Source organism: Chryseobacterium vietnamense (assembly GCF_031454475.1).
In the GTDB taxonomy this organism is placed as follows: domain Bacteria; phylum Bacteroidota; class Bacteroidia; order Flavobacteriales; family Weeksellaceae; genus Chryseobacterium; species Chryseobacterium vietnamense.
Map to the genome: position 1 here is coordinate 922,743 of NZ_JAVDQX010000002.1, position 115,343 is coordinate 1,038,085.

Consider the following 115,343-nt stretch of genomic DNA (forward strand, 5'->3'; position numbering starts at 1 on the left):
TTCCTCTCAGTTTATCAACATCCTTAATAATGTCTTCCAGAGGTGTTTCGTCAATAATGTTCTGAACAATATTTTCTTCCTTCAATAAAGGAAATTTGACAGATAAATTCTGAAGATTGATACTTTGGGCAAGAGATTTTCTTTTTTCATAATAAGATTTCATCATATAAACCTTACGTTTCAGAAACTCTCCCAATTCCTCAATTGTTTCCATATCATCCATTGCCTTTACGGTAATAGGACGTCCGATTCTGATTCTGATAGGTTTTTCCCTGTCATTCATCATTTCAGCAGGAAGCATCAGTGTTTGTAAATTCGGGTGAAGTTTAGCCACCTGATAAAAAAGTCTGCTGTTCTTAGCATGGAAATACATAGGAACTACAGGAACTTTAGCCATTCTGATAAGCTTAAGTGCCGTTTTTTCCCATTCTTTATCTAAAATTTCTCCGTAAGGATTGTTTTTGTTGGAAACTTCTCCTGCCGGGAAAATACCTACACAGCCTCCGTTTTGCAAATGCTTGAGGGTTTCACGCATTCCCGAAGAACTGCTGTAAGCTTCTTTTCTATTTTCAAAAGGATTTACAGCGATTACAAACGGTTCCATAGGTTTGATCTTTTCCAGAAGGAAATTTCCCATTACCTTGAAATCCGGACGAACCTCAGATAAGATCTTGCACATAAGAATCCCGTCAATAGCACCCAGTGGGTGGTTCGAAACCAGAATAAATGGCCCCGTTTTCGGAATCTTTGCCAGATCCTCTTCAAAAGCTACATAGCTTAGGTTTCTTTCTCTCACAAATGAGTCGAAAAAATCTTTGCCTTCCTTGTCTTTTAATTTATCGTATAATTTATTTACTTCGTTTATTTTAGCAATGCTCATCACAGCAGATGCTACCGGGTTCTTGAGGAACCCAAGTTTACTTAAGCCGGAAGCTTTGATCAGATCGTTTTTCGAAATTAAACTCATGTGTGTTTAGTCGCAATTAATATTATTGTGTTACCATTTGAAGAGTATTCTTGGAGATTTGTTCCAATAATACATTTTTTTCATGGTAAAATTTATCAATGTGATCCTTCTTCGCATTTCTTACTGTGAATAAAGATACATTTTTAATTGCTTCGGTTTTAAAAATTTTTTGAAGCTCATCATTGAGCTCATCAATATGATTAAATTTATCCTCAAGACACAATGCCAGAGAGATTGCAGAATTCTGCATCAGGGAAACTTTAATTTTGTATTTGGATAAATATCCAAAAATCAGGCTCATATGATCTTCTGCAATAAAAGAGAAGTCTCTGGTAGAGATTTTCAAAAGATCCTGGTTTTCTTTTAGAATATAAGATTCTTCCTGTTGATTTTTGTCAGAAGCACCTACTTTTGTTCCTTCTTTGGTAGGATCTACGAAAGATTTTACATAAAAAGGAATGTTTTTTTGCTGTAGGGGCTGTAATGTTTTCGGGTGAATAACACTTGCTCCGTAATAAGCCATTTCAATAGCTTCCTCATAAGAGATGTTGGAAAGAAGAGTTACATCATTGAACTTTCTGGGATCTCCTGTCATTACTCCAGGTACATCCTTCCAGATCGTCATTGCTTCAGCATTTAAGCAGTAAGCAAAAATAGCAGCAGAGTAGTCAGAACCTTCTCTTCCTAATGTTACCGTAAAATTATTGTCGTCAGAACCAATGAATCCTTGCGTTACATAGCAGATTTCCGGATTAAGATTGGAAATAAATTCTTCCGTTCTTGTCCAGTCTACCGTCCCTTCTCTGTAAGAATTATCTGTCTTTACGTAATCTCTGGCATCCAGCCATTGATTCGTAAATTGAATTTCATTCAGATACTCACTCACAATTTTAGTAGAAATCATTTCTCCACAGCTTACCACCTGATCGTATACGAAGTTGTAGTTAGGAGATTTGTTTCTTCTCAGGAAAGAATCAATGTCATCAAAGAAGAGATCGATTTCAGCAAAAACGGCATGATTTTCCGGAAAAAGTCCTTCCGCAATCTCCATGTGTTTTCGTTTTATCTTTTCAATTTCAGTTTGATAGTTATCCTTTTTGAAATAAAGTTCTACAACTTTTTCCAACTCATTGGTCGTTTTGCCCATTGCTGAAATGACTAGCAAGCATTTGGCAAATCCCTGGCTTTTTAGAACCATGGACACGTTTTTTACACTGTCTGCATCTTTTACCGATGCTCCACCAAACTTGAAAATTTTCATTAAATTGTTAAAAATAAAATTGTTAGATAAAAAATTGCATGAGCTTTTTACGGACGTCAAAATTATAAATTTACAACGAGATATGAAATAGCCTAGCGCGGAGATAGAATTAAGATTTCCTTAAAATCAACAAATAATGAAATAATTTAATTTTTTTGTGGCTCTGAGCCAACAAATTCGGGAGTACAATTTTCAATAAAGACCTGGAATTATATTGTTTTTCACTTGTATTGTGTTGACATACAGTGCTTAATCTCTTTTTTAATTAAATTTTCTTAATGCGATAAATTTTCCGAAATTTGGGCAAAACGTAAAAAGAAAAATATGTCAAATCAACCATTACAGACTTTAGGAGAATTTCTTATAGATAAACAGGACGATTTTCAGTATTCTACAGGTGAATTTTCTCGTCTTCTAAGTGCAATAAGATTGGCTTCGAAAGTGGTAAACAGAGAAGTAAATAAAGCCGGAATTGTAGATATTACAGGTGCTGCAGGAAACCAGAACATTCAGGGAGAAGAACAGCAGAAACTGGATGTGATTGCTAATGAAATTTTTATTACGGCTTTATCTCAGAGAGAGGTTGTTTGTGGTATTGCTTCTGAGGAAAATGATGACTTTATTGATATTAAATGTGGTGAAAACGGACATTTAAGCAAATATGTTGTATTGATTGATCCTTTGGACGGATCTTCTAATATTGATGTTAATGTTTCCGTAGGAACTATTTTCTCTATCTACAGAAGAGTTACAGAGCCGGGAACACCTGTACAGCTTGAAGACTTTTTACAGAAAGGGATCAATCAGATTGCTGCAGGATATGTTATTTACGGTTCGTCTACCATGATTGTTTACACAACAGGGAATGGAGTAAACGGATTCACATTAGACCCGTCTTTAGGAACATATTATCTTTCTCATCCTAACATGACTTTCCCAAAAACAGGTAAAATCTATTCCATTAATGAAGGAAACTATATCAAATTTCCTCAGGGAGTAAAAAATTATCTTAAATATTGTCAGATGGAAGAAGGTGACCGTCCTTACACTTCAAGATATATCGGTTCGTTAGTAGCAGATTTCCATAGAAACATGCTGAAAGGAGGAATCTATATCTATCCTTCTTATTCACAGGCTCCAAATGGAAAACTAAGATTATTATACGAATGTAATCCAATGGCATTCCTTGCTGAACAAGCCGGAGCAAAAGCAACAGACGGATTCAGAAGAATTCTGGAAATAGAACCTACAGAACTTCACCAGAGAATACCTTTCTTCTGCGGAAGTATTGAGATGGTAGAAAAAGCTGAAGAATTTATGCGTATTGACAGCGTGAAATAAATGGAAGCAACGTATTTACAATATTTATTACAATTTAAACGCCCGAGTGGAACATCTCGCGGCGTTTTGCTTGATAAAGAGACTTTTATTCTGACAATTTCCGAAGAAGGAAGAAAAGGAGTGGGGGAATGTGCAATCTTCAGAGGACTGAGTTTTGATGACAGACCTGATTATGAAGAAAAACTGCAATGGCTTTGTAAAAATATCAATCAGGACAGCGTTTTTTTAAAGGAGGAACTTAAAGAATTTCCTTCTATCTGGTTTGGATATGAACAGGCTATTCAGAATTTGAAATATGGAGACAGCCTTTATTTTCCCAGTGAATTTACCGAGGAAAAATCCGCTATTACCATCAACGGTCTGATATGGATGGGGGATGCTGCGTATATGGAAGAACAGATCCAGGAAAAACTGGATAAAGGATTTCACTGCATTAAATTAAAAATTGGTGTTGATTGGAAATCTGAGCATGTTATTCTTCAGAAATTAAGAGAAAAGTTTTCTAAAGATCAGCTCGAACTTCGTGTGGATGCTAACGGAGGATTCAGTAAAGAAGAAGCGTTACTTGTTTTACAACAGCTTGCAGATCTTCATATTCATTCTATTGAACAGCCTATCAAGGCCGGAAATTGGGATGATATGGCTGAGTTATGTTCGAAAACACCTACTCCGATTGCATTGGATGAAGAACTGATCGGAATTATTGATCCAGTGAAAAAGAAACAGCTTTTAGAAAAAATACAGCCTCAGTATATTATTTTGAAGCCTGCATTGGTAGGAGGTTTTTCAGGTTCAGATGAATGGATTTCTCTTGCTGAAAACCAGAATATCGGCTGGTGGATTACATCTGCTTTAGAAAGTAATATTGGTTTGAATGCCATTGCTCAATATACTTTTACCAAAAAAAATCCAATGCCTCAAGGTTTAGGCACTGGAGCTTTATTTGTAAATAATTTTGAATCCGATCTGGAGCTCAGAAATGAGCTGCTTTGGTTCAAAAAGTAAATGTTAGCAATTAATTAGCATAATGGTGGAGGTGAATCCGGGCAGGTAGTCTGACCACAATAGTCTGGTGCCCATGATCGGCAGCACATCGCAACCGGATTCCAGCTGTTGCATCCCAGAGGCGGTCTTCCTCCTTTGATGGTTTTCAATTCTCCTCTTTTGATTTTCTTTAAATTTTTCATGGTATAGATTTTGTTTGATTGGTAAGTAAATGTCGATAACTTTTTTGAATTATACAACATGTTGGGAATTATTTAATAATATTTAACAATTCCTCTGAAATATTTAGATAGTATTGAATATGAATTTGGTTGGTCTCAGTTTTTTAACCTGGCAATCCCTTCCTGTTCAGCGTATTTGAATTTTTTTAATCCGGTCTGTAGGAAGACCTGGCAGTTACGAATCGAATATTTTGTTGATTTAGAGGTTGTTACACAATTAAATCACATCTTTTACGAAAATAGCTTTCTTTATATAGTTCAATATATTAGAAAACCTTTTTTTAATCTGTCCCATAATTAAAAATTGTAATTCCCTAACAAATGAATTAGCAATCATTGTGCCATACTGATGTTTTTTAGCTAATTTTTAACGTATAATTCATTTTTCAGGGAGTATTTTAATTATTTGTTAAGAATTAATTGTGAAAATGTTTTCACTATCTTTAGACCTGTTAGTGATAAGATTTCTGTCAACCCCGTACAAATTTTGAAAGATATCTTTCTGTACCTGAGAGCTTGAGAGGTATCCCCAATGATTTCCTACTTCATATTTAAAGCTGTCAAGCAAATCATCTTTTACGAAAGTACAGTCAATAACAGACACAATATCTTTATAATGATCAATATCACTTGGTCCGTTTTTACCAAGCCTTGGGGTAAGAATATTTTTCGTAAACTGAGAAGCTCCCAGAATAATATCCTGTCTGTTTAAGTAAATGGAAATCCGGTTGGCTAATAAGGGTAGTTTATTAAATGAATTCTCCGAATCTTCAAATACTTTATAGCTCACATCAGCGTTCAGCAGGAGAACCTGGTCTATTACACGAAGAATATTTTCCCTTTTAAGGCTGTATAACATGCTTTGAAGCACTCTGTTTCCCATAGAGTGAGCCATAAGATGTATTCTTTGATTGCAGGGTGCAAGATCCCTGTTGGAAAAGATATCTTTTAAAAACTGAGTGTAGAAATAAAACAATCTCACCAGAGATGTTCCGGAATTGATGCTTGAAGCCTTATCATCAAAATAGCTCAGTGGGATCATACTGCCGGAGGCAGGCCAGCTTACAAATAAAATATGCTCTATAGGAGACGCGGGATTATCAATGAATATTTTCTTCAGATCGAGGATAGCCTTTAATTCGTCATCAAAATCATACAGATAACCATGGATGAATATCAGAACGTCACTTCTGTCTTTGGTAGAAGACATATTCTTGTACAGTTCATAAAACATTCGTTGGGTTCCGCCAAGATTATTGGCTGTAAGAGAGGATTTTTTAATTCCTTTTTCACTCAACAGAACATCTAAAACTTCTTCATAGCCCTGTTTTTCAGGTTCAGAAAAAAGCCTGTAATTTAAAATATTTCTGTTGGTATAGTCTTTTTTCTTTTTGACCTGTGCAGCAGGTTCTGTATCATCGTCAAAATCACATTTGGCGATCCTGAAATTAGGAATTGAGTATTCTTCATTGGAAAAAGAATCTACTCTTTCACCTTTATGTCTGATAATTTTCCGGTTGCTTAAGATATAAACTGCCATGACGGATAATGGGTTAAAATGGTACTAGCTTCCCGAAATTAGTGAAAATTATTGAAATACAACAGGTCAGGCTTTTAAATTACCACTTTTACAAAAGCTTATTTTTCCGTAACTTTGTGAAACTTTTTTTGCTAAAAAATAAAAGCTACTTTAATGGAAGAAGAAAAAAAATCACTCAATTTTATTGAGCAAATTATAGAAGATGATTTGGCAAACGGTCTGAAAAGAGATCAGATCCGTTTCCGTTTTCCACCTGAACCCAATGGTTATCTGCATGTAGGACACACTAAAGCGATCTGCATCAACTTTGGGCTGGGTGAAAAATACAATGCTCCCGTAAACCTTCGTTTCGACGATACGAATCCTGAAAAAGAAGAACAGGAATTTGTAGATTCTATCATGAAAGACGTTGAATGGCTGGGTTTCAAATGGGATAAAGTTTTGTACGCATCCGATTACTTCCAGCAGCTTTACGATTGGGCAGTTCAGTTAATTAAAGAAGGAAAAGCTTATGTAGATGAGCAGCCGTCTGAAGTGATTACGGAGCAAAGAAAAAATCCTGCAGAACCGGGAATTGAATCTCCATATAGAAATCGTCCTGTTGAAGAATCATTAGATTTATTCGAAAGAATGAAAAACGGAGAATTTGAAAGCGGTTCGATGTCTCTTCGTGCAAAAATCGACATGGTTTCGCCTAACATGAATATGCGTGACCCTGTGATGTACAGAATTTTGAATAAGCCTCACCACAGAACAGGTACAGCCTGGAAAATTTATCCGATGTACGACTGGGCTCATGGTGAATCCGATTATATAGAACAGGTTTCACATTCACTTTGTTCTCTGGAGTTTGAAAACCACAGACCATTGTACAACTGGTATCTGGATCAGGTGTATGAAGAAGGAAAGGTGAAAAACAAGCAGAGAGAATTTGCAAGGATGAATGTTTCCTATATGATTACTTCCAAAAGAAAGCTTCAGAGACTGGTAGCTGAAGGAGTTGTAACCGGATGGGATGATCCTAGAATGCCTACGATCTCAGGGATGAGAAGAAAAGGATTTACTCCTGTTTCTATCAGAAACTTTATTGAAAAAGTGGGAGTAGCGAAAAGAGAAAATCTTATTGAAATTCAGTTGCTTGATTTCTGTGTGCGCGAAGATCTGAATAAGGTTGCCAAGCGTGTGATGGCAGTTGTAGATCCCGTGAAATTAGTGATCGAAAACTATCCGGAAGACAAGGAAGAATGGTTAGAAACTGAAAATAACCCTGAACAGGAAAATGCAGGGACAAGAGAAGTACCATTTTCGAGAGAAATCTATATAGAACGTGAAGATTTCAAAGAAGAAGCTAACAATAAATTCTTCAGACTTAAATTAGGTGGAGAAGTTCGTTTAAAATCTGCGTACATCATCAAAGCTGAAAGAGTAGAGAAGGACGAAAATGGTGAGATTACAACGATCTACGCTACTTATGATGAGAAGAGTAAATCAGGCAGCGGAACAGAAGAAAGTTTAAGAAAAGTAAAAGGAACTTTACACTGGGTATCTGCGAAACATGCTATTCCTGTAGAAGTAAGAATCTACAACCAACTGTTTACAGTGGAACAACCTGATGCAGAAAAAGATGTAGATTTCTTAAACTTCATCAATCCTGAGTCTGTAACAACGGTAAAAGGATTTGCTGAACCAAGCCTGAAAGAAGTTGCTGTGGGAGAACCCTTACAGTTCCAAAGAATCGGATACTTTACAAAAGATCAGGATTCTACAGAAGATACGCTGGTATTTAACCGTACAGTAACACTGAAAGATTCTTATAAACCTGAATAATTTCAGAAATAAATAATAAACATAAAGCAGAACTTCATTGGGAGTTCTGCTTTTTTGTTTTTAATGGAAAACTAAGGTGCTAAGAATTTTATATATGGTGGATATTTAAGGCGCAGAGAAATCAAAGAGTTCCGGCAAGTGTAATATTTAATCAATCATCATTTTGATCACCAGGAATAAGATGCATGAAATTTTATCGGAGATAAAATCTTTGCGTCTTAAAACGGTTTAAAAAAATAAACTTGCGTCTTTGCGTTTTCCAACATACAATTTTATAAACGAAATCAGGACTCCAAATGAAGTCCTGATTTTATTTTATAGCTTAAAATTTGAAGTTCAGGATTCTATGTCAAAAAGTCTTTGTCCTGATAAGCAGGATTAGGATATTTGTAAAATCCTTCCCCTGTCAATACTCCCAGTTTTCCTTTATCAATAAATTCTTCTTTTAATTTTTCTACAGCTTTGATCTTTAATGGATCCTGAGTTTCTTCAGCTTCTATTTTATTGATATTATAAGCGGTTGTAATTCCTACAACATCCAGAATTCCAAACGGGCCGGTTGGTGCTCCGGTAGCAACCATCCAGGTCTTGTCGATTGTTTCTACATCTGCTACTTCATTCACCCAGAGACTGACTGCAGCGTCAAGCAGCGGCACCAATAATGAATTGACAATATATCCAGGTTGTTCCTTCTGGATAGGTAAGGCAACCATTCCAATATCTTTTGCAAATTTGATGACTGAATCAAATACTTCCTGAGAAGTGCCCGGATGGCGCATTACCTCTCCGGTATTATGCTTCCAGATTTCATTGGCAAAATGAAGGGCTACAAATTTGTCCGGTCTTCCTGTATCCTCAGCGAACTGACTTGGAAGCAGGGTGGAAGAATTCGTTGCAAATACTGTTTTTTCAGGGGCTACCTGAGCCAGTTTATGGTAGAATTCAGTTTTAATGGCTGGATCTTCAGGAACTGCTTCTATCAGAAGATCGGCATCTTTTACCGCTTCGGCAAGATCAGATGAATAGCTGATATTTTTAAAGGTGACATCAAGTTGTTCCTGTGTTGCCCCCAGGTCTTTTGTGTAAGCTTCACTTAAAGCGGTGAATTTACCTTTGGCTTTTTCCAATACTTCATCATTGATATCATATACGGTTACTTTGAAGCCATGATAGGCAGTCTGGAAGGCAATCTGATATCCTAATACACCACTTCCTGCTATCGTAATATTTTTAAAATCCATGAGATTTATATTTAGTCTTTTAATCTTTTACTCCTTTTACCCATTCCTGAAATCTGGTTAGGAAAGATTCATGTTCTTCTTTTTCTTCAGGACGGTTGACAAGGATATGTTCAAAATAAGTTCCTTTTAATATTTTTCTTAAAATTCCTTCACCTAAGAAAGGCTTATAGTCATTCAAAGCCTGAGTTGCTTTCAGTAGATGTCTGATGTCATACTGCAACGGATTGATGTCCGGAACCTGTTTATTAAGATTAAGAAGATTATAAACGGCTATTCTCGCACTTCTTACAGAACTTTCCATAGTGAAGACCACATCATTGTTGGTTTCTACAAACTGTCCTACAAGACCTAAGTTGGTACATCCTTCTGGAACGACTCTCGGACGGTCTCCCATCGCTCTCGGCATAAACATAGAAGTGATATAAGGCATGAATGCCGTACGTACAATGGTATTTTCTATCACATTATCCAGCTGGTCTTTTATTCCCAGATGATAACACAGCTCGGTCAGAATCTCGTTTCCGGTACACTGAGGCATTGTTTTTTTAATGTAATTACCTTCTTTATCCATCAGTAAAGCATATACCCAAACTACAAGGATGTCATCCGGCTGAGTAGGGAAGTGTGGCTGTCTGTTGCAGGTAAAACTCATTACCCAATTAGAGTCTGTAATGGTAATAATACCTCCTGTAGCTGTTCTTCCTGAATACGGATCATTCACACACAATTCTTTCAGTTTCTCTGTAAAAGCTGAAGGTCGACAGGTTAATGTAGCAGATTCCCATGAAGATTTTTCAATATGGCTACAGAATTTTTCAGGTTTCCCGAACACTTCGGATTTTGCTGCCAAATTTTTCCAAAGTTTCCATCCGGCACTTTGTCCTGCACTGCTGTTGTCTATCGTAACTTCAGGAACAGTTGTGTTGTCTCCGTAGAAAGTACTTTCGGTCATAGAACCGGTAGTTACGATAACATAATCATCTTTACCAATCGGTATTCTTACTTCCTCTCCATTTTGTTCAGTGATGATTCCTTCTACCGTTTTTCCTTCTGTATTGATATGAATATCAAGGTCTTTTACCAACGTGTTGAACTGAATCTGTACTCCTTTTTCTACCAGGAAGTTTTTTAATGGAGTTACATAGGTATCATACTGGTTATATTTTGGGAATACCAGACATGAGAAATCTTTCATTCCATCAATGGCATGAAGGAATCTGTGCATATACAGTTTCAGTTCCAGTAAGCTGTGCCAGTTTTCGAAGGCAAACATAGAACGCCAGAAGAACCAGAAATTACTGTTGAGGAAAGATTCAGAAAAATAATCTTCAATGGTAAGATCGTCCAGTTCTTCTTTTTTCTTTAACAGCAGTTTTACAATCGCTAGCTGATCTTTTTTCTCAAGTCCGAATTTGCTGAAATCCTTGATCTGTCCCTGATTGTGGATCAATCTTGCTTTGGAGTAATTCGGGTCGTTGTCATTAACAAGACGGTATTCATCCAATACACTGTAAGGCGCAGGAAGCTCCAAAGCTGGAATATCCTGGAACATATCCCATAAATTTTCATAGGTCATATCCATTTCTCTTCCTCCACGGATGATGTAACCGTCTTTTGCGTTACCGGCTCCATCCAGAGATCCGCCTTCAACATTCAGCTGATCAAGGAAAATAATATTTTTACCTGGTACACGGCCATCACGGATAAAATAATAAGCGGCAGACATCCCTGCAATTCCGCTTCCTACAATATAAATTTTACTGTTTTCATAAGATTGTAAGGGGATACCTTTATTACGTTGATAGTTTCCGATCTGATCGGAGAAAGGCATCGTTTTTTCAGGAGTGTTAATCTGAACTTCTTTACTTGAATCCGGTTCGTGGTTTACATTTCCAAACTGGTCAGAGGCTTTTAAAACTTTATCGAATTTTGAATTGATCGTACTCATCTTTTATTGTTTTTAATTAACAGTATAAAGGTACCTCTATTCAAAAAGCGATATATATCCCCAAGTTCAGAATTATTATCCCCAAATTCTCATAACTGAATATTTTCTTTCATTCTGTATTCTGATGGAGAAAGCGTAGTATGTTTTTTAAAGAAACGGCCGAAAGCCGAGGCGGAGTTAAATTGTAACCCGAATGCAATTTCAGAAATCGTCATATCCGGATTTCCGAGCATGACATAAGCTTCTTTCAGTAAAGCTTCATCAATAACCTCATGAGGAGTTTTTCCGCTTGCTTTTTTAATAATCTCAATGAGGTATTTATTGGAAACATGAAGTTGATCCGCATAAAACTGAACCATTCGCTCTCTGGTAATATTTTCTCTGATCAGTTGACCAAATTTAAGATAAAGGTCTTTTTTTCCTTCTTCTTTTTTATCGGGATTCGCGGCGTTTTCCTGTTCTATAATCTCAGCGGTCTCCAGCAACAGATTGAAAATAATGGTACGGATAATTTCTTCCGTAAACTTTCCTTCCTTTTGAGATTTTTTGTCAAGATAATCCAGAAGATTTTGCAGCAGTGACGAATTTGTTGCCGTAGTTTTGATGATGTTGTATGAACCTTTAGAGAAAAGGTTCATTTTTTCAATGATAAAAGGATTGGAAATATTTTTAATCAGAAAATTTTTGTCAAAGAACAACAGTTTCATTGTGAAATCATCACTGGTTTTTCCAAATTTTACAATTGTGGAAGGGGCTGCAATAAGAAAACAATGAACATCTACTTTATATTCCTGACGATCTATCTCAATACTGATTTCTCCGGCAGTACAGACACACAGAGCATAATAATCCATTCTGAAAGGAGCCTTTGGAAATTCAAAAATGGGTTTTCCTGAAGAAATGTAGTAGGATTGCCGGCAGTCAATACTGTAAAAAGATAGCGTATCATGTAAATTTTCGTAGGTTACCATTCTTCAGTATCGGTTAGATTTTTATTGTGTTTTTAAATGGTTTTAGTTTAAAAACCCTTATTGTTAATGCAATTTACGATTTTCACGAAAGTTTTTTCGTTTTTTGTGTGTTAAAAAATTATTTTTTTCAGGCTATCGATGTTATTCTGTTTTAATCGATGTTATTTATAAAAAAGAGGTTTAAATACAGGCTTTTGGGTTATTTTTATCTAATTTTGCACTTTCAAATTTCCCCAAAATATTATTGTGAGATTAATTAACGTATATACGAGTTCTTTCAAAGGACTCTCGCAGGAGAGTTGGATGCTGGCGTTGGTAATGCTCATCAACAGGGCCGGTTCTATGGTACTTCCGTTTCTGGGAGTTTATATGACGAATCATTTACATTTCAGTATTGAAAACTCCGGAATTGTACTGAGCTTTTTTGGAATAGGTTCGGTGATCGGATCATGGCTGGGAGGTATGATTACGGATAAAATAGGCGAATACAGAGTACAGAGTCTGAGCTTACTTCTTAGTGTTCCTTTGTTCTGTCTGATTCCGCTCTTTACGACGGAAGCTGGTCTGGCGGGAATTATTTTAGCGCAGAGTATTGTCAGTGAAACTTTCCGTCCGGCAAATTCGGTGGCGATTACCAAATATGCAAAACCTGAAAATATCACAAGAGCTTTCTCTCTGAACAGAATGGCGGTAAATCTTGGATTTTCTATCGGGCCCGCTTTGGGAGGTATTTTATCTGCTATTTCTTATGAGTTTCTGTTTTTCAGTAATGCGCTGGCTGCTTTGCTGGCAGGGCTGATGTATATCTGGTTTTTTAAAGACCGTGCAAGATTAGCTAAGCAACAGGCGAAAAAGGTAAAAGAAGCCATTGTTATTAAAAAAGAAAGCTCTCCATATCGTGATGGTAAGTTTTTGATTTACTGTGTATTCTGTATGTTGTTTTCTATATGTTTCTTCCAGTTGTTCAGTACGCTGACGATATTTTATAAAGATACGGCACATATGAGCCAGCAAAATATCGGGTATATTCTGGGATACAGCGGTTTCCTTATTGTGCTGCTTGAAATGGGACTGGTACAGATTGCTGAAAAGTATTTTACTTTAGCTTTTACCATGCTTATCGGGACTTTCCTGTGTGGAGTTTCTTATGCAATGCTGGCTTTCGATTATAGTATGATTACCCTTGTGCTGTCTATGACCTTACTTTGTGTAGGAGAAATATGGACGCTTCCTTTTATGTCAACCATTACCGCATTACGCTCAGGAGAGAATAATAAAGGTGCCTACATGGGGTTGAACGGAATGTCATTTTCCATTGCATTTATCATTACACCTTATATAGGAACACTGATTGCAGAAAAACTAGGATTCAGCACCCTTTGGATCGGAACTGGAGTATTGGCTGCAGTTATTGCCATCGGCTTTTACTTTATCATTCCGTGGATGCTTAAGGATAAAAATATAATTGAAGAAGATATTATATAATGCTTTTGATTCATGAATTTTAAAATAAAAGGCTTCGGGCAATTTCGTAGAAATTGCCCGAAGTCTTTTTAATATATATTAGTCCGTCTATGATTAAAATTTTGAAATAATCGAACTGATGATCATATTCGCATGAATCCTGGAGTTTTCAATAAACCAGAGATGAGTATCTTTTCCTCCACACACCACTCCCGCAAGATAGAGATTGGGAATATTGGTTTCCATTGTTTCAGGATTGTAAAATGGGTTCAGGCAATCTCCGTTGAGTTCAATACCAGAATTTCTCAGGAAATCAAAATCCGGAAGATAACCCGTCATAGCCAATACGAAATCATTGTCAATTTCGTGTGTTTCTCCTTTCTCATCTTTAAAAACAACAGAATTTTCTTTAATTTCGATCATTTCTGCATTAAAATGAGCCTTAATGCTGCCTTCTGCAATTCTGTTTTCTATATCCGGTTTTACCCAATATTTTACACTTTTGGAAATCTCAGCATGACGGATAATCATTGTAACTTCAGCTCCTTTCCGATACGTTTCCAACGCTGCATCTACAGCAGAATTACTGCATCCTACCACAACAATTTTCTGTCTTGCGTAAGGGTAAGGTTCCGTATAATAATGTTTAACTTTCGGAAGATTTTCACCGGGAATATTCATCAGGTTTGGAATATCATAGAATCCGGTAGCAATAACTACATTTTTAGCCTGATAGATTGCTTTGGCGGTTTTGATCTCAAATATTTCATCCCTTTTAGAAACATTCAGAACTTTTTCATAGAGATTGATTTTCAGATTTTTTTGTCTGGCAATGCCCTGATAGTATTCCAGTGCTTCCTGTCTTCCCGGTTTTGGAGCGGTAGAAATAAACGGAACTTCATCAATCTCCAGCTTTTCCGCAGTGGAGAAAAAACGCATGTATAAAGGATAATTGTACAGTGAATTGACAATAGTTCCTTTTTCTATGATTGCATGACTAAGATTGTTTTTTTGAGCTTCAAGGGCGCAGTTCAAACCGATGGGTCCGGCCCCGATAATGAGAATATCCAATATTTCCATCTAACAAATGTACGATGTAATTTTTAAAATGAGAAGCTATAACTCATGAACTCTCATAGTCTTTATCTCTTTACATCATTTACCACTTGGCATCAGTTTTGGTGTTTTTTACGAATTGCTAAATATAAAATATGAAAAAATTACTTATTCCATTGGCTGTTTTGGTTCTGGCTGTAGCCTGTAAAAAAGAGGCAGGAAAACCTGTTCCCAATGTGATAGATTCCATTGCACAAAATAAAACAGACAGTGCAGGCACCGTTCAGAATAATGACAATAAAGAAGCTGTTTTAAAGCAGACAAATGATGAGGTTTTGAAATCACTTAAGACTAAAGATTATACTACCTTTACTTCTTTGATTCATCCCGAAAAAGGAATTCGTTTTTCAATGTATGCTTTTGTTAATGTAAAGGAAGATAAACATTTTTCCAAAGCAGATTTTGAAAAATATCAGCCTACAAAAACTTTGTTTACCTGGGGAGCACAAGATGGTTCAGGCGATCCGTATAAAGCAACGATCAATGATTATCTTGGAAAATGGGTGTTTTCTAAGGATTTTACAGTTTCCCAATATTCATTAAATAAATTTATCGGAGGAGGAAATTCCCTGAATAATTTAAAGGAGATTTATCCAAAAGCTGATTTCACAGAAAACTATATCAAAGGAACTGAAAAATCCGGTGAAATGGATTGGAAAACAGTTCGTTTTGTGTTTGAAGAATTTCAGGGTAAATATTATCTGATTGCTGTAGTGAATGACCAGTGGACGATATAGAGGTTTAAAGTTAAAAGTTAAAAGTTAGAAGCAGGGAAATGGAATAAACTTCCAGCTTCCGGCCTCTAACTTCCTTTCTTTTTTTTATTTCAAAACTTCAGTCAGTTGTTGGGTAAGATTTTTTCTTGAAAAGCGTTCAATATGCTGAGTGTTTTCTACCAGGCTGCCATTTTTCCACAGCTCAAATTTTTCAAGAATAAATTTCTTGACAGTTTCTGTATCCTGATAACTGAAATGTTTTCCTGCCTGGGTTTCTTCCAGAATTTTTGCAACATCAGCTCTATCCGGACCGAATGACAGGATCTGTTTTCCTGAAGCGAGATATTCAAATATTTTTCCAGGGATAATTCCTTTTGAAGATTCGCTCGGGAAATTGGTAATAAGAAGCAAATCTGAGCTCTGCATTTCTTCTACAGCTTTCCCATGAGCAAGATATCCGAGATTCAGGATATGGTTTTTCAGACTTGAATTTTCGATAGCCTGAAGGATTTTATCATCGATTCTTCCTACAAATTTCAACTTAAAATCAGTTGCAAATTCAGCATTTTCTTTCACCAGTTCGTCGAGTGCTTTCCAAAGATTCTCAGGATTTCTGAGTTGTTCCAAAACACCGATATAACTTAAGGTAAATGCTTGACTTATTTGTCCTTTTACATTATTATCAGAATCACTCTCATCAAATCCGTTCGTAATACAAACCGCATTGGCTCCTGCTTTCCTGAAGTTTTCCGCATCAGTATAACTTGTAGCCAGCGTGATATCCGCATTTTTAAATACAGCACTTTCCAGCTGGCGGTGTTTTTTATCTGAACTTTTGGTTAATTTCAGGTGTTTATAATAGGAAATTTCTGTCCATGGATCTCGGAAATCGGCAATCCATTTCAAATCCGGCATTTTATTTTTAAGCCCTAAACCAATCAAATGGAGAGAGTGGGGTGGGCCGGAAGTAACGATTGTGTCTATCGAATTTTCTTTCAGGTATTTTTCCAGAAACTTAACAGAAGGTTTTACCCAGAAAACTCTGGCATCAGGAATGAAAAAATTACCCCTTACCCAGATCGAAAGTCTGGATTTCCAGCTCTGATTTTTTCCTACATCAAATTGTCCGGCTTTAAATTTTTTATTGCTCTTATTCAGTTTTTCAGCCAGCTGATAAGGTTCCCAGATTGTAGTTCTTACCATCTCAATATTTTCCGGAACATCTTTCATCAACGTTTCGTCCAGCAATGGATAACTGGGATTTTCCGGGGTATAGATGATCGGTTTCCAGCCGAAATCCGGCAGATATTTTGCAAACTTCAGCCATCTTTGAACACCAGGACCTCCCGCAGGAGGCCAGTAATAGGTGATAATCAATATTTTCTTTTGTTCCATTTATTTACTTAATGGTCTTTGTCATTCTGAATGACATCATAGGTAATATTATATTATTTAAGCTTTTTGTTCAGCTACAATCTCTTTTTTCTTGTTCTTATTCATCCAGAAAATTCCAAATGCTGCCAACAGGATAAATAATCCAAATGAAAGAAGCGAAAGCCATTTCCCTTTTTCAATCACTTCCGGTTCAAAAACCATTCTGATATGGTGGTTTCCTGCCGGAACATGTACGGCACGAAGTAAATAATCTGCTTTGATATATGGAACTTCTTTCTCGTCTACCAGTACTTTCCATCCGTGAGGATAATACACTTCAGAGAATACAGCCAATTGTGGAGTTTTAGACTGAGATTTAAATTCAAGTTCGTTTGGCTGGTATTTCGTAAGAGTGATAAATGCTGTAGAATCTGCCTGAACTGGTTTATTGTCAAAATATGATTTGTCAGATGAAGCAATGACAGCTGTTTTTTTGTTGTCGATAGTTCCGATAGATTTAATTTCCTGATTAGGAGTATCTACAAATTTTAAATCACTTACAAACCATGCATTTCCATTGGCTTTTGGATTAGGGACAACCTGTGGCTGCTCTGGCCCTCCGAAAACCATGTACTTGGCATTTAATAAGTTTAAGATATTAGGTGTTTTTACACTGTCTACATTATTGATGTATTCATTCAGTACATCGTCATATCTTCTTAGTTTTACAGCATGGTAACCACCGATAGAAGCTTTAAAATAAGAGGTGTTGGTTTCACTGGTTACACCCAGTGTCTGGTTGTAAATTCGGTAGTGTGTTTTGTCTTTTTCTGCAATCGTTTCCAATGTTTTATTGATATTGACATTGGATAAAATAGATTCCAGATTTGGGTTTCCCTGTACTTTTTCAGCCAGCAGATCTGAGCTTTCGGTCTGGAAAGGATTTTCGGCAAAGATTTTATCTACATAATTTTCGTCATTTAAATAACGCTTGTTGACGGACCAAAGATCAAATAAACTTACAAGTCCAATCACTACCAAAGCAATATTCTGATTAAGCTTTTTCTTTAAAGTTAAGAATAACGCAGCTGCAGTAATTGCTACATAAATGAATGCTTTTATCGCATCTACCCTGAACAATTTATATCTCTCATCTACAAGATAATCGAGTAGGAAAGGAGGGAAATAAGTCTTTTCGTTTTCTGTTGCAAAGCCTAATAAAGATTTTCCAAAGATTAAAAGAATCAATAAAAATCCTAATGTTCCACCTCCCACATAAAGAAGGATTTTTTGTTTGTATTCTTCAGTCAGCTTTTCGTCTGTAAAGAATCTGTATAATCCCAGAATAGCAATTAACGGGAATAATAATTCTACTACCACTAAGATTGAAGAAGGAGCCCTGAATTTATTATAGAACGGTACATAATCAATAAAGAAATCCGATAATGGCATGAAGTTACTTCCCCAGGCCAGCAAAATAGTCAGGATGGAAGCACCTAAAATCCAGTAACGGTATTTTTTTGAAGCAAAAAAGAATCCTAATAAGGCAAGGAAACATACGATAGCTCCCTGATAGGCTGGTCCTGAAGTTCCTGGCTGGTCTCCCCAATAGGTTACCCCGCTGAAACCTTTGGAAATTCTATCCATTTCAGCCTGTGAACCTACATTTTCCTGAACCAGTTCCTGAACTCTGTTCATGATTTCTTTTCCTTCAGGTTCCTGACTTCCACCACCCATTAATCTTGGGATGAAAAGGTTTAAAGTTTCCAGTTGCCCATAGCTCCACATCAGCATACTTTCTTTATCCATTCCTGATTTACCTGAAGTATGGCTGTCGTTATCTAAAATCTGCTTTCCACGAACCGTTTCTTTTACGTATTCAGAATTGGCCATGATTCTTTGTGAATTCATTCCAACCCCAATAACACATGATGCTGCGATAATTCCTGACGAAATAAGAAAATGCTTCATTGGTGTCTTTTTCTGGATCGCTCTGATCAGTTCAGAAAGGAATAAGAATCCTAAAGCAAGAAACAGATAATAGGTCATCTGAGGATGGTTCGCAGCAATTTGAAGGCCCATAAAAAGGGTCGTGACAATGAACCCCCAGATATATTGTTTTCTGATATACACCAGTAAAATTCCGGCCAGCAGTGGTGCAAAGTATTCAATGGTATTTACTTTACCATTATGTCCGGCCGCAATAATGATATAAAAATAGGTGGAAAGCCCGAAGAAAGTGGCTCCCAAAAGAGCGTATTTCCAGTTTCTGACCACTACCATTCCCAAAAGGAAAAAACCTGCAAATAGCAGGAAGAGATAATTAACCGGCCTTGGCAGGAAATTCAGATTGCTGTCGATTTTTTTGATGATATCACCTTTGAACTGGCTTCCCATCTGATAAGTCGGCATTCCCCCAAACATGGAGTCACTCCAATAGGTTTCATTTCCGGTATTGGCTCTATAGTCAAGCAGTTCTTTTGCACCTCCTCGGTACTGCACAATGTCGTGCTGAAAAAGTTGTTTTCCTGAAAATACAGGAGTGGAATATAAAAATGCTAAAACTATAAATACTACTAATGAAATTGCAATATAAATTAAGTTTTTATTTTTTGCCATGCTGGTTATTATCTTTTATTTCTTGGAATTTTTACCTTTTGTCATTACTCTCTTTCACCTCCTCATAGTCAACAGTTTCTGCATCCCAGTTAAGGTTCTGTTGGTTATTCTTATTCGAGTTTTGTAGGTCCTGCTGTCTGTTATTCTGGTTATCATTATTGAAACGATAGCTATAAAATGTCTTAAAGAAAATTCTTTTCAGAATGTTCCAGACAAAGAAAATAATAATGGCAGTGAGTACTAACTCAAGAATGTACTTCATAATTTAAAAAATTTAAGGTTCAGGGTTTAAAAATGATATGATAAACCCTGAATGTTTACTTCAGTTATTTAGCAGATGGATTTACCATTACCGAAGAATTGGAAACGCTCTTCATAGACTGAGATTGTTTTCCATCTGAAATGGTTTCTATCTGAGTTGTTTTTACGTTGATATTCTGGTTGGTAATCCATCCTGTGCTTTCGTCAAACTTAATGGTTCCGTTCTGAACCAGTTCACTGCTCAGGCTGTGTGTGATAGGCCCCTGAGCTTTCTTCTCTGTTTTCTTTGGAATACCTCCGGTTACTGCAATTTCTGCCGCTCCGTTTCCTAAGCTTTTCAGTACATAATTCGATGTTACTTTTACGCTTCCGCTCGCATCAGCATTCTCAGAAGTTGACCACTTTTCTCCCATTTTCACTCCTTTTTTAGGAATGATCATCAGATTTTTGTGAAACTGATCTTTCAGAACTTTTTCATTGAATGATTGCTTAAGGCTGGCTACTACACTGGCTTTTTCGTTGGCGTCTTTGATCAGTGTACCCACAGCGTTACCTACTTTTGTGTAAACAGCATCAAATCCTGTAATAGAAATCACATTCCCTTTCGTATCCATCTTCATCTGAAGTTTGTTTCCGGTAAGTGCTTTGTTTACATTCCAGATCATTTTAAGGTCATCTTCTTTAGGAAGAGGAAGCTTGGTGTCTACTACTACCGTTTTTCCCTGTGCAGACTGAGAATTTCTCTTGGCAACAAGGTTAAGAGTCATTTCATACACATTTCCTTTAATGTCATCCACTACAAAATTCATTTCATCTGTAGATTCGCTGGTTGCAGTGATAGATTTTCCCTGAGGATCTGTCATTGTTTTTACATCTCTCTGATAAGTGGTAAGAGGATATGTCTTTCCTTTTTCTAATTTGAAAGTCTGTGTGATAACTCCCGCAGAATCTTTGATGGCCGGGTTTTCTGAAACTTTTGCTACAGAATCAGCAGGAACTTCCACTGTTACTGTTTTTCCGGTTTTAGGATCTACTTTCGTTATTTTTGCTGTTTCTTTTTTACAAGATACAAGAGCTATTGATGATATAAGCGCAAGCGCTGCAATGTTCTTCATTCGATTTTTAACTTTATTTTTTACTACTATTTCTTAATAAATTATCTGCAATATCATGCAGTTTCCCCTGAGATTCTCCATCTGATTCATTAGAAAGTATGACTACTCCCATATTTTTTGACGGATAAATCTGAAGCACACTTGAAAAGCCAAATGTACCTCCGGTATGATAAACGGCTTGGCCTCCGTCTTTATAGGTATGCAATCTCCAATACAATCCAATAGCATCTCCCTCACTTTTTACAAGAGGAGTATGGGATATTTTTACATATTTATTATTCTCATCCAGATGATACTGCATGTATTTCACAAGGTCTTCCGTAGTGGATATTATTCCTCCGGCAGGCGCAAAGATGGTTGTGAAATTTCTGGGCATTACCTTTCCTTTTTCGTTATAACAAGTCAATAGCTGTGCAGAATTCGTACCAAGAATGGTCTGATTCATTTTCAGAGGTTTTGTAATATACTCTGAAAGCAGTTCTCCATAGCTTTTATGATATACTTTTTCAAGGATATCCCCGGTAAGTTGTGTTCCTACATTGGAATATTTATAGTCTGTTCCCGGAACAAAATCTACTTTTGCCTGATGAAGATCTTCATAAAACTTCTTTTTTGAATAGTTTTTATAAAAATCAGCTAATGCCATGGCAACAGAGTCCATTGGTTTTTTGAATGTTTCAGACTGATCCGGCAAAAACTGAGGTAATCCTGATGAATGATTGGTAAGATTACCAATTGTTACAGGATGCTTTTCAAATTCAAGATTGGGATATTTCCCATCCAGATATTTTCGGATATCATCATCCATTTTAATTTTACCATCCACTAAAGCATGAGCCAGAAGTGTCCCGGTAAAGGTCTTGGTAATGGAAGCAATCTCATACAAACTTTTGGAAGTTGGAAGTTCTGATTTTCCTCTTTCCGTAGTGCCATAATTATAGAAATAGCTTTTACCATCTTTAAAAATACCTATAGAAAGTCCTACGCGTGCAGGATTCTGCATATAAGTGAGAGCTTCTTTCTGAACCATCTTATCAAGGTCGGTCGTAAGGCGGTTATCTGTTGCTACTTTTTTTGCCTGTGCATTAAAAACTAACGGGACAAAAAATAATGGTAAAAGTGACTGTATTTTCATGGTTTAAGGATTTGGTATCACGGTCATTTTCTGTCTTACCGCCTCATACAAAATCGCTCCACATGCTACAGAAACATTCAGAGATTGAGTTTTTCCTTCAATAGGAAGTTTTATTTTTTCATCAGCATGATGCAATACTTCTTTAGAAATTCCGGTTTCTTCATTTCCCATAACAATTGCACATGGTTCTGTAAGGTTGACATCATAAATCAACTTCTGAGCTTTTTCACTGGCTGCATATACAGAAATTCCACTTTGCTGAAGGAAATCTACAGCATGAGCCAGGTTGTTTTCCTTACATATTTTAATATTGTAAATAGCCCCTGCAGAGGTTTTTATAGCATCAGAGTTAATAGGAGCGGCTCCCTTTTCCGGAATGATGATAGCATCCACACCTACGCATTCTGCTGTTCTGCAGATCGCTCCGAAGTTTCTTACATCTGTAAGTCTGTCCAGAATCAAAAGAAAAGGAGTTTTTCCCTGTTCGAATAATTGTGGAACAATATCCTCCACTTTATGAAACGGTACATCCGAAATAAAAGCCACCACACCCTGGTGGTTTTTTCTTGTAAAACGGTTCAGTTTTTCAACCGGAACATAATTGGGACGGATTTTATTTTTCGCTAAAATGGCTTTTAATTCAGCATAAATAGGGCCCTGAAGTGCATTCTGCACAAAGACCTTGTCAATCGTTTTTCCCGCTTCAATTGCTTCAATCACGGGACGCAGCCCGAAAATAAAATCGTCTTTCATTGAAAATTTATTATATAGTTATAGAGTGAATTGTCAATTGAGAATTTTACGCTGTAAGTCAATTCTGATGTGCATATATTCACATTTGACCATTGACTTGTGCAGCAAAATTCACTATCTCCCTTTCTCTCCTAAAATTGCTCTTTTCTGTGCCATCACGTATCCATAGTGAAGGCTCTCATGCATATTGTTGAAGATAATGGCATCCTGGATGCTTTTCAGATCCATTCCGAAACTTGTGGTGTAGGGAGTGTAATCTGAGAAGAAATCACTGTCATAATCCTTCATTAAAATCTTTGAAGTTTCAGTAAGTAAAAATTCTAAATCTTCTACTTCTGATTTCTGAACATTTAAATTCGGCAAAGTTCCTTTCTTGTAGGTTTCAATCCAATACTTGTCAATACGGAAAGGGTTTCCGCTCAAGTAATAGTGCAATAGCTGCTGTGTGGCAACAGTATGTGCAATATTCCAGTAAATATTGTTGTTGAAACCATCCGGAATCAGAATCAAATCTTCATGAGATGTGTTCTGAAGGATATCTAAAAGGTTCTTTCTTACCTGTCTGTGTGCTTGAAAATGATAATTCATTTTGCAAAATTTTTAATCACCAAAAATAGTTTAATAAACTGGAAATGACAATTTTTTTGGGTAAAGGATTGAAGTTAAAGTTTTTTAACGGTTTGGGAAAAGAATGAATTAAAGGAGTTTTTTTACTGCTTTTGATTGATATCAGAGGATTTTTACGTTTGATTTTACATGACGATTAATATAAAACCCTCCTGAGAAAAGTTTCAGAGAGGGTTTTTAATGTTGTATTTCGAAAGATCTGTCTGTAGTTACTTTTTTATGATTTTGTGCTTAAAGGTGGTTCCATCTTTTAAAACAATATTTAAAAAATAAACTCCTGCGCTGTATGAGGAAAGATCTATTCTGTTCTCTTTATAAGTCTCGGAAAGTTTTCTGCCTTCCATATTGAAAATGCTTATTGAATTGACTTCTACTTTTGATTTTACATTGACAAAGTCAGAAGTAGGATTGGGGTAAATATTTACATCCACTGTTCTGATATCTTTTACATTCAATGTTGTGTTGCTTTTCCCTTGCATATAAACCGATAGCCTTACTTCTCCCTGCTGTTGATTGAAAACAGCAGTTGGAATCGTATGTTTCAAGGTGTGAGAGCCTGTAGTTAAGTTGGGTACTGCAAATTCTCTGATGGGAACAGAATTTCCAGGGCACCAGTTATTCCATGAAGTCCAGTTAGCAAAGGTTTTAGGGGAAGAACCATAGATGCCGTTCCCCTGAGTGTTGTATACGCGGTAGGGTTCACATGAAATACCTCCGGGAGTATAGGTGAGAACTTGTACATCATCTACATAGGTATAGTTTTGTCTTCTGACATACTCTTCACCACCACTGTTGGCGCCATGCGGAGTCGATATTACAAAAAAACGGGCATTGGTAACAGGGCTTGGCAGATTAAAAGTAACAATTCTAACTGTTTCTCCGGTAACATCAGTGCTGTTATAATTATTGAGGCTATTATAACTTAGTATCGGAACGAGCGTATTGGTATCGGAAGGCGTTGCTCCTGTATCCGTTGAGAAAAAAGTAAGAGTCCCTGAAAAAACATCAATTCTGTTTGCGCAGCCTGAGACCTGAGTTTGAGCAGCATAAGGAACCCCGAAAACATCTAATTCCATATAGAGATCATACTGGCCACGTAATGCTGTATCATGAAATATGCTGTATAAATTACTTACATCATAGGTATAGGGAACTTCAGAAGGAGTTTTGTTTTTATTCATGAAAGGAGTAATATATCTGCCTACTTCAATTCTTTTGATATTAGGATCATCGACAGTATAAGTAGATTGGTTTTTAGGAACCATTGCTAAAAAGACCTCTCCAAGGCGATCATAATTATCACACAGTGCCGCTATTGTTACCCGCATTGCAATCTTAGCTTTGAAAGCATCTAATTCAGCATCAGTAAGCTTCCTTGTGTATCTGGCGTTTGTCAGTCTCGTCAAACCGGCAGGCGTAGGGTTGGATACTGTCGCTGCATAGCCATCATAGTACACAGCATCTGAAATTATATTGGTCATTGTCGTTTGGGCGAAAACGAGATTGGTAATCAAAAAACTGGAAAAGAATAGCTTTTTATACATGTTATTGATGTTTAGTGTAAATATATTAAATATGTATCAAAATTACTTTTAATTTCTTTATTTTTACATTTTATGGTTGTTTTGTTGTTGAATATTTATTGTTTTTAATGTTGGATATATTTTTGTCTAAATTGTTTCTTTATATTGAATTATGTGATGAAATATTTTTTTTATTGCTGTAATCAGAGTATTTATTGTTAAATTAGCATGGTATTCCAGGTAAACATTATTAATAATGAAAAGAATTTTACTTTTAGCTTTGTTTTTTGTAGTAGTGGTGTTGAACGCTCAGATCAACATCAATATTGGAAGTTCAACAGTAGGTACTGCTCCTGTAAGCAGTTTTTTTTCCTATTCTTATGTACAGCAGATATACCCTAAGCAGGAAGTTAATGCCAATGCTGCAGGCAATATTACAGGGCTTACATTTTATGTGGATTCTTCCTCTACCATTACTGAATCTTCAAACTGGACTGTCTATCTTGGACATACGTCAAAAACTGCCTTTGCTTCAGGTACAGACTGGATTCCTGCTGCACAGTTGACACAAGTGTTCACAGGAACTGTAACCAAGAACAATAATAAAGTTGAAGTTGTTTTTACTACACCATTTGCTTATAATAATGTTGATAATTTGGTTATTGCGGCAAAAGAGAATTCTCCGAATATCGATATCAATAATTTTGATGAAGCTTTTCATGTTTACCCTCATCTTCCTTATTCAACACTGTATTATAAAGGAGATCGCGCCGTAGTGGATATTGCTTCTCCTCCCGGAGGTATCAGGGCGGATTATAAATCATCAGTTACCATTTCAGACCTTACACCAAGTGCCGGACCGGCATGTCCTTTTGTTATTTATCCAGTAAATAATACTCAGAATATTTCTTTAACCCCAAATTTCAGCTGGCTTCCGGCTTCAGGAGCTACATCCTACAAAATTTCGCTGGGCACAAGTTCAGGAAGCTCTGATGTTATTAATCAGCAGACCGTTTCAGGAAATAGTTTTACCCCTTCCACAGCACTTACAGCCGGAACAACTTATTATTTAAAAGTAACATCCGTGTCGGGGAATACAGAATCTTCAGGATGTTCAGAACTTGTTTTTAAAACTGTTCCTCCAATACCAGTAAACGATGCATGTACAGGAGCATTGCTGGCATCCGTATTTCCTTACAGCTATACTCAGGATGACGCTGTATCTACGACCAATAACACAGGAAATATAAGCGTATGTACAAGTAATGGAGATACAGGAATGAATGATGGAACATGGTTTAAGTTCACTGGTGATGGCAGTCAGTATACTATTAAAGTGACTATGCCCTCCGGCAGTAGCTATGATCCACAGATAGGGGTGTATAGTGGCAGCTGCAGTAATTTATCCTGTACCGGAACTGTTGATAATGGTGGTGGAGGTACCGCAGAAACGCTTACGATTACCACGGTGTCTGGAACAGACTATTTTATAAATGTCGGAGCTTATGAAGATACTACTGATGCTCCTGAAAATATATTTACCATTACTATAACCAAACTTTAACAGTATATAATCAATTTTCTGACTAAAATCAAGAAGATAAATTAAAATGTTGCAAAAGTGATTTGTGACATTTTTTATGAATAATAATAAAAATAGAGACAGGACTTGATGTAATTTGAGTTTATTTATACCTAAGAAATTCAGCGTTATAGCTTTAAATGTCTCGTCAATCCAAGATTTTTAACAAACTTTAACTCAAAAATGGCATTTATTATGTTGATTAATGCAAGTATTTATCAGAAATTTACCACTTATTTTAAATCAAGCTATGTCAGAGATATATCAAGCTGAAGATATCCGCCAATTGACGGAAAAAGTAAAGGAAAAAAACTACTTATTTTCTCTTCTGAGACAGGAAATCAACAAAGTTATTATTGGGCAGGAATACATGGTAGACCGTCTTTTGGTAGGGCTTTTGGGAAATGGACACGTTCTTCTTGAAGGAGTACCCGGACTGGCCAAAACCTTAGCGATAAAAACACTGGCAGATGCTGTTCACGGAGATTTTTCAAGGATTCAGTTTACGCCGGATTTACTTCCTGCAGACGTAGTAGGAACCATGATCTTCAATATCAAGGACAATGATTTTTCTATAAAAAAAGGACCAGTATTTGCGAACTTTGTTTTGGCGGATGAGATCAACCGTGCGCCGGCAAAAGTACAGTCGGCTCTTCTGGAAGTGATGCAGGAAAAACAGGTGACCATTGGTGATGAAACCATGAAGCTTCCCAAACCGTTCCTGGTACTGGCAACGCAAAACCCAATTGATCAGGAAGGAACTTACCTTTTGCCTGAGGCACAAAGCGACCGTTTTATGTTGAAGTGTACCATAGATTATCCTGCTTTTGAAGACGAAAGACAGGTAATGAGAATGGTTTCAACTTCACATCAGCCTACGGTAAAACCTGTAATTTCCCTTCAGGACATTGTAGATGCAAAAGAACTGATCAACCAGATTTATCTCGACGAGAAAATTGAAAAATATATCCTGGATATGGTGTTTGCAACCCGTTATCCGGAAAATTACGGACTGTCTGAACTTAAAAATTATATCAGTTTCGGAGCTTCTCCAAGAGCATCCATTAATCTTGCTATTGCCTCAAGAGCTTACGCCTTCTTAAAAGGAAGAGCATTTGTCATTCCGGAAGATGTAAAAGCATTGGCAAAAGATGTGTTGAGACACAGAATAGGTTTAACGTTTGAAGCTGAAGCCGAAGAAATTTCAACAGAAGAAATTATCAATAGAATTTTAGCAAAAATACAGGCACCATAATGAGTGATGTGATCATAAGAAAAGCAGTTCAGCAGGATTGTGCTTCCATGTTAGATTTGATAAAAGAATTGGCTGAGTATGAAAAAGCACTGCATGAAGTAACCGTTACTTTGGAGGATTTTACTCAGGATGGTTTCGGAGCTTCTCCTGTTTGGGGAGCTTTCGTGGCAGAATATGAAGGAGAAATAGTTGGAATATCACTGTATTATGACAGATATTCAACGTGGAAGGGAAGAAGACTGTATCTTGAAGATCTTGTGGTTACTGAAAAGCTGAGAGGAAAGCAGATCGGAAAGAAATTATTTGATGCGACGCTGGAATATGGTAAAACCAATAATTACAGTGGAATGGTATTTCAGGTATTGAACTGGAATGAACCAGCCATCAATTTTTATAAAAAATACAACACAAAGTTTGATAATGAATGGTCGAACGTATCCATTGAGTTTAAAGGCTAACCCAAAACCCCGGATCCCGCACCAACATTAAACTTTGAATTTTAAAACTTGAATTTTGAATTCGTCTATGCAGATAAAAGATATTGTAAAAAAAGTAAAGCAGATTGAAATCCGTACCAGAAAAAAGACGGAGGCTGCTTTAATGGGACAATATCACAGTGCCTTTAAAGGGCAGGGGATGACCTTCTCGGAAGTGCGCCCCTACCAGTTTGGAGATGAGATCAGAAGAATCGACTGGAATAAAACCGCACGTTTCCGTGAGCCATTCGTAAAAGTAATGGAAGAAGAAAGGGAATTGACGATGATGATTCTCGTTGATATTTCCGCTTCCATGGATTATGGCACAAAAGTTCAGCTGAAAAGAGAATATGTAGCCGAAATTGCGGCCAGTTTAGGATTTTCAGCAGCCGGAAATAATGATAAGGTAGGACTGATCCTGTTTGCAGATAAAGTATATAAAGTAATTCCTCCTCAAAAAGGGAGAAAGCATATTCTTTCCATTATCAGCAATATCCTCACTGCAGATTATGTTCCGGCAGAATCTAAAATAGACAAGGCAATGGAATATATGATGGGGATTTTTAAAAGAAAATCCCTGGTATTTCTGTTTTCAGATTTTGAAGATGCCTATGATTCCAAAATGCTGAGAGTAGCTTCCAAGAAGCATCAGTTGCTGGGAATGAGGATTTATGATGAAAAAGATAATGAAATTCCTGATGTAGGATATGCCCGTTTACTTGATGTGGAAACCGGAAAAGAAATATGGGCCAATACTTCCAGCGCGAGATGGCGCTATACCTTCGCGGAAGCTCAAAAACAAAAACTGAGAACTTTGGAAGAAGATTTTGCCAACAGCTCCGCCAGTTTTATGAATATTAATACCGGTTCGGATTATTCAAAATTATTGTATAATTACTTTCAGAAAAAATAACATCGGGCTTTGCCTGTAACTAAAAAACATGAGGCAGCTGCCTTGATTATTTTAACATTGAGAAAAATACTTTTAATATTATCTTTTCTGATCTGTGCAAATGCTTTTTCACAGATATTATCCTCTAATGTAGAAAAGAAAACCCTTGCGCTTGGAGAAATCAATCATCTTACCATAAAGATTGACAACCTGAATGAGCAGCAGGTTACTTCAGCAGCCAAAAATGAGCTGTTACCTTTTCATTTTGAAGAAACCAAAGACAGTATCGGACAAACAGCTAACACTTATGAAAGAAAAATAGAATTTGCTGTTTTTGAAGAAGGAAAATTTACCATTCCGGAACTGGAGTTCAAAGTAGGAGATAGAATACTTAAAACAATTCCTTACGAAATAGATGTCATTAATACAGCTCAAAAGGCAGATCAGATTAATGATATCATGAATAATAAGCAGGTGAAACTTGAAGCCAAAGATTACTGGGAGCTTTATAAGTTTTATATTCTTGCTGCATTGGCTGGTATTGCAGTCATCATTGCAATTATTATGTTTATAAAATGGGGAAGAAAATCAAAGAGTTCTCCTGTAGTGGCAACCAACCAGACCTTAAAAGAACTCGATTCTCTTAAAAGGAAAAAATATATTGAAGGAGGAAACTTCCGTTCGTTTTATGTGGAACTGATCGATATTTCCAGAACCTTCATTACAAAACAATACCGTCTTCCGGCAGATGTACTTCTTACTGATGATCTCATTGATGTCATGAAAAAAAATAATACCATCTCGCAGGACAACGAAAAAATAATAGAAGATGTATTTCTTAGGGGAGACCTGGTGAAATTTGCCAAGACATTCCCTGATCAGGAAACAATGGAAAGGGATTTTGCCAATATCAGAGATTTTGTGAAAAGATCATCCAAAGATTTAGAATTCGAAAACTTAAGGAAGGATGTTTAATTTTGAGTTTTACAGCCCATGGTTTTTGCTGCTTTTTCTGCTGTTTATTCCACTTTTAATTAAAGATATTGGAAGAAAGAAAAGAAAAGGTATAAAAGTTCCTACGGTAAAAAATATGGATCACAGCGGAGGGATTCAGGGGGTACTTTTTTTACTGAAAATTTCAAAGTATATTATTCTTTCTGCTTTGATTATTGCCATGGCAAGGCCGAGAACATTTACCATTTCTCAGGACAGAGATGATACAAAGGGAGTCGATATTATGTTATCTATTGATGTTTCTTTAAGTATGCTGGCGAAAGATCTCACTCCGGACAGAATCACTGCATTGAAAGATATCGCCGTGAAATTTGTTCAGAAACGTCCCAATGACAGAATAGGAGTGGTAGCCTATGCCGCTGAAGCGTTTACTAAAGTTCCTGTTACTTCAGATCACCAGGTTGTTATTGATGAAATTAAAAATCTGAATTCGGCAGGTCTTGAACCTGGAACAGCCATTGGAGAAGGGCTTTCTGTAGCAGTAAATCATTTGATTAAAAGTAAAGCGAAAAGTAAAGTGGTTATTCTGATGACGGATGGAGTAAGCAATATTCAGAATGCGATTCCCCCACAGCTTGCCGCTGAACTGGCAAAAAATAATAATATAAAGGTATATTCAATAGGAATCGGGACCAATGGTTATGCGTTGATGCCCACATCTCAGGATATTTTCGGAGATCTTATCTTTACGGAAACAGAGGTTACCATTGATGAAAATACCTTGAGAGAAATAGCACAGACAACTGGAGGTAAATATTTCAGAGCTACCTCAAACAGTAGTCTGGAAGAAGTATACAATGAGATCAACCAACTGGAAAAATCTGATGTAAAGGTTTCCAAGCTGTACAATTATGAAGAATATTTCAAAATATTTCTTTGGATTGCACTGGTTATGTTGGTGTTGGATGCATTGTTGAGATGGGTGTTTTATAAAATTTTAAGCTGATGAGTTGGTCTTTAGGAAATTATTGGTATTTATTTTTACTGTTGCTTCTGCCGCTGTTAGCTATCTTTTTGATCCGGTTTTTACAATGGAGAAACAAAAAAAGAGAAATTTTTGCTGCCAGCCAGTTTCACGAAAATTTATTTGAAAAAAGGTCAGGATTTACAAAGTTTTTCCCTGCTTTATACTTATTGGGAACACTATTTCTGATATTCTCTATCATTGATCTTCTGAACGGTTCAGAAGAAGTAAAAAGTACCCAGAAACTGAATAATGTTATCTTTATGCTGGATGTATCCAATTCCATGAATGCTGAAGATATAGATCCAAGCCGTCTCACAGAAGCCAAAAATCTGATGCTGGCTACCATGAAGAAAATGAATAATGATAAAGTAGGTATAGTGATTTTTGCAGGTAATGCCATGTCTATTATGCCTCTTACAACGGACTATAATTCTGCAGAAACTTATATCAGCGGTATTGAAACCAGCTCTATGCAAATTCAGGGAACGGACTTTCTGAAAGGAATGCAGGCTGCGGCTGAAAAATTTAAAAATGTCAGCAAAGGATCCCGAAAAGTGATTCTTCTGAGTGACGGTGAAGATAATGAGGGAAATGATAATGCTGCCATCAGATTAGCTAATAAAGAAGGAATAAGCATTACTTCTGTAGGAGTGGGTACAGATGAAGGTGCGCCGGTTCCGGAATATGTGTTCGGACAGCTTATGGGGTATAAAACCGATGCCAATGGAGGTACGGTAATATCAAAAAGACAGACAGAAGCATTAAAGAAAATGGCTGAGTCTACAGATGGAACTTATATTGACGGAAATAATATCAATGAAGCTCCGGATCGGATTGTAGATGCTGTCAATAAAAAATCTACTGGTGCGGAAACTATGGTAAAATCACAGAATGCCAATCATTATTATCAGTATTTTCTTGCAGCGTCTCTGCTATTTTTCTTTTTAATTTATATTTTTAATCCTAAAAAAGATTTTAATGTGTAAAATTCCTGTATTTATAGAAGAAATTCTACAACTACTTTAACCGAATTTTAACAAATAAAACTCTGTTTCTTAACATATAAAGGAATAATTTTGCAAGTGATGAATACTAAAATCATATTTTTATCGTTTATTGTTGCCATTTCGTTCTCAGGCTTCATGTTTGGGCAGGAAAGCTATAAGAATTTAGTGTACGAAGGCAACCAGAAATTTGACGGTAAAGATTATGATGGCGCCTCCTCAAAGTATATGGAAGCGATAAAATCCAACGATAAAGATTTTACCGCTCATTATAATATGGGGAATGCATTATATAAAAGTAAAAAATATGAAGAAGCAAAGGCTGAGTTTGAAAAGGCAGAAAAACTTTCACAGACACTTCCTGACAAAACTGCTGCTCTTCATAATTTAGGAAATGCTTATATGCAGATGAATCAGCCGGAAAAAGCCGCTGACTATTACAAGAAGGCTTTGAAGCAGGACCCACACAGTGAGGTAACCAGAAAAAATTATGAGATTGCCAAACTGAAAGAAAAAGAAAAACAACAGCAAAAAAACGAACAGAATAACTCAGGAAAAGGTGGCGGCGGAAATGATCAGAACAAAGGAGATGATCAGAAAGGCGATAAAGATAAAAAACAGGATCAGGGTAACGGCCCACAGAACGAAGGTAAAAGTGACCAGGGTGACAATCCTAAGCAGAATCAAAATAATGAAGGCAGAATGCCAAAGAATCTTGAAAATGCGATCTTAGATAAAATAAACGAAAAAGAAAAAGAAACCGCCAGAAGAATTTTAAATAAAAATTCTTATTCGATGCCTGAAAGCAACGAGAAAGATTGGTGATGCAGCATAAATTGATTTACATATTGCTAACGCTGGCATCCGTAATTACTTACGGACAGGTAAATCTATCCATGGATGCAGATAAAACCGAATACGCAGGTAAGGATATCATTAATCTGACCATTGTTCTTGAACTAAACGGAAGTGATCTCGTACAGCAAACAGGTTTTCAGCTTCCGGATCTTTCAAAATTTAATATCATAGGAAGCGGATCTGTTACCAATACTGTGATTGATCCTGCTACCAATACTTTAATTACCCAGAAAGTTTCCAGAATTGCCCTTGAACCTAAGAAAAAAGGGAAAATAAAAATCGGTTCCGTTCTTGTTACCGTCAACAACAGAATTTATAAAACAGAACCTTTTGACGTCAATATCCGTGATATTGTTGACAAAAGATCTCTGGCAGCCAATACCTCCAATGATGTTTATCTGAATATGGAAATTGATGACAGAGATGTATATCAGGATCAGCCTACCGTAGCTGTTCTGAGAGTGTATTCAAGAAATATGGATAACCTGAGAAAGGTGAAAAATATTCATCTTCCACAACAGGACAATATCAATGTACATCCTATTAATTTTGATAAGTCTGAAATAGATCCTTCCGGATATGGAAACATGCCTTCACAGGTTTTGGCCATGTTTATGGTATTTCCTAATGAAGCAGGATATGTGGAAGTTCCCGGAGTATCCGCTTCGGTAAGCACCTATTCAAATAAAACAAAAATCGTTTCCAATAAAGTTAAAATTAACGTAAGAAAGCTTCCTGAAGGAGCTCCTGAATGCTTTAAAAATGCTGTTGGAAACTTTAATGTCAACGTATATAATGCTTCCAAGGAAAAGCCGGAAGCCAAGAAACCTCTGAATGTGGTAGTAAAAGTTTCGGGAGAAGGTAATTTACCGGATATGGAACTTCCTAAAATTGCTGCTTCTCCGGATTACGAAGTTTTTGCCCCGAAAATTACCGCTAAAGTAACTCCGGGAACTGCAGGAATGAAAGGTGAAATTCTGGCTAATTATGTAATCATCCCTAGAAAATCAGGGGCTATCTCAATTAAAACCGAACAATTTGCTTTCTTTGATCCTGCCAGTAAAGAATATGTAGATCTTGGGCAGAAAACACTAGATCTTAGGACGTTTTCTCATGACCAGATTCTGGAGGCCCGTTCTACGGTAGAAAAGGTAAACGAATATACCAATAACCTTTTGGAGACGGTAAATACTCCGGTGTTAAAAACCACGTCATTTAAAGTAAAAGAAAAAAGTAAATTCCACTGGAATATTCTTTTGACCAATATTGCGATTCTGATCAGCTTATTTGTTGCCTATCTGCTATTTAAAAATTGGCAAAAAAAACGTACATTAGTTAGGGAAACTACACCTGCAAAACCTTTAGGTTCAGTGGCTGAAACAGAAAAAGAGATCAGAGAATTGATGAAAACGGATATCAATGATTATTTCGGATATCTGGAAAATCTTAAAGATAACGGAGAGTATGAAAAGTTTTTTGTCACTCTGGAAGAATTGGATGAAGAGGTAAGAGGTCAGTATTTTCAGGGCTCTGCTTCCGAATTTAAGACTTTTCTTGAAAAGCATAAAGGTTCTTCAGTTGCAGAAGAATACAGTAAACTGCAGCAGAAAGTTCAGATGGAAAAATACAATCCTGTGAAATCTGCTGAAGCTCTTGAAGAACTTTTGAAAACTATTGTTAATTTATATTCACAAATTAACAAATAATCAGTTTATTTTCATATTTTTGCGAAATTTTTAATTACAAATAGATGGAAATTTTTGATGGTTTTTCTTTTAAAGAGATTGTTACCAGCTTTATGGTTCTTTTTGCTGTTATCGATATCATAGGTTCAGTTCCTATTATCGTAAGCCTTCAGCAAAAGTTTGGACAGATTGAAGCCGGAAGGGCTGCCATTACTGCCGGAGCAATTATGATCGTTTTCCTGTTCGTAGGAAATAAGATCCTTAAACTTATTGGAGTAGATGTAAATTCCTTTGCTATTGCCGGAGCTTTTGTGATTTTTGTCATAGCACTGGAAATGATTTTAGGAATTGAAATTAATAAAACCACTGAAGCAAAGGCTGCATCTATTGTGCCCATCGCATTTCCGCTGGTTGCAGGAGCTGGAACCCTAACGACTGCACTATCTCTTAGAGCTGAATTTCATGATATTAATATTATCTTCGGAATTATTCTTAACACAATTTTCGTATATTTGGTGCTGAAATCAGCGAAATGGCTGGAGAAGAAAATTGGGGATGCTACTTTGATGATCCTTCAGAAAGTTTTCGGAATTATCCTTTTGGCAATTTCAATTAAATTATTCACCGCAAATTTTGCCCAGTTGGTGCAGAATTATATTAATTTTTAAGAGTCATGAAGAAGTTTTATAAAGTATTTTTAGTACTGTTTATTGTATTCATCACCATCAATCTTTATGCTATCAACTGGCAGGCAACAGATATCCTGGGAGATGAAGATAACATTAGGTTTGCAGTCTCAGCTGGTGCTGCTGCAATAGGTCTTATCCTGCTTTTTGTAATGGATACCTGGAGCAGAATCGGTGTAAAGAAATAAATTGAATATATTCAATATAGATATAGACCTCTTTCTTTTTTGAAGGAGGTTTTTTGTTTTATTAGGTTGCAGATAATAGGTAACGGGTAATAGGTATCAGGTTTGGTTGCCATTAGATTTCAATAGGGCTTTAGCCTGTTTAAATAAAATATATGATTTTGAGTTGGCTTTATCCAAAACTTATGGGTGTAACGCAAAACTCACAAAGTTCTTATTGATGGCTTTAAAACGTTCGCAAGAGCGCTGCACTCAGCAAGAAAAATATGGGCAATCATCTGTGAAAATCTGTGCAATCTGTGGTCAAATCTAACAGTATCAATCAATATATTACATAAATAATTGATCTGATTAATTCAATAGAAACGGGCTTTAGCCCGTTAAAAAAATAGATAATTTTCAATTGGCTTCAGCCAAAACTTAAGGGGTATAACGCAAAGCTCACAAAGATCTTATTGCCAGCTTTAAAACGTTCGCAAGGGCGTTGCACTCAGCAAGAAAAATATGGGCAATCATCTGTGAAAATCTGTGCAATCTGTGGTCAAATCTAACAGTATCAATCAATATATTACATAAATAATTGATCTGATTAGTTTAATTAATAGGAAAGGGCTTTAGCCCGTAAGATAAGATATCCATCGGCTTTACCTAAAACTTATGGGTGTAACGCAAAGCTCACAAAGATCTTATTGCCAGCTTTAAAACGTTCGCAAGGGCGTTGCACTCAGCAAGAAAAATATGGACAATCATTTGTGAAAATCTGTGCAATCTGTGGTCAAATCCAGCAGTATCAATCAATATATTACATAAATAATTGATCTGATTAATTCAATAGAAACGGGCTTTAGCCCGTTAAAAAAATAGATAATTTCAATTGGCTTCAGCCAAAACTTAAGGGGTATAACGCGAAGCTCACAAAGTTCTTATTGATGGCTTTAAAACGTTCGCAAGGGCGTTGCACTCAGCAAGAAAATATGGGCAATCATCTGTGAAAATCTGTGCAATCTGCGGGTATCAATCAATATATTACATAAATAATTGATCTGATTAATTCAATAGAAACGGGCTTTAGCCCGTTAAAAAAATAGATAATTTTCAATTGGCTTCAGCCAAAACTTAAGGGGTATAACGCGAAGCTCACAAAGTTCTTATTGCTGGCTTTAAAACGTTCGCAAGGGCGTTGCACTCAGCAAGAAGATATACGTAATCATCCGTGAAAATCTGTGCAATCTGTGGTTTAATTAACACGTAAAACCAGTATGAACTAAAAAATAACCAGATTCTTCAATATTGCTTCAGACTTCAGTTCTGTTTCTCTCCATTCTTTTTCCGGGTTACTTTGAGCCGTTATTCCGCCTCCTACAAAAAGATGTACAGAATCTTTATAAAGTCTTGCACAGCGTAGATTTACAAAATAAAGAATACTTTCTTCTATTTCAACTTTTATATAACCTGCATAGAATTCACGGGGAAATTTTTCATATTTACGGATATTCTCATTACAAAAATCTTTTGGAATACCGCAGACTGCAGGAGTAGGGTGTAGTTCCTGAATAATTTTATCAAGATCTTCAGGTTTTATACTGGTTTTAAAATCTGTTCGTAAATGTTTGATATTACCGGAAATATGATCATAGGTTTCCGATTGCTGTACATTGTCAGAATAGCTTTTAAGAATATCCTGAATATAAGTGGTAACCGGTTTTTGTTCTTCAATTTCTTTTTCAGACCATTCTTCAGATACCGGAAGAGTTCCGGCTAGGGCCATGGTTTCAAACTCGTGAGTCGTTTTGTTAAACTTTCCCAGTACTTCAGAGAAAGCTCCCATCCAGGCATTTTTTCCATCATTAAAAAGATATCTGAAGGCATTGGGATAAGATTCACATACGTTTTTGAAGCTTTCTTTATAATCGATACGAGTAAAGCCTTTAAAAATCTTTCTTCTGGAGTAAACAAGCTTTGGGAGGTGATTGTCTTTAATTACTTCAGTCACTTTCTGCAATGTTTCGCAGTATTCTTCTTTTGTTTCGGCAGAAGAATCTGTAGAATCGCTGATCAGGTCTTCGTTGGTAATAGAAGTATGAGCAAATTCTGAAGCATCAATTTCAACAATATCTCCAGTGAAGCTGATGTGATCTAAGCTGTTATAGGAAAAAAAGTTAACAGCATTTTTTATATTTTTTTCATCAGTAGAAAGAAGTCTTTCGTCGAAAGGAAGTTTGAAATAGATCATGGGTTATGGAAAATTTTGGAAAAATCATCATTGAGAATACTATAGAAAATTCCCGCTTTGATTTTCCTTTTTACAAAGGTATTACTAGTCTTAAAGATGTCAAAATAAAAAGAGCTTAAATTTTTTTAAGCTCCTTATTTTTTTTATGTTACAATAACTTATTTGTGAATGATATTATTCGTCATTGTAGTATGATTGATCAAAACTCCTTTTTCGTCACGGATTTCAATTTCTGAAACATGCATCGTTTTACCTTTTCTGATAAAACGTGCTGTAGCAGTTACAATACCATCTTTTTTACTTCTTAAGTGATTAGAATTGATATTGGTTCCCACTCCATAATATTTTTCACCATCGATAAAAATATTAGACAGGCTTGATCCCAAGGTTTCAGCTAAAACGCAACTCGCTCCTCCGTGCATGATTCCAAACGGCTGATGAGTTCTGGGAAGAACAGGCATTGTGGCTGTAAGGGTTTCATTTTCCAGATCGATATCGATGAATTTGATTTCAAGTGTTTTGGCAAGAGTTACATCGCCCCAGTTATTGATGAATGCTAATATTTCTTCTTTTGTCTGACCTTTCATTTTACTAATTGATAAATGATGATTGATTAATCTTGTTTTACACTGTCCGTTTCATTTCCGGTTCCCATAATATTAGGATTCCAGTTGGCAGGGACTTTGGGAACGATGTCATTTTTTACATAATAGTCCTGAATTTCCTGCATGATTTCTGAAAAAGGGACAGATGCTATTCTTTCATAAGGAATGGTATAGCCCAGGTACACAATTTTTCTTTTAAAATCTCCTGCTGCCAGAACAATAGGGACTTTTGCAGCCAAAGCCATGTGATAGAATCCTTTTCTCCATTTTGGTACCCAGCTTCGGGTTCCTTCCGGAGTAATAACAAGACTGAAATCTTCCTTTGAAAATTGGTTGGCTACGAAATTTACAAGGTCATTTTTCTGGCTTCTGTCGATTCCGATACCTCCAAGTCCTTTTACCATGCTTCCATACCATGCTTTGGTGTGTGCATCCTTGATAATAATTTTTAAAGGTTTTTCCAAGGACCAATAGGCGAAATTTCCTAAAATGTACTCCATATTATGAGTATGTGGTGCAACCACAAGGATACACCTGTTCAGATTGTTGACATCGCCCTGCAGAACGACTTTCCAACCTAATATCTTTAACATTGCTTTGCCTAATAGCTTTTTCATAGATTTCCCGGATTAAAAACAAAAAAGTATAACCAAACTTTGGTTATACTTTACAAATATATTGAAATATTATCGCTCTTAAAACAAACCGCTAATTAAATCTACGATTTTCATTACGAATTCCATTGCAAATTGTATCATGATAAGGAGGTGTTTTTGATTGTTTGGTTATTAAATTTTAGCTTTACGAAATTAAACCTTTTTTTTCACATAAGAAACTAAATATGGCTTTATTTTCACTTTTCTGAGAGAAGAAGGGTGTGAATTTCAAACGGTTGCCATCCACTCACACCTTCTACCACTCTCTGAAGTTAATTATTTAGTTTGTATGGAAATTTCGTTTTTTCCGTCTTTGATTTTGATGTCCATATCTTTATTTGATTTTTTGATAGTAGACACGGCAGAATCAATTACTTTCTTTGCCTGGTTGTTCGGAACTTTTTTACCGTTTACAATGATGCTGTCTTTGTCATCAGAGTTGTATTCGATACTGGAGCCGTTTACTGTGATTTTATTTTTTTCAATTCTGACATTGTTATTGTCTTCATCTCTGTCCTGATCGTCGTCGTTAATTCCGTCTCCGTCTAAATCTCCGTCCATGTGGATACGATCTTTATTCATGGATAAAACAACTGCTTTTTGCGGAACTACAAGTTCATAATCAAGGCTGTAATCTCTGAATCTGTGCTCATATGGATACTTGATGTAGTTTGGAAGTAATATTTTATTGTTTACTACTTCTACAGGAACTGTCAGCTGGATAGGGAAGTTATATCCTTTTCCTTCTTTTTTGATGATCAGATAAGGGGTTTTGATATCTGGTTTTCTTGTAACATCTACAGAAATATAATCTTCTTCGTAAACTGATCTTTTATCAGAATAAATATCATTGTTATACGCTTTGAAGTTCTGAGGAATGTTGATTTGTTTTACATCTACATAAACGGTATCTGAAGTAGTATTGATGGCTACGTTTTCTACATCTTCCTTGGTTCCTCTGTAAATCATGTCTTTCTTAGCCATGCTGATTCCGAAGTAAGTTCCAAGTCCGATCAGAAGAAGGAATAAACCACCTACAACCCATCCGATATTTCTCAGTTTTGTTTTTGGCGAGAATATTTTGATGCTTAATAAACTGAAAAGAATTGCTGGAATTAAGCTTCCGATTACCATCATAGCCGCCAGTACTTTATCAAGTCCCTGATCGTCCATATAGAATCTGATTTCATTGGCACCCGGGAAGTCTGTATCCATTCCGAAAAGACCGAATAATACAAAGACTCCGATAATGCTGCTTACAGCCATCAATACGAAGAATCCTCCTACAATATACTTGAATACATTCCAGATTCCGCTGCTTGCATTGTTGATATATGGTTTGTTTTCGTTATAGATTTCTCCGACCCTCTGAGTAGATTCATTGGCAAATTGTACCAATTTGTTGGACTCATTCTTAAGATTGTCGAAGTTCATAGGCTTTCCCTGCATTTTCAGGAAATCTGCTGCTGTTTCAGCTTTTGGAAGTACGATCCAAAGGATTACATATAGAAGACCTATTAATGAAGAGGAAATTGCTGCTGTGAAAATTCCTAATATGAATATTCCCAGCCAGATTGCTCTCATGGTAGTAATATCCATTCCTACATATTGGGCTAAACCTGCACAAACTCCGGCAACTTTTTGTTTTTCCGGATCACGGAACAGCTGCTTTTTATTGGTATAATGAGTTCCTGAATTATGGTTTCTGGCAGATGTTTTTTCAGAATAATAAGCTTCTTCCTGCTCTTCGATTTTTTCAGGGCTTCCGATCTGTGCGATTACTCTTTCTACATCGGTATCATTAATCACTTCACGTTTTCCTAAAGAATCTTTGAAAATTTCCACCATTCTGATTTCTATGTCATGCATTACTTCATCAGCCTCAGAAGCATCCAGAGAGCTTCTCAGAGCGTTCAGGTAATCGCTGAGCTTTATATATGCGTGTTCTTCTATGGTAAAAGAAAAACCTGCGAGTCCTATTGAGAGTGTCTTGTTCATAGCTTTGTTTTTTAATTTTGTTGGGTGATTTGGTTTACTGAGGCTGTCAGTTCATTCCATGTATTGAGAAGTTCATCCAGGAAAAGTTTTCCTTTTTCTGTGATCTGATAATATTTTCTGGGCGGTCCTCCTGTAGATTCTTCCCATCTGTAAGAGAGAAACTCTCCGTTTTTAAGTCTTGTAAGAAGAGGGTAGAGGGTTCCTTCCACTACATCCAGTTTTCCTTTTTTCAGTTCATCAATAAGATCAGAAACATACATTTCGCGGTTATTGATGAGACTTAGAATACAGAATTCCAGAATTCCTTTTCGCATTTGCGCTTTGGTATTTTCGGTATTCATCTTTGATAAGTTTTGTTAATTAGTTATATAATTTTCGAAGTTCGGAACCTAGCTAGTTGTACCTATTTCGATTTTACATTACAAAGATATGTAAATAAAATGGTATTATGCAATACAAAGTAGTGGAATTTTTAAAATAAATTGTTTAATTAATTGTAAATCAGCGTTATAATTTTTACTATCAATTTTGAGTACAACAAATTTTGGAAGAAAATCTCTGAAAATTTTAAATTTTTAAATAGAATTTTGAAAATTGGAGAGAAAAAATGCTCTTTTATCATTCATCATTCATCATTCATCATTCATCACTCATCACTCATCACTCATCACTCATTACTCATTACTCATTACTCATTACTCATGTCCTAGCCCCGATAGCAGCGGTTACCCCACAGCAGTACGGCATAAGAAAGGGGGCGAGGAGTATGAGCGGATAGCGGGAAAGAGCTTCTTATCTGCGAATATACTTTTATTGGGAGGGAAATGATGGAAGATAGCGGGATGTAGATTTTGAGATCGGTATTATGATTCGTATTTTTGTTAGATATAAAAAAACACCTAAATCATTTTACTAATACCATGAATATTTTGAATAAATACAGGCACTTATCAGCATTTCTTTTATTGGGTCCGCTATGTTTTGGACAGTATCAGTTTGAAGTTAAGAATGTATCAAAAAGCTATGATGCCATCATCCGGATAGAAGATTGTTACGATGACAGATGTGGAGGAAAGGGAACTGTAGACCTGTTTGACCATAAAAACAGCAAGGTACAGACATTTGTTTCTGATGACCTTGTTATATATGCAGGCCAAGGCCAGAAGCTAACCCAAGGGAAACTGATTCCACTTTCGAAAGATCAACGTGCTGTGATTATCGATGACTTTAATTTTGACGGGACGGAAGATGTGGCCATAAGAAACGGAAATATGGGAAATTACAGCTCGGCTTCGTATGATGTATATGTATTCAACAGCACAAGAATGGCATTTGTAAAAAGTAAAGAACTTACAGACCTTGGCTCAAATGGTTTCAATTTTTTTGAAACGGATGCCAAACGCAAACGTCTTATTTCCTATGGTAAGTCCGGTTGCTGCAGAATTTTTACCACAGAATATGCTGTTATCCCAAATAAAGGGCTGGATACGGTGTTGGAAAAAGAAGAGGATATGACCAATGAAGATCAGGTGAAGGTCATAACGAAAGAAAAGCTCAATAATAAATGGATTACCAAAACAAAGGTGTATCCGGCAGATCAATATAACAGAAATAAAAAGTAAGATGAAAATTCAAAAAGAAATCGATTTTATCCTGGCAGTGGATGCTTTGAAAAATGTACAGCGAAGAAATTACAATGCAGACGATTCCCGGAGAGAGAATACAGCTGAACATTCCTGGCAGATCATTATTCTTGCCCAGATCCTTTATCCATATGCTAAAAACCGTGCAGATATTGATTTGCTGAGAGTAATAAGAATGCTTTCCATTCATGATCTTGTGGAAATAGAAGCCGGAGATACTTTTATTTTTGATGAAAAAGCAATGGTAGGAAAATTTGAAAGAGAGAAAGCTTCAGCCCAAAAAATCTTTGGAATTCTGGATGAACCTTTACGAACAGAATTTTTTAACCTGTGGCTTGAGTTTGAAGAAGAGAAAACACCGGATGCTATTTTTGCCTGTGGTATCGACAGAATCATGCCATTTATCTTAAATTCCCACACTGCCGGAAAGAGCTGGACAGAAGCAGGAGTAACAGAAAGACAAATCCGGAATATGCTGGAAAATGCAATCAGCAGAGCATCGGATGAAATGGGGGAGGCTTTTGAACTTCTTTTAAACAGAAGCCTGGAGACGGAAAAAGTTTTGAAATAATTTCAGCGAAAAATAAGTTTCGGGCGGCCAAAGGCCGCCCGAAACTTATAGTATTTATAGTATCTGGATTGGTTTTTTGAATTCGTCAATCGCTACAAAAGTAAAATCACCTATAATCGCCTTTTCTCTTTCATAGGAATACATCTGTTCAGTGTAGATTTCAACATTCACTTTCATACTGGTTTTTCCCACGTATGAAACTTTTCCGATCAGTTCCACAATAGTTCCGGCAGGAATAGGTTTTTTGAAATCAATCTTATCACTGCTTACCGTTACCACTCTTTTTCTGGCAAAACGGGTGGCTGTGATAAAAGCTACCTCATCCATCAGCTGCATAGCAGTACCTCCAAAAAGGGTATCGTAATGATTGGTTGTGTTAGGGAAAACCGCTTTAAAGATTCTTGTTTCGGATGCTTCAATTCTTTCTTCTGTAGTCATATATCATTATTAATTAAAGCGATAAGAAATGATTGGAAACAACAGAATAATGACAGGAACTTACAGAATTCCTGAAACAATCCATCAGATCAATACAACTTCAAATCGCGAAAGTTACATGTTTAAGAAAATGGCAGGTCTCCTGACTTGTAACATCATTTATCTCCTTCCCATGCCTCGCACAGTGGATCTTTGATAAAGACTTCAGTTACTTTACAGTTGCGCGACAGTCCGTGATTTTCACACGGTTCCCTTTTAATCTGCAGTGATGCAGAACCAATTTCTGTGATGAATAAGTGTAAAACTTTTCGAATGCAAAAATAATGAATTTATTCCGGATTATGATAAATAATCTGACTGATTACTCTTCCTTTCTTAATTGTCCAGAGTGTAGTGTATCTGTTTTCTCCTGAACCGTTTATCATATAAAGAAAAATATTATCATTGTCGAGGGAAGTTACTCCAACGTTCTCAAAATCCATGGTGGGCTGGAACATATTTTTGATAGCTTCTCTTACAAAAACAGACCCTCTTCCGGGCTGCTGTACCCTGATGGATTTGATTTCGGTCATTCCTTCAGGAAGGTCATTTCCGATTCCCCATGGTTTTACTTTATCAATGGTAAGAATTTTTCCTTCTGCATCTTTTTCCTTTTTACGGTATCCTGCATTGGAAGGATAAATGTCAATCACCACTTTGCTTCTTTGTGCAGTCGGGATTTTAGGATCAGAATTATCGGTAAAAATAAGAGATCTTCCGTTTTTAGATTTTGATGGAGTATAGGCAGGAAGCTGGTCCACATAGGCAATACGCCCTTTATTTACCATTCCTTCTTTATCAAGAGTTTCATAACGTACAAAAGGTTTGTCGTCATCCTGTTTCTCAGGATATTTGATCCAGATCCATTCTGTTTCTCCCGGAGCCGGTTTTACATAAACAAATACATCTCCTTTACGCATACGGATTTTATCTACAATTTTTCGGTAGTCATCTTTGTGTACACGTACGTTGGCATATCCATCTTCAGCTTTTACCACTCCAAAAGGAACTTTAGTCTGTCCTTTTACAAAGACAATTGATAAGATACTGAAAGCGGATAAATAGAATGCTTTGTTTATGAAAGTCATCATGAAATTTTTTTGATCCTCCAAATATATAAATTAAATGCTTTTCAGAGGATAATTATACTCTTGCAGTTTTCTAAAATATTGTATTTATTTCAAAAATGATAAGAAGTAAATATTTTAATGGTAATAATCTATTCATAGATGTATTTTCTATACCTCCTATTAGAATGTATTAAAAAAAACATAATAATAATTAGTATAGATGTCGGTATATTCTATAAAATTCCTATTTTTCAGGAGAATTAAAAACTAATAAAACATGACAAAAAGACTACTTTATGTATTCTCTTTTATTTTGGGTATTTCCAGCTTTCAGGCAACCCACAAAATAGAAGAAGAATCCCAATCTTTATTTTACTGTGATACCAATGCACCAACAGGGCTTCAGATGTCTAATATAACGCTCGCCTCAGGAACAGTTACCTGGAATGCAGATCCCAATACACCCGATAACAGGATCAGATATAGAATACCTGGAACTACTACCTGGATGGTGGCCACTCCTGCCCCAGGACAAAATTATTTCACAATTACTGGTTTGCAACCTTGTACAACGTATGAAGTACAGGTAGTGAAAGTGTGTACGACACAGGGATTATGGTCTAATCCTATATTTTTTACTACTACCATTAATTATTGTGCAAGTGCTTCTACAGATACCACAATGATGCATATTTCCAATGTAACCGTAAATTCTACAGGAGTTACCACACCAATGGTGAGTGATTCCGGACCTTCCATTTATACAGATTACAGAAGTGATCTGAGTCGTAGAGTTAAATTTTTTATAGGAAGTACAGGAAATAAGCTTTCAGTAACCAATACGTGGACGGGGACACCCGGGACAATAACAGTAACTGCGTGGATAGATTTTAATGCCAACGGAATTTTCGAATCAACCGAAAGAGTGATGGTTGCTAATAATGTTACTCAGGCTGCATCGGCAGTATCTGTATTTACAATTCCAAGTTTGGCTGCAGTGACACTTTGTGGTGTTACCATGAGGGTTATTTCCAATCAAACAATGTCTGCTGATGCTTGTAGTACATTTATCTATGGAGAAGTTGAGGATTATGGAGTAGATTTGATCAATCTCACACTTGGAGTGGAAGAATCAGGGAAGTCTGCAAACACTGAAATTTATCCCAACCCTGCCTCTGATGTTTTAAATATTTCAGGAATTTCGGAAGCTTCAGATTATGAAATTTATAATATGGCAGGTCAGAAAGTTGACGAAGGGAAAATTTCAAATCATCATGTGAACCTTCATCATTTGTCAAAAGGAGTTTATTTTATCCAGTTGAAGAATAAAGAAAAAGTAACCCGATTAAAATTCATTAAGAAATAAAAATAAAGAAAAGAGAGAGTACCTTCTGGTGCTCTCTCTTCGTATTTGCATTCCTTTAATTTCTTATTAATTAAATTCTCTCAAGCTCATCCGCATCAATCGTGGTCTTGAAAGTTCCATAGTTGACAATGACCTTGTTTCTGGAAATCTTTTCAATGGTTCCTACACTGGTGCTTCCCGTAATACGAACACGCTGTCCGATTTTCATCCAAATAGCACGGTCGCTTTTACGTTGTTCTTCCAGCTTTTCATTGGTTTCAGCAATCTTCTCAATCACCTCTTCTTTTTTCAGCTGTTGGGTGATTTTTCTTTTAACAACCTGCAGGCGTTTGGTTTCATCTTTATCACTGCCAAGTTTGCGGAATTTTTCCTGCTCAAGAAGCTTTACAAAGTCTTTCACAACATCTTTTCTGGACTTTCCTTTGGTATAGCTGTCGATGAATGCTTCAATCTTATTTCCAAACTGCAGTTTGCGGTGTTCCTCTTCATATAGTTTCTGGAAATTGAACAGTTTCTGCTGAAGCTGGTCATTCAGTTTCTGAAGGTTATCACGCTTATCTTCTACGGACTCTTTCCTTTCTGCAAGATCAGATTTTAGTTTTTCAACCTCAAATTTTTCCTGCTGCAGTTTTACAATCGTTTTATCAAGATTCACAATATCATGTTCTACCTTTTTCTTGGCAGAATGGATAATGAATCTCGGAATTTTATTCTTTTCTGCAACTTCAAAAGTAAAGGAACTTCCTGCCTGTCCCACTTCCAGCTTATACATCGGTTCCAAAGTTTCTTCATTGAAGAGCATAGCTGCATTCTGAGCGTTGGGAAGCTGCTCTATTACCAGTTTAATGTTGGTATAGTGCGTTGTGATAATGGCAAAACTCTTTTTGTCATAGAAAAACTCCATAAAACTTTCTGCCAGTGCACCTCCAAGCTCCGGATCAGAACCCGTACCGAATTCATCAATAAGCAGAAGGGTATTGGCATCAGCCTCACGGATGATTCCTGACATTTTCTTCAATCTTGATGAATAGGTCGATAAATGGTTTTCAATAGACTGGTTATCTCCAATATCCGTCATGATTTTCTCAAAGAAAAACATTTCAGACTTAGGGTGAACCGGCACAAGAATACCACTTTGAATCATCAGCTGTAATAATCCTACCGTTTTCAGGGTAATTGATTTTCCGCCGGCATTCGGACCGGAAATACAGATAATCCTGTTATGTTCTGTTAGGGTAAGTGTTTGCGGATGAATTGTTTTGTTTTCAACTTTGTTTCTTAACCATAGAAGAGGATGATAGGCATCTTTTAATCTCAGCGTTTTATGATGGTTGATTTTCGGAAGGACTCCGTTGATCTGTTCACCAAATTTTGCTTTCGCTCTTGTAAGGTCAAGGTCAAAAATATAAACCTGGTATCTCCATAGCTGAGGTTGAAATTCTGCCAGTTCTGCAGTAAGCTTACGGAGAACCTTATCAATTTCTTTTTTCTCTTCCTCTTCATTTTCCCGCAGCTTGAAATAGTGCTTTACCACACTGTCCGGCTGAATATAAGTAATGGAACCTGTTTTGGAAATCCCTAATGTTCTTCCCGCAACCCTTTTTTTGAATCCTGATTTTACGGCCAGAACTCTTTGGTCATCAATAATCGTTTCCCGGATATCATCCAGAAAATCACTCTGTCCATACGTGGTAAGCGCACGGTTAAAGTTCTCCTGAATCGCCTTTTTAGCAAGCTGAATTTCAGTTCTTATTCCTTTCAGAGCCGGAGAAGCTTCGTTTTTCACTTCACCAAAACGGTTAAAAACCTTATCTACCTTCTCAATGATCTCTTTTCTGAATTCCAGTACAGAAACTTCTTCTAACAAAGTAGGAAACGTTTCCGGCATGGTAGGGAAGAATTTCTGAAGTCTTCCGATCTGTTCCGTAATGGTTTTTATTTTGATGAAAGCAGCATTTTCCAGACGGTAGTTCTCAATAAGCATCAGTTTCAGCTCACTTTCAATATCTTCATATTCATCAAACGGAATCGCATTTGAACTTTCAAAACTCGACAGATATTCTGACGTTTTTTTTAATGAAAGTTCCGCCTCGTCAATTTCCATCGGACGAAGTTGAAGAATTTTTTCTCTTGTTTTCGGAGAATACGCAAATGGGGAGATTTCCGCGAGCAATTGCGGAAACTCTAATTCGTCTAAATCTTCTTTATCTATATACACAGTGCAAATTTAGTGAGAATTTTGATTATTACGTATATCTGAGAGATTTACAGTATAAATTAACTTTAAATTGGCAACTATTATAAAGCTTTTTGATGAATAAAGAATTAATGAGGATTAAATCACTGAATAATTTTATTTTATTTTGAATTTTAAAGCAGAAAAATTTGTAAAAAAATGAAAAATTTTGAGTGGATGGTACTTATAGCGTATATTTATTGCGCTAATTAAACTTTAACCATGAAAAATATACTGCTTATTCTTCTTTTTCTTTCAGTGGGAGCTTCAGCACAAATTCAAATTGATAAGAATAAGATTGAAACAGTTGAAAAGAAACGTAACAGCAGAAAAAACAATAAAAGCAGCAGTAAAAAGCTTTCTGCGAAAAATTTAAAAAATAAAATCAGTCATCATCAGAAAAAAACTGATTCATATAAAAAAGTAGAACAGAAAAGCAGTAGTGATAAGACCGAGTCTATTGTTATTTATGAAAGAAGTTATTCTGTAAAATACGGTGTGTATTTATTTATGAATCATGATGCTGATAAAAACAAGTTTTCGGAAACATTGGCATTCAGAGACTTCCGAAATAATTAATCTAAGCGGTATACAACTATCCTATCAATGAAACTGGAAACTTTAAGGTTGGTTTTAAAAGGAATCAATGAAAATCATACAGAAGATATTTTAAAAATCCGAAGCAATCCGGAAGTTAATAAATTTGTGAAAAGAGTTTCACCAAAGACAAATTATGATGCTCTTCAGTTTATTTTAACCATTAAGGCAAGAATTCAAAGTAATCAAACAGTTTATTGGGGGATTTCTTTAAAAGATCAGCCCCGTCTTATCGGAACCATCTGTCTCTGGAATTTTTCTGAGGATCGGAAAACAGCAGAAGTGGGCTACGAGCTATTACCAGATTTTCATAGACAGGGAATTATGACTGAAGCTTTAAATGCAGTATTAGAATATGGATTTAACGAGCTCCATTTACAGGAAATTGTAGCCATTACCAATAAATTCAATGAAAATTCAAAAGGTCTTCTTTTAAAAAATCATTTTATTTTGCAGGAAGGAAAGCAGGATGAAGGCTTTCCGGATAATATTATTTTTAGTTTACAAAGAGCTTCCACCAGTCCGGATGAAATCTAATGGGTTTTTCTCTATCGTTATTGCCAGTTGAAATTACATATGAAAAATGAAATAAAATCTTTAACGGGACTTAGAGGGATTGTTGCGTTATGGGTAACTTTTTTTCATTTTTTTGATTTTAAAAACGAAATTCTCCAAAATATTATCGGTAAAGGATATCTTGCTGTAGATATCTTTTTTGTATTAAGCGCCTTTCTTCTCACTGTTTCCTATTTTGATAAGTTTAAGCATCTTGAGTTTAAAAAAATACAAACTTTTTATAAAAAAAGGGTCAACAGGATTTATCCGGTATATTTTATATCCATTATTTTTATTGTTCTGCTGATAAAGGATACTTCATGGCTTACATTTTTTATCAATGCCGGACTGGTGCAGTGCTTTTTTAATCCGGATCACTTACTGAATATCGTTTACTGGTCATTGAGTACAGAATGGATGTGCTATCTGATATTTCCTTTCATGCTTTATCTGATTATCCGGTATAAGATCCGTGGTGAAATTTTGATTGCAGCAGGTCTTTTTTTAAGATTAATTCTTCCTCATTTTCCAGACCTGTATTTTCATTCAGCGGATTCGGTAAACTCCTGGAGGTCATCGAAATATCTGGATATTCCGTATGGTGTAAATTCTTTAATCAGAACAATAGCTTCTTATTTTTTAGGAATAGGAGTTGCTGTTTTACCTGGAATTAAAATAAAAGGTAAATGGCCTGTTTATGCAGTACTTGTCATCACTTTTTTACTGTTGTTTACAACGAGGGGACTAATCTTTATTCCGTTTTTATCAGCTTTAATCATTAGACAATTGTATACACAGGAAAAGAATTATCTTCAGATGTTTCTTGAAACTAAGCCTGTTTATTTGCTCGGAAATATTTCGTATTCATTGTATATCATACATCATATTGTGAAAGATCAGAACTTTCTAATAGTAGATATTTCCCTTCTTAATAATCTTTTATTAATTTCTCTTTCAATACTGCTGTCTTATTTTTCGTATATGCTGATAGAAAGAAAAGCGAAGATATTTAAAGTATGATGGAGGCTCTTATTTTAATATTATTATTTTTGCATTATGACCTGGACAGAAATTTTAGCCCCGATAAAAAGTACGGAATACTTTACTACCCTTTGGGAGAAAGTGAAGAATGAATATGCAACAACCAAAGTTTTTCCACCCAAAAATCAGATTTTCAGAGCATTGGAGCTTACCGCTTTTGATGATGTTGAAGTGGTGATTATTGGCCAGGATCCTTATCATAATGATTATCAGGCGAATGGTTTGTGTTTCTCTGTTTCTGAACAGGTTGCTGCACCGCCGTCATTAAAGAATATTTTTATTGAACTGAAAGATGACCTGGGAGTGGTAAGAACTTCTAAAGAACTTGATGACTGGGGGAGACAGGGCGTTTTATTGCTGAATGCTACTTTAACGGTTCGTGCTCATTCACCCAATTCTCATAAAGATCTTGGCTGGGAAAAATTTACCAACTTTATTATTAAAGAGATTTCAGATAAAAAAGAGAATGTAGTCTTTGTATTGTGGGGCGCTTTTGCACAAAAAAAAGCCGAACTCATAGATCCGGCTAAACATTTTATTCTGAAATCGGCACACCCTTCACCTTTTTCTGTGTACAGAGGTTTCTTTGGAAGCAAGCCTTTTTCAAAAATTAATGAATATCTTGTTTCCAAAGGGAAGAAGCCTATTTCCTGGTAGAATCAGCAGATGGATCTGCTTTTTTTATCGTAATTCCGATTTTATATTTTCCGGTCAATGCTTTTGCTCCATCCTGAGATTTCGGGTACGGAGCAATATCCTGCAGTGTAATAGTGTAACCATTGAATTCTGTCGACTGATGGTAATTTCTTGCCGGGTAATCTGCGCTGGCGAGGTTCAGAGTCATCGGTCGGGTGGAGGTACCCATTACTTCCACCTGAGCAAGAGCAACTCCCGCCCAGATACAATTGGCTCCTTCAGGACAACGGCTGTCTTCGGAAATCCCTTTGAATGTCACATTCATCTGGTATTCTCTTAAAAACTTATTTTCTCCTTCACTCAGATAGATAACACCGTCTTTCTGGTTATTTGTACCTGCGGATTTTGTACCTGTAGACATTTCAGTAGCTTTTGTAGTAATCCTGGATTTCTTTTGGGCATCGCATCCTGTTAATGCAAATATTCCCAGACTGAGTATGATAACTTTATGGAACATAGTTTCTTATATTTAATTAAATGACGTTAAACATATTAAGTAATACTACCAAAAACATTGCCACTCCTACCACAAAACTGAATCCGGTTCCATAAATGAATCCAATCAGTGCTCCTTTGGTAGATTGTAAAGCTTTATTCATATCCTTACTGTCGTGAAGCAATTCACCAATAAATACCCCTGCAAACATTCCAATCAGAAATCCCAACGGAATCGGAATAAAGATCCCTACAATAGTTCCAATAACAGAGCCGATGCTTCCCCAACGTGTACCTCCATATTTTCTGTTGGTCTTTGCCGGAATCACATAGCTTAGCACTACAGAAGCAGCCGTAAGAATTCCGAAGGCCCAGACATAAATCATGGGAAGATCCGCGTCTGTCCCGAATTTATAGATCAATAGTCCGCAGATACTTAGTAAAAGACCAGGTAAAACCGGAAGAAAAGTTCCCAATATTCCGATAAATAATAGAATAAGGCAGAAAATATTAATAATTGTTGTATCCATTCGTTAAAAAAATATACATGCAATATAAAAAAAGTGGCCTTATAAAAAGCCACTTTGAGAACTGAGTTATAAAATTTTATTACAAATTTAAGATTACGTATTCCAGAATCGGTCCTGATTTACCGATATTTCCACTGGCGTGGTTATGGAATGTGGTATAGTAGATATTTCCACTGCTGGTAGTTGCTGAGCATGATCCTACATAATCACCATGCGCCTGGTGAGCGTTCCATGCATTCTGATTAATGGTAATGGTAATATTGTTGCCATTTGCCGTATGATGGCAGATAGTCATCTGATTATTGTTTAACGATGTCCCCACAGGTGTTTTAGGAGCTGTTGCATTGACATACTTATTGGTTCTTATCATCAATGGTTCATTATCTTTCTGTACCAGTACTTCCCAGAACGAAGGATCATAATGCTGGATTTTTTGCCACAAAGGTTGATCATACTGAATATCTAATGTGCTAAATCCTATTGCTGAAGCCATAGCAGCATTGGAAACGCTGCAGTTGTTATACATTGCACTATTACCATTGGTATTAAAGCATATCTTTGTAAGATCCAGAAAACCTCCATAAACACCACAGTACGGAGCATTTTTATCCCCACCTACCAGATAGGCAGCAGCCCAGTCTGAAGTATAAATACTTCCGCCATTTGTGATAAAAGTAGAGAGATTACTGAAAATAGAAAGGTCGTTACTCGGTGTGTTGGTTCCTGAGTAATTAAAGTTACGTGAACCGCAATTCAGGAAAATAATGTCATATTGAGAAATAGTATTGAAATTTTTTAAATCCTGATATGAAATTTCTGTTGCGACATAACCAAGATTAGTAATAATAGACTCTATTTCATCATAGCTGCCTTCTACATAAGCTATTTTTGCAATCTGATTCAGTTTGGAATCTTTGCTGGCAACACTGGTTGTTTCATTTTTATTAACTGTAATAGGAATTTCAGTTCTGAAATTAAGACCATTACCGGTCTGGATGTGAAGGATTGTATTTCCTTCAGGAGCAGTCAGACTGAATGAGCCATCTGCATTGGAATACGTGTGGTAAACCTGATTTTTACTGTCAATAGTGAATACAGTAGCACCACCAATAGGTTTTGTTCCGTTTTTAGCAAATACTTTGCCTTCTACAGTTCCGGTGGGTACCGTTTTGGAAACTTCCGGGTTGGTTGAGTCATCACCGTTTTTACAATCGACTAGCAGTACAAGGCTGCACAGCATGATGAACAGGTAATTTTGTTTCATATTTAATTGGTTTTGATGGGTTTAGTTTTAACCAAATTTAATACATTTTTAATATTAAAACATTTAAAATGTATTTTATTTTAATGTTTTTTACTTAAACTAGCTATTTGTAGTTAATTTTTCATTTATAATCAAGGGTTGTAGTAGATTTGATATTGTAAGCCGGATCCGTGATTTTATTTTGTACAAAATTTTCCCTTTAATACTTTTTGGGATGAAAATTGATTGTGAATAGTAAAATGATGATTCTTAATTTCATAAATTTGCTGTAATGAATGACCAGTTACAAGAAACCAAAAATTTTATACAAGAGCTTAGTGAGCAGCTGTACCTCTATATCACCCGGATTTCACCAACCGGGCTGGACTGGGTTTTTCATATTATTGTAAAACTGAGCTTACTTCTTGTTCTGTTTTTTATTACTGATTTTGTTTTTAAATTCATCATTAATTCTGTCTTCAGGTTATTTCATAATGAAGAGAAATTTCCTATTGTAAAATCTATTTATCAGGCCAAAATCACCAACTCCGTAGCTCATTTTGCAGCTTTGATTGCAGTTGCCGGTATTCAGGGATCTATATTTCCGGAAAATGCATTGCCGAAGACCACCATTTTTATTATAAGATGTATCAATCTTGGACTGGTATTGATACTGGCAGGAATGCTCTACAGATCGTTGACAGCTTTCAGAAATTATTTCAGCATCAAACAGGATTTCTATAAGATAATGGCGCTTAATGCCATCTCAGAAACCGTAAAAATCTTAGGACTCTTCATATTTACAGTAGTAGGACTTTGTGTGATTTTCGGGATCAAAGGAACCACTATTGTAGGAAGTCTGGGGGCCATTACAGCTGTTCTGGTATTGGTTTTCAGAGATACTATTCTGGGGTTTGTAACAGGTCTTCATGTTGCCACTTCCAAAAATTTAAAAGTAGGAGATTGGGTAAGTATTCCCAAATACAGCATTGAAGGAAATATCACAGAGATCAACCTTCTGACAACCAAAATTACCAATTTCGATAAAACGGTTTCTACAATTCCAACCTATGATTTGATGACTACTGAGATCAAGAATATGCAGGTGATGTCTGAGTCTAATACCCGAAGAATAAAAAAATCAATCTACTTTAATATCAATTCTTTTAAGTTTCTGACGGACGAAGATGTTGAACGCTTAAAAGAAATAAACCTTATTTCTGATTATCTGGAAGAAAGAACATCAGAGATTAAAAAAGAAAAGGAAAGCCTTGAGCATAAAGATAAAATTGTGAATGGAAGGCAGCTTACGAATATCGGTGTTTTCAGGTATTATGCACAGAAATATATTGAAAATGATCCCGATATCGATAAAAACGGAACCAGAATGGTTCGTCAGCTGGATATTACCCCGCAAGGGTTACCTCTTGAAGTATATTGCTTTGCCAATGATTCCAAATGGGAGCGTTTCGAGCAGATACAGGCAGATATTTTTGACCATTTATTAGTGGCTTCAAAAGAATTTGAACTTCAGGTAATGCAGGTCAGTGTGAAAGTATAGAAACAAGAGGCAAAAAGATAAACTGAAGGTTTCATACCTTTTAAACTAATTTTAAATTAAATTTTTAAATGATCATAAATGTGGAAGACCAATAGAAGTACAAAGTCTGGATTTACTTCCGGCTCCATGCTTCCAGCTTCTAGCATCTTATATCTAACATCTAAATAAAAAATGACAAAACTAAGCGTAAACATTAATAAAATTGCGACGTTAAGAAATGCAAGAGGAGGAGAAACCCCAAGTGTTACAGAAGCTGCTGTAAAAATTCAGGAATTCGGAGGACAGGGAATTACCATTCACCCAAGACCTGATGAAAGGCATATCACAAGAAAAGATGTCTATGATCTGAAGCCGTTGGTTACGACTGAGTTTAATATTGAAGGAAATCCTCATCAGGATTTTATTGACATGGTATTGGAAGTGAAGCCTGAACAGGTGACTCTTGTACCGGATGCTGATGATGCTATTACATCCAATGCAGGTTGGGATACCAGAAAACATCTTGATTACCTTACAGACATCATTGCAGAATTTAAAAAAGCAGGAATCCGTACTTCCGTTTTCCTGGATCCTCTGCCGGAGCTTGTAGAATATGCTGCCAAAACAGGCGCAGACAGAATTGAATTATATACAGAAGCTTACGCAAAAAATTATCTCATCAATAAAGAACAGGCCATAAAGCCTTACTACGATACAGCTGTGGAAGCTACCAATTTCGGATTGGGAATCAATGCCGGGCACGATCTTAGTTTAGAAAATCTGAAATATTTTGCTGATACTATTCCGAATCTCTTGGAAGTATCTATCGGCCATGCTTTGGTATCAGAAGCGCTTTATATGGGATTGGAAAATACGGTTCAGGCTTATTTGAAGAGACTGGCAAAATGGTAAAAAATATGGAAATCTTAAACTCAAAAATATTCGGCGAAAATCTAAGCAATACGCCGCTTCTTGTATTTCACGGACTGTTCGGAATGCTCGATAACTGGGGAAGTTTTGGAAAAGATCTGGGAGAATATCTTCCGGTACATCTTATCGACCTTAGAAACCATGGCAGAAGCTTTCATTCGGAAAGCATGTCTCATGATGATCTGGCAGATGATATTGCCCGTTATATGGATCATTATGGTATTCAGAAAGCTCATGTTCTGGGACATTCATTAGGAGGAAAAGCAGTCATGCAGTTTGCTGTAAAATACCCTGAGCGTGTTGAAAAGCTGATTGTTGTGGATATTTCACTTAAAGCATATCCGCCGCATCATCAGGGGATCATCAAAGCGCTGGAAACGGTTGATTTTAATACGGTAACTTCAAGAAATGAAGTAGAAGCTGTTCTGAACCAATATATTCCGGAAAGATCTACGGTGCAGTTTTTAACGAAAAACCTGTATTGGGATGACAATAAAAAACTGGGCTGGAGATTTAATCTTAAAACGTTATCTGAAAAATATACGGAATTTGTATCCAATGCAATTAAATTCGGAGTTTTTGAAGGAGATACATTGTTTATAGCCGGATCAAAATCTAATTACATTCTACCACAGGATGAATTCGGGATCAAGCAGCAGTTTCCTAAAGCTAAAATAGTAACGGTACAGAATGCAGGACATTGGGTGCAGGCAGAAAATCCGGTTGATTTCGCAAATGTTGTTAAGCAGTTTCTTGGTTTGAATTAATTTTATCCTTGTATTTTTAATATTATGTTAAATTTTTATTAAAACGTGATATTATTTCTCCATGATTTGAATTTTTTGTACTTTGGATTTTCAAAAAACAATAAAAATATTAACTTATGGAAAACAAAAATTCAAAAAAGAAGCCATTTTTTGCGTCATTCTTAGAAAAACAGGTTAAAGACCCTGAAACAGTAAAAGGAGGAGGTATTACTTCTGTATTGGCAGATCAGATTACTACATCTCTTCAGGATCAGATCACGACTCCTATTAGGGATAATGTTACAAAGCCTGACAATGACAATGTAACAATGAAATATCCTTCTGACGGTGACGAGGATGTTTTAGAAGCATAAGAAATATAACACAGCTTAAGCTCAATTATATATCAAACCAAAACTAAAACATTATGAAAAGCAACAACTCAAAGAAGAAGCCGTTTTTCGCATCATTCTTGGAAAAACAGGTAAAAGATCCGGAAACGGTAAAAGGAGGAAGTGATATCACCCTTGCTGAAAGAGATTTGATCACAAAGCCAGCAATAGATACCGTAACTTCTCCAAAAGACGATATGATGCACACGCTGAAATATCCTTCTGACGGTGATGATGATACAATCACTCTTCCAATGTAAAATCAGAAAGAATATTAAATAAAATAGTAGGGGAACTTAAATAATAAGTTTCCCTTTTTAATAAAACCGGCAAATGATTCTCTGCATCACTCATTCACAGGATTTTTATAATATTGATCTCTTTTTCGAATACCTGAACTCCCAAAATATCCCTTATTTCAGATTGAATTCTGACCGCCTGAATCACCTTCAGAAAATCAGTATTCATGAGGATTCATTTGAATTGACGGACGAGCAGGGAAATACGATCCATTCCGACACTATAAAAGGTGTATGGCACAGGAAGGCATGGAGGATCACTGCTCCCGAAGAACTGGATCAGGATTACGAAAAAATCTTTCTCAACGAGTATGGTAGCCTTCGGTATAACCTGATGACCGCTTTAGAACATATTCCCTGGATCAACCCTTATGAAAATGAAAAAAAAATAGATGGAAATAAAATATTTCAGCTGAAAATTGCACAAAGAAATAACTTAACCATTCCCAAAACCATTTTTTCCAATGATGAAGAAAAAATAACAACATTTTTCCATCAGTACTGCCAGGGAAAAGCCATTGCAAAGCTTCACGGAGTTACAGCAAAAACAATGTCAGGAGAAAACATGATTTCCACTACAGTCATTGAGGAAGAGTCCCTGGAACACCTTTCAGATATTGCTTACTGTCCGATGATTTTTCAACCCTACATCGACAAAGAATACGAATTACGAATTGTGTATGTAGACGGTGAGTTCTTCACAGGAAAAATCAATAACAGTGAAAATGCAGACTGGAGAGTAGCTCGTGACGGCTATTTCTGGGAAGCTTATGAATTACCTGATGCTGTAAAAGCCAATCTTACTTCCATGATGAAAGAAATGGGACTTTATATCGGGGCGATCGATATGATCAAAGGAAGAGACGGAAAATATTATTTCCTTGAAGTCAATCCACAGGGAGAGTGGGGAATGCTTCAGAAAGAGCTGGGATTTCCCATCGCAGAAAGAATTGCCGACAACCTTATCAAAAGAATTAATTTCCATGAATAAAATTTTAATTATCACCCATACCGCAGATAACTTTTCCATCGAAAAAGTAACAGAATACATTGAAAAAAATAATTGTGAAGTTATTCGCTTTGATGTAGATGTTTATCCGTTACAAAACAAACTATCCACTATTTTCCAGGATGGAGAATGGGTAAGTTACCTTGAGACTCCTGAAACAAAACATCGTTTGGACGATATTTCTGCCATCTGGTACAGAAGAGCTTATAACATCGGAAAAGGCTTAAAGGAAGAAATGGACTCTAAATTTTACGGTGCGGCTATGGGAGAAATCAGAAATACCCTTTTTGGTTTCTTTGAATCTGTGGATGTTTATTCTTTAGGAAAGCCAAGTGTTTACAGAAGACTCGACAGCAAAGAAGAACAGTTGAAAATTGCAGATAAATTAGGGCTGACCATTCCTGCGACCTGCCTTACCAATAACCCTGATGAGGCAAGGAAATTTATTATAAAGCATCAAAATGTGGTGGCTAAAATGCAAACCGGTTTTGCTATTTATGAAGACGGTGTTGAAAATGTAGTGTTTACAAACGTTGTGGGCGAAGATAAACTGGAGGAGCTGGATTCATTATTGTACTGTCCTATGCAGTTTCAGCAGATGATTCAGAAGAAAAAAGAGCTTCGTATTACCATTGTGGGAAGAGATGTGTATGCATTCGAAATAGATTCCCAACAGTCTGAGGATGCCAAAGTAGACTGGAGAAAAGACGGCGTTAATCTTATTGATAAATGGAACAGAACAGAACTTCCGGCAGATGTGGAAGCAAAACTGCTTGAATTGCTTGATATTTATAATGTAGATTATGGCGCTATAGATATGATTGTTTCTCCTGAGGACGAATATTATTTTATCGAAATCAATGCGGCAGGAGAATTCTTCTGGCTGGATAATCTTACAGAAGGAAACCTTATTTCTAAAAGCATTGCAGATGTTCTCTGTGATAAAGCTCCAAGAAGGAATAATGAGGTAATGGCTTAAGCTGTAAAGAATTTTAAAATATAAAAAGTCCTGAAAGTTATCAATTCTTTCAGGACTTTTAAGTTGGATAATCTGTTGGAATTAAAATTTTCCGTTTTGTTGTAGTAAGAATGATAATATTGGTTAAATTAAGTTGAATTATGCTTTAAAAATCGCAAATTTGCAAAAACGGTTTTTCTAAAGAATTTTTACCGATCCGGAAGAATTGCCGGATAGAAAATATTGTTATATTTTAGTCAGCAATCAAGTAAATAATTAATGATTTTTGTAACGGGTGCTACCGGAATTCTGGGAAGAATAATTGTACTGGAACTTCTTAAAAGAGGTAAAAATGTACGTGCTTCCAAAAGACCTGGCAGCAATTTAAACGAAGTAAAGCATTCATACAGCTTTTATACGGAGAATCCTGACGATTTTTTCAATAAAATTGAATGGATCAACGTAGATTTTGATGATCTCGATTCTTTAAAAATTGCACTGCAAGGTGTAGATGAGGTGTATCACTGTGCTGCAAAAGTGAGTTTTCATCCGAAAGATGAAAAAGAAATGTACCATACCAACATCAAGGGTACAGAAAATCTTTTGTTTGCCTGTGAAGGATCAGATGTTAAAAAATTTCTCCATGTAAGTTCTGTTGCCGTTCTGGATAATTTTAATGAAAAAGGAGAACTGGACGAAGATTCTGACTTTAATCCGAAACTGGAACACTCTGCATACGCTATTTCTAAACATTTATCAGAAATGGAAGCCTGGAGAGCGTCAGCAGAAGGCCTGAACGTGGTGATCATCAATCCTGGAATGATTATAGGAAGCGGAAACTGGAGCCAAAGCAGCGGTGAACTTTTCTCAACCTTCGAAGACAACAGTTTTACCTTTTCAGGCGGATCTGCTTATGTTGATGTAAGGGACGTAGCCAATACTGCCATCGGACTGATGGAAAATAATCTTTTCGGAGAACGTTTTATCATTGTTGCTGAAAATAACAGATATGCAGACCTTGCCAGACAGGTAAGAACCCGATTGGGACTTAAAGATGCCAGAATTCTTTCCCAATCTGTACTCAATATCGGAAGAATAGCCAACGCTCTATTCGGATGGCTGATTCCAAAACTGAAAATGGTCACCAAATCAAATATTGAGGCCATCTCTTCATTCAACACCATTTCCAATCACAAAGTCAAAGAAAAACTGAACTATCAGTTTATTTCTGTAAAAGAAAGCATAGACTTTCACCTGAACAATTATATTAACGACAAAAAGCTGAAGAAATGAATCTTGCAGAGGCAATTATCCTTAAAAATGTAGAAAAACATCCTATAAAAGCAGCCATCGGATTTAAAAAGAAAGAGGGAGCATGGAAAGAGCTGAGCTGGAAAAAATTCAGTGAGATTATTTTTAAAACAGCCAATGCTTTAAAAGAATCCGGAGTTCAGGAGAATGACAGAGTCGCTATTTATTCAGATAATTCATCAGAATGGATGATCATGGATCTTGCTTCTCTGGCGATTGGTGCTGTTACTGTGCCTATTTATTCTACCAATAATGCTGAGCAGGCAGAACATATCATCAACGATTCCGGAGCTAAAGCAGTTTTAGTAGGAAATCAGATGCAGTATGATGCCTGTCTTGAGTTTTTACATAAAGAAGAAAATAATCTGGAAACTATTATTGTTTCCAAAAAAGCAGTGTGGATCAAGAAAGAATTCAACAGTTTTTATCTTGAAGATTTTATTGCAAAAGCTTCATCTGAGCTTGAGATCTGTCAGAAAGAAAATGATGATACAGCCACATTGATCTATACTTCCGGAACTACCGGAATTCCTAAGGGAGTGATGCTTACCCATGGAAATTTCATTAAGGCATTTGATTCGCACTTTGAGTTTTTTAAGTTTAAAAACTTTGAAGAAGAACTTTCATTAGCATTCTTACCTTTAAGCCATGTGTTTGAAAGAAGCTGGAGCTTACTTTGTTTATACGGAGGAGCCCGTGTGTATTTCCTTGAAGATCCTAAAAATGTAGCCAAGGCACTGGAAGAAGTTAAACCTACTGCTATGTGTGCCGTACCAAGATTTTTCCAGAAAGTATATGCCGGAGTTCTTGAAAAAGCGGAAGAAGGATCATCATTGAAGAAAAAGATCTTCGACTGGGCACTTAAAACCGGATGGGAAACCGCAGAATTAAGAAGAAATGAAAAATCGGTTCCTTTTGGATTAAAATTCAAAGAATCTGTAGCTGATATGCTGGTTTTCAGTAAAATTAAAAATAAAATGGGTGGAAGACTGTGGTTCCTGCCTTGTGGTGGAGCTTCATTATCACCGGAAGTTACCCGTTTCTTTGAATCAGTAGGAATTCATGTAACTGTTGGGTATGGATTAACGGAAACTACAGCAACATTAACGCTTTTCCCTCTCACTCACTTTGAACATGGTACGAGCGGAAAACCACTTCCGGGAGTAGAAATGCGTATCGGAGAAAATGATGAGATTCAGGCCAAAGGTAACGGAATCATGAAAGGCTATTACAATAAGCCTGAAGAAACCCGCAAAGTATTCACAGAAGACGGATGGTTCAAAACTGGCGATGCAGGAAAGTTTGATGACAAAGGAAACCTGATCATTACAGACAGAATCAAAGATCTGATGAAAACTTCCAACGGAAAATACATTGCTCCGCAACAGATCGAAAACCTTTTGACCAACAATAATTTTATCCAGCAGATTATGCTGATTGCAGAAGGCAGACAGTTTGTTTCAGCATTGATTGTCCCTAATTTTGAGTTTTTACAGGATTATATTAAGAAAAATAATATTCCGTTTACCACCTGGCAAGATGCTGTAAAAAATGAGAAAGTCATTGATCTTTACAAAGAAAAAATCAAAGAACTTCAGAGCCATCTGGCAGACTATGAGAAAGTGAAGAAATTCACTTTGATGCCAGCAGAATTTGACATCAATACAGGAGAAATTACTCCGACTTTGAAAGTCAAAAGAAACGTAGTGATCAAGAAATATGCAGATATTATAGAGAAGATGTATTAAAATTTTTTTGACCTCCTATTTTCACTTCAATTACAACTGAAGATGTGAAACTTCCCCTCCCTAGGAGAGGTGGCAAAAATTCAAAGAATTTTTGCCGGGGTGGTTCAAATAATGACTTAAATTAAACTATGACGACACAAGATTTTATAGGAAAAGAAAATTTCACCATTCATACACAAACGGTTTCAGAAAGCTGTCCGTCTAATATTGCCCTTATTAAATACTGGGGGAAATATGCAGATCAGATTCCTGCTAATCCAAGTATCAGCTATACTTTAAACCATTGTAAAACTAATACCTCAATGGAGTTTATTGCAAATGAAACTTTTTCAGTACAGACTTTCCTGGCTGGAAACGAAGAAGTGAAATTTGCCGAAAAAATTGAAAAATATTTCAGAAATATAGAGCAGTATCTTCCCTGGATTCTAAAAGGGAAATATGTAATCAGAACAGAAAATACTTTCCCTCATAGTTCTGGGATTGCAAGTTCAGCTTCAGGATTTGGAGCCATTGCAAAATGTCTGATGGCATTAGATTCTTCATTTACAGAAAAAACATCTGAAGAAGAATCTTTAAGAAAAGCTTCATTCTTAGCAAGACTTGGAAGTGGAAGCGCATGCAGAAGTCTATACAACGGACTTGTGGTGTGGGGAGAGACTGATGAGATAGAAGGAAGTTCAGATTTGTTTGGAGTACAATATCCTGATGCTGAAGTTCATGAAATATTTAGGAATTTTAACGACTGGGTTTTATTGATCCATGAAGGGCAGAAAAGTGTTTCTTCAACCGTAGGACACGGGTTGATGAATACGAATCCTTATGCAGAAAGGAGATTCCAGGAAGCAAGGGAAAACTTTGTTCCGATGAAAGAAATCCTGAAAAACGGTGACATGGAAAGCTTTATCAAGCTGGTAGAGCATGAAGCACTTACACTGCATGCGATGATGATGATGAGCGATCCGGCTTTTATCCTTATGAAAACAGGTACTTTGGAAGTCATCAACAAAATCTGGGAGTTCAGAAGAGAGACCGGACTTCCTTTATTCTTTACGCTGGATGCAGGAGCTAATGTTCATCTTCTCTTCCCGAACAATGGCTCTGAAGAACAGATTAAAACTTTCATCGAAGCTGAATTATTACAACACACCCAGAAAAATGGAGTAGTGAAGGATATAATGAAATTTTAAAATTAAATAATATTCAATACGAGTGGGCTTTAGCCCACTTTTTTTATTAATCTTCAGTAACCACAGTTTCACGTTCTCCATCTTCTTTCTTTCCTTCCTCGATCATGATTTCGGCTTCTGCTTTCTCTTCGGAAGTTGCTGTTTCAATCAAATCTTCCTGCTCATCATTGTGATGGTCTATAAAAAACTCGCAGTATACCGGAAGGTGGTCCGATCCAAAATTTTCCAATGTCTTCAGCTGTTTAATAAAAATATCTTCACTATGAAACATCAGATCGATAGGAAATCTTAAAAGACGGTATTTCGCATGGAAGGTAGAAACGAAAGAGTGCCCGACCCTCGGATCTATCAGATGGCTTGTTTTTCTGAAAAGTACAGATGATCTTGACCATGCAACATTATTAAAGTCTCCTACAACAATAACAGGTTTTTTGATGTCTTTTACACGTTTGGCAGTACTTAAAAGATCACCGTCTCTTTCCTTTGAAGTCTCCTCTTCCGTAGGACTTGGCGGCGGCGGGTGAACCCCGAAGAAAACAAAAGAAAAATCATCAGTAGTTTTCATATGGATCTCAATACTCGGGATATCATCAGCCACAAAATAATGGGTTTTCGCTTCCTTAATCTCCACTCTTGAATAAAAATGCATGCCATAGGTGTTTTCAAGAGTCACTTTGTGCTGGTAACCATATTCTTTTTCTAAAGGTCTCATTGCTTTCTCCCAGTCACTGTTGCTTTCCATAGTCATGAAAAAATCCGGGTTATGCTTTTTAACAAGCCCGATGAATTTCTCATACTCTTTATTGAACTGATATACATTGGCAGAAATAAAATGCAGTTTATCAGAAGATTTGTAGCGTTGTCTATGCTTTTTTACAGGATAGAAGTGGGTGTATCTGATCAGTGTTTGGCCGTGATGAATAAACATGACCAGCAGAAGTCCCTGATAATACCAGAAATATTCTGTAGAATCTGTAAAAAATCCTAATAAAAAAGTAAAGAATATAAGGTAGGTGACCTGTATTTTAGCAAATTCCGGAACCCTGAATATCCAGTGGGAATGCTGTATTTTTGGTAATAATGTCATGACCAGAAGAACTATGGCCAGAGTCAGATAAGTAATCCACATATAAAAAGCTCTGAAATAATTTTGACCACAATTTAAGGAAAATGAATTTTAAAATTTGTTAATCAATTTAAATTTTATTTTATCTATTTTTAATTATCTAAATCTATACTATGAATAAAATAATGATATTTCTTGTTCTTATAAGTATTTCATGCTTCGGACAGCAGAATAAAGATATTGAAAAACCTATCCGTAACCTCTTCCTTGGCATGAAAAATGCAGATCCTGAGCTTGTAAAATCAGCTTTTGCGGAGGATGCAATGCTGCAGACCATCACTAAAGATGGTATGGTGAAAAGTGACAGCATACAGGATTTCATCACTTCGGTTTCCAAATTTACAAAAGGAGATCTGGATGAAAGAATTATGGTAGAAGCTGTGCATACGGATGGAAATATGGCAAGTGTATTTACTCCTTATTCTTTTTATTTAAAGGGAAAATTGTCACATTGCGGCGCTAATAGTTTTCAGTTGGTAAAGCAGAATAATGAATGGAAGATTCAGTACATTATTGATACAAGAAGAAAGGATAACTGTAAAGAAATACAATAATAAAAGTAATTTAAATATAAAAATGAAGATTCACCATATTGCAATCATATGTTCAGATTATGCCGTTTCAAAGAAATTTTATACGGAAATTTTAGATCTCAATATCATCCGTGAAGTTTACCGGGAGGAAAGACAATCCTATAAACTAGATCTGGCAATTGGAGATCATTATGTGATTGAGCTGTTTTCTTTTCCCCATCCTCCCCAACGTCCGTCGCGTCCTGAAGCGTGTGGTTTAAGGCATCTCGCTTTCTCGGTGGAAAATGTTACGGAAAAAAGAAATGAACTGATCAGAAAAGGATTAAACTGTGAAGATATCCGAATAGATGAATTCACAGGAAAAGAATTTTTCTTTACCCAGGATCCCGATCAGCTGCCGTTAGAGTTTTATGAAATGTAAAAATTAGTGAGCGTAACCAGCAAAGAAACTTACCGCCATAATCGCTAAAACAATAGAAGAAATGACTACATATACGTAGTCTTTTTCTTTTAAATAACCTATCAAAGCGAAAACAATTCTCATCAGAGGGGTAAAGATCAACAAAAGAATACCCAGCTGAATAATAGCTGTGCCTTCTCCCTTACACAGAGAGTCCCAAAAATGTCCCCAAACCTTTTCTGAAGAAGTACCTACCACAAGGCTGGTATACTTTTCAGGCATTTTAAAACCTTCAAAGAATAATTTGATAAAACCAATCAATGATGTAGCCACAGACAGAATAACCCCCAGTCTCAGAAGGTTTCCTACCGAACGGTTCAGATCTACATCTGTAAAATTCTTTTTCATTATCTGAAACTTTTGTTGATACCGTTATACATCATATAAATGGAAAGAATGGTAATCACAATGGCAAAAAATACTTTTAATTTTTTGGTTTTTGATACCATCAGGGTTTTTGAACCTATAAAACTTCCGATGACAACTCCAATTAAAACCGGAGCCACAATCACAGGAATAATTTCTCCTCTCTGGAAATAGATTAGTGCACTGGCTACAGCCGTTACCCCAATCATAAAGTTACTGGTTGTTGTAGATACCTTGAAAGGCAGTTTCATCATATTGTCCATTGCCAGCACTTTTAAAGCACCAGAACCTATTCCTAAAAGTCCGGACATGGCTCCTGCAAACATCATCATCAAAAATCCCGGAACTGTATTTCTTGCTGAATAGCTTTTCAATATTCCTTTATCAGGAAATGTTCCGTACAATTTCAGTTTTTCTTCCAAACTTCCTTTAATAAGAGGTTCCTGGTGATCAGGTTTCCCTTTAAGATTTAAAATAACTGTTAAAAGAAGAATACTGGCGAAAATAATTCCAATTGTGTTAGGGTTAAGCATTCCTGAAACCAGGGCACCCATAATTGCTCCCGCGGTGGTGGCTATTTCGAGAAACATCCCGATTCTCATGTTCGTAAAACCTTCTTTTACAAAAGCTACAGCTGCACCGGATGATGTTCCGATCACTGAAATAAGTGAAGCGCCGATAGCATAATGCATTGGAACGCCAAAACCTAGCGTTAATAAAGGAATAATGATGACTCCTCCTCCTAAACCCGTAAGTGAACCTAAAAGACCTGCGGAAATTGCGCCAAGGAAGAGTATGATAATTTCTGACATACTACAAATAATACTACAAATATAAAATTATTGTGGTAGTCTGCCAAACATTTGAAAAAGATAAATTTAACGTATTTTTGCATGCATGAAAAATGTAATGAAATTATTTTATGTCATCCTGGGGGCAACACCCAAAGGAAGAAATATTGAGCAGCACGATGTTTTCTTCGGAATAGCGGAGAATCTTAAAGATCTGATTCCTGATATGAAAGAATTTTGGAAGGAAGCAGAAGGGAAAATTCACCTGGATTGTTATCAGGAAGTAAGATTTGCAGACGGATACACGGTGGAAATTGTAGAAAAAGGAGAAAAAACATCAGAAAATCAGTTGTTTTTTCTGAATCTGGGAGGTTACAAGCCGGGTTTCTTTGAAGAATTTCATGAGCAGCACTTAATGGTAGGACCATCTATGGGTGAAATTGTAAAAAGAGCAAAAGCTACCGAATTTTATCAGACGATGGGGTTTGAAGGTGCTGTAAGCCATATTGATGATAAGCATGGAGTGGATATTGATGATATTTTCAATGTGAGCGATATTCTTCCTGCCAGTATGAAAGAAAAATATTCTATCGTTCTTCAAAAATCTGATGCAGAAAATCAGGAAAACCCAATGGGACTTGGGTATTTAAAAATCGATAAAATTCAATAAGAAGTAAATCTAATAAAAATAAAAAATGAAAATAGGAATTCTGGGAGGCGGACAGCTGGGAAGAATGTTGATACAAAGTGCACTGAAGTATGATGATGAGTTCTATACTCTGGATCCGGCTTCTGATGCGCCATGTCATAATATCTCGTATTTTACACAGGGAAATTTCAATGACTATGAAACGGTTTTGAACTTCGGAAAAGATAAAGATGTTGTAACCATTGAAATAGAACACGTAAATGCTGATGCATTGGCAGAACTTGAAAAGCAGGGAATAAAAGTGGTTCCCAATGCCAATATTATCAAAACAATCCAGCAAAAAATCCTTCAGAAAGAATTTTATAAAGCTCATGATATTCCAAGTCCTGAGTTTCAGGTGGTATGGAACAGTGATGAGAAGATTATTATGCCACTGCCATTTGTTCAGAAGATGAATACAGGAGGTTATGATGGAAAGGGAGTGCAGGTGATCAAAACGGAGGAAGACTATCAACATCTATGGACAGAAGCTTCTGTTATAGAAAGTCTTGTAGACATTGAAAAAGAACTTTCCGTCATTGTTGCAAGAAATGAAAAAGGAGAAACCAATATTTTCCCTGTAACGGAAATGGTAGCCGATCCAAAGCTGAATCTTTTAGACTTCAATGTATGTCCGGTTCTTCTGACAGACGATGTTCAGAACCAGATTGATTCCATTACAGAGAAATTTCTGGCTGCAGTAAACTCTCCGGGATTATTTGCCATCGAATTATTCCTTGATAAAGAAGGGAAAGTATGGGTGAATGAAACTGCACCAAGACTGCACAATTCAGGACATCAGAGCCAGGAAGGAAATACGAATTCCCAGTTTGAGCAAATGTACCGTGTGGTTAAAAATTTACCTTTAGCGGATACCGATGCCATTACTTACAGCGGAATGCTGAATCTTGTTGGAGCAGAAGGATATGCCGGAAAAGTAATCTATGAAGGAATGGAAGATGTTCTTAAGCTTCCTGAAACATACATCCACTTATACGGGAAAACAGAAACCAAACCCGGAAGAAAAATGGGGCATATAAACGTTCTTGCTGATTCCAGAGAAGAGCTAATGGAAAAGCTTGTACAGGTGAAAGGAATGGTAAGAGTAATTGCTGAATAATATCAGTTTAAAATAAATAAAAGGGAGCTGTTTTAAAAATTAAAACAGCTCCCTTTTATGTTGTGCAATAAACAATTCAATAGGAACGGGCTTTAGCCCGTTTATCAATGATTATAAATTCAATTGGCTTTAGCCGAAACCTAAAAGAAGTTTTGGTTAAAGCCAAATGTATTCATCTTGTTTATATCAATCTTATTGATGACTCAAATTGTTTCATAATTTGATTAAAAATAATTATTCGTACTCAGATAACTTCCAGCATCCCTCTTCCAGCTTCTAACCTATCTAAACTTCTTTTATTTAAATATCTTCTGAATCACATTTCCAATCTCTACAAAATCCCCGTGATTTCCTACAGAACGTATTTCCGGACTGTTTTTGTCATATTCTGAGAAAGGGAAAATAAGAAGGTAATTATTATCTTTCAGGTTTCTGTTTAAAAGCTCCGGAATCAGTCTCATTCTTGGAATATAAGATTTCATGCCGCGCTTGGCCATCAGAATAATCAAGGCTTCATCATCCTTCAGCTGGGCAGCGGTTCTTTCTCCGTCCTGCCATGTGCTCATGATAATAAATTCTGCTTCTATATTGGCTTTTTTAATGATTTTCTGAAGAATATCAATAATATTTTCAGGAGCATAAAAAACTACTGTGGCGCCGGAGTTTCTGGCAATATTCCATACTCTCAGCAATGCATGGAAGAATCCGGCTTCCTGATGGGCATTTTCGGGAATCATCACAGCATATTTCTTAATAGTGGAAAGTGGTTGTGCCGCATGGTAAACCAGTACATTCACATCATCATTCTGCAGATAACCGTTGTAAAGATTATATACAAAAGAAGGGGAGAACCCTTTTTCATCTTCAAGTCCAATAATGAGATCTGTGATTTTCTGTTCTTTAATCACATTATTGACTCCGTTGATAACATCATTGTCATATCTTTTTAAAGCCTGCAATTTAACATCTGCCGCTGCGGCTGCATCTGCTGCCTGATGGAGAAGTTTCTCCGCATTCTTTACCGAAGATTCATTTTTGTCTTCGTTGATGACATTCAAAGCAAAAAGATCTTCCGTATTGGAATGTGCCTTGATCAGAATTCCCAGATTCACCATTCTCTCCACAGTGGCTTCGTGGTTGATGGCTAAGAGAATATTTTCTTCTTCATGCGTATTTCCTGAAACTGTATCTTCATTGTCACTTTCCGCAATTTTCTGGGCGCTCGCCATAGAAATGAAAGAGGAGATGGTACATGAAATCAGGATCAGAAGAATACTTCCGTTCAGTACGTGTTCGTTTAATAATCTTACAGGCTCTCCGGTTTCGGTTTCAGAAAGGATGATGTTGTATCCTACCATTACAGAAGCCAGTGTTGCTGCTGCCGAGGCAGAACTTAATCCGAAAATTAGCTTTCCTTCCTCTTTTGTTAGTCTGAATGTTTTCTGAGTCGCAACCGCAGAGAGATATTTTCCTCCGATGGAGGCTACCAGCATAATTCCGGCAACTTCCAGGGTTTCCCAGCTTTTAAAGAAAACTTTGAAATCAATCAACATTCCTACACTAATCAGGAAAAAAGGGATGAATATAGCATTTCCTACAAACTCAACCCTGTTCATTAAAGAAGAAGTGTGAGGGATGAGTCTGTTTAAGGCCAATCCGGCAAAGAATGCTCCGATGATAGCTTCTACACCAGCCAGTTCAGCCAGCATAGCAGCCAGATAAATCATGACCAGGACAAAAATATACTGTGAGATTTTATCATCCACTCTTTTGAAAAACCAACGTCCGATAATCGGGAATACAATAAGTACAATGAGGGCAAATACCACAAAAGAAACCGATAATTTGACCCAAAATTCGGTTCCTACGTCTCCCTGAGACATTCCTACAATCACAGCAAGTACCAATAAGGCAAGAATATCTGTGATCATTGTTCCTCCAACGGTAATATTAACCGCCTTATTTTTCGCAATTCCCAACTTGCTCACAAGCGGATATGCAATAAGGGTATGAGACGAAAAAAGACTGGCAAACAGAATGGAGGTCAGCATGGAGAAATGTAAGAGATAATATCCTCCCAGATATCCCAGTATAAAAGGAACCGTAAAGGTATAAATACCAAAGGTGAGGCTTTTCCACTTGTTCTTTTTAAAATCTCCCATGTCAATTTCAAGACCCGCCAGAAACATAATGTAAAGCAGTCCGGTAGTTCCGGTGACCACAATACTGCTGTCTCTGGATAATACATTGAATCCGTTCGGACCAATAATTGCTCCGGCGATGATAAGCCCCAAAAGGTGGGGGACTTTAATTTTATTTAGCAGCAATGGGGCTGCCAGAATGATGACCAGTACCAACAGGAACTTCAGTACCGGATCTTCTATAGGAAGGCTCAGGTTGTGTATACTCAGTAAAATCATAAGTGTTTATTTTGTGGAACGTACTAATTCAACAGAGAACTTGGCGGTACAGCCATCCGATGTGATGGTGCGTGTACCTTTGATCTTGTTGTCCGAAATATCATTAAGAAGAACGTTCATTTCTACATTCTTTTTAGCTGTAGAATCGGTTTTGAAAGACAGTCTGATCTCATTGTTTTCAAACTTACCCGTATAAAGCCTTACCAGATTATTATTGTTGATGATTTTGGTAATAGGCTGGGTAGAATCGTTATCAAATTCCCAGATGTCAGTACGCTGGTCGCCTACAGCATATTCGCTGCAGTTGGATTCTGTACAGATCACCTTACCGTTCCATGGGCCGGAAATTTCCGCAGGCCATGCAGCAGCGATTACCACAGAATCTTTTTTCGCAAAAATACTGTCTCTCATTTTCAGCAGAGACTGATATTCAGATTCTTTTTTTGCGAATACTTTTTCTTTTTCTAATAATTGTTTTTCCCTGTCTGTCAGGTTCTTTTCCTTCTCTTTGTAATCACAGCTTACCAATAGAAAGGAGGCAGCCAGTAATAAAAAAAATGTGTTTTTCAGCATATTGTATCGGTTGGAGTATACAATATATGAAAAAATGAAGGAAATATGAAACCCTTATGCAACGGAATTGACGTTAATTCTGTTTAATAAATTAAAAAACAGCGTAATAGAGGGATTGAGATTATTTCCTGATTTACGACTCGATTCTCTGCTTTTTAAACATGGCAGGATTGTAATTGATAACAAAAACCCCTACAATAATAAGTACTGCTGCAATGATGAATTTGGCAGAAATTTTTTCATCCAGAATCAGCCAGCTTAAAAAAATGGAGATTACCGTATTGATATAAGCCAGGATGGATACCTGAACCGGCGAAACCTTGGTCAATGCATAATGAAAAGCAAAAAATGCAGCTACAGAGCCGAAGCACGATAAATAAAGCATCGCAGAAATACTTTTCAGGCTCCAGTTTCCGAAGTTGTAGTCTTCTGAAAAAAGGAAGGCAAAAATTATCTGGATAATTCCTGCAAAAGCAAACTGGTAAAACAGGTTAAGTGAGATATTCCCGCTTTGAATATTGAGTTTTTTGGTAAAAATAGTTCCTGAAGCCCATCCTGCAATGGCAATGAATAAGAATAATATTCCCAGTGCATAATCCGGGTTTTTCAGATCATTAATACCATCCCAGAAGATAAAAAGGATGCCGCTGAAACACAAAACTACGCCTGTAAAAGCCCGCCAGCTGAATTTCTGCAAACCAAGAGCCATACTTCCGAAAAATACCAGGATAGGGGAGCAGGCACTTATCAGTGAAGTAAGGCTGCTGGTAACTTCCTCTTCCGCTACTGTAGTCATTCCGTTCGCAATCACAAGCATTAATAAAGAGAAGATCAACTGATACTTCAAACTTCTCCAGCCTATCCATTTGAATTCTTTTCTGTAGGTAAGAATAAGGAACATGATAATCGCTGCAAGGAATTGACGTATTCCTGCGACAAACCAGGCAGGAATAGTTTCTACCGCAACCCTTATTGATAAAAACGTAGTACCCCAGACAATTGCAACGGTACATACAGCCAGTGTAAGTTTATAATCTTTCAATTTTAATGTGGTGTAACAGCAAATATATCTATTTTTCCAGCGATTTTTATGGATACAGATACTGTAATTTATAGGAGTACAGATGAAAAATCTGAGCCAAAAATAACTTTATTAATTCTTTACATTTTAAATGGAAGATCTATTGAAAGATTAAATTATTTTAGGAATTATAATCATAAATCGTTTCCCGGATTTTTTGTAGTCTTTCCTCTTTACATTTTTATTTTTTATCTTTGAACATCTAATAAAATTGAAGATGGTAGGAATTATTATGGGCAGTCAGAGTGACCTGCCGATCATGGAACAGGCTGCAAATTTTCTGAAAAGCCTTGATATCCCTTATGAATTAACAGTAGTTTCAGCACACAGAACACCGGAAAGAATGTTCGATTATGCAAAGACTGCTCAGGAAAGAGGCCTTAAGGTAATTGTAGCAGGAGCCGGAGGAGCGGCCCACCTTCCGGGGATGGTAGCAAGCTGTACTACACTTCCGGTAATCGGAGTTCCGATTTTGTCCAGTAATTCCATAGACGGGTGGGATTCTGTATTGTCTATTCTTCAAATGCCTGGTGGAATTCCGGTGGCTACCGTAGCCTTGAACGGTGCTTTGAATGCAGGGATTTTAGCCGCAAAAATTTTAGGAAGCGGTAATGAAGAAGTCGCTGCAAAACTTCAGAAATACCAGGATTCTTTAAAAGATAAAGTTTTAGGAACTGTGGATGATATCAAAGCACAGCATCCTAATCATTTTGATAAATAGTTGAGTTTTTAAACTCAAAAATAAAAGCCTCACTTTTCAGCGAGGCTTTTATTTTATTTTTTAATGAATTTTGAAGAGATTGTTTTTTCTTTAAGAATCAGCTGCAAAATGTAATTCCCTTTTGGTAAAGATCCTACATTAATCATATCCCTGTTGGGATTTCCTTCCAGTACAAGTCTTCCGCTTGCATCAAAAATTCTGTAATTTTTAATGTCACTTAGTCCTTCAATATGAATATCATCCACAGCGGGATTGGGATATAGCGAAAGTTTTTTATTCAGCTTAACTTCTGATGAGGACAGTAAACAGTTTCCTACCGTATCACCCGACATCGTCCATCCCTTGCTGATGAGAATATTCCTTTTATCTGCTGCATTGGAAGCATACGTCAAAGGTGTTACAATATCTAAATCAACATTATTGGCAGTGTCGGGATTATCTGCCCATCCTGCAAGTGTTTTACTGAAGTTTTCACAATCCATTCCTGTCTGCATCAAAGCCTGAGCTCCGTTATTAACGCTGGCAAGATTCCAGCTTGCAAGGGATTGATTGAAATTCGGAGTTTCCTTAAGAATCTGGTCTATTCTCGTAACCTTGGTCATGTCCCAATTTTCCAGGGAATGATTAAAGGCTGTGCAGCCATGAATAGCATGGGCCATATTGGTAATTTTAGAAGTGTTCCAATGGTTTAAAGATTGATTGAAACCGGAATCAAAATGGAACATAAAACGGATGTCTTCGAGGCTTGAAGTATCCCAGTTATCCATGGGCTGATTATAGTTTGGGCAAAGAGCAAACATCCACTTCATATCCGTTACGCTCGAAACGTCCCAGTTGTTTAATGTCTGGTTAAAGATTCCTCTTCCTGCAAACATAAAACTGAGATCAGTTGCAGAGGACATGTCCCAGCTATTAAAGTAAGGGGGATTGAACTGATCAGAAACTGAGCTGATGATGGTGTCAAAGATAAGAGCAAACATAAATCTGAAATGCTTAATCTTGGAAGTATCCCAGTTTTGCATGGAGCTTGTGCCTGTAAAGCTTTTTGTACCATAAAACATATAAGAAGCATCTTCAACATTACTTAGGTCGGGAATGTCTGTAGCAGTGATCTGAACGAGTTTACATTGGCTGAAGGCATTGTTCATCGATGTCCAGGCAATGTTTCCCCATTGTTCTATTTCCAATATTTTATCAGCGCTTCCGTTGACCTGCCAGATCGGGAAAATCTGATCCGGAAGCTGAACTTCCTGTACATCTCCAAATTTTATCTGTTGAAAAACCCCATTTCCGTTACTCACTTTTACTCTGTATTTTGCAGCATCCTTATCTGCGATGGATATCCCAAAATCAATAAGAACCTGTTTTGTAGAAGTTATATTGGTAAGAGAACCGTTGTGCTGGGGATAGTCTACTTCTTCCCAATAAATATCATAGTTCTCACCAATTCCCGGAAACCATATTTGTTGAGAACTTGCCTGATAGGGAGCACTTACAGTGATTGGCTGTGTTATCGTAGATGCCGGCTTCCAGATCGTGATAAATTCATTCTGAGCTTTCGCTATGAATACCAGCAGGATAAAAAAGCCAGCCAAAAATTTTTTCAGTACCATATTAAGGATTATAGTTATTTCTTAATGAATTTTGAAGAGAAGGTGTTTTCTTTCATGATCAGTTGTATCATATAATTTCCTTTAGGCAGGGAGCTTACATTGATGATATCATTATTGGGATTCCCTTCCTTTACCAGTCTTCCGCTGGCATCATAAATTTTATAGCTCTTTATATCACTTAATCCTTCAACGTGAATATCATCAACTGTAGGGTTAGGATATAGCGAAAGTTTTTTATTCAGCTTTACATCCGATGAAGATAATAAGCAGCTTCCGGGAGCATCACCTATTATTAACCAGCCTTTATTGATGAGAATATCCCTTTTGTCTGAAGCGTTGGAAGCATATTTTAGCCCTTGTACAGAACCTAATGAGACATTGTTGGCTGTATTGGGGTTGTTGGCCCATCCCATCAATGTTTTACTGTAATTTTCACAATTAAGACCAGACAGTGTTAAAGCACCATTACCATTGGTAAGAGAAACTAAGTTCCAGTTTCCTAAGGACTGATTAAAACCTGAGGCAATATTAAGCATTTGATCTATTCTGGTCACCTTTGTCATATCCCAATTGTCTAAAGACTGATTAAAGGTTGTACAGCCATGAAAGACATGGGCCATATTGGTCACTTTGGAAGTATTCCAGTTTAACGGCTGGTTGAAAACAGGAATCATATGAAACATAAAATGCATATCCTCCAGGCTTGAAGTATCCCAGTTGTCAAGTCGTTGATTAAAGCTTAAACACTGCCCAAACATCCAGCTCATATCTGTCACCTTTGAAACGTCCCAGCTATTAAGAGTCTGGTTAAAAACAGTTCTGTTACCCAACATATAGCTGAGGTTGGTAGCAGAAGACATATTCCAGCTATCCAGATAAGGTGAGTTGAACTGTTCTATTACTGAAGAAGATGGATTCACATCAAATAAAAGAGACAGCATAAAACTGAAATTCTTAATTTTCGAAGTATCCCAGTTTTGCATAGAGCTGGCTCCCATAAAGCTGGTGGTGCCATAAAACATGAAAGATGCATCTTCTACATTATTAAGATTGGGAGTATCTGTTGCCGTAAGCTGCATAAGCCTGCACAGACTGAAGGCACTCTCCATGGTAGTCCACGAAATATTACCCCATTGTTCTATTTCCAGTATTTTATCTGAACTTCCATTGACCTGCCAGATAGGGATGATTTGCTCAGGACCGGGAAATAATTGAGGGGTTCCAAATTTTATCTGTCTGAAAATTCCGTTACCATTTGTAACTTTTACCCTGTATTTGGCATCATTTTTTTCTGCGATCGACGTTCCGAAGTCGATAAGAACCTGTTTTGTAGAAGTTACATCGAGAAGGGAGCCATTGTGTTGCGGATAGCCCACTTCTTCCCAGTAAATATCATAATTATCGCCAATCCCGGGAAACCAAATTTGCTGTGTGGTTGCCTGATAGGGAGCGTCTACATTGACTGCCGGTAATACAGTGGATGCCGGCTTCCAGATGGTAATAAATTCATTTTGCGCCTTTACCAGGAATATCAGTAAAAGAAAAATGAGTGTTGGAATTTTTTTTAAAATCATGGTTATCGTTTTATGATAGTAGTTTATTGTTTGATGAATGGGAGTGAATGAGTTGCATTCTTTGTCGAAATTTGCAGAATATAATTTCCCGGAGTTAAAAGTCTGACATTAATCTTTTCATCTTTAAGGTTGTCCCTTGCAACAGTTCTTCCATTCATATCGGTGATGATATAACTTACTGCATTTGTAATATTTTTCAGATAAATATGATCTTTTGCCGGATTAGGATAAACAGATGCTTTGCTATTGAAATTTCGCTCAGAGGTTGACAGTGTCTGGTTGCAGAGTCCGTTGTAAACGTCTCCCGATATAGTCCAGCCTTTATTATTCATTAAATAATTTCTGGCAGTTACAGCATCAGCATGAGAATAGATTAATGGCGAAGCACTTGATAAATCAATATTATTAGGTGTTGACGAGCTCTGACTCCATCCAAAAAGCGTTTTATCATAATTCACACAGCTCATTGCAGAATTGAGAAACATTCCGGTTGCTGTGGTTAATGAACTTAGATTCCATCTTCCGATATTTTGATTAAAAGCGGTCTCACGGAACATTTCGTTCATATTAGTGACATTGGCTGTATTCCAGTTTTGAAGATCCTGGTTAAAATTTTCAGAATCATGAAACATATGTTCCATAGTGGTAACCTTAGCAGTGTTCCATTTGCTTAAAGATTGGTTGAATCCGGTATAGTCAAACATATATGACATATCTGTAACATTTGAAGTATCCCAGTTTCCCAGTGGCTGGTTGAAGAGATAATTGTCACCAAACATATAATACATATCTGTGATGGTGGAGGTGTTCCACGTGTCGAAAGAAGGATTGCCGATGAGTGAAGTACACAAATAAAACATCTGGCGCATACTGGTGACCATGCTGAGGTCTGGTACATCTGTGGCTGTTACATCCATATTATCACAATACACAAAAGCATTGTCAAAGCTTTTCCATTTTATATTCCCCCATTGGGTAATCTGAGTGATTTTTGAGCGGTCTGAGGCATTGTAAGTAGGAGTTAATGTATTATCAAAGAATCTTACCTGATCAAAACTTCCGTTTCCGTCACTGATTTTAATTCTGTAGCTGGCCTGAGACGGCACAGGGTTAGAAGGTACACCTAAGTTGATAATAAATTCGGTAGTGGAAGTTACATTGCTCATAGTGCCGTTATGCTGAGGATATCCAACTTCTTCCCAATATACTTTGAAGTTGGTTCCTCTGCCGGGAAATTTAATGAGTTGTGCATTCTGTGTTTTCCAGATTGTAATGAACTCATTTTGTGCTTTTGAAAGCTGAAATACTGCTATAAACAGGGCAGAAGTTATTAGTTTTTTGTACATGTCATTAGTTTGTGAAATAAGCACTGCTAAAATAACAAAAAACTTAATATATTTTTAACTTAAATGTTGAATTTATAGTATTTTATGAATTTTAATGTATTTATATAAATAAAAAACTCTCCGTTTTGGAGAGTTTTCTTTATTCCTGTAGCATGTTATCACGGGTGTTTTTCTGAACTGCGATGGCTCCGAAGAGCGCAAGTAAAAAAGCAAAGGCATAAAAACCTTTTTCGCTGGGAAGGATGGTGGCATTCCAAAGTCCGATGGCCAGTAGTACAATAGATGACAATGTTGCAAACCAGCAGATCCCATAATAAATATCGGTTACCTGAATGTTTTCTAATTTATCACGTACAGCTTTCTGTAAAGAAACCACCGCGAATAAACCATAGAGAAGAATGGTGAAATAATATCCCTTCTCATTCAGCAGCATTTCTGCCCTTGCAAGACCAACTATAAAGCCAATCATTCCCGCTCCCAATGCTACCCACGACGCAGCGACGAATGCATTCGATACTCTTTGTTTTTTCATAGTTTAATGTTTTATTTAAGAGGGCTAAGATATTCATTTTTTATAAATACAGCTCCTGTAAGGGGAAAATATGGGAAAAATACTGAATAGAAGAATGAGGTAGGTTTATGTTTCGGCTAAAGCCGATGGATGTTATTTTTATTTTATATAAACGGGCTAAAGCCCGTTCCTATTGAATGATTGGGCTGGCGTGAGGAGTATGAGCGGATAGCGGGAATCAGCTCATAAAAAAACTCCCCAAAATGGAGAGCTTTGTCTTATTGAGTGATGTATTCGTAAGTATATTTTGCATAATCATTATTATCCACTTTTACCATGACCTGAGTTGGCAATTGATTATTATTATATTCTATCTGATAGTTGAAATTTAAAATTTGATTCCAGTTTCCAGCGTCGTCTTTGCCGCTTATTTTTAATGTGGTATAATTATTCTGACTTAAAAACTGTGCTTCTCCTGTAATCGCTCTGAAATATTTGCCCAGCAAAGAATAGGGATTTATTTTGTTATCATATGAAAATTCTCTTTTATTGATATGAGGACCACCAATACCATCATTAACTGAGATTTCTTCCGCAACATTTTCACCACTATAAGTATAGGACATGGTAGACGGGATTGGGCAATTGGAGGACTCACAAGTAGAAGTAGCAGTAACTTTACCATTGGTATAAGTCATTGCCGTGTTATAGTGGGTATCGGAATATATTGTTTTAACCGTCGTAAGCTGATCACCATTATAAGTAAAGGTTTTATAATAAGCTACGGAGCCATCTGGTTTCTGGTAAGTAATTTTTGAAGGTTTTCCGGCACTGTCATATTCCAGAACGGACGTTGTGTTTTCTGATGTAATTTTAAGTAACTGTTTCTGACTGTTATAATCAAATTTTGTAATACTGGTTTGTGGGCCGGAGGGACTTGTATAAGAAACTGTAGTGACTTTACTTAATAATATTTGAGGATCCGAAGGATTGGGTTCATTATTTTCGTCATTATTGCTGCTGCAGCTGAGGAATAAAAATGAGCTCATCAACCCAACAAATAACTGGTTTTTCATGTATTAAAAGTTTTTATTAAATAAAGGACTAAATATAATAATTATTGGTAAAAACTGCCATAAGAATGGGCAACAAAATATTGAGTCCATAAAAAACTCTCCACATTGGAGAGCTTTGTCTTATTGAGTGATGTATTCGTAGTTATATTGAGCGGAAAGGTTTCCGTTGGCTTCTTTTGAGATCACCTGAGTAGGAAAACCTGCGCTGTTGTATTGAATGGTGGAAGTTCGGGTTTGGTTTTGTGTCCAGGTTCCATTACTTTTAAAGCTTATCTTTTCTACAAGATAATTGTTTTGGCTTACAGCATAAGCTCCTCCCATCATAATTTTTACGTATTTGTTGATATTGAAGTACGGGTTCAGTTTATCATCGTAAGAGTAAACAACTTTAGTGCTGTAGCTGGATCCTCCACCTTCTGAAGTTTCTGATGAAATATTATTTCCGTCATAAGTATAAGTATCCACGATGGGGTTGGAACAGGCAGGTGACTGGCAAAGAGATGAAGAAATTACCTGTCCGTTGGTATTGTAATTATAACTAATCGTTCTGTTGTTATCCGGGTTAGTAGTATAGATTGCCTTAACTGTTGTAAGCAGATCTCCATTGTAAGTATAGGCTGAATAATAGTCTACCGTACCATCCGGCTTATAATAAGTGGTTTTAGTAGGTTTCCCGTTACTGTATTCGAACTTGGAAGTTCCAGAAGCAGATGATGCTTTTATAAGTTCACCCTGATTATTGTATTCCAGAGTTTGTATGCTGGTCTGCGGCTGTGCCGGATTGTCATAATAAACTATAGTAACTTTGCTCAATAATACTTTAGAAGATGTATTGTTTCCTTCATTATCATCATTACTGCTGCAGCTGTTAAAGAATAGAGCAGAGCTCATGAGTCCCAGAAATAAGAATTTTTTCATGTTATTTTTTTTGATCGGCAAAAATAAGAAATGCTTCATACACTGCATAAAAAAATCCCACTATCTTAGAAATAATGGGATCATATCATGTTTTATTAAGATCTTAGTATCTGTAGTATTCAGGCTTGAATGGCCCTTTTACGTCAACTCCGATGTATTCAGCCTGCTCAGGAGAAAGAGTTTCAAGCTCTACGCTTAATTTCTTAAGGTGTAAAGCAGCTACTTTCTCATCTAAGTGCTTAGGAAGCATATATACTTCGTTTTTGTAAGCCGCAGAGTTATTCCATAGCTCGATCTGAGCCAACGTCTGGTTAGAGAAAGAGTTAGACATTACAAAACTTGGGTGACCTGTAGCACATCCTAAGTTAACCAATCTACCTTCTGCAAGGATGATTACTTCTTTTCCTTCGATAGTATAAATATCTACCTGAGGCTTCACTTCAGATTTAGTCTGACCGTAGTTTTTGTTTAACCAGGCCATATCGATTTCATTATCGAAGTGACCGATGTTACAAACGATCGCTTTATCTTTCATTTTAAGGAAATGTTCTCCTCTTACGATATTGAAGTTACCTGTTGTAGTAATGATGATATCAGCATTGTCTACTACAGTATCCAATCTTTTTACTTCATATCCGTCCATAGCTGCCTGAAGCGCACAGATTGGGTCAATTTCTGTAACAGTAACGATAGAACCAGCTCCTCTGAAAGAAGCAGCAGTACCTTTACCTACATCTCCGTATCCGCAAACAACCACTCTTTTTCCGGCTAACATTACGTCTGTAGCTCTTCTTACTGCATCTACAGCAGATTCTTTACATCCGTATTTGTTGTCGAATTTAGATTTGGTAACCGAATCATTTACGTTGATGGCAGGCATTACTAAAGTTCCGTTCTTCATTCTTTCGTAAAGTCTGTGAACACCTGTAGTGGTTTCTTCAGAAAGACCTTTGATATCTTTTGTGAACTCAGGGTATTTATCAAAAACCATGTTTGTTAAATCTCCACCATCATCCAGGATCATGTTTAATGGCTTTCTGTCTTCACCGAAGAACAAAGTCTGCTCAATACACCAGTCAAACTCCTCTTCATTTAATCCTTTCCACGCATATACCGGAATTCCTGCAGCAGCAATAGCAGCAGCAGCGTGATCCTGTGTAGAGAAAATATTACAAGATGACCATGTAACTTCAGCTCCTAAAGCTACAAGAGTCTCGATAAGCACAGCCGTTTGGATGGTCATGTGAAGACATCCTGCGATTCTTGCTCCTTTCAGCGGCTGAGACGGTCCGTATTCTTCACGGATAGCCATCAAACCAGGCATTTCTGCTTCTGCAAGGGTGATTTCTTTTCTACCCCATTCTGCAAGGGAGATGTCCTTAACTTTATAAGGAACGTATTGTGTTGTAGTACTCATATGTAATGAATAGTTTTTAAATTCAATTGATAACGAAAGGCAAAATTACGATTTATAATTAAGATATAAAAACAACAGATCAAGTTCAGTTTTATGAGATTAAACATGAGTTAATATTATTTAGTCTTAATATAAATAATTAATTTTAGCTGATAAATAAATATATTATGAATCAAACCCATACGGAAAAGAAAATCAAACCTGTTGCTCCCAAAGTACAGGAACTGATCAATTCTTCTAAAAGCATTATTCTCGCTACTGTAGATGCCGAAGGAAATCCCAATTCAAGTTATGCTCCTTTTGTTCAGGTAGAGCAGACATTCTATATTCTGGTATCTTTTATGGCAAAACATACTAAAAACCTTGCAGACGGAAGAAAAACATCCATTATGTTTATTGAAGATGAATCTGCCACTAAACAGATCTATGCCCGCGAACGTCTTACCATTGAAGCGACCACTTCTCAGATTGATAGAGATTCTGAAGTATGGAATACTGTAGTGGCGAAACTTAAAGAAAATCATGGGAAAGTTGTAGATGTCATTTCCGAAATGGGAGATTTTATTTTAATTGCTTTGCAGCCTGTAAAAGGATCGTATGTAAACGGATTCGGAAGTGCTTATTTCGTGGATGCCAATCTGGAAATTGTAGAGCATAGAAATGATGTGAATCATCAGTCTAAATAATTAAGCTGGGAGCTGGGAGCTGAAGGTTTGTAAAGATTAAGGAGACAAAGAGTTTGTTTTTTCCTAAACAATTCTTTTGTAAAGTCTGAAAATTCTTTTACCACGAATAGTAACTTCCATCTTCCAGCTCCTATCTTCAAGCTTTTTTTTAGTACTTTTGTCCAATAAAAAAAGAATGCCCCTCTACAGAGATTTTTCAGATGATAATGCCACAATCCTTGTTTGGAAGTATGATGAAAGTGAAGAGCTTGATATCAACCAGCTTCTCGAGCCGGAAAATGCGGAGAAGGTAAAAGATTATCATCCTAAAAAATTACTGGAGGTGCTGATGGTTCGTAAACTCCTGAAAGGATTGAAACCGAATTCTAAAATTTTATATAAGGAAAGAGAACCTTTTCTTTCTCCTAACGATGCGGAAATTTCTATTACGCATTCTTTTCCCTTTGCGGCCATCGCTCTATCTAAAAATAAAATAGGAATTGATGTTGAAAAATTCAATCCTAAGATCTTAAGGGTAATTGATAAATTTACCTATGAAAATGAGCGTGGATTTATTCCTGAAGACAAAGCGGATACTTTCTATACTATTATATGGAGTGTAAAAGAAAGTATGTACAAAATCCATCACTCAAAATACTGGTCTTTAAAAAAGAATTACGAAGTAAAACCTTTCGAGCTGAAACATCTTCATAAAATAAGCTGCCGTGTATATGATGATCAGTTTTCAGATGAATTCAAAGCGAGAGTAGAGTTTTTTGACGACTACTGCTTTACGATTGTGGAGGAGTAGGCTCAGTTTCGTTTTTATATTTTTCGATCACTTTTCTCTGCTCTTTTGCGACATCATAGATCAGCTCCAGGATATCGTGGATATTTTTAAGCTCGGTTAAATGGGAAATTTTATCAGGATCTCTTCGGTCCACAATTTCATTTTCCTCAATCTCTGTTTTTCTTTTCAGGAGCATATCTTCAATGGAAGAATCTTCCGGCTCAAGGCGGCTTTCCATTTTCAATGTTTCATTAACATCATTTCCGTTGAGAAGGGTAGAGGTCTGCTGCATTTCTGCCTCAATCTTTCTGCTCCAGCTTTCAGCATCTATTTCAGGATACTGTTCATTACTTTTTGCATATTGGGATAGGGAAGCTGTGTAGGCAGTAATCAGGTGAGACGTTGCCACAAACTGATGAACTACTTCCAGTTTTTTCTGCTGATTTTTAGGATCGGAAATCATTCTCTGGAAATTATCAGAGAGGTTGGCCAAAGAAATAATGGCATTTTTTCGTTTTACCTTATAATCTTCAAGATCGAAATTTCCCTGTAAGAATTTAGAAATCACACTCTGGAAATAGATAAGGTTGTCTGCAGCAGATTTCTTCATCAGATCCAGATTTTGGGTATGTTCCCATACAGGTAATACTATATAGGATACGGCAAAGGCAATAATTCCGGCAATAGCGGTATCAAAAATTCTGTCTTTAAAAATAATATTGACTTTCCCCGGATTTAAAAAATTAAAGCTGAGGAACACATAGATCGTCATGAATAATACCGCCCAGAAATACCTCCCTTTCAGAAAACTGAAACACATGATCATGCTGATCAGAAGGATCGCAAATAAAACGCCGTTAATATGTACAAAATACAGAATCGCATAAGCAATACTTGCCCCGGCAATCGTTCCATACAGACGGAGAAGGTTTCTCTGTTTAGTGATGGAATAAGCTGGTTTTAAGATTGCTGTAATGGTAATTAATATCCAATACGTGTGCCCCAGGCCGAGAAAATCGAACATAGAAAAAACATATCCCAGCAATAAAGCTGTTGTAATTCTTATGGCATGACGGAAATGGGAAGATGATAATGAAATATTATTCCTCAGAACCTTGGCATTCAATTTAGGCTCATTAGGCATAAATTTCTTAAGGTCTAACCCTGTGGATAAACTTTTCGCCAGTTTGATATCCTGTGAAAATACTTTATAGATCTCGTTGATTTCTTTTGTGATTTCATAGATACGCATCAGGATCTGGCGCAGGATCATGAAATTTTCCAGGTTGTCCGGTGAAAGCTGTTTATTTCTGAGTTCGAAATAATTATAATTTAAGCTTTTTAGCTCCTGTTCCAGATTAAACATCGGCTTTGCTCTGGTACCACTTTGAAGGGCAATTCCGATATTGGTGATCTCTTCTGCCAAAAGGTTAAGATAATCATGGATATTCACCAGAATCATACTGTCTTCAAAGCTTTGCTGTAATTTCTGATAGTCACTTTCAGAAGTCATCAGCTTTTCATGAAGGTCCATGGAATTCAGGAACATCAGCATCAATAGACGACTGGTGGTCGTAGATTCATTGACGATGGTTCTGGTTTTGAAAACGGTTTCCCTGGTGTCTTCCTGAAGGTTTTTTATTTCAATCTGCTTGGCAATAACCTGAGTAGTCAGCTTGTTAAAATCAGGATTTTTCTGATAGTAATTGGCTTTGATCTTTAAAAACTCAGCCAGTTGAAGATAATTTTCCCCAATCATCTGGCTTGCCAGTTTATAGGGACGAATGGTAGTTACAATAAGGAATATAAGTAAAAACCAGATACAGCCGGAAGCAAAAATCAGTAAACTTTTAAAGATATTGCTCCCTGTAAGATGTCCGTCAATAAAGATGGCGAGTACCACAAGGGATAATGAGCCTACCGCAGCTAATCTCTGACCATAAACGCCGATCAGGGAGAAAAACATTCCGAAGATAATGACCTCCAGAATGACCAGGACTTTGATGTTCATTACAAGGCTGGCGATGAGGGCTACAAAGACAAAACAACAGATCGCGAAAGTAAGGGCATTTCTTCTTCGGATAAAAGGACCGGGTTGGTCTGTAAGCGCTACAAAGCTGGTTCCCAGTGGGAAAAGGAAGTATTCTTTCAAAATCCCGAAGTGGGCAAGGACTAAACAAGGTAGAACAGTAGCTAATGTAATTCTGATGGCAGAATATACATACTGACTGGTTACAAATTTTTTTAGCTCCGCCGAATAGTTCATATTACAAAAATAGCTATTGAATTTAACAAAATAGCCATAAAAAAAAGACTTTTCTCAACTTAATGTTATATTTTTTTTAATTGTGCTATAGTGCTGTTAAAAAAGAATTGACAGAAGAAACATACCAATGATTCGCAGCTCGTATTAGTCAATTTTTAACACAACAGCTAACAAATCTTGTTCCACGAATTCTTACCTTAAAAATCAATAGTGAATTTTTGCTTCGCAAAGTGAATAGTGAATGGTCTAGTGTGAAAATAAATTGACAAGCGTAGCGGATTGACGATTGACAATTGACATAAAAAAGCCTCAATACAATGTATGAGGCTTTTTTTATAGAGCTGTTGCTTTTTTTAACGATCGTTATTAGATGTTTCTTCTCCAATGTTCCAGGTAAGACCGAAACGAAGTGTGTTATCCAAAGCACTGTTGATCTTAGACATGTTGATCAGGTAAGAAAGATCAAGTCCGAAAGAACGGTATCTTAACCCAACACCCGCAGTTGCAAACTGTCTTGCTCCCTGCTCTTCACTTTCATGGAAGTAACCTCCTCTTACAGAAAATGCATTGTCATATGAATATTCTAAAGCACCACTGTACATGATACTGTTTTTATTTTTGAAAGATTTTCCGATACCAGCCATTGGTCCTACATTAGGGATCTGATAAATAGGCTGTCTTGTATTCGGGTCTATTCCTGCATACTCAGATCCTGGAACCAAAAGTTTTGAACCTTCCACAGAAATTCCAACTCTGTTCATATCATCCAGGTACATGTCATATCCAACCCCTAATCTTGCCATAGTAGGAAGATAGGATCTTGATTCTTCATTTCCTGTATAATCCAGTTTCGGACCTAAGTTCTGAATTGCTAAACCTGCATTCACTTTACCATCATATCCACCAATACTGGAGAATCTTGGAGAGGTATAGTATCCTGAAACGTCTACTGCAAAACTGTTGGCCGCTTTAAGTGTAGTATCTGTATTGAATCCTCCGGCTAAGTCTGAACGGATAAATCTACCGGTAACAGCTCCGGAGAATGAATCAGAAAGTTTCAAAGCGTAGGCAACGTCAATGGAGAATTCGTTTGGTTTTGATGTACCCATGGAAGCGATTTCTGTACCTACCAATTGAGTCAGGTCTACCTGTCCCATATTGAAATAATAGATACTCGCAGAAATTGTAGATCTTTCTTCCTGCCCCAAAAACTTATGGAACGAAGCATATAATAAGAATACATCATTGGTAAGTTTTCCCATGTAAGGCGTATAGTTAAGACCTACGGAAGAACTTGTCCTGCTGAAAGGGTATTTAGCCGCATTCCAGAATTGTGAAAATGCATCCGGAGAGGTTACCACCCCCTGATCTCCCATACCTCCCGATCTCGCATCAGGTGCAATTCTTAAGAAAGGAGCTCCGGTAAGAACTGGGTTTACTTTACCTAAATCTTGCGAATAGCCTAAAAAACCAGCACTCAAACCAAATCCTAATAGCAGTTTAGTAGTTAAATTCATATGTTGTCTTTTATATATTATCAGTTTTTTATTAATATTATTATCTATTGTTCTATTTTATTATTTCAAAAGTACCATTTTTTCTACAGCTGTAGCACTTCCTTTGCATTTTTCTTGATTTTGACTTTTTGCAAATATCTTAAAAATATACGTACCTTTTGCTACTGTAGAACCAAAATCATCTCTTCCGTCCCATTCTATTGCCTGACGAGGGGTTCTGAAGCCCTGTAGGAACGGTTCTGCAACCACCGGCTGCGATAAAGTTCTTACCAATCTTCCGGTTATTGTATAAATTTGCACGTTCACATCCAGAATATCATCACAATTATGTTCAAACTGAATATAAGTTTTATTGGTAAATGGATTTGGCCAGTTCAGCGGACGGTTGATCGTCAGGTGTTGGTCAGATTCATCTTTAACTTCAAAATTTAACGTAGCAGTTGTAGAATTATTGTTTATGTCCCAAACTTTAAATGTTAATTGGTGTTGCCCGATTGACAGATTTCTGAATGGGTAGGTTACATTCCCTTTCTGGTATTCGGCAAGGCTTGGATTTAAGCATCCGTTACCTTCTCCCGGAGCATAAAAATCATTTAAAACAACAGTATTGATAATCTGCCCGTCAAGATATACGGTAATATCATGCCCTACACCGGATCCTGTTGAGTTGATTCCTGTATCATCGGTTAGACAGGCGAGAAGCATAGGATTCTGGTTGGTAATTCCACCATCTGCAAAGTTGGTGTTATTCATATACAGTTTTACTTTTGGAGGTTGATTATCATTGATTCCATTAGGATTGATATCACCCACCTGTACAGCCTGGTTGTTAAAAACATCCGTTGATTTGTTATCAGCATAGGCCAGTATTCTTCCCTGTCCTACAGCATAATTAATATCTTTAGGAACATAGAATTCAGCAGTGAATACTCCGTTTACAGCAATTCCTGCAGATTTTACAATAGCACTTCCTTCTTCAGTATAATCCAAAACCGGAGTCAGAATTCCACTGTTATTAAGTGTTTTCTTGTTTAATCTCTTATCAAAAATATTGATGCTGACTTTTCCGTTGAAGGTATTGTTAAGTGTTCCGTTCGGATTATTAATGTGTCCTTTAATTTTTACAAAATCCAAACCTCTGATCAGCCCTGGAACCGGAGTTTCAATATTATCAATGACAAGAAGCCTTTGGGGTCTGCTTAATTTCATAGCCGGATCACCCAGGAAGTTTACTTTTAAATGGTTGCTGTTGGGCCCTTTTTGTTTTTTGGCAATTAATTGGGCATTTCCTAATGAGTTAAAATCGTCATTGGTTAGCTTAAAAATATTCTGAGTTAATGTATTGGTAAAATCACGTCCATAATCTACCCCGATAGCACGGCTGGAAGTAATCATGGTAGAAACGCCTCCTTGCTTCATTTTAATAAACTGTTCCCCTACAGAGTTGGTTGCAGGTTCGTCCCATAATGTGAATTCACAAGTGATGGTTGATACAAACGGGAATCTGCTGTATACATTAGAGAAGTTGTTGGCATTCTGAACCTCTGTACTGGTAAGCACTCTTTCCTGTGCCCAACCATTAATTCCTCCATGTCCGAAATAGAATAGATACAAACTATTTCCTATCGCATTGGAAATGGCCTGGTTTACCTGCGGATATCTTCGCCCTCCGGATGTACTCTGAGCGGTAAAGGCATCCATGTATAATTTTTTTACATTATACTCTTTAAGTTCCTGCTGACCTGGCTGTTCAAATATACTTGCCAGCGAGTTGTTCATTACATTATGGAAAGGTCCGCCTCCTTCATCATTATCATCCACTACAAAATCAAGCCGCATACGCCAGTCTCCAAAAGGAGAAGATTGACCCTGAAGAGAATTATAATAAGCCAGTGTTTTATTAATCATATCTCCGGCTTCACTTACATTGGCTGCAGGAATTCTACCCACAGGCAGGTCCGGTAAATTGTTTTCAATTAATAATGTTGTCTGCGGCTTTGTCATTACAATATAATCATCCGTAACAAAAGAGGATACATAATCTGAAGACTGTTCGCTCTGATAGCTGGAAACAACGTTTGAATTATTCGGAACCCTGTTTTTATAATCGTATGAAGTATCCCCGAGAATAAAGACATACTGAAGTCTGCCCAGAGGAGTATTGAGTTTGCTTACAAAATCTCTGATTGCGGTAAGATCTTTACTTCCGCTGCCATATTCCTCATAGATTTTGTTAATGTCAACAATTTCTACTTTGTAGTTATGCGTGGTCTGATGATAGTTAGCGATTCTTTGTGCCTGGCCCATCATTTCAGGGACGGTAAGGATAAGATAATCTACATTTTGTATTGCAGAAAGATTCTGGTTGGAAATTCTTCCTACAAACTGTGGACTAAAGGCAGCGTCAGCACGGAAAGCTACAAATTCATTATTGAAATTCTGATCAGCAGCCGTGTACGCAAAGTTGAAAGAGCCGCCTCCTGCTTTATTCACTCTTCTGTTAGCGTTTGTAATATCCGTTACATCCCATACCTGTTCTATATTAGCAGCATTACTGATACTGAAACCATAGTCTGTATTGCTTCCACTTACAATGGAATAATCTCTGAAGTTCATTTGTGAACCATTGAAAGCAAGATTTTCTTTATACTGAACTTCCAGATAGTCAAAATAGAATGTTCCATTCGGATTTTTGGAAATATCAGGGTTATAAACCAGATTAAACTGATTTCCTGTAAGATTGGTTAATGTCCCGGTATATGTTACCGGATAGAAAGTATACTGATAGGAAGAGGTATCTGTAGGAATTACCTGCTGTGGGTGTGGATTTAAATTATTGATTTTAAAATCCATCGTATTCTGCTGGGAGTTATACGCTACCACCTGAGTTCTGTATCGTATTACATCATTCGCCTGTATAGGAGAATTGGTAGTCAATGTTATGGTCTTTTCATTGGAGAAAGGAGTGTCCTCTACCCAAGTTCTTCCCACTTTTAACAGGTTTTTCTGATCCTTATTGATCACCTGGTAACTGTCATATCTTGTAATCAGCTGGGCAGGAAGGTTTCCGTCTACAGTGGGAACTCTTTTTCCCGCTCCTTTGTCAAAATTGATATAATAATATGAGAAATCTTCATAGATGTTTTTCACATTATTACTTCTTTCACTGAATCGGGTATCATGTCTTTTAAAACCGTTTCCATTGCCTGTGTCATAAAGGTTATATCCGTCCGGACCTTGTGCATAGAAAAGAGCATAGTCATTATCATTCCATACGCCATCATCTTCACCTACTACCTGAATGGAATTTTCCTGTAAAGCCCCATATCTCGGATCCTGATTATATTCAGGAAGCATTACTCCTCCGTTTCCGTAGATTCTGAAGTTTTTTGGATTTACAGAACTCGGATTGATTCCGTTATCTCTTAGAAACTGGGAGGTGATTTTGAATACTCCGGACTTGTCTACCTTTATCTTATAAAAATTTCCACTTGACAAAGGATTTCCGGTGGTCCCTATTTTATTAACAGTTCCTGTTGTATTGATAAAAGAAGAGGCTTCTGAAACATTAAACGAAGATAATCTCTGAACACGGCCTTTTACATTTTTAAATAAAGCAATACTAACGCTGGCATAGCTTTCTCCATCCAAAGTATAATAGGAAACATCAGCTACATCATAATCCGGAAGTCTGCCTTTATCCAGCTCAAACAAATCCTGGTTAGAAACGCTTTCCCAAACAAGGTCTGAGATTTTTAATTGCTTTTCTCCGATTTTTTGCTTGCTTACTATAAAAACATTATTTTGGCTGTAAGAAAAACCTTCATTTTTAAAATTGGGAAGATTTAATTTTGTGTCACCAAAATCCTGAATTTTAGAACCATTCCATTCTATGGTGTTTCTTTGAGCGTAAAGTGTTGATGCAAAAGCGATTAAAGATAAAATCGTAATTTTTCGTTTCATGTTTACTATTGAAATTGCTAAATTACAAAATAAATGAAAATTTTAGAATTAAATTGTGATACAATAAAATTAATTTGTTAACGTTTTTCAAAAAAATCAAATGTTTACTTGATTTATTGAATAATTTATTTTTTCTTTGTACTTTGAAAATATTTATATCGACTATGAAAAAACTAAAGTTGTTTTCATTAATAGCATTAAGTTCTACACTTGCATTAACCAGCTGTGGCGGATCAGGAACCAGCAAAGGTGGCGGTACCAAAAAATTTGTCAGCAAAACAGGTTGGAAACCAAACGAAAAACAGGGTTGGTTTTTTGCAGGAAAGCAACAGAAGCAGAAGGGTTGGCCTGGGATGGTATATGTAGAAGGTGGAACTTTTACAATGGGATTAGTGAAAGATGATGTTATGCACGATTGGAATAACACACCTCGCAGAATGCAGGTAAGTTCATTCTTTATCGGAGAAACTGAAATTACTAACTACGAATACCGCGAATACCTTACATGGTTGAAGTATGTATTCCCACCAAGTGACCCGAGTTTTAAGGAGATCTATAACGGTGCTTTACCGGATACCTTATTATGGGACAACAAATTAGCAAGAAACGATTATAATGAAACTTATCTGCGTTCTCCGGAGTTTGATTACTATCCGGTAGTAGGAGTTTCCTGGACTCAGGCAAACAGATACTGTGAATGGCTGTCAGACAGAGCGAATGAAAAAGCTTTGATGCAGGCTGGTATTATTGCCAAGGATTTGTATATCAACGAATCCAACAACCAGGGAGGGACTGCATTCAACATGGATAAATTCAAATCGAATGATCCTGAAATGCAAGGATACATCAATGAGAAAAGAATGCAGCAAAAAACTGGTATGAAAACTACCAACCAGAGATTGCTTGCAGCTAACAGAGCTCCAAATTCTGCAATGGTACAGAAGTTCAGACTTCCTACTGAAGTAGAATGGGAATATGCTGCTCTTGGTATGGCTAAAAACAGAGAATATAACCAATATCTGGGTAAAAAGCCTGAAATCGAAAGATTAAGAGGGACTAAAGGAAAACAGAGAGGAATGTTCCTTGAAAATTTCAAAATGGGTAAAGGTGACTATTCTGGTATTGCAGGATGGAAAAACGACGGATCAGCTCAAACTTCTGACGTAAGACAATATCCATCTAACGATTTAGGAATCTATGGTATGTACGGAAACGTTTCTGAATGGACGGCTGATGTTTACAGACCAATCATTGATGAAGATTACAACGATTTCAACTATTACAGAGGAAACATGCCTCAGGCAATCGTAAGAAACGGTGACGGAACTTATAAAATGATCGACGAAGGTACTATCAAGTATGATACATTAGCTGACGGAAGATTAGTTTACAAAGGACTTCCTGGACAATTTGAAAGACAAACTATCGCTGATTACAGAAACTACAGAGATGGTGACAGACAGTCTTCTTTAGAATATTACAGAGCTTCTGATTCTGCTGCCGGATTCGATATGTACAACGCTCCTAAGAAAAGCTTTGTTGTAGATGCAACTGGTAGAGTGAAACTACAGAAAGATAGTAAAGACAGAACTTCCGGAATTTCTAACGAGGTTAGAGTTGTAAAAGGTGGTTCTTGGCAGGATACAGCATACTGGCTGGATCCGGGACAAAGAAGATATAAAAATCAAAACAGAGCTTATGGCTGGGTTGGGTTCCGTGTTGCACAGGATGCCAGAGCTAGCGATAAGAGTAGAACTAGAAGATAATATTTATCAAAAAATACTTATAAAAAACCTTCCGAACTTTCGGAAGGTTTTTTTATTTTTGAAGCATGAAATCGCGTAGGCTGAAAAATCTAAAAATACCCATATAGATTTAGCGATTACATATGACTTCTAAAAAAATTATATATATATTTCCACATGAATATAGAACAGTTTTATCTTTTATTTCTGCAGGCAGCAAAAGTGACTATTGACAGCAGAAAAATAGCAGAGAATGATATTTTCTTTGCCTTTTCCGGTGATAATTTCAATGCAGCTACCCTGGCGGAAAAAGCCATTGATGACGGAGCTTTGGCAGTGATTGTTGAGCTTCCGGAATTTGAAAACAGAGATAAAAACATTTTCTATGTTCCCTCTACGCTGGAATTTTTACAGCAATTGGCAATCTATCACAGAAGCAAACTTACCATTCCTTTTATAGGACTTACGGGAAGTAACGGAAAGACAACTACCAAAGAGTTGATTCACGCAGTTCTTTCCGAAAAATTTAATGTTCAGTATACAGCTGGAAATCTCAATAACCATATTGGAGTTCCGTTGACTATTCTTTCCATTAAACCCGAACATGAAATGGCCGTGATTGAAATGGGAGCCAATCATCAGAAAGAAATTGAATTCCTGTGTACTCTATCACAACCTGATTTCGGATATATTACCAATTTTGGAAAAGCTCACCTGGAAGGCTTCGGAGGTTTCGAAGGCGTAATAAAAGGAAAATCTGAGCTCTATGATTATCTTAGAAACAATAACAGAACTATTGTTGTTAATGAAAATGATCCTATACAGGTAGAGAAAACTGAAAACTATTCCCCTAAAATTACTTTTGGAGCGGAAACTTCCAATTATTATTTTGAATCTTTTTCAGAAGAGCATTTTGTAGGTTTGACTTATCATGGAGTAAAAGCGGTTTCAAAACTGACAGGAGAATACAATTTTACTAACCTTTGTGCTGCTGCAAGTCTGGGACTTCATTTCGGAATCAGCTTTGAAAAAATAAAGCATGCGTTGGAACTCTACACCCCAACGAATATGAGATCTCAGGTGGTGAAAAAAGAGGGCAGGACTTTGGTTCTGGATACTTATAATGCCAACCCAAGTTCTATGACTGCTTCTTTGAATAACTTTATCAGCTTTGAAGGCCGTAAAACTATTATTATAGGAGATATGCTGGAATTGGGTGATGAAAGTGAAAAAGAGCATCAAAATATCCTAAAACTGGCTCAGGATCTTCATTTTAATGAAATTATTACTGTTGGAAAACATTTTAAAGCGGTTAATTCTTCAGACCTTGCTTTTGAAAATACAGCAGAATTAATAGAATATTTAAAACAGAATAAAATTCAGTCCGAAAACATATTGTTGAAAGGATCCAGAGGAATTGCACTGGAGAAAGTGATCGACTTTATTTAGGGTAAGCAAGCTGGAGGCTGGGAGAGGGAAGTCCTGAAGGGGATTGAAGACCGTTCCCTTATTTATTCAGCTTTATAAAATTCCATTGATCAAAAACACTTAAAGAAGTAATGGCCGGATAGTAACTTCCGGCTTCATTCTTCCAGCTTTTAAGATTTCTTCAAATTCCAGAATTCTTTTACGATCAGTTTGATATTTTTAAAAGTACTTGGAAACACTTCATTTTCAATTTCTGATGTAGTTTTCCAGGCAACTTCGGTGATACCTTCTTCTATTTGCGGTTTGGAAGTATCTTCTCCATCAAAGTTCATTTCAAACCAATGCGTACATTTTAAGATTTTCTCTCCATTTCTTTCTACATAGATATGATAAGTAGTATTGATGAATTGTACAAGTTCAACATCACTCAAACCTGTTTCTTCCTCTATTTCCCTTACTGCAGACTCCTCCCTGGATTCTCCTTTTTCCATCTTACCCTTAGGAAGATCCCATTTACCGAGTCTTTTGATGAAAAGAATTTTACCTTCAGGATTATTAACAAGACCTCCTGCAGCTTCTATAATTCTGAAAAGCTTCTGAAATTCCTGCCAGATTTCTTCCAAATTCTCTCCATACACATTCAGTTCCTGCACAGAAGTATTCTCCAAAAGATCCAATGCGATCTCTAAAGTTGTATAATTTTCGTATCCAAGCTTTTTTTCAAGTTCTTCAGGATGCTTAGATATTAATAATTTTTTTTCGTTGACAAAAACTTTATACATTTGTAATAGTTAAGAATTTAAATACAAAAATAAAAAATGAATTTAGAAGGACGAAAGATTATTGTCAATAAATCATCCAAAGAACTTACCGAGTTGCTGAAAACCCCTGAAAATTATAAAGATTTTATGCCGGATGGTCTTCAGAAATTTGAAACAAGAGATAACGGATTTAAATTTGGATTACAGGGTATGCCTGAAATCGCATTAAAAATTGATGAGGTAGACGATCAGAAAGCTGTTTTAAGATCTGCAAGTTCAAGTTTGGATTTCTCATTAACCGCTACATTGAACCCAATCAGTGAAAACCAGACTGAAGTTCAGATGCTATTTGAAGGAAAATTCAATCCATTCATCAAAATGATGGTAGAAAAACCTTTACAGAACTTTATCAATACGCTTACCGATAAAATCGAAGCTTATAAATAATAAAAACCTCCAACGTTGGAGGTTTTTTATTTTGATATGTGGCCCTTTCTTATGCAATAACTCCTGAACAATGATCCTCAGTACTTCCAGTCGCAGAAGAAAGCACATTGATCTCATTATTCATTTTTAAAACACCCATAAAGGCAAAAATCAGGGCTTCTTTATAATTGATGATCTCTTTTTCAGGAATGATTACTTCAGCTTTCGTTTTTGCTCTTATTTTTTCAATTAAAAACGTGTTGTAAGCACCTCCTCCGGTGATAAGAATGTCTTTTATACTATATTGATTGATGACATTGGCAATCTGCTGCGCAGCATGTTCCGTAAAAGTAGCCAGTGCATCCAGTGTTTCAATATTTTCAAGAAGGGGAAATATATGTTGATGGCACCATTCTATTCCCAAGGATTTTGGATGTGAAATGTGATAGAAATCCAAAACGTTAAGTTGATTCAGTAGAGTTTCATCTGTTTTTCCTTTTGCTGCCAATGCTCCGTTTTCATCAAAACTTTTATGAAGCTGTTGAGCTAAATAGTTCAAAACAATATTTACCGGAGCAATATCAAATGCTATTCTTTTTCCTTCTGAACGTAACGAAATATTGGAAAATCCACCCAGGTTCAGACAGGCACTGTAACTGGAGAAAAGTAATTCGTCACCTATAGGGACCAGAGGAGCTCCATTTCCTTTCATCAACACATCCTGACTTCTGAAATCATAGATAACAGGAAGTCCGGTTTCCAGTTTTATTGCCTTGCCATCACCAATCTGCAGCGTAAATTTTCTCTTTGGCTGATGAAAAACAGTATGGCCATGAGAGGCAATGAGGTCAATATTTTCAAGCCGATGTTCATGAATAAACTTTTTAACCTGTTGTCCAAGATAAAAACCATACTCTGAATGCAGTTCCAATAAATCTTCAGAAGAAAGATGAATAGAGTTTCTAAGTTGAGTTTCCCAATCCTCAGAATAGGTGACTGTCTTGGCTTTAAGGATTTGAAAGGTCCATGTGTCCTGCTTTTCAAATTCAGCAAGACAGATATCCAAGCCGTCCAGACTTGTTCCGGACATCAGTCCTATAGCCAGAGTTTTCATTGTTTTTGAAATTATTTTTTATTCTCAGAAATTCTTTTAGAACTGAAATCTCCGGAGTTGTTATAGAATGTGTATTCGGAAAAGTCGTCCTTGGCAGTCATTCCGTTGGCACCTACCAGTGTAGAACCGTCTTCCATAGTAACATAAACCGTATCTTTGGTATAGATTCTGTTTTTTTTCTGATCCCAATAAATACTCTGCATTGCAAATCTCTGCCCTTCATTGGTTTTTATCCTTACATCACCTTTAGCTTCGTAGAATTTTTTGTATTCAAAAATACGGGCATATTTGGCGGTAATTCTTCCGGGAACTTTAGGTTTCTTTTTATCAAAAAACTCAATGTCAATTCCTTTTCTGGCTACCACATATGGGCTGTCAATCAGCTCGTATTTTTCAATGATGGGTGCTTTGGCTTTTAAAGTAACAAAGCCGGAATCACGCTGTATAATATTGGCATTGTTGATGATCTGTGAAGGGAAATTTTTGCTTTGGCTGCCATTCCTTTTGGTAAGATCCTCCTCACAGGATGTCAATATAAAAAATATAGCACAACTAAAAAGGCATGCTATATTTTTATATGATATTTTTTTTGAAAAGTTCATTTTAGTTATAAAGTGTCTTTCTGAACCACTTATCAGCAAAATTAAAGCCGATTCTCAGGTTGACGAAATTCTGGTTGATCAGGTTGTTCTGAAGAGTTCCTCTCTTACCAACTTCTAATCCGATTTCAAGACCACTCATTCTTGTAATACTACTGTTCTTGAATGGTAACATTACTCCGGCAGAAATACCGAATTTGTTAATACTGTTCCCTTCCAGATTCAGATTTCCTCTTTCATAGAATGCTCCATATCTATAGATTACTCTTGAGAAGTAGTTTCTGAAGTTGTTATAATTTGGAAGGTACCATCCCCCTGCAGAAATTCTGTAGGTATCCTGGTAACTGAAATTTTTACCAAAATAAGAGATATCTTCTCCTTTTTTATAATCTACCTGTCCTGATACAAACCAATGGTTTTCACTTCCATATCCAACCCCTACTGAAGCCTGTAATGGAAGAAGGTTTTTGGATTTTGTTTCTTTTTGCTCGATGATGGTTTCTGATCCGCTAAGTTTAGTCGTCTCCTGATCATCAGAATATCTGTACGTACTGTTGGTATACTGGGTAGTCATATTACTAGTATTCCCAAAAGTAGCAGTAGCTCCTACTGTAAACTTCTTATCAGTACGCGTATTTAAAGTCTGGTAGCTTGTACCCAGCGTAAAATTAAAGTTTCGGACTCTGTTTTTAGTTTCATAACCATTAACATATCCACCTGCATACGTACCAAGATTGTTATTGTAAGCACGGAATTCATTCAGGTCATTCAGGTCTCCAAAATAAAGATTGGCTTTTGCCCCTACAGATAATTCCTGATTAATTTTATAAGAAACAGCAAGCTGTGCTGTGTTCAACGTTCCGCTTCCCTTAAAGTTATTTCTGTAAAGAGGAGTCGTGTTATCACTGGCCAACTGTTCAGTTACGATGTCATAACTTTTAGAACTGTATGGCTGATAAGAGATTCCCATTTTCACTTTTGAAGATAATGGAAATGCAATCGAAATATTGGAAAGATACGTAGAATGCTTTGTAGATTTCATATCGTTATAATTCGATTTGAAATAATTGTTTTCGTTGGTAGCTTCCAGTCTGATACTCGTAAGTTCAAAATTGGCATTGTTTGCCGGGTTGGCAAAATTGAAACTGCTGGTAAAATCACTAATAAAAGCAGTAGATATGCCTCCCATAGAAGCAGTTTCGATCGTATTATCATATTTCACATCTCCAATTCCATAAGTTGCATAAGGAGAGTTGCTTAGACTCTGTGCATTCAGAAAATATCCAACTGATATGAATGATACTACAAAGATTTTTTTCATTCTTTATTTTTAAAACAATGCGCAAATATCTTAAATATTAATGAATTGTAAAAATTATATGTGGTTAAAGTTTGTTAAGGGCTTTTCTTTACAAGAAAAATGCAAATTTCCTGCTATAAAAATATCAATTCTGTTTTGCACAAAAGACTGTCCTATGATGAACAGTCTTAGTTATAGGAATAGGCATTTATCCTATTATTTTACCTGGAGAACAGAACGGCTGTGGCTGAAACATTCAAAACTGAATTTTCCGTGGTATTTTCCCATTCCTGAAGTTCCTACTCCTCCAAAAGGTAAATAATGAGAACCCACGTGGATAATAGCACTGTTGATCTCAGCATCTCCGCTTGTAGTATGGTTTAAAACATAATCTGCAAACTTCTGATCCTCTGAAAAGACATATAATGCCAAAGGTTTTGGACGGCTGTTGATCTCCTCCAAAGCTTCTTCAATATCGCTATAGGTCATCACAGGAAGAACAGGACCAAAGATTTCCTGCTGCATCACCTGATCATCCCAGGTCACATGATCCATTAAAGTAGCTTCAAAATGACGGTTCTCAAGATCGTAATTTCCTCCGTAGATTACTTTTTCGGGAGCTGCTTCCAGATACCCTGCCAGATGTTTAATCTGGTTCTGGCTAACAATCTTTCCGATTTTTCCCAGAGAATTACCTTCATAAGCTGTATTTAAATGTGCTTTAAATTTTTCTGTGAAAGCATCTTTTACAGATTCATGAATGTAAATATAGTCAGGAGCCACACAGGTTTGTCCGCAATTAATCCATTTTCCGTAGGATATTCTGGCTACAGCTTTATCAAGATCTGCATCCTTATGTACAATGGTAGGAGATTTTCCTCCCAGTTCCAACGTAACAGGAATTAACTGTTCTGCAGCGGCTTTCATGACAATTTTTCCAACATTGGGGCTTCCTGTAAAGAAAATATAATCAAAAGGAAGACTTAGTAATAAGGTATTTTCTTCAATAGCACCCTGAATAACTGCTACGTAGGATTCATTAAATGATTCTTTCACAATATCTTCAAGAACCTGGGCAACATGAGGTGTGTTTTCTGAAGGCTTTATAATAGCAGTATTTCCGGAAATCAGTGCTCCAATTAACGGACTGAATGTCAATTGGACAGGGTAGTTGAAAGGGCCTATAATATAAGTAACTCCATAAGGCTGATACGTTATTTTGCTTTCTACTTCAGCTCCTGAGGGATGTGGTTTTGATGGTACAGGGGTAGGTTTTGTCCATTCATCGATGTTTTCCAGCAAATAATCAAGTTCGCTGATCACTATCTGAATCTCCACATATTCCGCTTCTTTTCTGCTTTTCCCCAAATCTGTATCCAAAGCTTCACAAAGTGCATCGGTATGCTGAAGAAAAACTTCACGGAATTTTCTTAATTGTGCTTTTCTGAATTCAATATCTCTAGTCTGATTGGTTTTGAAAAAGGCTTTCTGCTGCTGAAAGATCCCTCTGATTTTTTGTTCCAGGTTTGTATCCATTGGTCTGTAATTTTAATATTTGAATTGGTGTGAAATGGTAATCAATTTACGAATAATTTCACTTGACAAATGTATTGTTTAAAATTAAATTGTGTAAAATTTAATTTTAAGTTTTATTCTAATCTTATTATTGATGTCTCCTATAATAGAGTAGGTGTTTTACTCTATTGAAATTGTAATCTATAGTTTTATGCATTTTAAGCAGACTTAATTTTATGAATTGAGATAAGATTTTTTATCTTTGAAACATGAATTGGGAGAACATCGCCGGACAGACGAATCTGAAAAAACTTCTTAGAGAAAGCATTGCTGAAAACAGAGTGAGCCATGCCCAGCTTTTTGTAGGAAAAGAGGGATACGGAACACTACCTATGGTATTGGCCTATGCACGGGAAATTTTCAGTCGGGAAAATGAACATGCTGCTGCGAAGGTAGAACACCTCAATCACCTGGATCTGCATTTCAGTTTTCCGGTTTTTACGGACAATAAAAACTCATTAAGTAAGAATAAATTTGATGAGTTCAGAGAAATGATTATAGCTTCTCCTTACGCAAGCTATGATGACTGGACTGCCTTCCTGGAATCGGAAAATAAACAGTTATTTATTTCTGCAGATGAAGTGGATGACCAGAATCAAAAGTTTTCTTTAAAAAGTTTTGAGGGAGGAACCAAAATTCTTATCGTCTGGAGAGCAGATAAAATGAATATAGCCGCTTCCAATAAGTTTTTGAAATTTTTAGAGGAACCGCCGGCAAAAACCGTCATTCTTCTTACGGCTGAAAGCACAAACGATATTCTTCCTACTATTCTTTCCAGAACACAGATTGTAGAGATCCCGAGAATTAATGATGAAGATATTGAGAATTATCTTAAAAAGAACTTCTCTGTTTCAGAAGAAAAAATAAGGGAGATTGTTCATGAAGCACAGGGTGATCTCAACGAAGCCATAAAACTGTTACATTCAGGAGACAAAAGCAATGAGTTTGAAAAGTTTTTTGTACAGTGGGTGAGAGATGCCTTTATGGTAAAAAAGAAACCGGAATATCTTAGAAGTATTATTGTTTGGGCAAGAGAAATTGCAGGATGGAACAGAGAAAAGCAAAAAAACTTCCTTAATTATTGTTCTGAAATTTTCAGACTGGCATTGCTTCAGAACTATCAGTCTGAGAATCTGGTATATAAAAAGATCAATGCGAATGGCTTCAATTGGGCCGGCTTTTCAAAATTTATCAGCGGAGCCAATATTGAGAGTATTTTGGAAGAAATCAATACAGCTGATCTTCACCTGACCAGAAACGGAAACCCCAAAATTGTCTGGACGGATCTGGGAATTAAACTATCAAGATACATTCATAAAAGCACATAAATAAAAACTCTGGTTAACACCGGAGTTTTGTTTTTATTCTGGAGATTATCATTTTAGCCTTACTTTCCTGCCTTTTTTAGGTATACTTCAATTGAATATAGCCTGGAAATATTAAGAATTATCATTGAAGTATTTCCCATATATGAATAAAAAAAGGACGCTATTTTTATTATTTTCCATCAAAAGCTGCCTCTGCCGCGTATTCAGCATATATTATAGAAAACGTCTTTTCTTTGCAATAAATTAAATCTATATTAAAAAATCAATCAATCGTTTGATTTGTGTTAAAACTTGTGTACATTTGCGCCCTGAAAAATGAACACGAACATGATTTCAAAAGAAGAAAATATATTATTCGCCGCCGAGAAGCTCTTTGCAGAAAAGGGATTCGAAGGAACTTCCACCCGGGAAATTGCAAAGGATGCGAATGTTAATATTTCTATGATCTCGTATTATTTTGGCTCTAAAGAAAAACTTTATGAGAAATTAGTAGAATACAGAATGAATGAAGGTCAGTTTTTTTCTAAAGATCTTTTGGGAAGAACAGACATCAACGAATGGCAGAAGATTGAAAGGGTAATCGATCAGTTTTCTTACAAGATCCGCACTCAAAAATGCTTCTACAGGATTATGCAGAGAGAGCAGCTGCATACTAAAAATCCTCAGATTGTAGAATTTTTGAAGCAAACCAAAATGGGATTTCTTTCCATGTATTCACAAATATTGGAAAGTGGTCTTAAAAATGGAATTTTCACCAAAAATCCACCTATTTATCTCCTTCATTCCACAGTAAGCGGAACCTTATTTTATGCATTCAATGCGAAAGAAATGTATAAAGAGTTCCTGAATGAAACAGAAGATGAAGAAGCTTTTGATGAAAAATACTACACAGAACTTAATAAACATATTAAATATTTACTAAAAGACCTTTTAGGTTATGAAGAGAATAAATAACTCAGTGATTGCATTATCACTATTCGTAGGAATAGCAAATGCAAATGCTCAGGAGAAAAGAACACTTACTCTTGACGAGGCCGTGCAGCTGGGAATCCAGAACAGCAAGAATCTCAAGATCGATGCAGCCAAGATCGAAGAGGCTACAGCTGATCTTTTGGAGGCTAAAAACAGACAACTACCGGAATTAAAAGTATCAGGTAGCTATATGTACCTTCCGATAAAACCAAATGTTGATATCAAACTTCCTGGTCTTGCAGGCGGCGCTGGCGGACCTGAAATACATCAGGTAGTTTACGGCTCAGCGAATCTTAGCGTCCCGATTTACAGCGGCGGAAGAATCAAATATGGGATTCAGTCCGCTAAATATCTCGTAGAAGCTTCTAAACTAAGCACTGAGAATGATAAAATTGCCATTGCTTACAATGTAGCTCAGGCTTATAATAATCTGTTTAAGGCTAACCAGTCTATCAAAGTCTTTGAAGAAAACCTTACTGCTTCTCAAAAAAGAGATGAAACCTTCCTTAAAATGGAAAACAACGGTTTGATAGCAAGAAACGACAGATTAAAGGCAAATCTTCAGACTTCAAATATTGAACTTCAACTGTTGGAAGCTAAGAATAACTACAATATTGCCAATATCAATATGGATTTATTGCTTGGGCTTCCTGAAACTACAGAACTGACAGTGGATGAAAATTATATTGAAGAAGGATCAGACGTAAAACCTGTTGATTTTTATGTTACCGAAGCCAGAGAAAACCGTAAAGATTTACAGGCTCTGGCACAGCAGAGAAAAGCGGCAGAACTTGGATCAAAAGCAGCGAAAGCAGAAAACCTTCCTTCCATTGCATTTACCGGAGGATACGTAGCAGCAGATATTCCTAAGTTTCTTACCGTTTACAATGCGATTAACGTAGGAATTGGAGTTTCTTACAACTTATCCAACCTTTGGAAAGAAAATTCTTCATTAAGACAGTCGCAGGCGAGAGAAAAACAGCTTGCTGCTACGGATGAATTACTGAATGATAACATTAAGCTTGATGTCAACAGAGAATACCAAAACACCGATTATTCAAAAAAGAGAATTGCTGTTTTCGAAAAATCTGCTGAGCAGGCTAATGAAAATTACAGAATAACAAAAAATAAATACGACAACGGTCTGGCAACCATGACTGAATTGCTGGATGCAGACGCAGCGCAGATTGCTGCCAACGTTGGAGTGATCAATGCTAAGGCAGACGCAGCACTGGCATACAGAAAACTATTACAAACAACAGGAACTTTAACAATTAAATAATCAGATCGAAACCAAAATGGAAAATAATAATACACAGGCAGCTGAACCTAAAAAGAAAAAAAGTTTAGTTTTTCCTATCATTTTAGCGGCAGTAGTAATCGGAGGAGGAATCTACGGTTACAGAGCATTTACTTACGGACAGTATCACGAAGAGACTGACGATGCTCAGATTGCTTCCAATATGGCACCGGTAATTTCTAAAATCTCAGGTTATGTAGCTCAGGTAAAGGTAAAAGACAACCAGTTTGTAAAAAAAGGAGATACTTTGGTGATTTTGGATAACAGAGATCAAAAAATGGCTCTTGACCAGGCGCAGGCAGCATTATCTACTGCTAAAAGTAATATTTCCAATGCAGAAGCTACTACAACTGCTACTTCAAAAAATATCGGTTCTTCAGAAGCGGCTGTAGTAACAGCTAATGCTCAGATAGAAGCAGCAAAAGTAAACGTTTGGAAAACTTCTCAGGATTTGAAGAGATATGCTAATCTTGTAAAAGACCACTCTATTACAGAACAGCAGTATGAGCAGGCTTTAGCGGCAAAACAATCTGCAGACAGACAGTTACAGGTTTTAGTTGACCAGAGAAATCAAATTGCTCAGCAAACTCACATTGCTTCTTCTCAGACCGCAGCAAGTTCACAACAAATCAGTGTGGCAGGATCTGTGGCTAAGCAAAGAGAAGTGGATGTAGAAAATGCAAAACTTAACTTATCATACACCGTAATCCTTGCACCTGAAGATGGATACGTTGGAAAAGTACCTACACAGGCAGGTCAGTATCTGCAGGCTGGGGCACAGTTGTTTGCTTTGGTTAAAAACGACCAGAAATGGGTTGTAGCTAACTTTAAAGAAACGCAGGTAGACAAAATGGTAGAAGGGCAGAAAGTGAAAATTGAGATTGATGCTTTCCCTGATCAGGAGTTTGAAGGAGTGGTAAGTTCATTCTCTCCGGCTACAGGAGCTACATTCTCTATTCTTCCTCCGGATAACGCGAGCGGTAACTTCGTAAAAGTAGTTCAGAGACTTCCTGTAAAAATCGATTTTGTAAATCTTGACAAGAACATTGCCAAAAGATTAAGAACAGGAATGAACGTAAAGGCAGAAGTTGCTTTGAAATAACATTTAAAATTGTTGAGAGTCAATGAACTTCGTTATCAATAGTGAATCAGCTTTGCAGCCAATTAAAACGAAAGCTTTACAATTCACTATTCACTTGCGAAGCAAAATTCACCATTGATTTTTAACATCGAAAAAAACTTATGCAAGATTCATTAGTAGAATATGGAGCGCGGAGAGTGATCATTACGATTACTGCTATCCTTTGTGCCCTTCTTGAAATTGTAGACTCCACGATTGTCAATGTTGCCTTGAATGAAATGAAGGGGAATCTTGGATCTACACTTTCAGAAGTGGGGTGGGTAATTACGGCTTATGCCATTGGTAACGTTATTATAGTACCAATGACGAGCTGGCTTTCCCAGCAGTTTGGACGTAGAAATTACTTTGCGGCATCCATCATTATATTTACCATATTTTCATTTTTATGTGGAAATGCAACCAATATCTGGGAACTTGTGTTCTTCAGATTGATGCAGGGAATCGGTGGGGGAGCCTTATTGGTAACTTCACAAACGATCATTACGGAATCTTATCCGATTGAAAAAAGAAGTATGGCTCAGGCTATTTATGGTCTGGGAGTAATTATCGGTCCTACCTTAGGTCCGCCTCTAGGAGGATATATCGTTGATAATTTCAGCTGGCCATATATTTTCTATATTAATATTCCGATTGGAATTGCAGCAACCCTGATGACGCTGCAGTTTGTAAGAAGTCCGAAATATGCAGAAAAACGTAAAGTCTCGGATGTTGACTGGATTGGGATTGGATTACTGGCAGTAACCGTAGGTTCATTACAATTTATCCTTGAGAGAGGTCATGAAGAAGACTGGTTTGCCAGCGGAATGATTGTAGCGTTTACAGTAGCTGCGGTTTTAGGATTTATATTATTCCTCTGGAGGGAACTTACCTTTAAATATCCGATCGTTGAGCTGAGGGTACTTAAAAACAGTAACCTGAGAATCGGAACTATGATGTCATTCGTGCTTGGATTCGGATTGTATGGTTCTACATTCATCGTTCCATTGTATACTCAGAGTATTTTGGGATGGACGGCACTTCAGTCCGGAGCTTTGATGATTCCGGCGGCATTGACAACAGCTTTCATGATGCCGATCATTGGTAGATTGCTGGCAAAAGGAGCTAAACAACAGATCCTGGTTTCATTAGGACTCTTTATCTTCTTTGTATATAGCTTCTGGGGATACAAGATTCTGACCCCGGATACCAGTAAAGAAGCCTTCTTCTGGATGCTGATCGTGAGAGGTGCAGGTTTAGGATTGTTATTTATTCCAATTACCTCATTGTCATTAAGTACATTGAAAGGGCAGGAGATTGGTCAGGGAGCAGCCTTTACAGGGATGATGAGACAGCTGGGAGGATCTTTCGGAATTGCAGCGATTACAACCTTTATTGCTAATGCAGGTCAGAAATACAGAAATAGCTTAATTTCCCATCTGGACGAAAACAGTTTTGATGTTCAGCAAAGGCTGGCTGCATTGAAAGCGAATTTTATAGCAAAAGGAATGACCCCTGATGCAGCAATGAATGCCGCGTATAAAATGCTCGATTTATCCGTAACGAAACAGGCCACTGTATTATCTTATATGGATGTGTTTCTTTACCTCGGAATCGTATTCCTGATATGTATTCCGTTTATCTTACTTGTAAAAGAAAGAAAGAGCAAAGAAAAAATAGATTTGAGTGAAGCCATGCACTAAATTTTAAAATAAAAAACCTTCGGATTTCCGAAGGTTTTTTTATGTCCATTTTTATTATAAGGTAATAATTTACAATACGTTCTGTTTTTATTTTGTTAAACGAAAAATAATATCACTTATTGGAGAGTTTATTTATTTTTTCTAGATTTACATGGTTTTATAACTTCACTTAACCATGATTTCAAAACACTAATAACGTATTAACTATGAATCAAATTCAACTGCCGGAAACCTATCTGGCTTTATCAGACTTCAGAAAAGATGACATCTATCTTTCTGAAATGAATCAGGCTCAGATTATTGCAGATTTCTTTCCCGGAACTTTTACAGAACTTACCCAGCGCTTGTCTGATATTACAGGAGCTTTTTATGGAGGCATCCTTAAGCAGATCGGAAAACTTTACGGACCAGAAGCTATTGAACAGCTTTCCGGCACTTTTATGTATGATCTCGGATCAAGAATGACACTGAGGAATCTTGAAGCAAAACCTAACCTGCAGCCTGGAATTCCAGCTGTTGCAAAAATACTGATAGGAGCAATTTTTACATCCAGTCCCGAATACAATTTTGAATTTAAAGAATTAAATGACTACAAATGCGAAATGCTTATTAAAGGAACAGACCGTTACCACAAAATTACGCAGAGCCTGCAAATTGCAGGTCTGCTGAAATGGCCTGTCATAAAACCTTTCATACAGGGCATTTGCGACACCATGGGACTGGATGTTTTATTGGATATAAAAGTACTCAGACTTGATCCGGACAGCTCATGCAGCTATCATATCCTTGTCTCAGAAAAATAGAGATGAATATTGAAAATAATAATTTCAAACAACAATAAGAGCGGACTTTAGTCCGCTTTCTCTCTTATAAATCAAGGATCGGCTTTAGACAAAACATAAAACCCGCACCCAGAATCCCGGACCTTGAGTTTCAATTTATTTAATCCTCTCTATCCACTCAATCCCGCTCACATCAATCAGTTTAAGTGCATGAATTTCGCTTTTCTGAAGAATATCATCAATATTCAGAGTCACATCAGCTTTTGCTCCCAATGGAATTATCAGACTGTGCTTTCCAGGTTTCACTTTGGCAACATAATGATTTTGAATATTTTCTTTAGGAATTCCGGCGAGTTGTTTATGATCAAGTTCCTTTAAAATTTTTCCGTTTTTATCCAGAATATGAATGCCTATCAGAAAAGAACCGTACACATCGGCACCTTCTGTTCTGTAGACTTCAAACCTTAATTTTGAATGATGATGAGAGATGTTTGAAATTTCCAGTTTAGGTTTTACCGATTTATTATGCAGTGTTCCCCATACGCCTCCATGAAAATACTGATTGGTAAAAATGGTCAATCCAAATATGATGAGTGAGCCTGCCAGCACAAAAACTTTTGGGTTTGAGACAGGGAAAGTTCCTGAACCAAGCCATGAAAACCATCCTTTTTGAGTAAATTTTTTGTTGTTTTTCATGAAATAATGATCCAGAGAATAAGATCCGCTTCCTGTCAGAAACAGTACGAATCCACCTGCAACACCCAGAACACCGATCTGCCATTCATCGAGACAGGTTGTTCCCAGCCATCCTGAACCCAGTAAAATTCCGAGAGCAAGGCTGAAGATGCCAATACTCATTAAACGCGTAAATAATCCGAGGATGATGAATAATCCCACAATGGCTTCGATAATGGTAAAAATCATCATCGAGCGTTGTAAAGCATCAGGATGAGTTACCAGATATTCAATAACAGGCTTTATGCCCAGGGCATTCGGTAAGAAATGATTGAATTTTTCCCCGATGTATCCCTTTTCATCAGGGATAAGCTTGTTTTCGAGGATCAGTCTGCGCCAGAACGCTGAAAAGTATGTCCATCCGATAACTATTCGGAGGGATAAAGTATATAATCCGGCCAGATCCGAAGACTGGCGGTTTGTGATATGTTTCATTGAAATTAATATTGTATTGTAAAAAACTGATTTTTAATTGGGTTAAAATTTTTTAAACCAGAGTAAGCTTCAGTCTTTTAAATAGAATATACTTCGGAGGGCTGTTGCCGGTAGAATGCCCGGAATAGTCATTAAGGAAAATTTTCCTTTCAAAAGAATTTCCTGTGGTTGTATAAAGATTGGAAAAAGAATCTTTATATTGGTTCTGAGTTTTGTTTTTTACAACCGAAGTTCCGGAAGAAGCAGATGCCGCATCACAGCTGAAGGAAATTGATGACGTTGTTTTTACCTTATTCAGTCCGCTGATGAACTGAATGTCAAAAATATCAAGAACATTCCGTTTTACAGCGCATGGAGATAATGAAAACACCAAAATAAGCACCGTAACGATTGCTTTATAGTTTTTCATATGGACTCCTGAATTGGGCATGATTACAAAACTACACTTTATTTCAATGTAAGCTTAATAAATTCTAAAAAATCGTCCTGCTGATCTACAAATAAATAATGAGAGCAGTTGTCAATAAGCCTGAAATTTTTCTGTCCAACGATATTTTTAAGATCATTCAGCTGTTTTTCTGAAAATATTCCGTCGTTCTTACCATACACAGCAAAAAGGGGAATTCCTTTTTTTCGGATGTCTTTTAAAACAGAAGTATTATCAAGGTTGTTCAGAGGTTCATTTTTATAGAATTTAAGGGGTGAATCAGCATTTCTGATATTGTTTCTGGAAAATTCGCCCGTTTTATATTCGTTTCTCAGCATTTCACTTTTAAGAGTAGGATGGGGCATATCGAAGAAATTGAGCTTACCCGCTATTTCATAACATCTTTTTCTATAGGCTGCAGAATTTTTATCAAGATTTTCTATTTCAGAAATCTCCTTGAGTTGGGCAGAATCATTTTTAAAATGTTCTTTAGCCAGTTTTAGAATATGATCATAGGTTGCCTGCTGGGTAAATAAAGCTCCGGCAAGAGTAAGCGAATTGACTTTTTCGGGAAATTGAGATGTAAATAAAGTCCCGATAATCCCACCAAAACTATGAGCAAGTATATTGGCTTTTTGAAGATGATAAGTTGTATAAATACCTTTTAAATCCTCAAAACTTTCTTTGAATGTCATGGCTGCATTTTCATCTTTTGAGCGACCTTCACCGCGTCTGTCATAAACGATGACGTAAAATCCCTTGTCGGCAAGCTTTTGAGCCGTAGTTCCTTCAAACAACGTTGCATTTCCACCCGGTCCGCCATGGATAAAAATAACAGGAGGCTTTTTCGGATTTCCGTAGGCTTTAGAATATAAATTCTGTGCGTTGAAAAAAATTGATGTTATAATAAAAAGGCTGGAAAACAGAAATTTCATGATGGTAGTTTGAGTCTTCTAAACTACTAAATATTCTTTAATCCGAGGAAAAGACTGAAATATGATTTAATTTAAAAATAAAAATACTGCTGACGGACAGTTGTCACAGTTCCTGTTTATCTTTACAGATCAGAAATTGTACACAAATATAAAAAACATTGAAATGAGTTATTGTTTAGCCATAGAAGGCATGCAGCCTGCAAGCAGAAAAGAACTGCACAAAAATTACCATGATAACTATTACGGATTTCCTATTCATGATGATAATGAATTATTTGGAAGACTGATTCTTGAAATTAATCAGGCAGGACTAAGCTGGGAAACGGTTTTGAAAAAAGAAGATAGTTTCAGAAAAGCTTATGATCAATTTAATATTCAGAAAATTGCAGCTTATACGGAAGAAGACCGCGAAAGACTTCTGAGTGACCCGGGAATTATCAGAAATAAACTAAAAGTGAATGCTGCCATTGAAAATGCCAAAACAATTATTGAACTGCAGAAGGAATTTGGTTCATTCGAAAAATGGCTGGAACATCATCATCCTTTGACATTGCAGGAATGGATGAAATTATTCAAAAAAAACTTCAAATTTACAGGAGGAGAAATTGTCAACGAATTTCTTATGAGTACAGGATATCTGAAAGGAGCTCATCACGAAAGTTGTCCGATACATTCGAAAGTATTAGTTCAAAAGCCTTTGTGGAATAAATAATAAATTCAGAATAAGAAAAAGAAAGCTCAATCCGGTTCGCTAAGATTTTAAGTTCAGGCTAAAGCCAATTGAAATTTTAATTTGTAGTAAACGGGCTAAACCCGTTCCTATTGGTCTGATCAGATCACTTTTTATAAGCTGCCGGATACAGGAATTGTACTGCTTACACTTTTCCGGATCTGTCATAGGCAGAACAGGTAACATTGATCATCAATAATACAGTGAAAATTCTTTAACCCAAAATCTTTTTATTCGCTATCCATAATCTGCTTATGCTCCTTTCCCCATTTTTCAAACTCCAGAATAATGGGTTTCAGTTTGTACCCGATTTCTGTAAGTTCATATTCTACCCTTGGAGGAACTTCAGCATACACGGTTCTGGTAATGATTTTGTCTTCTTCCAGCCTGCGAAGCTGAAGGGTGAGCATACGTTCGGTAATGTTCTGAAGCTTTTTTCTAAGTTCCCCAAATCTCATTTTTCCGTTGATCAGATAACAGCATATTGCCAATGCCCATTGCCCTCCGATAATGTTGGATGCATAAATTTCAGGGCATTCATCAGCAAGCGCTTTTTTATTGGCAAAATTAGTTGAGGTTTCCTTTATTTTAGTCATTACTTACATTTTTTATAGTACCATACAATAGGTTGCTAATGTACAAAATGTAAGTTATGTGCAGTAATTTTGTATCAGAAATTTAAACATAATGAAAACATTAGTGATTGTGACGCATCCTGATATTGAAAAATCAGTGATCAATAAAAAATGGATCGATGAATTAAAAAAATATCCTGAAAAATATACTGTTCATCAACTGTACAAAGCTTACCCTGATGGAAAAATTAATGTGGCGGAAGAGCAAAAGATGATGGAATCTTATGACAAAATTATATTTCAGTTTCCGTTTTACTGGTTCAGCAGCCCGCCGCTTTTAAAACAATGGCTGGATGAGGTGGTTTTATATGGTTGGGCATATGGAAGCAACAGCGGTTTCAAACTGGCTGGAAAGAAAATGACACTGGCTGTTACCGCAGGAATAGATGAAGATGGATATTCTAAATCGGGAGAATATAAATATACCATGAAGGAACTTTTCCGACCTTATGAGCTGACTTTTGATTATATAAAAGCCGATTATAAAGAACCTTTTGTGTATTACGGAATTGAAAGAGATTCTTCCGATGAATGGATCAACAGAAGTATTCCGATGTATCTGGAGTTTCTGGATAATTTATAGAAATCAATAGGAATCTATTTTGAGGTTTTTGAAAAATAGATTCCTATTCCTAAGATGGTTAAAAATATTCCCATAATTAAAAAAGGATACCACAGGAGAAAGGAAATTTCACCTAACTTTACAATGATTTCAGAATAACCTCCTCTTGCCGTAAATAATCCTACAGACGTAAAGAACATTATAATGGATAGAACAAACATTGATAATCCGATAAAAAAGAGGTACTTGTAAATTGATTTCATTTTTCTATTTGTTTAAAACCCGATTGATTCTTTTCTCTGCTTCTTCCTTTGTAATCCCATTATAAAAATCGTGTACAAACGGATGATCATAGCTTTGATGGGGATAGACAAAAGGTCTTCCGACAGAATTATTTACCACCACCGTTGTAGGAACACTCTCCTCAAACTCATAATCCGGAAGATAGGTGGAAAGCCATCCGAAATATTCAGCTTCGAAATCTTTATTATCATAATTTTCAACATATTCATTGAAGCTTTTTTCACTCAGTGAAACCCAGATTCCATAATCCAGGTCTCTACAGTCATCTGTGACTTCCTGTACAAGAACAGTACGGATAAATCTATGGGTATCTTCTTCCTCTTTTACAATGCAAAGGTCTGAACTGAGTTCAGCATTTTTCAATTCTTCTTCAGATAAGCAGGAGTAAAAATAAGGGTATGAATAGGCTATTGCAGGCCAGTCTTCTTTCTCTTCTCCGCAGCACTGGCAGATGTATTTCGTCATCGTATTTTATTTGTAATGTTGGTAAAATTTATTGTCAAAGATCTCAGAAGGATCATATTTTCTTTTCAGCTCAAAAAAAGATTCTGCCTGTGGATATACCTTTCTCATTTTCTCTCTGTCAATATGAAGACGGTAAGGTAAATAGAACGTTCCTTCATTGTTTAATGTAATATCAACAAGTTTATTCGTTAATATTTTCATGGCCTCTTCCTGCTTGTCCGTCTTTTTTTGATTGAATAAAAATACAAATCCAAATACATCTTCTCTCGCATAATTCATATAGCTGTCTTCATCCTTTTTCACAGCACGGATGGTGATATTAAGCAAATCTAAACCAGAACTTTTCAACACAGGTTTTATATCTTTAATAAACTGGCTGAAGTTTCTCTCCGGAATAAAATACTCCTGCAAAAGATCTGTAGAATAAGGATCTTTGTTTTCAATGAGTGAAACGTGGTCATTCAGAAGCTCATTTCTGGAATATACTGCATTTCTGGTTATTTTATTCATTCCGGTTTCAAGATCCCAGCGAAGCCTTTTTCCATATTCACTATTGACTGTACTTCTGAACACAAGGCGTTTTGTTTCTTCATTTTTGGCATTTTGAAGGGGCAGCGGTAAAGGTTTTTCATTAGCTTTCTCAAAAAAATTGATCGTAGCCTCTTCCAGAAAATGTTTATCAGAAATTCTCAATCTTCCGAAAACCAGGTTAACAGCAGGATTTTTGGAAATGAATTTTTTATAATAATTCGGATACTGATCAGCACTTAGACGGATATATTTATACTGAAGAGCAATATTATCTACCACTCTTAATTGAACATCAAGAATAATCCCAAAAAGGCCATAACCGCCAATTACCAGCTTAAAAAGTTCCGGGTTTTCTTCTCTGCTGCAATGAAGGATTTTTCCATTCTGATCCATCAGGGTGAAGGAAACAACACTGGAAGAAACAGGAGGAAGATTTTTTTGCCACCCGTGACCGTTAACACTCATCGATCCACCTACAGAAAAAGAGCTGAATGCCTGCATCACGGCAATAGATTTTCCATGTTTATCAAGGTATTTAATGGCATCCTCCCAAAGAGCTCCCGAACCAACTGTCAGGATGTTGTTCTTTTCATCCAGTTCCATATGTTTGTAAGGAAGCATGTTCAGAAGAATTCCGTTAGGATAGATGGTGTGTCCTCCCATACTGTGCTGAGCCCCGGCAATCGATATTTTTAAGTTCTTTTTCTTTGCGTATTGTATGATCTGGCGAAGTTGGTTTTCAATTTCTGGTTTAGAAGTTGGAACTTTGATGAGTGTATCAATTTTCGTTAAATTCAGCTGGCTCGCATCATTAGTATACCCTTCAGGAATTTCATTCTTACGATCAGATTCGCTCCATTTTGTTTTAAGAACATGAATAACAGGAATAGAAATAAAAATAAGGATCATCGCGATCCCAAGAATAAAAAAAGGTCTCTTTTTCATGGTTATTTAAAAAGCTAAAATACTCAAAAATCCTTATCCTACGGTAGGCGTATCTTCTTCTTTGAGTATTTTTTTCTCTTTCATCGTAAGCATCATTCTTTCATATTTATACTTTTCCCAGTTGAAGGTGTTGAGAAAATCTAGAGCAGCCTGAAAGCCTCTGTTGAAAAGTTCTTCTTTTTCTTCCTTTTTCATAAAGAAATTCAGCCAGCTGCTGGTGCCACAATTGACGCTCTGTATGCTGTAAGAGCGGTAAAAAGTATGTTTGGTAAGGAATGTTTTATCATTAAAGCCCTTCAGAGTACTGATGATGTTTCCGGCGTAGCTGAAAGGGGTCTTAAGGATTTCTTCACTTGTTTTTCCTTTTTCAGAAAGAATCGCAGAATCACTGGTTAGCTGAACTCCGAAAAGTGGCATTCTCGGATAAAAGACTTCATCAGCATGAAACAGGTCAATAGGAAAATTGGAAATACTGCCGCCATCAATGAAAACCCCGGCAGGGTTGATGTCTTCAGGTTTGGTATTCATCCAGTATCTCCATGCATATTTTACAGAATCATCGTCTTTATTGATTTGTTTTTGGAAAGGCTCAAAGAAAAAAGGAACTGCCATAGAAGCTCTTACAAATTCAGCAGGGCTGATGTGCTTCAGTTCCTCTTCAGACCAGTATAGATTGGCCATCGTAGGAAGCTCTACCTTAATTTTGGCATTGATATCAGTGGTAATGACAACATATTCAGATTTAAGAAGGTAGAACGGATTGTTTTTATAATAGTCGTTATTTACAGCACTTTCATAGAAAATTCTGTACCGGGTTTGGTCAATGTGTATCTGATTTTTGATTTTAATTTTTTCGATGCTTTGCAGAGCCATCAGATAATATTCCTGCCCGTTCCCATAGCGGTAATTGAGGTTGAGGTTACTTTCTTTCTGAATGAATTTTTCGTTGAGATGGGCAACAGTTTGTATTCCAAACTGATCCAGCGCATGTTGCATGGTATTCTGAAAAACATTTCCGGGATTCAGTCCGCTGTTTTCTTTCCTGAAATTATTGTACAGCTTTTTAATACAGAAAAAGAGAATAACCGCTGGAATCAAAGGAATCAAAAACATCAGTTTTGCATTCAGGATCGTTGTGGAAGGAGCTAGAAAAGGAATGCTGATGAGAATCATAAAAAGGATAGCGGCAATAACAGCATTGATTTTAAAGAAATCTTTGTTGTTAAGCATCGCATGGAGAGTAGTTTTTACATA

At 36.6% G+C, this 115,343-nt stretch carries 107 protein-coding genes and 1 riboswitch (2 of these 108 cut by a window edge); of the genes, 51 read left to right on the forward strand and 56 right to left on the reverse strand.

Features of this window, described 5'->3' with window-relative positions; genetic code table 11:
- A protein-coding gene (locus tag J2786_RS13465; protein WP_047434134.1) for a bifunctional lysophospholipid acyltransferase family protein/GNAT family N-acetyltransferase crosses the window boundary here: on the reverse strand, positions 1-967 show its 5' portion. The gene continues 875 nt to the left of window position 1, outside the view; the window shows 967 of its 1,842 coding nt (coding positions 1-967); its start codon is at positions 965-967; its stop codon lies off the left edge, out of view.
- Between the two features lie 22 nt (positions 968-989).
- Complete coding sequence (locus J2786_RS13470; protein ID WP_047434132.1) at positions 990-2,228, reverse strand: aspartate kinase; 1,239 nt, start codon at positions 2,226-2,228, stop codon at positions 990-992.
- 324 nt (positions 2,229-2,552) lie between these two features.
- On the opposite strand from J2786_RS13470, the gene fbp reads away from it, so the two are divergent.
- Together fbp and menC are read left to right on the forward strand one after the other, a co-directional pair.
- Entirely contained in the window at positions 2,553-3,569 is a 1,017-nt protein-coding gene (fbp, locus tag J2786_RS13475) for a class 1 fructose-bisphosphatase (protein ID WP_047434129.1), read from the forward strand.
- Positions 3,570-4,574, forward strand: coding sequence for an o-succinylbenzoate synthase (gene menC, locus J2786_RS13480; protein WP_047434126.1), 1,005 nt, complete (start codon positions 3,570-3,572; stop codon positions 4,572-4,574).
- 14 nt (positions 4,575-4,588) lie between these two features.
- Here the strand turns inward: menC and J2786_RS13485 are convergent, their stop codons facing one another.
- Both J2786_RS13485 and J2786_RS13490 read right to left on the reverse strand, forming a co-directional pair.
- Positions 4,589-4,756 (reverse strand): bacteriocin-like protein, encoded by a 168-nt coding sequence (locus tag J2786_RS13485; RefSeq protein WP_156121559.1) that lies wholly within the window; start codon positions 4,754-4,756, stop codon positions 4,589-4,591.
- 448 nt (positions 4,757-5,204) lie between these two features.
- Complete coding sequence (locus J2786_RS13490) at positions 5,205-6,335, reverse strand: alpha/beta hydrolase (RefSeq protein WP_047434124.1); 1,131 nt, start codon at positions 6,333-6,335, stop codon at positions 5,205-5,207.
- 153 nt (positions 6,336-6,488) lie between these two features.
- On the opposite strand from J2786_RS13490, the gene J2786_RS13495 reads away from it, so the two are divergent.
- On the forward strand, positions 6,489-8,162 hold the full coding sequence (locus J2786_RS13495; RefSeq protein WP_047434121.1) for a glutamine--tRNA ligase/YqeY domain fusion protein: 1,674 nt from the start codon (positions 6,489-6,491) through the stop codon (positions 8,160-8,162).
- A 344-nt stretch (positions 8,163-8,506) separates the two neighbouring features.
- Here the strand turns inward: J2786_RS13495 and J2786_RS13500 are convergent, their stop codons facing one another.
- From J2786_RS13500 to J2786_RS13510, 3 genes are all read right to left on the reverse strand, one after another.
- Positions 8,507-9,403: a 3-hydroxyacyl-CoA dehydrogenase gene (locus J2786_RS13500; protein WP_047434120.1), complete on the reverse strand. Its 897-nt coding sequence runs from the start codon at positions 9,401-9,403 to the stop codon at positions 8,507-8,509.
- 19 nt (positions 9,404-9,422) lie between these two features.
- The gene (locus J2786_RS13505; RefSeq protein WP_047434117.1) at positions 9,423-11,351 is read right to left on the reverse strand and encodes an oleate hydratase; all 1,929 of its coding nucleotides are present in this window, start codon (positions 11,349-11,351) and stop codon (positions 9,423-9,425) included.
- Between the two features lie 89 nt (positions 11,352-11,440).
- Positions 11,441-12,322, reverse strand: a complete 882-nt coding sequence (locus J2786_RS13510) for an AraC family transcriptional regulator (RefSeq protein WP_047434114.1) — start codon at positions 12,320-12,322, stop codon at positions 11,441-11,443.
- A gap of 303 nt (positions 12,323-12,625) precedes the next feature.
- On the opposite strand from J2786_RS13510, the gene J2786_RS13515 reads away from it, so the two are divergent.
- Positions 12,626-13,807, forward strand: coding sequence for an MFS transporter (locus J2786_RS13515; RefSeq protein ID WP_082002018.1), 1,182 nt, complete (start codon positions 12,626-12,628; stop codon positions 13,805-13,807).
- A gap of 93 nt (positions 13,808-13,900) precedes the next feature.
- Here J2786_RS13515 and J2786_RS13520 read toward each other — a convergent pair whose 3' ends face one another.
- Positions 13,901-14,866, reverse strand: a complete 966-nt coding sequence (locus J2786_RS13520; protein ID WP_047434110.1) for a YpdA family putative bacillithiol disulfide reductase — start codon at positions 14,864-14,866, stop codon at positions 13,901-13,903.
- 131 nt (positions 14,867-14,997) lie between these two features.
- Here J2786_RS13520 and J2786_RS13525 point away from each other — a divergent pair, with 131 nt between their 5' ends.
- Positions 14,998-15,639 carry a hypothetical protein gene (locus J2786_RS13525; protein WP_047434107.1) on the forward strand — a complete coding sequence of 214 codons (642 nt, stop codon included), beginning with the start codon at positions 14,998-15,000 and terminating at the stop codon, positions 15,637-15,639.
- A gap of 84 nt (positions 15,640-15,723) precedes the next feature.
- Here J2786_RS13525 and J2786_RS13530 read toward each other — a convergent pair whose 3' ends face one another.
- The 8 genes from J2786_RS13530 to J2786_RS13565 all read right to left on the reverse strand — a co-directional run bounded on the left by J2786_RS13530 (position 15,724) and on the right by J2786_RS13565 (position 25,046).
- Complete coding sequence (locus J2786_RS13530) at positions 15,724-17,013, reverse strand: glycosyltransferase family protein (protein WP_047434104.1); 1,290 nt, start codon at positions 17,011-17,013, stop codon at positions 15,724-15,726.
- A gap of 57 nt (positions 17,014-17,070) precedes the next feature.
- A complete protein-coding gene (locus tag J2786_RS13535; RefSeq protein WP_047434101.1) occupies positions 17,071-19,611 on the reverse strand; it encodes a YfhO family protein in 2,541 nt (846 codons plus the stop codon).
- Between the two features lie 31 nt (positions 19,612-19,642).
- Positions 19,643-19,873, reverse strand: a complete 231-nt coding sequence (locus J2786_RS13540; RefSeq protein ID WP_047434099.1) for a hypothetical protein — start codon at positions 19,871-19,873, stop codon at positions 19,643-19,645.
- Between the two features lie 64 nt (positions 19,874-19,937).
- Positions 19,938-20,987 (reverse strand): DUF6263 family protein, encoded by a 1,050-nt coding sequence (locus J2786_RS13545; protein WP_047434097.1) that lies wholly within the window; start codon positions 20,985-20,987, stop codon positions 19,938-19,940.
- Positions 20,988-21,000: 13 nt separating this feature from the next.
- Positions 21,001-22,122, reverse strand: coding sequence for a serine hydrolase domain-containing protein (locus J2786_RS13550; protein WP_047434096.1), 1,122 nt, complete (start codon positions 22,120-22,122; stop codon positions 21,001-21,003).
- A 3-nt stretch (positions 22,123-22,125) separates the two neighbouring features.
- The gene (rlmB, locus tag J2786_RS13555) at positions 22,126-22,875 is read right to left on the reverse strand and encodes a 23S rRNA (guanosine(2251)-2'-O)-methyltransferase RlmB (RefSeq protein WP_047434093.1); all 750 of its coding nucleotides are present in this window, start codon (positions 22,873-22,875) and stop codon (positions 22,126-22,128) included.
- Between the two features lie 114 nt (positions 22,876-22,989).
- Positions 22,990-23,463, reverse strand: a complete 474-nt coding sequence (locus J2786_RS13560) for a DinB family protein (protein ID WP_047434092.1) — start codon at positions 23,461-23,463, stop codon at positions 22,990-22,992.
- Positions 23,464-23,711: 248 nt separating this feature from the next.
- Positions 23,712-25,046 carry a peptide-N-glycosidase F-related protein gene (locus J2786_RS13565; protein WP_047434090.1) on the reverse strand — a complete coding sequence of 445 codons (1,335 nt, stop codon included), beginning with the start codon at positions 25,044-25,046 and terminating at the stop codon, positions 23,712-23,714.
- 235 nt (positions 25,047-25,281) lie between these two features.
- Between J2786_RS13565 and J2786_RS13570 the strand changes: the two genes are divergently transcribed.
- The 11 genes from J2786_RS13570 to J2786_RS13620 all read left to right on the forward strand — a co-directional run bounded on the left by J2786_RS13570 (position 25,282) and on the right by J2786_RS13620 (position 35,632).
- Positions 25,282-26,589: an Ig-like domain-containing protein gene (locus tag J2786_RS13570; RefSeq protein WP_052187115.1), complete on the forward strand. Its 1,308-nt coding sequence runs from the start codon at positions 25,282-25,284 to the stop codon at positions 26,587-26,589.
- A 268-nt stretch (positions 26,590-26,857) separates the two neighbouring features.
- Positions 26,858-27,862 carry an AAA family ATPase gene (locus tag J2786_RS13575; RefSeq protein ID WP_047435863.1) on the forward strand — a complete coding sequence of 335 codons (1,005 nt, stop codon included), beginning with the start codon at positions 26,858-26,860 and terminating at the stop codon, positions 27,860-27,862.
- Positions 27,862-28,320 (forward strand): GNAT family N-acetyltransferase, encoded by a 459-nt coding sequence (locus J2786_RS13580; RefSeq protein WP_047434087.1) that lies wholly within the window; start codon positions 27,862-27,864, stop codon positions 28,318-28,320. The genes J2786_RS13575 and J2786_RS13580 overlap by 1 nt, the downstream gene beginning before the upstream one ends.
- A gap of 67 nt (positions 28,321-28,387) precedes the next feature.
- Positions 28,388-29,251 carry a DUF58 domain-containing protein gene (locus J2786_RS13585; RefSeq protein WP_047434084.1) on the forward strand — a complete coding sequence of 288 codons (864 nt, stop codon included), beginning with the start codon at positions 28,388-28,390 and terminating at the stop codon, positions 29,249-29,251.
- Between the two features lie 57 nt (positions 29,252-29,308).
- The gene (locus J2786_RS13590) at positions 29,309-30,205 is read left to right on the forward strand and encodes a BatD family protein (protein WP_052187156.1); all 897 of its coding nucleotides are present in this window, start codon (positions 29,309-29,311) and stop codon (positions 30,203-30,205) included.
- Positions 30,198-31,190, forward strand: a complete 993-nt coding sequence (locus tag J2786_RS13595; protein ID WP_047434082.1) for a VWA domain-containing protein — start codon at positions 30,198-30,200, stop codon at positions 31,188-31,190. The genes J2786_RS13590 and J2786_RS13595 overlap by 8 nt, the downstream gene beginning before the upstream one ends.
- Entirely contained in the window at positions 31,190-32,197 is a 1,008-nt protein-coding gene (locus tag J2786_RS13600; protein ID WP_047434080.1) for a vWA domain-containing protein, read from the forward strand. Before J2786_RS13595 ends, J2786_RS13600 begins: the two co-directional genes overlap by 1 nt.
- 99 nt (positions 32,198-32,296) lie before the next feature.
- A complete protein-coding gene (locus J2786_RS13605; RefSeq protein ID WP_052187114.1) occupies positions 32,297-33,040 on the forward strand; it encodes a tetratricopeptide repeat protein in 744 nt (247 codons plus the stop codon).
- A complete protein-coding gene (locus tag J2786_RS13610) occupies positions 33,040-34,779 on the forward strand; it encodes a BatD family protein (RefSeq protein WP_047434076.1) in 1,740 nt (579 codons plus the stop codon). Before J2786_RS13605 ends, J2786_RS13610 begins: the two co-directional genes overlap by 1 nt.
- A gap of 44 nt (positions 34,780-34,823) precedes the next feature.
- Positions 34,824-35,426, forward strand: a complete 603-nt coding sequence (locus tag J2786_RS13615; protein WP_047434074.1) for a MarC family protein — start codon at positions 34,824-34,826, stop codon at positions 35,424-35,426.
- Positions 35,427-35,431: 5 nt separating this feature from the next.
- Positions 35,432-35,632 (forward strand): hypothetical protein, encoded by a 201-nt coding sequence (locus tag J2786_RS13620; protein ID WP_310025574.1) that lies wholly within the window; start codon positions 35,432-35,434, stop codon positions 35,630-35,632.
- Between the two features lie 1,261 nt (positions 35,633-36,893).
- On the opposite strand, the gene J2786_RS13625 is transcribed toward J2786_RS13620, so the two are convergent.
- From J2786_RS13625 to J2786_RS13645, 5 genes are all read right to left on the reverse strand, one after another.
- Entirely contained in the window at positions 36,894-37,862 is a 969-nt protein-coding gene (locus J2786_RS13625; protein ID WP_047434071.1) for a chorismate-binding protein, read from the reverse strand.
- Positions 37,863-38,020: 158 nt separating this feature from the next.
- Positions 38,021-38,449 (reverse strand): PaaI family thioesterase, encoded by a 429-nt coding sequence (locus J2786_RS13630; RefSeq protein ID WP_047434068.1) that lies wholly within the window; start codon positions 38,447-38,449, stop codon positions 38,021-38,023.
- 26 nt (positions 38,450-38,475) lie between these two features.
- A complete protein-coding gene (locus J2786_RS13635; RefSeq protein ID WP_047434066.1) occupies positions 38,476-39,084 on the reverse strand; it encodes a 1-acyl-sn-glycerol-3-phosphate acyltransferase in 609 nt (202 codons plus the stop codon).
- A gap of 315 nt (positions 39,085-39,399) precedes the next feature.
- Complete coding sequence (locus J2786_RS13640; RefSeq protein WP_047434064.1) at positions 39,400-41,121, reverse strand: PspC domain-containing protein; 1,722 nt, start codon at positions 41,119-41,121, stop codon at positions 39,400-39,402.
- An 11-nt stretch (positions 41,122-41,132) separates the two neighbouring features.
- Complete coding sequence (locus J2786_RS13645) at positions 41,133-41,462, reverse strand: PadR family transcriptional regulator (protein WP_002977573.1); 330 nt, start codon at positions 41,460-41,462, stop codon at positions 41,133-41,135.
- A gap of 579 nt (positions 41,463-42,041) precedes the next feature.
- Between J2786_RS13645 and J2786_RS13650 the strand changes: the two genes are divergently transcribed.
- Positions 42,042-42,743 carry an XAC2610-related protein gene (locus J2786_RS13650; protein ID WP_047434063.1) on the forward strand — a complete coding sequence of 234 codons (702 nt, stop codon included), beginning with the start codon at positions 42,042-42,044 and terminating at the stop codon, positions 42,741-42,743.
- Position 42,744: 1 nt separating this feature from the next.
- Positions 42,745-43,335 (forward strand): HD domain-containing protein, encoded by a 591-nt coding sequence (locus tag J2786_RS13655; protein ID WP_047434061.1) that lies wholly within the window; start codon positions 42,745-42,747, stop codon positions 43,333-43,335.
- Positions 43,336-43,389: 54 nt separating this feature from the next.
- On the opposite strand, the gene J2786_RS13660 is transcribed toward J2786_RS13655, so the two are convergent.
- Both J2786_RS13660 and J2786_RS13665 read right to left on the reverse strand, forming a co-directional pair.
- A complete protein-coding gene (locus tag J2786_RS13660; RefSeq protein ID WP_034699813.1) occupies positions 43,390-43,773 on the reverse strand; it encodes an acyl-CoA thioesterase in 384 nt (127 codons plus the stop codon).
- 115 nt (positions 43,774-43,888) lie between these two features.
- A riboswitch (cobalamin riboswitch) is annotated at positions 43,889-44,069 on the reverse strand.
- A gap of 33 nt (positions 44,070-44,102) precedes the next feature.
- Positions 44,103-44,903 carry a hypothetical protein gene (locus J2786_RS13665; protein ID WP_047434059.1) on the reverse strand — a complete coding sequence of 267 codons (801 nt, stop codon included), beginning with the start codon at positions 44,901-44,903 and terminating at the stop codon, positions 44,103-44,105.
- 256 nt (positions 44,904-45,159) lie between these two features.
- Here J2786_RS13665 and J2786_RS13670 point away from each other — a divergent pair, with 256 nt between their 5' ends.
- A complete protein-coding gene (locus J2786_RS13670; protein WP_310025581.1) occupies positions 45,160-46,248 on the forward strand; it encodes a GEVED domain-containing protein in 1,089 nt (362 codons plus the stop codon).
- A gap of 70 nt (positions 46,249-46,318) precedes the next feature.
- Here the strand turns inward: J2786_RS13670 and J2786_RS13675 are convergent, their stop codons facing one another.
- Positions 46,319-48,466 (reverse strand): endonuclease MutS2, encoded by a 2,148-nt coding sequence (locus J2786_RS13675; RefSeq protein ID WP_047434055.1) that lies wholly within the window; start codon positions 48,464-48,466, stop codon positions 46,319-46,321.
- A gap of 240 nt (positions 48,467-48,706) precedes the next feature.
- Here J2786_RS13675 and J2786_RS13680 point away from each other — a divergent pair, with 240 nt between their 5' ends.
- The 4 genes from J2786_RS13680 to J2786_RS13695 are packed head-to-tail and all read left to right on the forward strand — an operon-like array spanning position 48,707 to position 51,334.
- Entirely contained in the window at positions 48,707-49,063 is a 357-nt protein-coding gene (locus J2786_RS13680; RefSeq protein ID WP_047434053.1) for a hypothetical protein, read from the forward strand.
- Positions 49,064-49,090: 27 nt separating this feature from the next.
- On the forward strand, positions 49,091-49,618 hold the full coding sequence (locus tag J2786_RS13685; RefSeq protein ID WP_047434051.1) for a GNAT family N-acetyltransferase: 528 nt from the start codon (positions 49,091-49,093) through the stop codon (positions 49,616-49,618).
- A gap of 39 nt (positions 49,619-49,657) precedes the next feature.
- Entirely contained in the window at positions 49,658-50,656 is a 999-nt protein-coding gene (locus J2786_RS13690; protein ID WP_047434049.1) for an acyltransferase family protein, read from the forward strand.
- Between the two features lie 36 nt (positions 50,657-50,692).
- On the forward strand, positions 50,693-51,334 hold the full coding sequence (locus tag J2786_RS13695) for a uracil-DNA glycosylase (protein ID WP_047434047.1): 642 nt from the start codon (positions 50,693-50,695) through the stop codon (positions 51,332-51,334).
- On the opposite strand, the gene J2786_RS13700 is transcribed toward J2786_RS13695, so the two are convergent.
- The 3 genes from J2786_RS13700 to J2786_RS13710 form a co-directional block, all read right to left on the reverse strand.
- Positions 51,321-51,830 (reverse strand): hypothetical protein, encoded by a 510-nt coding sequence (locus J2786_RS13700; RefSeq protein WP_047434043.1) that lies wholly within the window; start codon positions 51,828-51,830, stop codon positions 51,321-51,323. The genes J2786_RS13695 and J2786_RS13700 overlap by 14 nt on opposite strands.
- Positions 51,831-51,846: 16 nt before the next feature.
- A complete protein-coding gene (locus tag J2786_RS13705; protein ID WP_047434041.1) occupies positions 51,847-52,338 on the reverse strand; it encodes a DUF456 domain-containing protein in 492 nt (163 codons plus the stop codon).
- A gap of 79 nt (positions 52,339-52,417) precedes the next feature.
- Entirely contained in the window at positions 52,418-53,602 is a 1,185-nt protein-coding gene (locus tag J2786_RS13710) for a carboxypeptidase-like regulatory domain-containing protein (protein WP_047434039.1), read from the reverse strand.
- Between the two features lie 271 nt (positions 53,603-53,873).
- Between J2786_RS13710 and J2786_RS13715 the strand changes: the two genes are divergently transcribed.
- The 10 genes from J2786_RS13715 to J2786_RS13760 all read left to right on the forward strand — a co-directional run bounded on the left by J2786_RS13715 (position 53,874) and on the right by J2786_RS13760 (position 63,701).
- Entirely contained in the window at positions 53,874-55,142 is a 1,269-nt protein-coding gene (locus J2786_RS13715) for a mechanosensitive ion channel family protein (RefSeq protein ID WP_047434037.1), read from the forward strand.
- A gap of 171 nt (positions 55,143-55,313) precedes the next feature.
- The gene (locus J2786_RS13720; RefSeq protein WP_047434035.1) at positions 55,314-56,033 is read left to right on the forward strand and encodes a pyridoxine 5'-phosphate synthase; all 720 of its coding nucleotides are present in this window, start codon (positions 55,314-55,316) and stop codon (positions 56,031-56,033) included.
- Positions 56,034-56,038: 5 nt separating this feature from the next.
- The gene (locus J2786_RS13725; protein ID WP_310025590.1) at positions 56,039-56,818 is read left to right on the forward strand and encodes an alpha/beta fold hydrolase; all 780 of its coding nucleotides are present in this window, start codon (positions 56,039-56,041) and stop codon (positions 56,816-56,818) included.
- A gap of 116 nt (positions 56,819-56,934) precedes the next feature.
- On the forward strand, positions 56,935-57,171 hold the full coding sequence (locus tag J2786_RS13730; protein ID WP_047434032.1) for a microviridin/marinostatin family tricyclic proteinase inhibitor: 237 nt from the start codon (positions 56,935-56,937) through the stop codon (positions 57,169-57,171).
- Between the two features lie 53 nt (positions 57,172-57,224).
- Entirely contained in the window at positions 57,225-57,449 is a 225-nt protein-coding gene (locus J2786_RS13735) for a microviridin/marinostatin family tricyclic proteinase inhibitor (protein WP_047434030.1), read from the forward strand.
- Between the two features lie 73 nt (positions 57,450-57,522).
- The gene (locus J2786_RS13740) at positions 57,523-58,479 is read left to right on the forward strand and encodes an MvdC family ATP-grasp ribosomal peptide maturase (protein ID WP_047434028.1); all 957 of its coding nucleotides are present in this window, start codon (positions 57,523-57,525) and stop codon (positions 58,477-58,479) included.
- Complete coding sequence (locus tag J2786_RS13745) at positions 58,472-59,476, forward strand: MvdD family ATP-grasp ribosomal peptide maturase (protein WP_047434026.1); 1,005 nt, start codon at positions 58,472-58,474, stop codon at positions 59,474-59,476. The genes J2786_RS13740 and J2786_RS13745 overlap by 8 nt, the downstream gene beginning before the upstream one ends.
- 258 nt (positions 59,477-59,734) lie before the next feature.
- The gene (locus J2786_RS13750; protein WP_047434024.1) at positions 59,735-60,748 is read left to right on the forward strand and encodes an NAD-dependent epimerase/dehydratase family protein; all 1,014 of its coding nucleotides are present in this window, start codon (positions 59,735-59,737) and stop codon (positions 60,746-60,748) included.
- Positions 60,745-62,514: an AMP-dependent synthetase/ligase gene (locus tag J2786_RS13755; RefSeq protein ID WP_047434022.1), complete on the forward strand. Its 1,770-nt coding sequence runs from the start codon at positions 60,745-60,747 to the stop codon at positions 62,512-62,514. The genes J2786_RS13750 and J2786_RS13755 overlap by 4 nt, the downstream gene beginning before the upstream one ends.
- A gap of 128 nt (positions 62,515-62,642) precedes the next feature.
- A complete protein-coding gene (locus J2786_RS13760) occupies positions 62,643-63,701 on the forward strand; it encodes a diphosphomevalonate decarboxylase (protein ID WP_047434020.1) in 1,059 nt (352 codons plus the stop codon).
- 46 nt (positions 63,702-63,747) lie between these two features.
- Here the strand turns inward: J2786_RS13760 and J2786_RS13765 are convergent, their stop codons facing one another.
- Positions 63,748-64,830, reverse strand: a complete 1,083-nt coding sequence (locus J2786_RS13765; RefSeq protein ID WP_047434019.1) for an endonuclease/exonuclease/phosphatase family protein — start codon at positions 64,828-64,830, stop codon at positions 63,748-63,750.
- Between the two features lie 110 nt (positions 64,831-64,940).
- On the opposite strand from J2786_RS13765, the gene J2786_RS13770 reads away from it, so the two are divergent.
- Positions 64,941-65,381 (forward strand): nuclear transport factor 2 family protein, encoded by a 441-nt coding sequence (locus J2786_RS13770; protein WP_047434017.1) that lies wholly within the window; start codon positions 64,941-64,943, stop codon positions 65,379-65,381.
- A 22-nt stretch (positions 65,382-65,403) separates the two neighbouring features.
- Positions 65,404-65,781, forward strand: coding sequence for an SMU1112c/YaeR family gloxylase I-like metalloprotein (gene gloA2, locus J2786_RS13775; protein ID WP_047435861.1), 378 nt, complete (start codon positions 65,404-65,406; stop codon positions 65,779-65,781).
- A 3-nt stretch (positions 65,782-65,784) separates the two neighbouring features.
- On the opposite strand, the gene J2786_RS13780 is transcribed toward gloA2, so the two are convergent.
- Together J2786_RS13780 and J2786_RS13785 are read right to left on the reverse strand one after the other, a co-directional pair.
- The gene (locus J2786_RS13780) at positions 65,785-66,168 is read right to left on the reverse strand and encodes a DUF1634 domain-containing protein (RefSeq protein ID WP_034699869.1); all 384 of its coding nucleotides are present in this window, start codon (positions 66,166-66,168) and stop codon (positions 65,785-65,787) included.
- The gene (locus tag J2786_RS13785) at positions 66,168-66,998 is read right to left on the reverse strand and encodes a sulfite exporter TauE/SafE family protein (protein ID WP_047434015.1); all 831 of its coding nucleotides are present in this window, start codon (positions 66,996-66,998) and stop codon (positions 66,168-66,170) included. Before J2786_RS13785 ends, J2786_RS13780 begins: the two co-directional genes overlap by 1 nt.
- 97 nt (positions 66,999-67,095) lie before the next feature.
- On the opposite strand from J2786_RS13785, the gene J2786_RS13790 reads away from it, so the two are divergent.
- Entirely contained in the window at positions 67,096-67,647 is a 552-nt protein-coding gene (locus J2786_RS13790) for a DUF1543 domain-containing protein (protein ID WP_047435860.1), read from the forward strand.
- Positions 67,648-67,672: 25 nt separating this feature from the next.
- Entirely contained in the window at positions 67,673-68,785 is a 1,113-nt protein-coding gene (locus tag J2786_RS13795; protein ID WP_047434013.1) for a 5-(carboxyamino)imidazole ribonucleotide synthase, read from the forward strand.
- Positions 68,786-69,081: 296 nt separating this feature from the next.
- Here the strand turns inward: J2786_RS13795 and J2786_RS13800 are convergent, their stop codons facing one another.
- The 3 genes from J2786_RS13800 to J2786_RS13810 all read right to left on the reverse strand — a co-directional run bounded on the left by J2786_RS13800 (position 69,082) and on the right by J2786_RS13810 (position 72,820).
- Positions 69,082-71,205, reverse strand: coding sequence for a cation:proton antiporter (locus J2786_RS13800; RefSeq protein WP_047434012.1), 2,124 nt, complete (start codon positions 71,203-71,205; stop codon positions 69,082-69,084).
- Between the two features lie 6 nt (positions 71,206-71,211).
- On the reverse strand, positions 71,212-71,778 hold the full coding sequence (locus J2786_RS13805) for a hypothetical protein (RefSeq protein WP_047434010.1): 567 nt from the start codon (positions 71,776-71,778) through the stop codon (positions 71,212-71,214).
- A 133-nt stretch (positions 71,779-71,911) separates the two neighbouring features.
- The gene (locus J2786_RS13810) at positions 71,912-72,820 is read right to left on the reverse strand and encodes a DMT family transporter (protein WP_047434009.1); all 909 of its coding nucleotides are present in this window, start codon (positions 72,818-72,820) and stop codon (positions 71,912-71,914) included.
- A gap of 256 nt (positions 72,821-73,076) precedes the next feature.
- Here J2786_RS13810 and purE point away from each other — a divergent pair, with 256 nt between their 5' ends.
- Positions 73,077-73,580: a 5-(carboxyamino)imidazole ribonucleotide mutase gene (gene purE, locus J2786_RS13815; protein WP_034699885.1), complete on the forward strand. Its 504-nt coding sequence runs from the start codon at positions 73,077-73,079 to the stop codon at positions 73,578-73,580.
- A 53-nt stretch (positions 73,581-73,633) separates the two neighbouring features.
- Here purE and J2786_RS13820 read toward each other — a convergent pair whose 3' ends face one another.
- The 7 genes from J2786_RS13820 to ahcY all read right to left on the reverse strand — a co-directional run bounded on the left by J2786_RS13820 (position 73,634) and on the right by ahcY (position 82,035).
- Complete coding sequence (locus J2786_RS13820) at positions 73,634-75,193, reverse strand: BspA family leucine-rich repeat surface protein (protein WP_047434005.1); 1,560 nt, start codon at positions 75,191-75,193, stop codon at positions 73,634-73,636.
- 14 nt (positions 75,194-75,207) lie between these two features.
- On the reverse strand, positions 75,208-76,767 hold the full coding sequence (locus tag J2786_RS13825) for a BspA family leucine-rich repeat surface protein (RefSeq protein ID WP_052187113.1): 1,560 nt from the start codon (positions 76,765-76,767) through the stop codon (positions 75,208-75,210).
- Positions 76,768-76,790: 23 nt separating this feature from the next.
- The gene (locus tag J2786_RS13830) at positions 76,791-78,113 is read right to left on the reverse strand and encodes a BspA family leucine-rich repeat surface protein (protein WP_052187112.1); all 1,323 of its coding nucleotides are present in this window, start codon (positions 78,111-78,113) and stop codon (positions 76,791-76,793) included.
- Between the two features lie 139 nt (positions 78,114-78,252).
- A complete protein-coding gene (yiaA, locus tag J2786_RS13835) occupies positions 78,253-78,645 on the reverse strand; it encodes an inner membrane protein YiaA (RefSeq protein WP_047434004.1) in 393 nt (130 codons plus the stop codon).
- A gap of 257 nt (positions 78,646-78,902) precedes the next feature.
- Positions 78,903-79,700, reverse strand: coding sequence for a hypothetical protein (locus J2786_RS13840; protein WP_047434002.1), 798 nt, complete (start codon positions 79,698-79,700; stop codon positions 78,903-78,905).
- Positions 79,701-79,820: 120 nt separating this feature from the next.
- Positions 79,821-80,618 carry a hypothetical protein gene (locus J2786_RS13845; protein WP_156121557.1) on the reverse strand — a complete coding sequence of 266 codons (798 nt, stop codon included), beginning with the start codon at positions 80,616-80,618 and terminating at the stop codon, positions 79,821-79,823.
- 103 nt (positions 80,619-80,721) lie between these two features.
- Complete coding sequence (gene ahcY, locus J2786_RS13850; protein WP_047433999.1) at positions 80,722-82,035, reverse strand: adenosylhomocysteinase; 1,314 nt, start codon at positions 82,033-82,035, stop codon at positions 80,722-80,724.
- Positions 82,036-82,202: 167 nt separating this feature from the next.
- Between ahcY and J2786_RS13855 the strand changes: the two genes are divergently transcribed.
- Both J2786_RS13855 and J2786_RS13860 read left to right on the forward strand, forming a co-directional pair.
- Complete coding sequence (locus J2786_RS13855) at positions 82,203-82,721, forward strand: pyridoxamine 5'-phosphate oxidase family protein (protein WP_047433997.1); 519 nt, start codon at positions 82,203-82,205, stop codon at positions 82,719-82,721.
- Positions 82,722-82,896: 175 nt separating this feature from the next.
- Complete coding sequence (locus J2786_RS13860; RefSeq protein ID WP_047433996.1) at positions 82,897-83,511, forward strand: 4'-phosphopantetheinyl transferase family protein; 615 nt, start codon at positions 82,897-82,899, stop codon at positions 83,509-83,511.
- Here the strand turns inward: J2786_RS13860 and J2786_RS13865 are convergent.
- The 3 genes from J2786_RS13865 to porU all read right to left on the reverse strand — a co-directional run bounded on the left by J2786_RS13865 (position 83,492) and on the right by porU (position 91,236).
- Entirely contained in the window at positions 83,492-85,756 is a 2,265-nt protein-coding gene (locus J2786_RS13865) for an FUSC family protein (RefSeq protein ID WP_047433994.1), read from the reverse strand. The genes J2786_RS13860 and J2786_RS13865 overlap by 20 nt on opposite strands.
- Before the next feature lie 353 nt (positions 85,757-86,109).
- Positions 86,110-87,273, reverse strand: a complete 1,164-nt coding sequence (gene porV / locus J2786_RS13870) for a type IX secretion system outer membrane channel protein PorV (protein WP_034699905.1) — start codon at positions 87,271-87,273, stop codon at positions 86,110-86,112.
- A gap of 60 nt (positions 87,274-87,333) precedes the next feature.
- A complete protein-coding gene (porU, locus tag J2786_RS13875; protein WP_047433993.1) occupies positions 87,334-91,236 on the reverse strand; it encodes a type IX secretion system sortase PorU in 3,903 nt (1,300 codons plus the stop codon).
- Positions 91,237-91,400: 164 nt separating this feature from the next.
- Here porU and gldJ point away from each other — a divergent pair, with 164 nt between their 5' ends.
- A complete protein-coding gene (gene gldJ, locus J2786_RS13880; RefSeq protein ID WP_047433991.1) occupies positions 91,401-93,002 on the forward strand; it encodes a gliding motility lipoprotein GldJ in 1,602 nt (533 codons plus the stop codon).
- A 156-nt stretch (positions 93,003-93,158) separates the two neighbouring features.
- Positions 93,159-94,430 (forward strand): UDP-N-acetylmuramoyl-tripeptide--D-alanyl-D-alanine ligase, encoded by a 1,272-nt coding sequence (locus J2786_RS13885; RefSeq protein WP_047433990.1) that lies wholly within the window; start codon positions 93,159-93,161, stop codon positions 94,428-94,430.
- Between the two features lie 149 nt (positions 94,431-94,579).
- On the opposite strand, the gene J2786_RS13890 is transcribed toward J2786_RS13885, so the two are convergent.
- Positions 94,580-95,191: an NUDIX hydrolase gene (locus tag J2786_RS13890; protein ID WP_047433988.1), complete on the reverse strand. Its 612-nt coding sequence runs from the start codon at positions 95,189-95,191 to the stop codon at positions 94,580-94,582.
- A 36-nt stretch (positions 95,192-95,227) separates the two neighbouring features.
- Here J2786_RS13890 and J2786_RS13895 point away from each other — a divergent pair, with 36 nt between their 5' ends.
- Positions 95,228-95,617 carry a hypothetical protein gene (locus J2786_RS13895; protein WP_047433987.1) on the forward strand — a complete coding sequence of 130 codons (390 nt, stop codon included), beginning with the start codon at positions 95,228-95,230 and terminating at the stop codon, positions 95,615-95,617.
- A 49-nt stretch (positions 95,618-95,666) separates the two neighbouring features.
- Here J2786_RS13895 and J2786_RS13900 read toward each other — a convergent pair whose 3' ends face one another.
- From J2786_RS13900 to mdlD, 4 genes are all read right to left on the reverse strand, one after another.
- The gene (locus J2786_RS13900; protein ID WP_047433985.1) at positions 95,667-96,710 is read right to left on the reverse strand and encodes an anhydro-N-acetylmuramic acid kinase; all 1,044 of its coding nucleotides are present in this window, start codon (positions 96,708-96,710) and stop codon (positions 95,667-95,669) included.
- Positions 96,711-96,721: 11 nt separating this feature from the next.
- Positions 96,722-97,312 carry an LPS export ABC transporter periplasmic protein LptC gene (lptC, locus tag J2786_RS13905; RefSeq protein WP_047378448.1) on the reverse strand — a complete coding sequence of 197 codons (591 nt, stop codon included), beginning with the start codon at positions 97,310-97,312 and terminating at the stop codon, positions 96,722-96,724.
- 1 nt (position 97,313) lies between these two features.
- Complete coding sequence (bamG, locus tag J2786_RS13910; RefSeq protein ID WP_047433983.1) at positions 97,314-98,630, reverse strand: BamG family beta-barrel-assembly machinery protein; 1,317 nt, start codon at positions 98,628-98,630, stop codon at positions 97,314-97,316.
- Between the two features lie 195 nt (positions 98,631-98,825).
- A complete protein-coding gene (gene mdlD / locus J2786_RS13915) occupies positions 98,826-100,145 on the reverse strand; it encodes an NAD(P)-dependent benzaldehyde dehydrogenase MdlD (RefSeq protein ID WP_047433982.1) in 1,320 nt (439 codons plus the stop codon).
- A 248-nt stretch (positions 100,146-100,393) separates the two neighbouring features.
- Here mdlD and J2786_RS13920 point away from each other — a divergent pair, with 248 nt between their 5' ends.
- The 6 genes from J2786_RS13920 to J2786_RS13945 all read left to right on the forward strand — a co-directional run bounded on the left by J2786_RS13920 (position 100,394) and on the right by J2786_RS13945 (position 107,407).
- Positions 100,394-101,512: a DNA polymerase III subunit gene (locus tag J2786_RS13920; RefSeq protein WP_047433980.1), complete on the forward strand. Its 1,119-nt coding sequence runs from the start codon at positions 100,394-100,396 to the stop codon at positions 101,510-101,512.
- Between the two features lie 327 nt (positions 101,513-101,839).
- Complete coding sequence (locus J2786_RS13925; RefSeq protein ID WP_310025611.1) at positions 101,840-102,466, forward strand: TetR/AcrR family transcriptional regulator; 627 nt, start codon at positions 101,840-101,842, stop codon at positions 102,464-102,466.
- Positions 102,450-103,766, forward strand: coding sequence for a TolC family protein (locus tag J2786_RS13930; RefSeq protein ID WP_047433976.1), 1,317 nt, complete (start codon positions 102,450-102,452; stop codon positions 103,764-103,766). Before J2786_RS13925 ends, J2786_RS13930 begins: the two co-directional genes overlap by 17 nt.
- A 16-nt stretch (positions 103,767-103,782) precedes the next feature.
- Positions 103,783-104,886 carry an HlyD family secretion protein gene (locus J2786_RS13935; RefSeq protein WP_047433975.1) on the forward strand — a complete coding sequence of 368 codons (1,104 nt, stop codon included), beginning with the start codon at positions 103,783-103,785 and terminating at the stop codon, positions 104,884-104,886.
- A gap of 140 nt (positions 104,887-105,026) precedes the next feature.
- Positions 105,027-106,604 carry a DHA2 family efflux MFS transporter permease subunit gene (locus J2786_RS13940; RefSeq protein WP_047433973.1) on the forward strand — a complete coding sequence of 526 codons (1,578 nt, stop codon included), beginning with the start codon at positions 105,027-105,029 and terminating at the stop codon, positions 106,602-106,604.
- 206 nt (positions 106,605-106,810) lie between these two features.
- Positions 106,811-107,407 (forward strand): hypothetical protein, encoded by a 597-nt coding sequence (locus J2786_RS13945; RefSeq protein ID WP_047433971.1) that lies wholly within the window; start codon positions 106,811-106,813, stop codon positions 107,405-107,407.
- 135 nt (positions 107,408-107,542) lie between these two features.
- Here the strand turns inward: J2786_RS13945 and J2786_RS13950 are convergent, their stop codons facing one another.
- Genes J2786_RS13950 through J2786_RS13960 form a run of 3 tightly spaced genes read right to left on the reverse strand, consistent with a single transcriptional unit; the run spans position 107,543 to position 109,918 of the window.
- A complete protein-coding gene (locus J2786_RS13950; RefSeq protein ID WP_047433969.1) occupies positions 107,543-108,556 on the reverse strand; it encodes a TQO small subunit DoxD in 1,014 nt (337 codons plus the stop codon).
- Between the two features lie 52 nt (positions 108,557-108,608).
- Positions 108,609-108,965, reverse strand: a complete 357-nt coding sequence (locus J2786_RS13955; protein ID WP_156121555.1) for a hypothetical protein — start codon at positions 108,963-108,965, stop codon at positions 108,609-108,611.
- A 38-nt stretch (positions 108,966-109,003) separates the two neighbouring features.
- Entirely contained in the window at positions 109,004-109,918 is a 915-nt protein-coding gene (locus tag J2786_RS13960; protein WP_047433965.1) for an alpha/beta hydrolase, read from the reverse strand.
- A 163-nt stretch (positions 109,919-110,081) separates the two neighbouring features.
- On the opposite strand from J2786_RS13960, the gene J2786_RS13965 reads away from it, so the two are divergent.
- Positions 110,082-110,630 (forward strand): DNA-3-methyladenine glycosylase I, encoded by a 549-nt coding sequence (locus J2786_RS13965; protein ID WP_310025615.1) that lies wholly within the window; start codon positions 110,082-110,084, stop codon positions 110,628-110,630.
- Between the two features lie 248 nt (positions 110,631-110,878).
- Here J2786_RS13965 and J2786_RS13970 read toward each other — a convergent pair whose 3' ends face one another.
- The gene (locus tag J2786_RS13970; protein WP_047433963.1) at positions 110,879-111,244 is read right to left on the reverse strand and encodes a winged helix-turn-helix transcriptional regulator; all 366 of its coding nucleotides are present in this window, start codon (positions 111,242-111,244) and stop codon (positions 110,879-110,881) included.
- 91 nt (positions 111,245-111,335) lie between these two features.
- Between J2786_RS13970 and J2786_RS13975 the strand changes: the two genes are divergently transcribed.
- On the forward strand, positions 111,336-111,866 hold the full coding sequence (locus tag J2786_RS13975) for an NAD(P)H-dependent oxidoreductase (RefSeq protein ID WP_047433961.1): 531 nt from the start codon (positions 111,336-111,338) through the stop codon (positions 111,864-111,866).
- A 14-nt stretch (positions 111,867-111,880) separates the two neighbouring features.
- On the opposite strand, the gene J2786_RS13980 is transcribed toward J2786_RS13975, so the two are convergent.
- The 4 genes in view from J2786_RS13980 to J2786_RS13995 are tightly spaced (at most 33 nt apart) and all read right to left on the reverse strand, a layout consistent with a single transcriptional unit that may run on beyond the window.
- Entirely contained in the window at positions 111,881-112,108 is a 228-nt protein-coding gene (locus tag J2786_RS13980) for a hypothetical protein (protein ID WP_156121553.1), read from the reverse strand.
- Between the two features lie 4 nt (positions 112,109-112,112).
- Positions 112,113-112,613, reverse strand: a complete 501-nt coding sequence (locus J2786_RS13985; RefSeq protein ID WP_047433959.1) for a DUF2199 domain-containing protein — start codon at positions 112,611-112,613, stop codon at positions 112,113-112,115.
- 6 nt (positions 112,614-112,619) lie between these two features.
- On the reverse strand, positions 112,620-114,089 hold the full coding sequence (locus J2786_RS13990) for an FAD-binding oxidoreductase (RefSeq protein WP_047433957.1): 1,470 nt from the start codon (positions 114,087-114,089) through the stop codon (positions 112,620-112,622).
- Positions 114,090-114,122: 33 nt separating this feature from the next.
- Positions 114,123-115,343: the 3' portion of a patatin-like phospholipase family protein gene (locus tag J2786_RS13995; RefSeq protein ID WP_310025619.1), read on the reverse strand. Its footprint extends 366 nt past the window's final position; 1,221 of the gene's 1,587 nt are visible here — the last part of the coding sequence; the start codon falls outside the window, past its right edge; its stop codon occupies positions 114,123-114,125.

Excerpts from the sequence above, each read along its gene's own strand:
- J2786_RS13470 (WP_047434132.1), bottom strand. The coding sequence starts at position 2,228 with ATGAAAATTTTCAAGTTTGGTGGAGCATCGGTAAAAGATGCAGACAGT.
- fbp (WP_047434129.1), top strand. The coding sequence starts at position 2,553 with ATGTCAAATCAACCATTACAGACTTTAGGAGAATTTCTTATAGATAAA.
- menC (WP_047434126.1), top strand. The coding sequence starts at position 3,570 with ATGGAAGCAACGTATTTACAATATTTATTACAATTTAAACGCCCGAGT.
- J2786_RS13485 (WP_156121559.1), bottom strand. The coding sequence starts at position 4,756 with ATGAAAAATTTAAAGAAAATCAAAAGAGGAGAATTGAAAACCATCAAA.
- J2786_RS13490 (WP_047434124.1), bottom strand. The coding sequence starts at position 6,335 with ATGGCAGTTTATATCTTAAGCAACCGGAAAATTATCAGACATAAAGGT.
- J2786_RS13495 (WP_047434121.1), top strand. The coding sequence starts at position 6,489 with ATGGAAGAAGAAAAAAAATCACTCAATTTTATTGAGCAAATTATAGAA.
- J2786_RS13500 (WP_047434120.1), bottom strand. The coding sequence starts at position 9,403 with ATGGATTTTAAAAATATTACGATAGCAGGAAGTGGTGTATTAGGATAT.
- J2786_RS13505 (WP_047434117.1), bottom strand. The coding sequence starts at position 11,351 with ATGAGTACGATCAATTCAAAATTCGATAAAGTTTTAAAAGCCTCTGAC.
- J2786_RS13510 (WP_047434114.1), bottom strand. The coding sequence starts at position 12,322 with ATGGTAACCTACGAAAATTTACATGATACGCTATCTTTTTACAGTATT.
- J2786_RS13515 (WP_082002018.1), top strand. The coding sequence starts at position 12,626 with ATGCTGGCGTTGGTAATGCTCATCAACAGGGCCGGTTCTATGGTACTT.
- J2786_RS13520 (WP_047434110.1), bottom strand. The coding sequence starts at position 14,866 with ATGGAAATATTGGATATTCTCATTATCGGGGCCGGACCCATCGGTTTG.
- J2786_RS13525 (WP_047434107.1), top strand. The coding sequence starts at position 14,998 with ATGAAAAAATTACTTATTCCATTGGCTGTTTTGGTTCTGGCTGTAGCC.
- J2786_RS13530 (WP_047434104.1), bottom strand. The coding sequence starts at position 17,013 with ATGGAACAAAAGAAAATATTGATTATCACCTATTACTGGCCTCCTGCG.
- J2786_RS13535 (WP_047434101.1), bottom strand. The coding sequence starts at position 19,611 with ATGGCAAAAAATAAAAACTTAATTTATATTGCAATTTCATTAGTAGTA.
- J2786_RS13540 (WP_047434099.1), bottom strand. The coding sequence starts at position 19,873 with ATGAAGTACATTCTTGAGTTAGTACTCACTGCCATTATTATTTTCTTT.
- J2786_RS13545 (WP_047434097.1), bottom strand. The coding sequence starts at position 20,987 with ATGAAGAACATTGCAGCGCTTGCGCTTATATCATCAATAGCTCTTGTA.
- J2786_RS13550 (WP_047434096.1), bottom strand. The coding sequence starts at position 22,122 with ATGAAAATACAGTCACTTTTACCATTATTTTTTGTCCCGTTAGTTTTT.
- rlmB (WP_047434093.1), bottom strand. The coding sequence starts at position 22,875 with ATGAAAGACGATTTTATTTTCGGGCTGCGTCCCGTGATTGAAGCAATT.
- J2786_RS13560 (WP_047434092.1), bottom strand. The coding sequence starts at position 23,463 with ATGAATTATCATTTTCAAGCACACAGACAGGTAAGAAAGAACCTTTTA.
- J2786_RS13565 (WP_047434090.1), bottom strand. The coding sequence starts at position 25,046 with ATGTATAAAAAGCTATTCTTTTCCAGTTTTTTGATTACCAATCTCGTT.
- J2786_RS13570 (WP_052187115.1), top strand. The coding sequence starts at position 25,282 with ATGAAAAGAATTTTACTTTTAGCTTTGTTTTTTGTAGTAGTGGTGTTG.
- J2786_RS13575 (WP_047435863.1), top strand. The coding sequence starts at position 26,858 with ATGTCAGAGATATATCAAGCTGAAGATATCCGCCAATTGACGGAAAAA.
- J2786_RS13580 (WP_047434087.1), top strand. The coding sequence starts at position 27,862 with ATGAGTGATGTGATCATAAGAAAAGCAGTTCAGCAGGATTGTGCTTCC.
- J2786_RS13585 (WP_047434084.1), top strand. The coding sequence starts at position 28,388 with ATGCAGATAAAAGATATTGTAAAAAAAGTAAAGCAGATTGAAATCCGT.
- J2786_RS13595 (WP_047434082.1), top strand. The coding sequence starts at position 30,198 with ATGTTTAATTTTGAGTTTTACAGCCCATGGTTTTTGCTGCTTTTTCTG.
- J2786_RS13600 (WP_047434080.1), top strand. The coding sequence starts at position 31,190 with ATGAGTTGGTCTTTAGGAAATTATTGGTATTTATTTTTACTGTTGCTT.
- J2786_RS13605 (WP_052187114.1), top strand. The coding sequence starts at position 32,297 with ATGAATACTAAAATCATATTTTTATCGTTTATTGTTGCCATTTCGTTC.
- J2786_RS13610 (WP_047434076.1), top strand. The coding sequence starts at position 33,040 with ATGCAGCATAAATTGATTTACATATTGCTAACGCTGGCATCCGTAATT.
- J2786_RS13615 (WP_047434074.1), top strand. The coding sequence starts at position 34,824 with ATGGAAATTTTTGATGGTTTTTCTTTTAAAGAGATTGTTACCAGCTTT.
- J2786_RS13620 (WP_310025574.1), top strand. The coding sequence starts at position 35,432 with ATGAAGAAGTTTTATAAAGTATTTTTAGTACTGTTTATTGTATTCATC.
- J2786_RS13625 (WP_047434071.1), bottom strand. The coding sequence starts at position 37,862 with ATGATCTATTTCAAACTTCCTTTCGACGAAAGACTTCTTTCTACTGAT.
- J2786_RS13630 (WP_047434068.1), bottom strand. The coding sequence starts at position 38,449 with ATGAAAGGTCAGACAAAAGAAGAAATATTAGCATTCATCAATAACTGG.
- J2786_RS13635 (WP_047434066.1), bottom strand. The coding sequence starts at position 39,084 with ATGAAAAAGCTATTAGGCAAAGCAATGTTAAAGATATTAGGTTGGAAA.
- J2786_RS13640 (WP_047434064.1), bottom strand. The coding sequence starts at position 41,121 with ATGAACAAGACACTCTCAATAGGACTCGCAGGTTTTTCTTTTACCATA.
- J2786_RS13645 (WP_002977573.1), bottom strand. The coding sequence starts at position 41,462 with ATGAATACCGAAAATACCAAAGCGCAAATGCGAAAAGGAATTCTGGAA.
- J2786_RS13650 (WP_047434063.1), top strand. The coding sequence starts at position 42,042 with ATGAATATTTTGAATAAATACAGGCACTTATCAGCATTTCTTTTATTG.
- J2786_RS13655 (WP_047434061.1), top strand. The coding sequence starts at position 42,745 with ATGAAAATTCAAAAAGAAATCGATTTTATCCTGGCAGTGGATGCTTTG.
- J2786_RS13660 (WP_034699813.1), bottom strand. The coding sequence starts at position 43,773 with ATGACTACAGAAGAAAGAATTGAAGCATCCGAAACAAGAATCTTTAAA.
- J2786_RS13665 (WP_047434059.1), bottom strand. The coding sequence starts at position 44,903 with ATGATGACTTTCATAAACAAAGCATTCTATTTATCCGCTTTCAGTATC.
- J2786_RS13670 (WP_310025581.1), top strand. The coding sequence starts at position 45,160 with ATGACAAAAAGACTACTTTATGTATTCTCTTTTATTTTGGGTATTTCC.
- J2786_RS13680 (WP_047434053.1), top strand. The coding sequence starts at position 48,707 with ATGAAAAATATACTGCTTATTCTTCTTTTTCTTTCAGTGGGAGCTTCA.
- J2786_RS13685 (WP_047434051.1), top strand. The coding sequence starts at position 49,091 with ATGAAACTGGAAACTTTAAGGTTGGTTTTAAAAGGAATCAATGAAAAT.
- J2786_RS13690 (WP_047434049.1), top strand. The coding sequence starts at position 49,658 with ATGAAAAATGAAATAAAATCTTTAACGGGACTTAGAGGGATTGTTGCG.
- J2786_RS13695 (WP_047434047.1), top strand. The coding sequence starts at position 50,693 with ATGACCTGGACAGAAATTTTAGCCCCGATAAAAAGTACGGAATACTTT.
- J2786_RS13700 (WP_047434043.1), bottom strand. The coding sequence starts at position 51,830 with ATGTTCCATAAAGTTATCATACTCAGTCTGGGAATATTTGCATTAACA.
- J2786_RS13705 (WP_047434041.1), bottom strand. The coding sequence starts at position 52,338 with ATGGATACAACAATTATTAATATTTTCTGCCTTATTCTATTATTTATC.
- J2786_RS13710 (WP_047434039.1), bottom strand. The coding sequence starts at position 53,602 with ATGAAACAAAATTACCTGTTCATCATGCTGTGCAGCCTTGTACTGCTA.
- J2786_RS13715 (WP_047434037.1), top strand. The coding sequence starts at position 53,874 with ATGAATGACCAGTTACAAGAAACCAAAAATTTTATACAAGAGCTTAGT.
- J2786_RS13720 (WP_047434035.1), top strand. The coding sequence starts at position 55,314 with ATGACAAAACTAAGCGTAAACATTAATAAAATTGCGACGTTAAGAAAT.
- J2786_RS13725 (WP_310025590.1), top strand. The coding sequence starts at position 56,039 with ATGGAAATCTTAAACTCAAAAATATTCGGCGAAAATCTAAGCAATACG.
- J2786_RS13730 (WP_047434032.1), top strand. The coding sequence starts at position 56,935 with ATGGAAAACAAAAATTCAAAAAAGAAGCCATTTTTTGCGTCATTCTTA.
- J2786_RS13735 (WP_047434030.1), top strand. The coding sequence starts at position 57,225 with ATGAAAAGCAACAACTCAAAGAAGAAGCCGTTTTTCGCATCATTCTTG.
- J2786_RS13740 (WP_047434028.1), top strand. The coding sequence starts at position 57,523 with ATGATTCTCTGCATCACTCATTCACAGGATTTTTATAATATTGATCTC.
- J2786_RS13745 (WP_047434026.1), top strand. The coding sequence starts at position 58,472 with ATGAATAAAATTTTAATTATCACCCATACCGCAGATAACTTTTCCATC.
- J2786_RS13750 (WP_047434024.1), top strand. The coding sequence starts at position 59,735 with ATGATTTTTGTAACGGGTGCTACCGGAATTCTGGGAAGAATAATTGTA.
- J2786_RS13755 (WP_047434022.1), top strand. The coding sequence starts at position 60,745 with ATGAATCTTGCAGAGGCAATTATCCTTAAAAATGTAGAAAAACATCCT.
- J2786_RS13760 (WP_047434020.1), top strand. The coding sequence starts at position 62,643 with ATGACGACACAAGATTTTATAGGAAAAGAAAATTTCACCATTCATACA.
- J2786_RS13765 (WP_047434019.1), bottom strand. The coding sequence starts at position 64,830 with ATGTGGATTACTTATCTGACTCTGGCCATAGTTCTTCTGGTCATGACA.
- J2786_RS13770 (WP_047434017.1), top strand. The coding sequence starts at position 64,941 with ATGAATAAAATAATGATATTTCTTGTTCTTATAAGTATTTCATGCTTC.
- gloA2 (WP_047435861.1), top strand. The coding sequence starts at position 65,404 with ATGAAGATTCACCATATTGCAATCATATGTTCAGATTATGCCGTTTCA.
- J2786_RS13780 (WP_034699869.1), bottom strand. The coding sequence starts at position 66,168 with ATGAAAAAGAATTTTACAGATGTAGATCTGAACCGTTCGGTAGGAAAC.
- J2786_RS13785 (WP_047434015.1), bottom strand. The coding sequence starts at position 66,998 with ATGTCAGAAATTATCATACTCTTCCTTGGCGCAATTTCCGCAGGTCTT.
- J2786_RS13790 (WP_047435860.1), top strand. The coding sequence starts at position 67,096 with ATGAAATTATTTTATGTCATCCTGGGGGCAACACCCAAAGGAAGAAAT.
- J2786_RS13795 (WP_047434013.1), top strand. The coding sequence starts at position 67,673 with ATGAAAATAGGAATTCTGGGAGGCGGACAGCTGGGAAGAATGTTGATA.
- J2786_RS13800 (WP_047434012.1), bottom strand. The coding sequence starts at position 71,205 with ATGATTTTACTGAGTATACACAACCTGAGCCTTCCTATAGAAGATCCG.
- J2786_RS13805 (WP_047434010.1), bottom strand. The coding sequence starts at position 71,778 with ATGCTGAAAAACACATTTTTTTTATTACTGGCTGCCTCCTTTCTATTG.
- purE (WP_034699885.1), top strand. The coding sequence starts at position 73,077 with ATGGTAGGAATTATTATGGGCAGTCAGAGTGACCTGCCGATCATGGAA.
- J2786_RS13820 (WP_047434005.1), bottom strand. The coding sequence starts at position 75,193 with ATGGTACTGAAAAAATTTTTGGCTGGCTTTTTTATCCTGCTGGTATTC.
- J2786_RS13825 (WP_052187113.1), bottom strand. The coding sequence starts at position 76,767 with ATGATTTTAAAAAAAATTCCAACACTCATTTTTCTTTTACTGATATTC.
- J2786_RS13830 (WP_052187112.1), bottom strand. The coding sequence starts at position 78,113 with ATGTACAAAAAACTAATAACTTCTGCCCTGTTTATAGCAGTATTTCAG.
- yiaA (WP_047434004.1), bottom strand. The coding sequence starts at position 78,645 with ATGAAAAAACAAAGAGTATCGAATGCATTCGTCGCTGCGTCGTGGGTA.
- J2786_RS13840 (WP_047434002.1), bottom strand. The coding sequence starts at position 79,700 with ATGAAAAACCAGTTATTTGTTGGGTTGATGAGCTCATTTTTATTCCTC.
- J2786_RS13845 (WP_156121557.1), bottom strand. The coding sequence starts at position 80,618 with ATGAAAAAATTCTTATTTCTGGGACTCATGAGCTCTGCTCTATTCTTT.
- ahcY (WP_047433999.1), bottom strand. The coding sequence starts at position 82,035 with ATGAGTACTACAACACAATACGTTCCTTATAAAGTTAAGGACATCTCC.
- J2786_RS13855 (WP_047433997.1), top strand. The coding sequence starts at position 82,203 with ATGAATCAAACCCATACGGAAAAGAAAATCAAACCTGTTGCTCCCAAA.
- J2786_RS13860 (WP_047433996.1), top strand. The coding sequence starts at position 82,897 with ATGCCCCTCTACAGAGATTTTTCAGATGATAATGCCACAATCCTTGTT.
- J2786_RS13865 (WP_047433994.1), bottom strand. The coding sequence starts at position 85,756 with ATGAACTATTCGGCGGAGCTAAAAAAATTTGTAACCAGTCAGTATGTA.
- porV (WP_034699905.1), bottom strand. The coding sequence starts at position 87,273 with ATGAATTTAACTACTAAACTGCTATTAGGATTTGGTTTGAGTGCTGGT.
- porU (WP_047433993.1), bottom strand. The coding sequence starts at position 91,236 with ATGAAACGAAAAATTACGATTTTATCTTTAATCGCTTTTGCATCAACA.
- gldJ (WP_047433991.1), top strand. The coding sequence starts at position 91,401 with ATGAAAAAACTAAAGTTGTTTTCATTAATAGCATTAAGTTCTACACTT.
- J2786_RS13885 (WP_047433990.1), top strand. The coding sequence starts at position 93,159 with ATGAATATAGAACAGTTTTATCTTTTATTTCTGCAGGCAGCAAAAGTG.
- J2786_RS13890 (WP_047433988.1), bottom strand. The coding sequence starts at position 95,191 with ATGTATAAAGTTTTTGTCAACGAAAAAAAATTATTAATATCTAAGCAT.
- J2786_RS13895 (WP_047433987.1), top strand. The coding sequence starts at position 95,228 with ATGAATTTAGAAGGACGAAAGATTATTGTCAATAAATCATCCAAAGAA.
- J2786_RS13900 (WP_047433985.1), bottom strand. The coding sequence starts at position 96,710 with ATGAAAACTCTGGCTATAGGACTGATGTCCGGAACAAGTCTGGACGGC.
- lptC (WP_047378448.1), bottom strand. The coding sequence starts at position 97,312 with ATGAACTTTTCAAAAAAAATATCATATAAAAATATAGCATGCCTTTTT.
- bamG (WP_047433983.1), bottom strand. The coding sequence starts at position 98,630 with ATGAAAAAAATCTTTGTAGTATCATTCATATCAGTTGGATATTTTCTG.
- mdlD (WP_047433982.1), bottom strand. The coding sequence starts at position 100,145 with ATGGATACAAACCTGGAACAAAAAATCAGAGGGATCTTTCAGCAGCAG.
- J2786_RS13920 (WP_047433980.1), top strand. The coding sequence starts at position 100,394 with ATGAATTGGGAGAACATCGCCGGACAGACGAATCTGAAAAAACTTCTT.
- J2786_RS13925 (WP_310025611.1), top strand. The coding sequence starts at position 101,840 with ATGATTTCAAAAGAAGAAAATATATTATTCGCCGCCGAGAAGCTCTTT.
- J2786_RS13930 (WP_047433976.1), top strand. The coding sequence starts at position 102,450 with ATGAAGAGAATAAATAACTCAGTGATTGCATTATCACTATTCGTAGGA.
- J2786_RS13935 (WP_047433975.1), top strand. The coding sequence starts at position 103,783 with ATGGAAAATAATAATACACAGGCAGCTGAACCTAAAAAGAAAAAAAGT.
- J2786_RS13940 (WP_047433973.1), top strand. The coding sequence starts at position 105,027 with ATGCAAGATTCATTAGTAGAATATGGAGCGCGGAGAGTGATCATTACG.
- J2786_RS13945 (WP_047433971.1), top strand. The coding sequence starts at position 106,811 with ATGAATCAAATTCAACTGCCGGAAACCTATCTGGCTTTATCAGACTTC.
- J2786_RS13950 (WP_047433969.1), bottom strand. The coding sequence starts at position 108,556 with ATGAAACATATCACAAACCGCCAGTCTTCGGATCTGGCCGGATTATAT.
- J2786_RS13955 (WP_156121555.1), bottom strand. The coding sequence starts at position 108,965 with ATGAAAAACTATAAAGCAATCGTTACGGTGCTTATTTTGGTGTTTTCA.
- J2786_RS13960 (WP_047433965.1), bottom strand. The coding sequence starts at position 109,918 with ATGAAATTTCTGTTTTCCAGCCTTTTTATTATAACATCAATTTTTTTC.
- J2786_RS13965 (WP_310025615.1), top strand. The coding sequence starts at position 110,082 with ATGAGTTATTGTTTAGCCATAGAAGGCATGCAGCCTGCAAGCAGAAAA.
- J2786_RS13970 (WP_047433963.1), bottom strand. The coding sequence starts at position 111,244 with ATGACTAAAATAAAGGAAACCTCAACTAATTTTGCCAATAAAAAAGCG.
- J2786_RS13975 (WP_047433961.1), top strand. The coding sequence starts at position 111,336 with ATGAAAACATTAGTGATTGTGACGCATCCTGATATTGAAAAATCAGTG.
- J2786_RS13980 (WP_156121553.1), bottom strand. The coding sequence starts at position 112,108 with ATGAAATCAATTTACAAGTACCTCTTTTTTATCGGATTATCAATGTTT.
- J2786_RS13985 (WP_047433959.1), bottom strand. The coding sequence starts at position 112,613 with ATGACGAAATACATCTGCCAGTGCTGCGGAGAAGAGAAAGAAGACTGG.
- J2786_RS13990 (WP_047433957.1), bottom strand. The coding sequence starts at position 114,089 with ATGAAAAAGAGACCTTTTTTTATTCTTGGGATCGCGATGATCCTTATT.